Annotated in this window: 106 protein-coding genes and 1 tRNA gene (1 of these 107 only partly in view); 22 read left to right on the forward strand and 85 right to left on the reverse strand. The window is 42.9% G+C overall.

The annotated features are described in order from the left end of the window. From IEW93_RS04025 to IEW93_RS04260, 48 genes are all read right to left on the reverse strand, one after another. Window positions 1–761 carry the 5' portion of a chemotaxis protein CheW gene (locus IEW93_RS04025; RefSeq protein ID WP_188737164.1) on the reverse strand. 298 nt of this gene lie to the left of the window's left edge, so only the first 761 of its 1,059 coding nucleotides appear in the window; its start codon is at window positions 759–761; its stop codon lies off the left edge, out of view. After that, window positions 745–1,539 (reverse strand): ParA family protein, encoded by a 795-nt coding sequence (locus tag IEW93_RS04030; RefSeq protein WP_188737167.1) that lies wholly within the window; start codon window positions 1,537–1,539, stop codon window positions 745–747. The genes IEW93_RS04025 and IEW93_RS04030 overlap by 17 nt, the downstream gene beginning before the upstream one ends. Before the next feature lie 37 nt (window positions 1,540–1,576). After that, the gene (locus IEW93_RS04035; protein WP_308419200.1) at window positions 1,577–2,032 is read right to left on the reverse strand and encodes a membrane anchored protein in chemotaxis locus; all 456 of its coding nucleotides are present in this window, start codon (window positions 2,030–2,032) and stop codon (window positions 1,577–1,579) included. Next, window positions 2,025–3,230 (reverse strand): protein-glutamate methylesterase/protein-glutamine glutaminase, encoded by a 1,206-nt coding sequence (locus tag IEW93_RS04040; protein WP_188737169.1) that lies wholly within the window; start codon window positions 3,228–3,230, stop codon window positions 2,025–2,027. Before IEW93_RS04040 ends, IEW93_RS04035 begins: the two co-directional genes overlap by 8 nt. Before the next feature lie 27 nt (window positions 3,231–3,257). Continuing rightward, complete coding sequence (locus IEW93_RS04045; RefSeq protein WP_188737171.1) at window positions 3,258–5,501, reverse strand: chemotaxis protein CheA; 2,244 nt, start codon at window positions 5,499–5,501, stop codon at window positions 3,258–3,260. A 15-nt stretch (window positions 5,502–5,516) separates the two neighbouring features. Further along, a complete protein-coding gene (locus tag IEW93_RS04050) occupies window positions 5,517–6,254 on the reverse strand; it encodes a protein phosphatase CheZ (RefSeq protein ID WP_188737174.1) in 738 nt (245 codons plus the stop codon). Between the two features lie 13 nt (window positions 6,255–6,267). Continuing rightward, entirely contained in the window at window positions 6,268–6,651 is a 384-nt protein-coding gene (cheY, locus tag IEW93_RS04055) for a chemotaxis response regulator CheY (protein WP_115134899.1), read from the reverse strand. A 45-nt stretch (window positions 6,652–6,696) separates the two neighbouring features. Further along, window positions 6,697–7,416: an RNA polymerase sigma factor FliA gene (locus IEW93_RS04060; RefSeq protein ID WP_188737176.1), complete on the reverse strand. Its 720-nt coding sequence runs from the start codon at window positions 7,414–7,416 to the stop codon at window positions 6,697–6,699. Further along, window positions 7,409–8,290, reverse strand: a complete 882-nt coding sequence (locus tag IEW93_RS04065; protein ID WP_223419693.1) for a MinD/ParA family protein — start codon at window positions 8,288–8,290, stop codon at window positions 7,409–7,411. Before IEW93_RS04065 ends, IEW93_RS04060 begins: the two co-directional genes overlap by 8 nt. A gap of 4 nt (window positions 8,291–8,294) precedes the next feature. Continuing rightward, window positions 8,295–9,683, reverse strand: coding sequence for a flagellar biosynthesis GTPase FlhF (gene flhF, locus IEW93_RS04070; protein WP_188737178.1), 1,389 nt, complete (start codon window positions 9,681–9,683; stop codon window positions 8,295–8,297). A 29-nt stretch (window positions 9,684–9,712) separates the two neighbouring features. Beyond that, window positions 9,713–11,812: a flagellar biosynthesis protein FlhA gene (flhA, locus tag IEW93_RS04075; protein ID WP_188737180.1), complete on the reverse strand. Its 2,100-nt coding sequence runs from the start codon at window positions 11,810–11,812 to the stop codon at window positions 9,713–9,715. Between the two features lie 105 nt (window positions 11,813–11,917). Continuing rightward, window positions 11,918–13,051, reverse strand: coding sequence for a flagellar biosynthesis protein FlhB (gene flhB / locus IEW93_RS04080; protein ID WP_188737182.1), 1,134 nt, complete (start codon window positions 13,049–13,051; stop codon window positions 11,918–11,920). Between the two features lie 9 nt (window positions 13,052–13,060). Next, a complete protein-coding gene (gene fliR, locus IEW93_RS04085; RefSeq protein ID WP_188737184.1) occupies window positions 13,061–13,864 on the reverse strand; it encodes a flagellar biosynthetic protein FliR in 804 nt (267 codons plus the stop codon). 2 nt (window positions 13,865–13,866) lie between these two features. Further along, a complete protein-coding gene (fliQ, locus tag IEW93_RS04090; protein WP_188737186.1) occupies window positions 13,867–14,136 on the reverse strand; it encodes a flagellar biosynthesis protein FliQ in 270 nt (89 codons plus the stop codon). Window positions 14,137–14,145: 9 nt separating this feature from the next. Further along, window positions 14,146–14,907: a flagellar type III secretion system pore protein FliP gene (gene fliP / locus IEW93_RS04095; protein WP_188737188.1), complete on the reverse strand. Its 762-nt coding sequence runs from the start codon at window positions 14,905–14,907 to the stop codon at window positions 14,146–14,148. Continuing rightward, window positions 14,907–15,299 carry a flagellar biosynthetic protein FliO gene (gene fliO / locus IEW93_RS04100; RefSeq protein ID WP_373284873.1) on the reverse strand — a complete coding sequence of 131 codons (393 nt, stop codon included), beginning with the start codon at window positions 15,297–15,299 and terminating at the stop codon, window positions 14,907–14,909. The genes fliP and fliO overlap by 1 nt, the downstream gene beginning before the upstream one ends. Window positions 15,300–15,380: 81 nt before the next feature. Further along, on the reverse strand, window positions 15,381–15,764 hold the full coding sequence (gene fliN / locus IEW93_RS04105) for a flagellar motor switch protein FliN (protein ID WP_160054621.1): 384 nt from the start codon (window positions 15,762–15,764) through the stop codon (window positions 15,381–15,383). 10 nt (window positions 15,765–15,774) lie between these two features. Then, on the reverse strand, window positions 15,775–16,803 hold the full coding sequence (gene fliM / locus IEW93_RS04110) for a flagellar motor switch protein FliM (protein WP_188737191.1): 1,029 nt from the start codon (window positions 16,801–16,803) through the stop codon (window positions 15,775–15,777). A 29-nt stretch (window positions 16,804–16,832) separates the two neighbouring features. Beyond that, window positions 16,833–17,357 carry a flagellar basal body-associated protein FliL gene (gene fliL / locus IEW93_RS04115; RefSeq protein WP_188737193.1) on the reverse strand — a complete coding sequence of 175 codons (525 nt, stop codon included), beginning with the start codon at window positions 17,355–17,357 and terminating at the stop codon, window positions 16,833–16,835. Window positions 17,358–17,455: 98 nt separating this feature from the next. Beyond that, the gene (locus IEW93_RS04120; protein ID WP_229706608.1) at window positions 17,456–19,222 is read right to left on the reverse strand and encodes a flagellar hook-length control protein FliK; all 1,767 of its coding nucleotides are present in this window, start codon (window positions 19,220–19,222) and stop codon (window positions 17,456–17,458) included. 233 nt (window positions 19,223–19,455) lie between these two features. Continuing rightward, on the reverse strand, window positions 19,456–19,902 hold the full coding sequence (gene fliJ, locus IEW93_RS04125; RefSeq protein ID WP_188737195.1) for a flagellar export protein FliJ: 447 nt from the start codon (window positions 19,900–19,902) through the stop codon (window positions 19,456–19,458). A gap of 3 nt (window positions 19,903–19,905) precedes the next feature. Further along, window positions 19,906–21,246 (reverse strand): flagellar protein export ATPase FliI, encoded by a 1,341-nt coding sequence (gene fliI / locus IEW93_RS04130; protein WP_188737197.1) that lies wholly within the window; start codon window positions 21,244–21,246, stop codon window positions 19,906–19,908. Beyond that, on the reverse strand, window positions 21,243–22,313 hold the full coding sequence (fliH, locus tag IEW93_RS04135) for a flagellar assembly protein FliH (protein WP_188737199.1): 1,071 nt from the start codon (window positions 22,311–22,313) through the stop codon (window positions 21,243–21,245). Before fliH ends, fliI begins: the two co-directional genes overlap by 4 nt. A gap of 82 nt (window positions 22,314–22,395) precedes the next feature. Further along, complete coding sequence (gene fliG / locus IEW93_RS04140) at window positions 22,396–23,442, reverse strand: flagellar motor switch protein FliG (RefSeq protein ID WP_188737201.1); 1,047 nt, start codon at window positions 23,440–23,442, stop codon at window positions 22,396–22,398. After that, the gene (fliF, locus tag IEW93_RS04145; protein ID WP_188737375.1) at window positions 23,435–25,114 is read right to left on the reverse strand and encodes a flagellar basal-body MS-ring/collar protein FliF; all 1,680 of its coding nucleotides are present in this window, start codon (window positions 25,112–25,114) and stop codon (window positions 23,435–23,437) included. The genes fliG and fliF overlap by 8 nt, the downstream gene beginning before the upstream one ends. Window positions 25,115–25,186: 72 nt before the next feature. Continuing rightward, window positions 25,187–25,528 (reverse strand): flagellar hook-basal body complex protein FliE, encoded by a 342-nt coding sequence (gene fliE / locus IEW93_RS04150; protein WP_188737203.1) that lies wholly within the window; start codon window positions 25,526–25,528, stop codon window positions 25,187–25,189. Window positions 25,529–25,715: 187 nt separating this feature from the next. Beyond that, window positions 25,716–27,065 carry a sigma-54-dependent transcriptional regulator gene (locus tag IEW93_RS04155; RefSeq protein WP_188737205.1) on the reverse strand — a complete coding sequence of 450 codons (1,350 nt, stop codon included), beginning with the start codon at window positions 27,063–27,065 and terminating at the stop codon, window positions 25,716–25,718. Continuing rightward, on the reverse strand, window positions 27,058–28,254 hold the full coding sequence (locus tag IEW93_RS04160; protein WP_229706611.1) for a sensor histidine kinase: 1,197 nt from the start codon (window positions 28,252–28,254) through the stop codon (window positions 27,058–27,060). Before IEW93_RS04160 ends, IEW93_RS04155 begins: the two co-directional genes overlap by 8 nt. A 294-nt stretch (window positions 28,255–28,548) precedes the next feature. Further along, complete coding sequence (locus IEW93_RS04165; RefSeq protein ID WP_188737207.1) at window positions 28,549–29,982, reverse strand: sigma-54 dependent transcriptional regulator; 1,434 nt, start codon at window positions 29,980–29,982, stop codon at window positions 28,549–28,551. 619 nt (window positions 29,983–30,601) lie between these two features. After that, on the reverse strand, window positions 30,602–31,006 hold the full coding sequence (gene fliS / locus IEW93_RS04170) for a flagellar export chaperone FliS (protein WP_188737209.1): 405 nt from the start codon (window positions 31,004–31,006) through the stop codon (window positions 30,602–30,604). A gap of 8 nt (window positions 31,007–31,014) precedes the next feature. Continuing rightward, the gene (locus IEW93_RS04175) at window positions 31,015–31,347 is read right to left on the reverse strand and encodes a flagella biosynthesis chaperone for FliD, FliT (RefSeq protein WP_188737211.1); all 333 of its coding nucleotides are present in this window, start codon (window positions 31,345–31,347) and stop codon (window positions 31,015–31,017) included. 113 nt (window positions 31,348–31,460) lie between these two features. After that, window positions 31,461–32,822, reverse strand: a complete 1,362-nt coding sequence (fliD, locus tag IEW93_RS04180) for a flagellar filament capping protein FliD (protein ID WP_188737213.1) — start codon at window positions 32,820–32,822, stop codon at window positions 31,461–31,463. Between the two features lie 99 nt (window positions 32,823–32,921). Further along, complete coding sequence (locus IEW93_RS04185; RefSeq protein ID WP_188737215.1) at window positions 32,922–33,338, reverse strand: flagellar protein FlaG; 417 nt, start codon at window positions 33,336–33,338, stop codon at window positions 32,922–32,924. Between the two features lie 221 nt (window positions 33,339–33,559). Then, a complete protein-coding gene (locus tag IEW93_RS04190; protein ID WP_188737217.1) occupies window positions 33,560–35,005 on the reverse strand; it encodes a flagellin N-terminal helical domain-containing protein in 1,446 nt (481 codons plus the stop codon). A gap of 222 nt (window positions 35,006–35,227) precedes the next feature. Then, the gene (locus IEW93_RS04195; RefSeq protein ID WP_188737219.1) at window positions 35,228–36,679 is read right to left on the reverse strand and encodes a flagellin; all 1,452 of its coding nucleotides are present in this window, start codon (window positions 36,677–36,679) and stop codon (window positions 35,228–35,230) included. 197 nt (window positions 36,680–36,876) lie between these two features. Then, the gene (gene flgL / locus IEW93_RS04200) at window positions 36,877–38,082 is read right to left on the reverse strand and encodes a flagellar hook-associated protein FlgL (protein ID WP_188737220.1); all 1,206 of its coding nucleotides are present in this window, start codon (window positions 38,080–38,082) and stop codon (window positions 36,877–36,879) included. Between the two features lie 10 nt (window positions 38,083–38,092). Further along, a complete protein-coding gene (gene flgK / locus IEW93_RS04205) occupies window positions 38,093–40,015 on the reverse strand; it encodes a flagellar hook-associated protein FlgK (RefSeq protein ID WP_188737222.1) in 1,923 nt (640 codons plus the stop codon). Then, window positions 40,015–41,151, reverse strand: a complete 1,137-nt coding sequence (flgJ, locus tag IEW93_RS04210; RefSeq protein ID WP_188737224.1) for a flagellar assembly peptidoglycan hydrolase FlgJ — start codon at window positions 41,149–41,151, stop codon at window positions 40,015–40,017. The genes flgK and flgJ overlap by 1 nt, the downstream gene beginning before the upstream one ends. Window positions 41,152–41,168: 17 nt before the next feature. Beyond that, window positions 41,169–42,266, reverse strand: a complete 1,098-nt coding sequence (locus IEW93_RS04215; protein WP_188737226.1) for a flagellar basal body P-ring protein FlgI — start codon at window positions 42,264–42,266, stop codon at window positions 41,169–41,171. A 10-nt stretch (window positions 42,267–42,276) separates the two neighbouring features. Beyond that, the gene (gene flgH / locus IEW93_RS04220) at window positions 42,277–42,954 is read right to left on the reverse strand and encodes a flagellar basal body L-ring protein FlgH (RefSeq protein ID WP_188737228.1); all 678 of its coding nucleotides are present in this window, start codon (window positions 42,952–42,954) and stop codon (window positions 42,277–42,279) included. 9 nt (window positions 42,955–42,963) lie between these two features. Next, window positions 42,964–43,752 (reverse strand): flagellar basal-body rod protein FlgG, encoded by a 789-nt coding sequence (gene flgG / locus IEW93_RS04225; RefSeq protein ID WP_188737231.1) that lies wholly within the window; start codon window positions 43,750–43,752, stop codon window positions 42,964–42,966. Between the two features lie 11 nt (window positions 43,753–43,763). Further along, the gene (gene flgF, locus IEW93_RS04230; protein WP_188737233.1) at window positions 43,764–44,507 is read right to left on the reverse strand and encodes a flagellar basal-body rod protein FlgF; all 744 of its coding nucleotides are present in this window, start codon (window positions 44,505–44,507) and stop codon (window positions 43,764–43,766) included. 246 nt (window positions 44,508–44,753) lie between these two features. Next, window positions 44,754–46,124: a flagellar hook protein FlgE gene (flgE, locus tag IEW93_RS04235; protein WP_188737235.1), complete on the reverse strand. Its 1,371-nt coding sequence runs from the start codon at window positions 46,122–46,124 to the stop codon at window positions 44,754–44,756. Window positions 46,125–46,183: 59 nt separating this feature from the next. Further along, a complete protein-coding gene (gene flgD, locus IEW93_RS04240) occupies window positions 46,184–46,963 on the reverse strand; it encodes a flagellar hook assembly protein FlgD (protein ID WP_188737237.1) in 780 nt (259 codons plus the stop codon). A 23-nt stretch (window positions 46,964–46,986) separates the two neighbouring features. After that, window positions 46,987–47,403, reverse strand: coding sequence for a flagellar basal body rod protein FlgC (gene flgC, locus IEW93_RS04245; protein WP_188737239.1), 417 nt, complete (start codon window positions 47,401–47,403; stop codon window positions 46,987–46,989). 2 nt (window positions 47,404–47,405) lie between these two features. Then, window positions 47,406–47,804 carry a flagellar basal body rod protein FlgB gene (flgB, locus tag IEW93_RS04250; protein ID WP_188737241.1) on the reverse strand — a complete coding sequence of 133 codons (399 nt, stop codon included), beginning with the start codon at window positions 47,802–47,804 and terminating at the stop codon, window positions 47,406–47,408. Between the two features lie 136 nt (window positions 47,805–47,940). After that, window positions 47,941–48,774: a CheR family methyltransferase gene (locus tag IEW93_RS04255; RefSeq protein ID WP_188737243.1), complete on the reverse strand. Its 834-nt coding sequence runs from the start codon at window positions 48,772–48,774 to the stop codon at window positions 47,941–47,943. Window positions 48,775–48,836: 62 nt separating this feature from the next. Further along, the gene (locus tag IEW93_RS04260; protein WP_188737245.1) at window positions 48,837–49,757 is read right to left on the reverse strand and encodes a chemotaxis protein CheV; all 921 of its coding nucleotides are present in this window, start codon (window positions 49,755–49,757) and stop codon (window positions 48,837–48,839) included. 353 nt (window positions 49,758–50,110) lie between these two features. On the opposite strand from IEW93_RS04260, the gene flgA reads away from it, so the two are divergent. The 3 genes from flgA (at window position 50,111) to IEW93_RS04275 (ending at window position 51,744) form a co-directional block, all read left to right on the forward strand. Beyond that, entirely contained in the window at window positions 50,111–50,818 is a 708-nt protein-coding gene (gene flgA / locus IEW93_RS04265) for a flagellar basal body P-ring formation chaperone FlgA (RefSeq protein ID WP_188737247.1), read from the forward strand. A 74-nt stretch (window positions 50,819–50,892) separates the two neighbouring features. Next, window positions 50,893–51,222: a flagellar biosynthesis anti-sigma factor FlgM gene (flgM, locus tag IEW93_RS04270; protein ID WP_188737249.1), complete on the forward strand. Its 330-nt coding sequence runs from the start codon at window positions 50,893–50,895 to the stop codon at window positions 51,220–51,222. Window positions 51,223–51,318: 96 nt separating this feature from the next. Continuing rightward, window positions 51,319–51,744: a flagella synthesis protein FlgN gene (locus IEW93_RS04275; protein ID WP_188737251.1), complete on the forward strand. Its 426-nt coding sequence runs from the start codon at window positions 51,319–51,321 to the stop codon at window positions 51,742–51,744. 172 nt (window positions 51,745–51,916) lie between these two features. On the opposite strand, the gene IEW93_RS04280 is transcribed toward IEW93_RS04275, so the two are convergent. From IEW93_RS04280 to IEW93_RS04305, 6 genes are all read right to left on the reverse strand, one after another. Further along, a complete protein-coding gene (locus IEW93_RS04280) occupies window positions 51,917–52,477 on the reverse strand; it encodes a chalcone isomerase family protein (RefSeq protein WP_188737254.1) in 561 nt (186 codons plus the stop codon). A gap of 69 nt (window positions 52,478–52,546) precedes the next feature. Beyond that, a complete protein-coding gene (locus IEW93_RS04285) occupies window positions 52,547–53,026 on the reverse strand; it encodes a DUF2947 domain-containing protein (RefSeq protein ID WP_188737255.1) in 480 nt (159 codons plus the stop codon). Between the two features lie 458 nt (window positions 53,027–53,484). Continuing rightward, window positions 53,485–55,107 (reverse strand): hypothetical protein, encoded by a 1,623-nt coding sequence (locus IEW93_RS04290; RefSeq protein ID WP_188737257.1) that lies wholly within the window; start codon window positions 55,105–55,107, stop codon window positions 53,485–53,487. A 60-nt stretch (window positions 55,108–55,167) separates the two neighbouring features. Then, window positions 55,168–55,920, reverse strand: coding sequence for a hypothetical protein (locus IEW93_RS04295; protein ID WP_188737259.1), 753 nt, complete (start codon window positions 55,918–55,920; stop codon window positions 55,168–55,170). A 305-nt stretch (window positions 55,921–56,225) separates the two neighbouring features. Further along, a tRNA-Arg gene (locus tag IEW93_RS04300) sits at window positions 56,226–56,301 on the reverse strand. 158 nt (window positions 56,302–56,459) lie between these two features. Continuing rightward, window positions 56,460–57,665, reverse strand: coding sequence for a flagellar assembly protein FlgT (locus IEW93_RS04305; RefSeq protein WP_188737261.1), 1,206 nt, complete (start codon window positions 57,663–57,665; stop codon window positions 56,460–56,462). A gap of 282 nt (window positions 57,666–57,947) precedes the next feature. Here IEW93_RS04305 and IEW93_RS04310 point away from each other — a divergent pair, with 282 nt between their 5' ends. Together IEW93_RS04310 and IEW93_RS04315 are read left to right on the forward strand one after the other, a co-directional pair. Then, on the forward strand, window positions 57,948–58,658 hold the full coding sequence (locus IEW93_RS04310; protein WP_188737263.1) for a FlgO family outer membrane protein: 711 nt from the start codon (window positions 57,948–57,950) through the stop codon (window positions 58,656–58,658). Continuing rightward, a complete protein-coding gene (locus IEW93_RS04315; protein WP_188737265.1) occupies window positions 58,655–59,104 on the forward strand; it encodes an LPP20 family lipoprotein in 450 nt (149 codons plus the stop codon). The genes IEW93_RS04310 and IEW93_RS04315 overlap by 4 nt, the downstream gene beginning before the upstream one ends. 83 nt (window positions 59,105–59,187) lie before the next feature. Here IEW93_RS04315 and IEW93_RS04320 read toward each other — a convergent pair whose 3' ends face one another. Both IEW93_RS04320 and IEW93_RS04325 read right to left on the reverse strand, forming a co-directional pair. Next, window positions 59,188–60,114 carry a TonB-dependent receptor gene (locus IEW93_RS04320; protein WP_188737266.1) on the reverse strand — a complete coding sequence of 309 codons (927 nt, stop codon included), beginning with the start codon at window positions 60,112–60,114 and terminating at the stop codon, window positions 59,188–59,190. 93 nt (window positions 60,115–60,207) lie between these two features. Beyond that, the gene (locus IEW93_RS04325; protein ID WP_188737268.1) at window positions 60,208–60,858 is read right to left on the reverse strand and encodes a TetR/AcrR family transcriptional regulator; all 651 of its coding nucleotides are present in this window, start codon (window positions 60,856–60,858) and stop codon (window positions 60,208–60,210) included. A 225-nt stretch (window positions 60,859–61,083) separates the two neighbouring features. On the opposite strand from IEW93_RS04325, the gene IEW93_RS04330 reads away from it, so the two are divergent. Both IEW93_RS04330 and IEW93_RS04335 read left to right on the forward strand, forming a co-directional pair. Next, window positions 61,084–62,205, forward strand: a complete 1,122-nt coding sequence (locus IEW93_RS04330; RefSeq protein ID WP_188737270.1) for an efflux RND transporter periplasmic adaptor subunit — start codon at window positions 61,084–61,086, stop codon at window positions 62,203–62,205. Further along, on the forward strand, window positions 62,202–65,273 hold the full coding sequence (locus IEW93_RS04335; protein ID WP_188737273.1) for an efflux RND transporter permease subunit: 3,072 nt from the start codon (window positions 62,202–62,204) through the stop codon (window positions 65,271–65,273). The genes IEW93_RS04330 and IEW93_RS04335 overlap by 4 nt, the downstream gene beginning before the upstream one ends. 87 nt (window positions 65,274–65,360) lie before the next feature. Here IEW93_RS04335 and cydX read toward each other — a convergent pair whose 3' ends face one another. The 4 genes from cydX to purL all read right to left on the reverse strand — a co-directional run bounded on the left by cydX (window position 65,361) and on the right by purL (window position 73,397). Beyond that, entirely contained in the window at window positions 65,361–65,471 is a 111-nt protein-coding gene (cydX, locus tag IEW93_RS04340; protein ID WP_059747876.1) for a cytochrome bd-I oxidase subunit CydX, read from the reverse strand. Between the two features lie 17 nt (window positions 65,472–65,488). Further along, complete coding sequence (gene cydB / locus IEW93_RS04345) at window positions 65,489–66,628, reverse strand: cytochrome d ubiquinol oxidase subunit II (RefSeq protein ID WP_188737274.1); 1,140 nt, start codon at window positions 66,626–66,628, stop codon at window positions 65,489–65,491. A 15-nt stretch (window positions 66,629–66,643) separates the two neighbouring features. After that, window positions 66,644–68,200 carry a cytochrome ubiquinol oxidase subunit I gene (locus IEW93_RS04350; protein ID WP_223419624.1) on the reverse strand — a complete coding sequence of 519 codons (1,557 nt, stop codon included), beginning with the start codon at window positions 68,198–68,200 and terminating at the stop codon, window positions 66,644–66,646. A gap of 1,315 nt (window positions 68,201–69,515) precedes the next feature. Then, window positions 69,516–73,397, reverse strand: coding sequence for a phosphoribosylformylglycinamidine synthase (gene purL / locus IEW93_RS04355; protein ID WP_188737381.1), 3,882 nt, complete (start codon window positions 73,395–73,397; stop codon window positions 69,516–69,518). A 360-nt stretch (window positions 73,398–73,757) separates the two neighbouring features. On the opposite strand from purL, the gene mltF reads away from it, so the two are divergent. Then, complete coding sequence (gene mltF, locus IEW93_RS04360) at window positions 73,758–75,194, forward strand: membrane-bound lytic murein transglycosylase MltF (RefSeq protein ID WP_188737276.1); 1,437 nt, start codon at window positions 73,758–73,760, stop codon at window positions 75,192–75,194. 294 nt (window positions 75,195–75,488) lie between these two features. On the opposite strand, the gene tadA is transcribed toward mltF, so the two are convergent. From tadA to guaB, 3 genes are all read right to left on the reverse strand, one after another. Continuing rightward, complete coding sequence (gene tadA, locus IEW93_RS04365; RefSeq protein ID WP_188737279.1) at window positions 75,489–76,061, reverse strand: tRNA adenosine(34) deaminase TadA; 573 nt, start codon at window positions 76,059–76,061, stop codon at window positions 75,489–75,491. A 98-nt stretch (window positions 76,062–76,159) separates the two neighbouring features. Beyond that, complete coding sequence (guaA, locus tag IEW93_RS04370) at window positions 76,160–77,737, reverse strand: glutamine-hydrolyzing GMP synthase (protein WP_188737281.1); 1,578 nt, start codon at window positions 77,735–77,737, stop codon at window positions 76,160–76,162. A 92-nt stretch (window positions 77,738–77,829) separates the two neighbouring features. Next, a complete protein-coding gene (gene guaB / locus IEW93_RS04375) occupies window positions 77,830–79,296 on the reverse strand; it encodes an IMP dehydrogenase (RefSeq protein WP_188737283.1) in 1,467 nt (488 codons plus the stop codon). 118 nt (window positions 79,297–79,414) lie between these two features. Between guaB and xseA the strand changes: the two genes are divergently transcribed. Beyond that, the gene (gene xseA, locus IEW93_RS04380; protein WP_188737285.1) at window positions 79,415–80,761 is read left to right on the forward strand and encodes an exodeoxyribonuclease VII large subunit; all 1,347 of its coding nucleotides are present in this window, start codon (window positions 79,415–79,417) and stop codon (window positions 80,759–80,761) included. Window positions 80,762–80,860: 99 nt separating this feature from the next. Here xseA and IEW93_RS04385 read toward each other — a convergent pair whose 3' ends face one another. Together IEW93_RS04385 and IEW93_RS04390 are read right to left on the reverse strand one after the other, a co-directional pair. Then, the gene (locus tag IEW93_RS04385; RefSeq protein WP_188737287.1) at window positions 80,861–81,538 is read right to left on the reverse strand and encodes a YiaD family glycine zipper/OmpA-like lipoprotein; all 678 of its coding nucleotides are present in this window, start codon (window positions 81,536–81,538) and stop codon (window positions 80,861–80,863) included. 86 nt (window positions 81,539–81,624) lie between these two features. Continuing rightward, complete coding sequence (locus IEW93_RS04390) at window positions 81,625–82,500, reverse strand: choice-of-anchor H family protein (RefSeq protein ID WP_188737289.1); 876 nt, start codon at window positions 82,498–82,500, stop codon at window positions 81,625–81,627. 259 nt (window positions 82,501–82,759) lie between these two features. On the opposite strand from IEW93_RS04390, the gene IEW93_RS04395 reads away from it, so the two are divergent. The 4 genes from IEW93_RS04395 (at window position 82,760) to IEW93_RS04410 (ending at window position 86,757) form a co-directional block, all read left to right on the forward strand. After that, window positions 82,760–83,101, forward strand: a complete 342-nt coding sequence (locus tag IEW93_RS04395) for a PepSY domain-containing protein (RefSeq protein WP_188737292.1) — start codon at window positions 82,760–82,762, stop codon at window positions 83,099–83,101. A 3-nt stretch (window positions 83,102–83,104) separates the two neighbouring features. Then, window positions 83,105–83,788: a response regulator transcription factor gene (locus IEW93_RS04400; protein WP_188737294.1), complete on the forward strand. Its 684-nt coding sequence runs from the start codon at window positions 83,105–83,107 to the stop codon at window positions 83,786–83,788. Then, a complete protein-coding gene (locus IEW93_RS04405) occupies window positions 83,781–85,109 on the forward strand; it encodes an ATP-binding protein (protein ID WP_188737296.1) in 1,329 nt (442 codons plus the stop codon). Before IEW93_RS04400 ends, IEW93_RS04405 begins: the two co-directional genes overlap by 8 nt. A gap of 151 nt (window positions 85,110–85,260) precedes the next feature. Then, entirely contained in the window at window positions 85,261–86,757 is a 1,497-nt protein-coding gene (locus tag IEW93_RS04410) for a DUF3300 domain-containing protein (RefSeq protein WP_188737298.1), read from the forward strand. An 81-nt stretch (window positions 86,758–86,838) separates the two neighbouring features. Here the strand turns inward: IEW93_RS04410 and IEW93_RS04415 are convergent, their stop codons facing one another. The 7 genes from IEW93_RS04415 to IEW93_RS04445 form a co-directional block, all read right to left on the reverse strand. Beyond that, on the reverse strand, window positions 86,839–88,227 hold the full coding sequence (locus tag IEW93_RS04415; RefSeq protein WP_188737300.1) for an ATP-binding protein: 1,389 nt from the start codon (window positions 88,225–88,227) through the stop codon (window positions 86,839–86,841). A gap of 99 nt (window positions 88,228–88,326) precedes the next feature. Next, the gene (locus tag IEW93_RS04420) at window positions 88,327–88,986 is read right to left on the reverse strand and encodes a response regulator (RefSeq protein ID WP_188737303.1); all 660 of its coding nucleotides are present in this window, start codon (window positions 88,984–88,986) and stop codon (window positions 88,327–88,329) included. Between the two features lie 6 nt (window positions 88,987–88,992). Next, window positions 88,993–89,868 carry an FAD:protein FMN transferase gene (locus tag IEW93_RS04425; RefSeq protein ID WP_223420034.1) on the reverse strand — a complete coding sequence of 292 codons (876 nt, stop codon included), beginning with the start codon at window positions 89,866–89,868 and terminating at the stop codon, window positions 88,993–88,995. Window positions 89,869–89,943: 75 nt separating this feature from the next. Then, window positions 89,944–91,242, reverse strand: a complete 1,299-nt coding sequence (locus tag IEW93_RS04430; RefSeq protein WP_188737305.1) for a DUF3570 domain-containing protein — start codon at window positions 91,240–91,242, stop codon at window positions 89,944–89,946. Next, entirely contained in the window at window positions 91,233–91,472 is a 240-nt protein-coding gene (locus IEW93_RS04435; protein ID WP_188737307.1) for a DUF4266 domain-containing protein, read from the reverse strand. Before IEW93_RS04435 ends, IEW93_RS04430 begins: the two co-directional genes overlap by 10 nt. A 4-nt stretch (window positions 91,473–91,476) precedes the next feature. Next, window positions 91,477–91,914: a TlpA family protein disulfide reductase gene (locus IEW93_RS04440; protein ID WP_373284874.1), complete on the reverse strand. Its 438-nt coding sequence runs from the start codon at window positions 91,912–91,914 to the stop codon at window positions 91,477–91,479. 162 nt (window positions 91,915–92,076) lie between these two features. Continuing rightward, complete coding sequence (locus tag IEW93_RS04445; RefSeq protein ID WP_188737309.1) at window positions 92,077–92,643, reverse strand: cytochrome b/b6 domain-containing protein; 567 nt, start codon at window positions 92,641–92,643, stop codon at window positions 92,077–92,079. Window positions 92,644–92,780: 137 nt separating this feature from the next. Here IEW93_RS04445 and IEW93_RS04450 point away from each other — a divergent pair, with 137 nt between their 5' ends. Then, window positions 92,781–93,185: a hypothetical protein gene (locus tag IEW93_RS04450; RefSeq protein WP_188737311.1), complete on the forward strand. Its 405-nt coding sequence runs from the start codon at window positions 92,781–92,783 to the stop codon at window positions 93,183–93,185. Here the strand turns inward: IEW93_RS04450 and IEW93_RS04455 are convergent. From IEW93_RS04455 to rlmN, 9 genes are all read right to left on the reverse strand, one after another. Next, on the reverse strand, window positions 93,178–93,384 hold the full coding sequence (locus IEW93_RS04455; protein WP_188737314.1) for a DUF3565 domain-containing protein: 207 nt from the start codon (window positions 93,382–93,384) through the stop codon (window positions 93,178–93,180). The two genes, IEW93_RS04450 and IEW93_RS04455, sit on opposite strands and share 8 nt — an antisense overlap. A 56-nt stretch (window positions 93,385–93,440) precedes the next feature. Next, entirely contained in the window at window positions 93,441–94,907 is a 1,467-nt protein-coding gene (gene der / locus IEW93_RS04460) for a ribosome biogenesis GTPase Der (protein WP_188737316.1), read from the reverse strand. A gap of 103 nt (window positions 94,908–95,010) precedes the next feature. Next, window positions 95,011–96,243: an outer membrane protein assembly factor BamB gene (bamB, locus tag IEW93_RS04465; protein WP_188737318.1), complete on the reverse strand. Its 1,233-nt coding sequence runs from the start codon at window positions 96,241–96,243 to the stop codon at window positions 95,011–95,013. Between the two features lie 11 nt (window positions 96,244–96,254). Further along, on the reverse strand, window positions 96,255–96,875 hold the full coding sequence (locus IEW93_RS04470) for a tetratricopeptide repeat protein (RefSeq protein WP_188737320.1): 621 nt from the start codon (window positions 96,873–96,875) through the stop codon (window positions 96,255–96,257). Window positions 96,876–96,889: 14 nt separating this feature from the next. Then, window positions 96,890–98,164: a histidine--tRNA ligase gene (gene hisS, locus IEW93_RS04475; RefSeq protein ID WP_188737321.1), complete on the reverse strand. Its 1,275-nt coding sequence runs from the start codon at window positions 98,162–98,164 to the stop codon at window positions 96,890–96,892. A 91-nt stretch (window positions 98,165–98,255) separates the two neighbouring features. Next, a complete protein-coding gene (gene ispG / locus IEW93_RS04480) occupies window positions 98,256–99,371 on the reverse strand; it encodes a flavodoxin-dependent (E)-4-hydroxy-3-methylbut-2-enyl-diphosphate synthase (protein ID WP_188737324.1) in 1,116 nt (371 codons plus the stop codon). Between the two features lie 31 nt (window positions 99,372–99,402). After that, complete coding sequence (locus IEW93_RS04485) at window positions 99,403–100,494, reverse strand: RodZ domain-containing protein (protein WP_188737326.1); 1,092 nt, start codon at window positions 100,492–100,494, stop codon at window positions 99,403–99,405. Then, on the reverse strand, window positions 100,494–101,279 hold the full coding sequence (gene pilW / locus IEW93_RS04490) for a type IV pilus biogenesis/stability protein PilW (protein ID WP_188737328.1): 786 nt from the start codon (window positions 101,277–101,279) through the stop codon (window positions 100,494–100,496). Before pilW ends, IEW93_RS04485 begins: the two co-directional genes overlap by 1 nt. A gap of 31 nt (window positions 101,280–101,310) precedes the next feature. Next, window positions 101,311–102,432 carry a dual-specificity RNA methyltransferase RlmN gene (gene rlmN, locus IEW93_RS04495; RefSeq protein ID WP_188737330.1) on the reverse strand — a complete coding sequence of 374 codons (1,122 nt, stop codon included), beginning with the start codon at window positions 102,430–102,432 and terminating at the stop codon, window positions 101,311–101,313. A 359-nt stretch (window positions 102,433–102,791) separates the two neighbouring features. Here rlmN and IEW93_RS04500 point away from each other — a divergent pair, with 359 nt between their 5' ends. The 4 genes from IEW93_RS04500 to IEW93_RS04515 all read left to right on the forward strand — a co-directional run bounded on the left by IEW93_RS04500 (window position 102,792) and on the right by IEW93_RS04515 (window position 106,697). After that, the gene (locus IEW93_RS04500; RefSeq protein ID WP_188737332.1) at window positions 102,792–103,850 is read left to right on the forward strand and encodes a CNNM domain-containing protein; all 1,059 of its coding nucleotides are present in this window, start codon (window positions 102,792–102,794) and stop codon (window positions 103,848–103,850) included. 116 nt (window positions 103,851–103,966) lie between these two features. After that, window positions 103,967–105,709 carry a bifunctional metallophosphatase/5'-nucleotidase gene (locus IEW93_RS04505; protein ID WP_188737334.1) on the forward strand — a complete coding sequence of 581 codons (1,743 nt, stop codon included), beginning with the start codon at window positions 103,967–103,969 and terminating at the stop codon, window positions 105,707–105,709. 112 nt (window positions 105,710–105,821) lie between these two features. Beyond that, complete coding sequence (locus tag IEW93_RS04510) at window positions 105,822–106,124, forward strand: NrfJ (RefSeq protein ID WP_188737336.1); 303 nt, start codon at window positions 105,822–105,824, stop codon at window positions 106,122–106,124. A 57-nt stretch (window positions 106,125–106,181) separates the two neighbouring features. Then, the gene (locus tag IEW93_RS04515; protein ID WP_188737338.1) at window positions 106,182–106,697 is read left to right on the forward strand and encodes a GNAT family N-acetyltransferase; all 516 of its coding nucleotides are present in this window, start codon (window positions 106,182–106,184) and stop codon (window positions 106,695–106,697) included. Window positions 106,698–106,748: 51 nt separating this feature from the next. On the opposite strand, the gene IEW93_RS04520 is transcribed toward IEW93_RS04515, so the two are convergent. Further along, the gene (locus IEW93_RS04520; RefSeq protein WP_188737340.1) at window positions 106,749–106,922 is read right to left on the reverse strand and encodes a DUF3820 family protein; all 174 of its coding nucleotides are present in this window, start codon (window positions 106,920–106,922) and stop codon (window positions 106,749–106,751) included. A gap of 460 nt (window positions 106,923–107,382) precedes the next feature. On the opposite strand from IEW93_RS04520, the gene IEW93_RS04525 reads away from it, so the two are divergent. From IEW93_RS04525 to IEW93_RS04540, 4 genes are all read left to right on the forward strand, one after another. Beyond that, a complete protein-coding gene (locus tag IEW93_RS04525; RefSeq protein ID WP_188737342.1) occupies window positions 107,383–108,129 on the forward strand; it encodes an AAA family ATPase in 747 nt (248 codons plus the stop codon). Beyond that, window positions 108,089–108,490: a CopG family transcriptional regulator gene (locus tag IEW93_RS04530; protein ID WP_188737344.1), complete on the forward strand. Its 402-nt coding sequence runs from the start codon at window positions 108,089–108,091 to the stop codon at window positions 108,488–108,490. Before IEW93_RS04525 ends, IEW93_RS04530 begins: the two co-directional genes overlap by 41 nt. Window positions 108,491–108,647: 157 nt before the next feature. Further along, window positions 108,648–109,472, forward strand: coding sequence for a M90 family metallopeptidase (locus IEW93_RS04535; protein WP_188737346.1), 825 nt, complete (start codon window positions 108,648–108,650; stop codon window positions 109,470–109,472). Window positions 109,473–109,531: 59 nt separating this feature from the next. Continuing rightward, a complete protein-coding gene (locus tag IEW93_RS04540; protein WP_188737348.1) occupies window positions 109,532–110,131 on the forward strand; it encodes a nuclear transport factor 2 family protein in 600 nt (199 codons plus the stop codon). Window positions 110,132–110,199: 68 nt separating this feature from the next. Here IEW93_RS04540 and IEW93_RS04545 read toward each other — a convergent pair whose 3' ends face one another. The 3 genes from IEW93_RS04545 to aceB form a co-directional block, all read right to left on the reverse strand. Then, window positions 110,200–111,663: an HDOD domain-containing protein gene (locus IEW93_RS04545; protein WP_188737350.1), complete on the reverse strand. Its 1,464-nt coding sequence runs from the start codon at window positions 111,661–111,663 to the stop codon at window positions 110,200–110,202. 348 nt (window positions 111,664–112,011) lie between these two features. Further along, the gene (gene aceA / locus IEW93_RS04550) at window positions 112,012–113,328 is read right to left on the reverse strand and encodes an isocitrate lyase (RefSeq protein WP_188737351.1); all 1,317 of its coding nucleotides are present in this window, start codon (window positions 113,326–113,328) and stop codon (window positions 112,012–112,014) included. Window positions 113,329–113,418: 90 nt separating this feature from the next. Continuing rightward, entirely contained in the window at window positions 113,419–115,065 is a 1,647-nt protein-coding gene (gene aceB, locus IEW93_RS04555; protein ID WP_188737353.1) for a malate synthase A, read from the reverse strand. Window positions 115,066–115,343: the final 278 nt, after the last annotated feature.

Below are 115,343 nucleotides of genomic sequence, written 5' to 3' on the forward strand. Positions count from 1 at the left end.
TTAATTTTTGTGTCACGATGAGTTTGCACACCTTTAAACCACGATGGACGGCCTATAAGGTGATTAATTTTCTCTATCTTTATGATGCCACCTAAACTCACTAATGGCACGGCTAAAGTTAAGCCCGCCACATTAAAAAACAATACTTGAAACTCATCATCTAACACTTCTTGCAAATTTTGAGTAATGCTAGGTGGAGTTGCCCCTGTTTGCTGTAATTGGTGAGCCGCTTTTTCTTCAGCAATCTTATCATGTTTAATAATAGCGTCTTTTAGCTCAGCTAGCGCACTATTGTCAGTTTTTATATCGACTAACGATTTGATTTCTTTATTTGTTAAGGTGTTTTTTTGTAAAGGCGTGTCGTCAACGTTAGGTTGAACACTAACAGAAGCCTCAGTTTCACTGATCGCTATGCGAACCCGCTCTGCACTTGCCTTTATTTGCTTTTGAATGTCATTATCTTTATTTGCATGTGAAACGGCAGATAATAACTTTTCAAGGGCTAACTTATCTACTTGAGTGTTTGGTTCGGCAAAGCGTCGAGTTGGCTCAACTTTTGATTGCGCAGTCTGAGACACCAATGACGAAGAAGACTGGCCAACAAGGGTTGTATCCTTAATAGGCGAAGTGTCCTTTACGGCTTGGGCTATTTTTGATTCTAATATCGGCTTAGTATCAGCTTCAATAACAGGTTTTGTTGGCGGTTCCTGTAATAAAAGACTGAAATAATCAAAAACAGTTTCATCAACCGATTTTGACATGAGCAAACTCCCGAGCACATAAAAAATCAAGTAGACGATTATAAGCTTTAACTCCACGACTAGTCGCAGAATAATGTGATGCCGGTAGGTGAGCTAAGCTGGCATCTCTAAATTTAGTATCCACTGGGATCACATCATTAGGCCACAAAGTTTGGCCGTATTTATCTTGTAAGAACTGCAAAGCAATGGGTGATGCTTTAGTCCGTTTATCGTACATGGTTGGTAATACCGTGTAACTGTAACGTGTTTTTTTAGAACGTCCCATGATCTCCATGGTTTTAACCATTCTCTCAAGGCCTTTAATCGCCAAAAATTCGGTTTGCACTGGAATAATAATATGTTGGCTAGCAGCTAATGCATTAACCATGAGAACACCCAGTACTGGAGGACAATCAATGATTGCCACATCGTACTTGTCTTCAACTAGTGCCAATAAATTACGTAACACTAACCCCATGCCTTCTTGATGCCCTAATGAGCGGTCAAGTGTCGCCAAAGCCATATTAGCCGGTATGATGTCTAGACCTTCAATTTGAGTAGGAATGACATTTTGCATGATCAATTCTTGTGTCAACGCCTGATGATTAACAAAAATATCATAAAGCGAGCTTGGCACTTCTTCAGAGTCAATACCCAAATAGTAACCCAATGAAGCGTGAGGATCGGTATCTATCATTAACACTCGTTGACCACGTTTAACGATAGCTCCCGCTAAACTGGCAACAGTGGTCGTTTTACCTACTCCACCTTTTTGATTTGCAACTGTCCATACTTTCAAAAATAGCCTCTCAACTTATCATTATCTAATGTAATGCTCATTGTTGTTTTTGCTGTTTGTCATCACGGGTTGTAACTCTAATACCGCCATTTGGTAGGCTGATGACCTTAACGCCCTGAGCATTCTCTGACACTATCACTTCTTGAGTTGGCGGTGTCTGTGAACTGTTAACACTCTCTGGTGTTTTTGCGGTGTCAGTTTCGATAGCACCTGGGCCAATTAACACGCTGCGCGCCTCATCTTTTGCGGTTTGGTTTATCATAGCCTGGGTTTGTTCTGGATGCGTTAACAACCAATTAGCAATATTTTCAGCTTGTTCTTCAGGTACCATCAAGAGCACTTGCGATGCTTTTAAGTGTTCAATTTCTTTTGTAAGCACGGCCATTTTACGCTGCGAATCAAGATATAAACTGCCTAAAACGACAATGGCAATAACACACAAAAACAAGCCTAACATTAGCTTAGTCGTTAATGACGTCGACGAATTAGCCACGACTGGTTTCTTTTAATATCGCATCGGCCATGTTTTCAAGCGCAATTGAATGCGCAGCAAGCCCTGCAGATGCCACTGCTTGTGGCATACCGTAAACAACACAACTGGCTTCGTCTTGAGCCCAAATAGTGGCTCCAGCGGACTTAAGCATTCTGGCACCTTCTCTGCCATCTGCCCCCATCCCTGTTAATACGACAGCCAATACATCACCACCAAAAGCTTTAGATGCCGACGCAAAGGTAATATCAACCGACGGCTTGTAATTCATGTCACTCGTGCCTGCAACAACTTTTAAACGCCCAGTCATTCCAGCACGTTCAAGCATTAGCTGCATTCCACCAGGTGCAAGATAGGCACAGCCAGCACGTAACACATCACCATTTTGTGCTTCTTTAACTTCAATTTTGCATAGGGTATTTAAGCGTGCAGCAAACGCTGGGGTAAAAGCCGCTGGCATATGCTGAATAAGTACTATGGGGTGCGGGTAATTTGCCGGAAATGCCGTCAATACTTTTTGCAGTGCCACCGGTCCGCCTGTGGAGGTCCCAATAAGTAGTACTTTGTATTGTTTACCACTGGCTCTGATAGTTGATAATGATTGGGCCGCCGGCGCAGGCTGGCGCTCGACCGCAGAATTTAACTGGCTGCGAGTAGGCAATGACGATCCAGCTTGCGTTAAAGAACCACTATTAAGCCTTGAACTTAATGGACGGTGCGGTTCTCTTAGGCTACTTTGTGATAAGCTGGCAGAACGCCGCGAGTCCAGAGTGTTAGTTGACACAGGGCTTGGTCGGTATACCCGTCTTTTCCCCAACGCTTTTATGCGCTGCTGAAGCAAACTTATCGCCTCATCTTTATTGGTAGCGATGTCTTCAAAACGTTTAGGCAGAAAGTCGAGAGCGCCAGCTTCTAGCGCGTCGAGTGTTGCTTTAGCACCATCATGGGTTAGCGAAGAAAACATCAAAATGGGCGTAGGATTGCTCGCCATAATCTCACGCACAGCACTAATACCGTCCATAACCGGCATCTCGATATCCATCGTGATCACTTGAGGTTTAAATTTTGCAGCCATATCAATCGCTTCTTTGCCATTAACAGCAACAGCAACAACTTCGAGCTCAGGATCTTGGTTAACAATTTCACTGACTCGTCGTCGAAAAAAGCTAGAATCGTCTACAACTAATACTTTTATGGCCATTGAATTCCTTAAATAATGGAACTTTTATTATTTTTTATTTTTGGCGTAATGTTTAAGTAGCCCAGGAATATCAAGAATCAATGCAATGCCACCATCTGAAGTGATAGTTGCACCTGCCATACCTGGCGTTCCTTGCAGCATAGTGCCTAACGGTTTAATCACCACTTCTTCTTGACCAATGAGTGCATCAACCACAAAACCAATTTGCATTGTACCTAGCTGCACAATCACAACATGACCATGTTTTTTATCGCCATGCTTAAACTTGGTTTTTTTACTATGTAACCAATGCTCGAGATAAAATAATGGCACGGCTTTATTACGGAAAATAACGGTTAACTGACCATCAACAATATTGGTTTTACTTAGGTCCAGATTAAATATTTCATTGACACTTGATAACGGCAATGCAAAGACTTGTTTAGAAACGTCAACCATTAATGTTGGCATGATGGCTAGCGTTAACGGCACTTTAATTTCAAGAATAGTGCCTTTGCCTTTCATCGAGTCGATATGAACAGTACCATTTAGCTGGTTAATGCGGGTTTTAACCACATCCATACCCACTCCGCGGCCTGAAATATCTGAAATTTCAACTTTGGTGGAAAAACCTGGCGCAAAAATCAGATTATACGCTTCGTTATCTGTCATTCTTGCAGCAGAATCTTCGTCTAGCACGCCACGAGAAATAGCAATTTGCTTTAGCTTCTCTGGGTCCATACCAGCACCATCATCCTCAATTTTGAGAAGAATATGGTCACCTTCTTGACTTGCAGAGAGTGTGATGGTTCCTGAGCGTGGCTTACCATTGGCTTCACGAGTGATTGGCATTTCAATACCGTGGTCAACTGAGTTACGCACTAAGTGGACAAGTGGATCTGCCAGCGCCTCAACTAAGTTTTTATCAAGATCGGTTTCTTCACCAATCATGACTAAATCAATTTCTTTGTTTAACGTTCGTGCTAGATCGCGCACAACCCTCGGGAAACGGCCAAATACTTTCTTAATTGGCTGCATACGGGTTTTCATTACCGCACCTTGCAAATCAGCAGTAACAAGATCAAGGTTAGCAAGCGCTTTAGACATCTCTTCGTCTTCGCGAGTAATACCAAGGCTCACTAAACGGTTACGTACCAATACCAATTCCCCGACCATATTCATAATTTGATCAAGGCGTGCAGTATCAACGCGAACTGTGGTTTCACCTTGCGGTACTGCATTGGCTTTAGCTGGCGCGGGTACAGGAGCTTTATCTTGAACAGCATCAACTTTAGGTGCGGGGGCCGCAACAGGTTTAACCACTGGCGCTGGGGGAGTCGGTTTTGGCGTTTCAGTCGCTTTAGGTGGTACGGGCTCTGCCGCTTTGGCAGCAGTAGGTTTTGCAGCAGATGGTGTAGACACCGCTACAGGTGCACCGCCTTTTCCATGTAACTCATCAAGTAAGCGTTCAAACTCATCGTCGGTAATTTCGTCTGAATCAACCAAGGGTTCAACAATGGGTTCTGCTGGTTTTACTTTTTCGGCAACCGATTCTGTTTTCGCTTTAAACGTTCCAGAACCATGAAGCTCATCAAGTAAGGCTTCGAATTCATCATCGGTAATTTCATCACTACTTGTCGAAGATGAAGAGGCTGATTTAGGCGCTGAAGTGTCTTTATTTTCTGAAGGGCTTTGTGCAGATATAGGGCTTTTACCACTGCCATGCAAAGCATCGAGTAGTGCTTCAAATTCTGACTCGTCAATTTCATCAATACCGGCCGAATTGGATGAAGCGGCGACCTCAGGGCTGATATCTTCTACGTATTCAGGTTCAATATTATCTGCAACGTCTTCAATGATTTCTGGCTCAGGGGCGGACTCGCCCATTTCAGATGGCAAAGGAGCACCGGAGCTTAATAGTTTTAGTTTTGCAAGCAAGTCTGAGTCAGCGGGATCTTGTTGTTGTCCCTGTTGAGTTTGAGCAAACATGGTATTAATTGCATCAACAGCCTGCAAAATAATATCCATTAACTCGGCATTGACACTGCGTTTACCTGTACGTAAAAGATCAAAGGTGTTTTCAGCTTCGTGACAAACATCAACCATTGGTGTCAGACTTAAAAATCCAGCACCACCTTTTACAGTATGAAATCCACGGAAAATGGCATTTAGTAAATCACTGTCATCAGGATTATTTTCAAGAGCGACTAACTGCTCCTGTAGAAGCTCTAAAATCTCGCCAGCTTCAATTAAAAAGTCCTGGAGTATCTCTTCATCAACATCAAAGGACATTAAATTGACTCCTAATTAGAAACCCAGACTTGATAGCAGATCATCAACTTCATCCTGACCCGTGACCACGTCTTCGCGTAATTCAGCGTTCATGATTGGGCCTTCTGCCTCTATCTTATTATCTTTAATCGTAGGTAATGATTCAGCTGTATGCTCACCAAACACGGTCAACATCGACACTAAACTATTTTCGACTTCACGCACTAGTTCAATCACGCGGCGGATCATCTGGCCGGTTAAATCCTGGAAATCTTGTGCCATTAATATCTGATTGAGCAATTCACGAAGACGGTTTGAGTCATGCTCACTGTTAGACATAAATTGCTGAACATCGTGGCAAAGTGACTTAAATTCACCAAGCTCAATATCACGACGCATCAATTTGTCCCACATCGGTGTTACAGACTGAATATTGCTTATAATGGTATCGGCCAAAGGCAAACATTCTTCAACCGCATCCATGGTTTTATTAGCAGCTTGCTCGGTCATATCAATGACGTAGTTCAATCTTTCTTTAGCGTCCGGAATTTCGGTGTTGGCTAATTCAGATAAACGATTATCGATTTGAAAATCTTTGAGGGCGCTGTGTAATTGGCGAGTGAGCTTACCCACTTCTTCAAACAACTCGCGTTGTAGTGGAGAAGCGAGCTCTCTAATTATGTCGTCAGCTTTATCTTGCTCTCCCGCCGATAGCAGTTCAACAAGTTGCTGGGCCTGTTCGAGAGTGATTAACCCCGATAATGATGCCTGCATGACTTATCCTTGCTTATCCGAGACGTTCAAAGATTTTATCTAACTTTTCTTTTAACGTGGCGGCGGTAAAAGGTTTTACAACATATCCATTCACACCGGCTTGGGCTGCCGCAATGATTTGTTCGCGCTTAGCTTCAGCGGTCACCATCAAAACAGGTAGGTGTTTAAGTGAATCATCTGCACGGATAGCTTTGAGTAAATCAATACCCTGCATTCCAGGCATGTTCCAGTCAGTTACAACAAAGTCAAAATCACCTTTTTGTAACATAGGTAGGGCTGTTGAGCCATCATCTGCTTCTTGGGTATTATTAAATCCCAAGTCTCGCAACAAGTTCTTAATGATACGTCTCATTGTTGAAAAATCGTCAACAATAAGAATCTTCATATTCTTGTCCAAGGTTTCCTCCGGTGAGCTGACACTCGTTTGCTCTATAATTAGTTATTATTCTTGTGTCCAATGCTTGAGCTTGGCTTTTAGTCTGAGCATGGCCTGACTTAATATCTGGCTCACTCGTGACTCGCTTACCTCAAGGATGGCACCAATTTCTTTTAAGTTTAGCGCTTCGTCATAATATAACGACAGCACTAAAGCATCTCTTTCTGGCAAGGTTTTGATTGCTTCAACCAGTGCAGATTGGAATTGAGTCTCAGCAAGAGAATCAAATGCTTCATCTGGGGATTCGTCGTTTGTGGTTAACACATCCTGAGAAACACCAAGATCTTCTATGCCTATGATTTTACCGACAGAAACATCATTTAAGATATGATGGTACTCATCGAGAGACATATCAAGTTTTTCAGCAATTTCTGTGTCTCGTGCATCGCGCCCTAGCAGTTGTTCTAGTTCGTCAATAACTTGGGCTACACGGCGATTATTACGATGAACTGAGCGTGGAACCCAGTCACCGCGGCGAATTTCATCTATCATTGCGCCACGAATACGAATGCCAGCAAAGGTTTCAAATTTAGCCCCTTTGCTGCCATCAAATTTTGATGACGCTTCAAGAAGCCCCATCATACCTGCTTGTAATAAATCATCCAGTTGCACTGATGCGGGCAGCCTTGCCAACATGTGATGAGCAATTCTTTTCACCAACGGTGCATACTGTTCAACAATCGATGTTTTATTATCGAACTGAGTATACGCTGCGGCTTTATTCACTCGCTCTCCCCTCTTCAACGGGCTTACGTTGCACTAAACGTTCAACAAAAAACTCTAAATGTCCACCGGGTTGCTGTGGTACAGGCCAAGTCATAATTTTATTGGCCAATCCATGATAAGCAATCGCTGAAGGTGACTTAGGGAAAGCTTCAACAACTAATTTTTGCTTACGAATAGCTTTGCGTAAATTTTCATCAAAAGGAACGGTAGCAACAAGCTCTAACGCCACATCTAAAAATCTATCCGTCACTTTACTGAGTTTAGCAAATAATTCCATGCCTTCGCGTAAACTGCGCACCATATTTGCCACAATTTTGAAGTGGAACACACCGTGCTCACGACTTAAAATTTTAATCAATGCATACGCATCGGTTATCGATGTAGGTTCATCACACACAACGATTAATACATCTTGTGAGGCACGAGAGAAGCTCAGCACCATATCAGAAATACCCGCTGCAGTATCAACAATTAATATGTCAAACTGAGTGCGCATTTCACTAAATGCACGTATTAAGCCTGCATGTTGTGCCTGAGTCAACTCAACCATGGCTTGAGTGCCTGACGTCGCGGGCACAATACCAATGCCTTTAGGTCCTCGAACAATAATATCATCGAGTTCAGCATCACCAGACAATACATGAGATAAATTTTTCTCAGCACGGATCCCTAGCATCACATCAACGTTGGCTAAACCTAAGTCAGCATCAAGCACAAGTACACGTTTGCCTTTTTCGGCCAATGCAACTGCGGTATTAATGGACACACTGGTTTTACCTACCCCGCCTTTACCACCGGATACGGCAATTACTTTAACTTTATCGTTATTTGGTTGATTCATCATACGTAAACCACTTGCTTGATCCCGAGTCATATCTTTACTCAAATGCATAGGCAGTGTCATTTGACCATGCCGTGTCTTGTGACGTTGGTTGTTCTGTTTCGTTTAATGCTGCTAGCGCTTGTTTGGCTAATGCTAATGTATCAGCCACTTTCATGTCTTCTGGCACACGTTGACCGTCGGTCACATAACTCAATGGTAACTCATTTTGAATCAATACGCTCAATGCACCTGCAATTGATACTGATTCATCTAATTTGGTCAAAATTGCGCCCGATAATGGAATACGTTTAAAGTGTTCAACCGCATCTTGCAGAACGCGACGTTGGCCAGTGGCAGACATCACTAAGTAACTGCGGATAGGGATCCTACTATTTGCTGTCAAATTATCAAGTTGTTGATATAGACGCATGTCACGTTGTCCCATACCAGCGGTATCAATTAACACTAGCTTGCGATTTCTAAATTGATACAAAATTTGTTCTAATTCACTTAAATCATGTGCTTGCTTAACAGGGCATCCCATAATTTTACCATATGTTGCTAACTGCTCATATGCCCCAATACGATAATGATCGGTCGTGATTAATGCCACTTGCTCTGGGCCATGGTGTGCGGCAAAACGCGCGGCAATTTTGGCTAGCGAAGTGGTTTTACCCACACCCGTTGGACCAACAAAAGCAACCACACCACCCCGTTTAACAATATCATCACCTTGGTTATCTAGTAGGTTAGCTAAACTTTGCGGTAAGGCTCTTACTAAATCTGCTGGCGTATAATGTTGGCTTAACCCTGCTAGTTTAGCAGCAACTGCAGGAGAAAACTCAGCCGCCAGTAATTTACTTTCTAACATAGCTCCGACAGGATCTGAACGTTTTTTGTGATCCTTCATTAATGACGAGACTTGATGTGTTAGTAGGCTTCTCAACGATGCCATTTCTTCACGCAGTAAATCCAGCTCAGCTGATTGATTTTTATTCGTTTTATTTGACTTATCAACATGATTTGCAGTTGGAGCACTTTGCGTTGGCTTAGGCGTTTTCGCACCTTGTAATTGGCGCGCCCATTCAGGAAGTTCTGGCTCATCATGACGAGTTGCTGTCATTTGCTGAGTCATGCGGTTATGTTGTTTTTCAAGCAAGGCTTGTAATGAGTCTGCAGCTGGAGGCGGGCTGACTTTTGAATGTGCTTTGACAGCAGGTTTAGCCCCTAGCGATACTTTGTCTTCGCTTACATCCATAAAACTGTTTGTTGGCGCTTGTGAAGCAATTGCGGCTTTTGGCTCGTCATAATCAACTGCGGCAACGATTTCGATGCCGCCAGTCACTTTTTTATTCGACATAATGACAGCGTCAGACCCTAGAGTGTCTTTGACTTGTGCTAATGCTGCACGCATATCTTTGGCAAAAAATCGTTTAATTTTCACGTACGCACCTCTTTAAACTGACGTTATCACTATTGGCCGACTGCAGAAACAATTCTAATTTGCTTCTCATCAGGTATTTCTTGGTAAGAAATCACCCGTAAATTTGGAATAGTGTATTTAACAAATCGTGACAAAGTGGATCTTAGCATACCAGATGTCAATAATATGGCTGGTTGTCCTACCATTTCTTGTTTCTGTGCAGCGTCTAAAAGTGACTGCTGCATGCGTTCTGCAAGGCCTGGTTCAATGTTTGGCCCTTCTCCGCCTGTCGCCTGCATAGACTTATGCAACATCTGTTCCAACTCAGGCGCCAATGTTATGACAGGAATTTCCAGTTCAGGCCCAGAGATCTCCTGGACAATCATCCGTTTAAGCGCAATACGCACCGCGGCTGTCAATACCTCGGTATCATTGCTCTTATTGCCATACTCCAACAAGGTTTGCACTATTGTGCGCAAGTCACGTACCGACACCCCCTCGTTGAGTAAGTTTTGCATCACTTTAACCACAGAGCCTAATGGCATAATGTCAGGAATAAAGCCATCAACCAGCTTAGGAGAATGTTTAGCAAGCATATCCATAAGCTGTTGAACTTCTTCGTAGCCTAATAATTTAGCGGCATTGTTGCTCAGCAATTGGCTAATATGAGTCGCCACTACTGTAGCAGTGTCGACTACGGTATACCCTAATGTTTGAGCATGTTCACGTTGCTCAGGCGCAATCCACACAGCTTCTAAACCAAAAGCAGGATCGCGGGTTTCAATACCATCAAGTTTGCCATAAACCTGACCAGGGTTAATTGCCAATTCGCAATCATGCCTCACTTCAGCTTCACCAACCACAACCCCCATCAAAGAAATACGATAAGCATTGGGCGACAAATCTAGATTGTCACGAATGTGAACTGCTGGCACTAAAAAACCTAACTCTTGAGATAATTTTTTGCGTACACCTTTAATGCGGCCCAATAATTCACCGCCTTGTGATTTATCAACCAGCGGAATTAATCGGTAGCCAACTTCAAGCCCAATGGTGTCTACATGACGAACATCATCCCAGCTTAACTCTTTCGGTTCTTTGTCTTTGATTTCAGCAGGGCCTTTGGTTGCAACAGCTAACGCAGCCTGTTTTTTATCAATGTTCCGCTTATAAACAAAATATGCAGCACCTGCAGTAATAAAAGCGAAGGTTAAAAATGCCACATGAGGCATGCCAGGCACGATCCCCATGATAAACAATAAACCCGCGGCAATGGCTAATGACTTATGATTGTCAAACATCTGACTCATCATCATTTGGCCCATGTCACCAGATTCATTTTGGCGCGTGACCATTAAGGCCGCAGCAATCGACAATAGCAAACCCGGTATTTGCGCAACCAGACCATCACCGATAGTTAACAAGGTATAAATTTCAACTGCACTCGAAAAATCAAGGTCGTGTTGCACTATCCCAATAACAAAACCACCTAAAATGTTGATCACTAGGATCATAATACCGGCAATAGCATCACCCTTAACAAACTTAGAGGCACCATCCATTGCACCGTAAAAGTCGGCTTCTCGGGTCACTTCAGCACGGCGAATACGCGCTTGATCTTGAGTCAATGTACCGGCATTTAAATCGGCATCAATGGCCATTTGCTTGCCTGGCATGGCATCTAGGGTAAAGCGGGCGCTCACCTCAGAAATACGCCCAGCACCTTTAGTGACAACAGCAAAGTTGATAATAATTAAAATCAAGAAGACCACTAAACCCACAGCATAGTTACCGCCAATGACCACTGAGCCAAAGGCCTCAATGACTTTACCAGCAGCGTCGCCGCCATTGTGTCCCTCAAGTAATACAATTCGAGTAGAGGCAACGTTAAGGGCTAACCGTAAGAGTGTCGCGACAAGTAGTACAGTTGGAAAAGCAGCAAAATCGAGTGGCCTGTCGGTGTAAATCGCAACGAGTAATACCACTAACGCTAACGCGATATTAAACGAAAATAGGATATCCAGTAGAAAAGGCGGAATAGGTAAAACAACCATACCTAAGGCAGCCAATACGAGCAAAGGCGTACCAATACCCTTAAACGTAGATGGTCTTATTTGTTTAAATTGCCCAAAAGCTGCTTTTGCATCCATAAAAGATGAACCCTTACTGTCAGTCTACGGCGTCAATGAACTAATAATTGACGCGAATAAACTGACAAAGCAAGAATCAAGCCACAAATAAATCCACTTGCAAGGCTAATATTTCAAATCATCTGGGATAGGTTGATTGTACGGAATAGGTTTGGGTTTACGCCCCTTACCTTTTTGATATTGCCTAAGTTGAAATACATAAGCGAGTACCTGAGCCACCGCAGTAAACAAGCCTTCGGGCACTTGCTGATCAATTTTAGTCGTATGGTAAATGGCTCGGGCAAGCGGTGGTGCAGAGACAATCGCGACGTTATGTTCACGGGCAATTTCACGTATTTTGAATGCGACATCGTCTACACCTTTGGCGACTAAAAATGGCGCAGATGAACGGGTAACATCATATTTTACTGCAACAGCATAATGCTCAGGGTTAACTACAATCACATCAGCTTTAGGAACCTCGGACATCATTCTGCGCTGCGCCATTTCATACTGCATTTGCCTGATACGGCTTTTTACTTCCGGTTTACCTTCAGTGTCTTTGTACTCGTCTTTGACTTCTTGTTTGGTCATTTTAAGCTGTTTATTGTGATTCCAAATTTGAAATGGCACATCAATCACCACAATAAACAGCATAGAGCTGCACAGTAAGATAAACATCCATACCAAAAGATCTAACGCGTGATAAACATTACCGGGCAAGTGATCGTTAGATAACATCAAAATATCGTAAAAGTAGAAGCGCAATAAAAAATAAGCCGACAAGGCAACAACAGAAAATTTAGCAATGCCTTTGGTTAACTCAACGAGTGCTTGAGTACCAAACATACGTTTAAAGCCATTCATCGGGTTCATCTTGCTGCCTTTGGGCATAAAGGCTTTAACCGAAAACGACATACCACCCAACACAATATTGCCCAAAAAAGACACAAACGCCAACAAGGCTATAAAACTGAGCAGAGGCCAGGCAAGTTCGTTACCGACGACCCCCCAAACACGAAACATGGAGTTGGTATCAAATATTTGATCGCGCTCCATAGTGAATATTTGTTTCATCATGGTGTACAAACTGATGGCGATTGATGGTCCTGTCATGGCAAAACCCACCGATGCAGCAAGCAATACCGCTGCGGTGCCTAACTCTTTTGAGCGAGCGACTTGACCTTTCTCACGCGCCTGTTCAAGTCGTTTACTGGTGGGTTCTTCTGTGCGTTCTTGACTGCTGTCATTTTCGGCCATTTCCCCTCCTTAGAACACGATTGCTGCGTCGGTTTGACATTGAAGTAGTAACAAATCACACATTAACAACTGTGCCGCCTGCCAGACTTCATCAAAATGCGCCATGATGGGACCTAAGGTGAGCAACAAAATAAGCAAACCACTGACCATAGTTACAGGAAAACCAATAGAGAAAATATTAAGCTGAGGAGAGGCTCTAGTCATTACCCCAAACGAAAGGTTGATGAGTAGTAATGCAACAATCGCAGAGATAGACATGGTTAATGCCGACCCAAACATAAAACTGCCCCACTCTGCCAAAGCGCGATAATTGGCAATTGAAATACCCTGATTTGAAATCGGAATGGTTTCAAAACTGGCCACCAGCATTCTAAACATCAATAAATGGCCATCAACTGCCAAAAAAATTAAAGTAGCGAGTAATAAAAAGAAATTACTCACCACAGGAGTTTGCTCGCCAGAACCAGGGTCCACCATAGAAGCAAAACCTAAACTGGTTTGCATACCAATGATTTGTCCTGTTAACACAAATGTTTGCATTACCATTAACGTCACAAACCCCATCGATACACCAATAAGAATTTGCTGCGCAATCACAAAAACGGAACTAAAAGCGATAAGTTCAATGGCTGCAATGGGAGGTAACACTGGAGCGACAGCCATAGTAATGGCAACAGACAATAACAAGCGAACACGTGAAGGTGTAGTATTTGCCCCAAATACTGTCATCACCATTAACATTGATGAAATACGAAAAAACGGCAGAAGATAAGCTGCAATTGTTTGACTGATTTCATCAAACAAAATGTCCATATCTAACCTATTACCACAGGGATAAGGTTCACCATTTCAAGAAAAAAATCCATCATAGTTTGTACCAGCCAATGGCCTAAAAACATCAAGGCAAATAAGGTCACCAACAAGCGAGGTAAAAAACTCAAGGTTTGTTCGTTAATGGAGGTTGCCGCCTGAAAAACCGCCACGATTAAACCAATAAATAGGCCCGGCAAAATAATTGCCGACACTATCAGTACAATGACTGATAGTGCTTCTCTAAAAATATCAATGAGCGCTTCAGGAGACATAAATAGGCCTTATATGCCAAAGCTATTGGCTAATGTGCCCATGACAAGGCCCCAACCATCAACTAACACGAATAACATTATCTTAAACGGCAGTGACACAATCATGGGAGATAACATCATCATACCCATTGCCATTAAAATACTGGCGACCACTAAATCTAGCACTAAAAATGGCACAAATAACATAAAACCAATTTGGAAAGCGGTTTTTAGCTCGCTGGTAATAAACGCAGGGATCACAACACTCATTGGCGCCTGTTCAGGCGATTGAATATCTTTATAACCTGATATTTCAATAAAGGTTTGCAAATCTGTTGTACGCACTTGAGACAACATAAACGTTTTAATGGGCTCTTTGCCAACATCATAGGCCTGGGTGAGAGTCATAGTTTCGTTTACATATGGCTCAACAGCTTCGACATAAATTTTGTCAAACACTGGCGCCATAATAAAAAACGTCATAAACAAACTGATACCAATAAGCACTTGATTCGATGGGGTTTGCTGCAAACCTAACGCCTGCCTTAATATCGACAACACCACAATAATACGCGTAAATGATGTGAGCATTATCACCATTGCAGGAATAAAGCTCATTGCTGTCATAAGCAATAATATTTGCAAGGTTACAGAATACTCTGTCACTCCGTCAGCACCTGTTGTTACAGTAACTGCGGGCAAGATGCCATCTTGCGCAAATACATCAGGGGTGACAAACAGCCCAACCATTGCAATGATGGTTAGCACCAACATACCGGTGTATTTAGTCATTACTGCTGTTCCTTGGCTTGTTTTAATCGACTCGCAAATGATGTTGTTGGAATGTCGACAGAATGGTCTAATTTATCAATAAGATTAATCTGTTGTGCTGTTACACCGAGCAAATATTGTTGACCGTTCACCTCAATCAACACCACTTTCTCACGTTGACCAATTGGGGTTACCGCAAGCGTTTTGACCACACCACCATTAGACGGAACAAGATTTAAGCGTTTAACGATATAAGCCAATACAAAGATTAGCGCCAATACCACAATTAACCCACCAATCATATTGGCTAGGGTTGCAGTATTAGACACTTCAGAAGTGCGGGTCAGTACAGCGGTAGTAGAAGCGTTAGGCACATCGGCATCGGTCAATGCTTGGGCCATCACACTGAGCATTGATATTATATTTGCCACTGTGATTCCTTGTGTTGTTAACGGCTAGCAAAACCAGTATCACACCAGTTTTGCTAACAATCATTATTTAAGCTTTTTAATCCGCTCAGTTTGGCTGATAACGTCAGTTAAACGAATACCAAATTTATCGTTTACAACTACTACCTCACCGTGGGCGATAAGCGTCCCGTTGACCATAACATCAAGTGGTTCACCGGCAACGCGGTCAAGTTCAACAACCGAGCCCTGGTTTAACTGCAATAAATTACGAATACTAATAAAACTGCGACCCACTTCCATTGATATGGTCACCGGAATATCTAGAATCGAATCCAGTTTAGCGGCTTCTTCCTTAGTAATTGGCTTAGAATCGTCAACTAATTCGTCAAGCTCAACTTGTTGCGCTTCTTCTAGGGCCTGCTCAGCCATTGCTGCTGCCCAATCATCACCCGTATCTTCTGTACTCATTTACATCACCTTATAAATCTGCAATATCCCGAGACTTACCTTTACGTGTCACCAGTTGTAGTTCTGATTTTACTGTTTCAGGTCGAGCTATTTTTTCACTGATTTTTAATGCTAAATTATCGCGTGACTTACCGAGTTTACAGCGATAAGTCGGTAAATCTTCAATTCGCATCAGAATATGTTCAGGTAATTCGATAGGAATAATATCACCTGCTTTAAACCCCATCACATCACGCAATGTCACTTCATGTTCAACAATATTGGCATCAAAGCCGACTTGAACATCCATAATTTCATCGCGAAGCGCTTGTGACCAACGCATATCGGTATCTTGTTTGTCACTTTGTACACCCGCATCAAGAAGCTCACGAATAGGCTCAATCATCGAATATGGCATAGTGATGTGAAAGTCACCTCCGCCGCCGTCAACTTCAATGTGGAATGAATTAATCACCACAACTTCAGTTGGACTTACAATGTTGGCCATTGCCGGGTTAACCTCTGAGTCTAGATATTCAAACTCGACATCCATGACCGGCGCCCAAGCATCTTTGTAATCTTCAAAAATAATTTTCAATAGTAATTGAACAATACGCCGCTCTGTTGGGGTGAATTCACGGCCTTCAATTTTGGCATGGAATCGACCATCGCCACCAAAGAAGTTATCCACCAATATAAACACTAAACGTGCTTCCATGGTGATAAGTGCTGTGCCTTTTAATGGGCTAAAACGCACCATGTTGAGGCTGGTTGGTACAAATAACGTATGCACATATTCGCCAAACTTAAGCATTTGAACGCCATTAATTGACACTTCAGCCGCACGGCGCATCATGTTAAACATGCTTATTCGAAGATGGCGGGCAAAACGCTCGTTAACGATTTCAAGCGTGGGCATACGACCACGGACAATTCTGTCTTGAGACGAGAAGTCGTAAGATCGCGCATCAGCACTACTCTCATCAATTTCATCTTCATCGACATCGTCTACACCATGCAGTAGCGCATCGATTTCATCTTGGCTTAATAAATCACTCACATCGTAGCCTTAGCAGTTAATGCATTTGGTTATTGCATCACAAAACCAGTAAACAGGACTTTCTCTACCACTTTTTTGCCCGTAACCGGTTGCAGCGTATTTTGCACATTAAGTAATGCTAATTGACGTAATTCGTCTTTACCTGCTTGAGTACTGAGTTTTTGCACATCAGCGCTACTAAAGGTTGTTAGCAATGCATCTTCAATTAAAGGAATGTGTTTTTTGGTTAAAATGCTGTCTTCTTCACCGCGCACCATCAATTGCACTTTAATCTCAACCAAACGCGCACGGTCTACACCGGGTAAGTTGAATAAAAAAGGCCTTGGCATACCAACATAATCAGCTTGTGCAGCAACGGCTGGCTCAGCAGTTTCAGTTTTAGGCGCATCAGGACTGTCGGTGTTAGCGGCTGGCTCATCAGAGCCCATAAAAAACCACGCTCCGCCTGCAGCTAATAGAATGACCACAAGACCAATACCACCAAATAACACCAATTTGTTCTTCTTTTTTCCGCCAGCTGCGGCATCTTCTAACTCTAATTCTTCTTCAGCCATAATGGTCCCCAACCAACAATGCGACTAACATGATGACAAACTCAATCACCCTTGTTATTAAAAAATTGTATTATCTCATATGTGTATAGGTTACCTGCTTAAGCATAATAATCTATAGCAGAATGTAAACTCCTTGATGTATTTGTCATCAAGCTAGCCTCTTGTGCTGATATTTCATCCAACTGTGCATCAGATGTGTGACCCTGTGACTCTGATTGCTCTTGTTGTTGATCTCGTCCCCCACCGCCTTGCGACACCTGGCTGTCTGTTAGTTGTAACCCTTCACTGGCAAGCATATCGCGTAAACGAGGGATAGCCTGTTCAACTAAATCACGGGTTTGAGATTGGGCAACGTTAAACTGTACCTGGGTTTGATCACCCTGAATTTGAATTTTAATCGTTAAATGACCGAGCTCTGGTGGATCAAGACGAATTTCAGCCTGCTGAATGCCATTGCTCACCATGGTGATTAATTGTTGCTTCATCACCGGTGAAAACTTCTGGATCATCTCCTGCATTTGCGCACCTGCCTCGCCTTGAGCTTGCGGCCTTAGCGACAATTGAAATTGTGGTACGTCACTTTTATGTACAGGGGTAAAACTGCTTTGATTTTGAAGAGATTTGCTCTCAACCTCACTTGTATCGGAAAAAAACTCAAATCCGTCTGAAGCCGAATTAATGTTGACGGCCGACTCACCAACACGCTTTCCAGCAACAGAATCTAACACGACAGAAAAGTCAGCTTTTTCAAGCGATTTTACACCTGCTAGATCAGGCTGAATATTGCCATCAATACGACTTTTATCACCCAAAATATGTTGTGACTCAACAGATAAGCTTGATGTCATTAACGCTGCTGATTGTTGTGGATCATTTGCTGTTGGCTGCAATGCAGGATTCAGTTTTGCCGTGTTGCTCATATTCATGGCTTGGTTTGGGTTATGCACACTCGCGGCAAGCGCATTGTCTAGCTCGCTTTGTTGGAGAGGATTAAGCACGCTACTGGCAATATCATCATGGGCTAACTCTGCCTGCGCTAATTCTGCCATCGCTAAAATAGATTCATCAATCACTGGAGCTTGTAAATTAAAGTCGCTAACTAACTCGCTAAGATCTTTTATATCAAGCGCTTGAAGTTCTTTAACTGAAAGTTGACTATAAGTGGTCAAACTGGATATTTGCTCAGGATTAAGGGTAGCGATGGCCTGTGAAGAGCTAGTAAAATGACTGTCTAGGTGGATAGTCTCTGTAAATAACTCATCGGCCTCAGTTGATGCCGAATCAGCAAAATCAATATTGTGTTGTTCAAGCGCGATTTGTTCAAGATCGATTTGCTCTAGCTCTATTGATGTGAGATTTAAAGGCTCAAGTTTTGTATCTACGGCTTCAAACTTTGTATCTACGGCTTCAAACTTTGTATTTATGACTTCAAGCTTTATATCTATGACTTCAAGCTTTGTATCTATGACTTCAAGGCCATTTTCAATGGGTTCCAATGTGAAGTTTTTTCCGATGTAATTGCCTTGCTTGTCAATAAGCGGCAATTCATTACCGTCACGATGATGGCGCTTCCCCAACGAGTCAGCCATATTCAGTTGAGCAAAAATCATCTCTGCATCAGTATTATCTTGCGATGATTCAGCACTTTCACTGAGTTCAACTTCAATATCTACATCTTCAATCTGTTGTTCAGCCTGCGCAGGAGCAAGCTCGTCTGCTGCAGGTTTAAAAGAGTTTTTTTGCTCACTCGCCTGATTAAAAACAGATAAGAATGACGTGTTTTCAACATCTTGCTTGCCAATCTTTGCACCTACATCAGCATTTTGATTGCTGTTGCTCAGTAAGATATTGCTCATCTGCTGCATAATCGGCTCCACTTATATCAGATCAAGTTTGGTGTGTTTTCATCACGCATTGGGCAGGCGACACAAATGGTGTTATCTAGCCTAACAGCACTCAAAATGGCAAATATACCGCTCTGATCACTGTCACTTCCATGACGAATATTTTCATTAAAGAGTATTAAGCAATTTAAATGCCATTTACGCGAATGTGTAAGACAAAACAATATTGGCAGGAGATAGAAAATAACTAACTGTTACTTTATTTTGTTTCTAAAATACTGTTGCATGGCAAACTCGTCAGACATTTTTTGCTCGCGCTTAGTCTCTGCAATTAAGGCTTTATCAGCTTTTTTGGCCAACAGCATTTCAACCGCTTTGCGCTTTTGCTGGGTTTCTTGCCAGTGCTGCTGGCGATATCCAAGTTGCTTTTCGCCGTCTTTTACCACGGCAAGTTGTTGGTTAATCGCTTGATCGACTTGTTTAATAAATTGATGAAACTGATGATATTGATTAGCACGCAATGTGGTGCCAGTATGGCCTTCCATTTGTTTCATGTAATCCAAACGGTAGTTATTTAATGCATCAAGTTGGCCTTGACGCTTTTGCCTCTCAAATTGAGCGGCTTTTAATTGCAAAGCCGCTTTTTCTTCTGCGGCAACCGCTAATTTAAGTACAGTAACTAAAGGATCCGTTTTAGCCATACATTAACCCTGACACTGAGCGGCAATTTGCTTCAGCATCGTTTTGCTGTCGTCAAAACTCACTGGATCTTTAAAGCCCTGACGTAAAAACGCATTCATAGCAGGTTGTAAACGGATCGCGTTATCGATGCGCGGATCGCTACCTTGCGCATAAGCGCCAATAGAAATCAAATCACGATTTTGCTGGTATAACGAATACATTTGTTTTACCCGGCGCATGGCTTCTAAATGATCTGGACTTATCACCATAGGGGCAACACGGCTAATTGACGCTTCCACATCAATAGCAGGATAATGCCCAGAGTCAGCCAGTTGGCGAGACAACACAACGTGACCATCTAAAATAGCCCGCGATGCATCTGCTATCGGGTCTTGTTGATCATCACCTTCAGTGAGCACTGTATAAAATGCAGTTATTGAACCTTGCCCTGGCCCGCCATTACCCGCTCGCTCTACTAACCTAGGTAACTTAGCAAACACAGACGGTGGATAACCTTTAGTCGCTGGCGGCTCGCCAACGGCTAACGCCACCTCACGTTGCGCTTGTGCATATCGGGTTAAGCTGTCCATTAATAGTAATACGTCATAACCTAAATCACGAAAATACTCCGCAATCCGAGTGGATGTTTCACAGGCCCGCAAACGCATTAATGGTGATGTATCGGCCGGAGCGGCAACCACAACCGAACGCGCGCGGCCTTCTTCGCCTAAAATCTCTTCAATAAACTCTTTAACCTCACGGCCACGTTCGCCGACTAACCCCACCACAATAATATCGGCGGTAGAGCCACGGGTCATCATCCCTAACAGCACACTTTTACCCACACCAGAGCCTGCAAATAATCCCATCCGTTGGCCTTTACCAACAGTGAGCATTGAGTTAATGGCCCTAACACCCACATCTAAAGGTTCGGTGATCGCTCTGCGAGATAAAGGATTAATGTTCGGCCCATGGCGAGCAGCTTGTTGGTCTGTGTTCAGTGGGCCTAAACCATCTAGTGGTAAACCACTGCCATCGAGCACTCGCCCAAGCAAGGATAAGCCAACATGTAAACTCGATTGTTCACCTAGCGGCTTAACTCGTGCACCAGGTAATACTCCGCGAAGCTCTTCAATTGGCATTAAATAGAGTAGTTTGTCATCAAACCCTACCACTTCGGCAACCAATTCTCCTGCCATGGTTTCGATAGAGCATAAACTCCCTACAGGTGCGCGGCATCCGGTCGCTTCAAGCGTCAACCCCACCACGCGGACCAATTGACCACTGGCAACTGGGCGCACTGGCGATACTTTTTTATGATGAACAGCAAATTTATTCAGCAGCTGTTGTTGGCGAGACGTCATCCGTTATCCTTAGCGATATCATCTTGCTCAGTTGCTTCGACAGCCTCATCTTGCGCAGCGTCATCAGGAAGGGTTGCATCTTGTATGGAGGTATCTGAAGCCTGCTCTTGTTCGGCGGCCGTATCAGGTTTTGGGGGAGTATGTTGCTCATTAGGCGCTAACGATGCTGCAGACTCGGCATCATCTGCTGGTTTATTGGCTGTAGAGTGCTTATAAGCAGATAAATCTTCAACTTCAGATACTTGATAATTCTCAGTGCTCGATTTGAGATGTTGAGCATTTTTAGCCAGTTGATTTGCCTGTGCGTCTAATTCACCAAATACTTGCTCAATGCGCTGCTCTACGCGCAAGTCTACCGACGAGCGAACGCTTTCTATAACACAATCGCCATTGGATAATGTGGGGTCAATATCGATTTGCCATTGATGCTGCTCAAGCTGTTCAGCTGGATAACTGTTCGACACGATTTCGGCATCGTGCTGATTTAAACGAAGCTTTACCACTTGTTCTTTTAGCGGCAGGGCGTCAACACCTTGACGAAGTGCAGTTAAAATATGCTCAGGATGGGTTTTTAATTCATGGCCAATAACGGATTTAGCTAATTGTATTGTCATTGCTAACAACTCAGCTTCAATCTCAGCATCTAACACAGACAATGGCTGTTCAAACTGGCTGATCAATTGTGAAAGTTGTTCAATTAATTGATTAACCGCCACTTCTCCGGCTTCAAGACCTTGTTGCTCACCTTGAGTGAAACCTTCAGAGTGGCCTTGCTCTAAGCCTTCTAATCGCCCTTGCTCTAACCCTTGTTGGTATCCCTCTTGTTTACCTTGTTCAAACCCTTCTTGTTCTGCCGCGGCTCTGATATCCTCAATTTGCGCCATGGTTGGCGGAGACATTGATTTTTCAGGTGTGGTGGGCTTTGCCTGGTAAGGTTTTGAAGATTGACCAAACATGTTAGAAGGCTCTTGGCTAGTATCCCGTGTAATATCAGGAAGCTGCCAATGACTGAACTCAACCTCATCATCGACACTGAGGACATTTTTAGACGATTTGGATTCAGTCATAATCAATCACTTGTATTGTTGAATAAATTAGCTATTGGTAATAACGGCAATCAATTGCTATAAAGCCGTTTGGGCTTCACGATTATAAGAACTCGTCGCCACCGCCACCGCCTAACATAATTTCACCACTGTCGCTGAGACGACGCGCAATAGATAAAATCTCTTTCTGTGCCACTTCGACTTCACTGATACGAATTGGCCCCATGGCTTCAAGATCGTCTCGTAATAATTCTGCAGCACGTTTAGACATATTGCCAAGAATTTTCTCTTTTAAGGCTTCGTCAGCACCTTTAAGTGCCTTCATAAGCACATCTTGCTGTACTTCACGTAACAAGGCCTGGATACCGCGGTCATCAACATCGATAAGGTTTTCAAACACAAACATCATATCTTGAATTTGCTGAGCCATTTCTTCGTCAGACTCGCGCATGGTTTCCATGATTTGACTCTCAATACCGGTATCGAGGTAGTTCATGATGTTTGCAGCGGCTTTTAAGCCACCCATTTTCGCCGCTTGAGCACCACCTTGACCAGCAAATTGTTTTTCCATAATGTCGTTCAACTCTTGCAGTGCAGCGGGTTGCACTTCTTCAAGATTGGCAATACGCATCATTAAATCTAAGCGGGTATTTTCAGGGAACTGGCTAAAAATCTCTGCAGCTTGATCGGGCTCAAGGTACGACAACACAATCGTTTGGATTTGCGGATGTTCGTTTTGAATAATGGTCGCAACTTGGCGGGCATCCATCCATTTCAACGAATCAAGGCCTTTAGCACCGCTGCCCATAATGATTTGTTCAATCAAATTACCGGCTTTGTCTTCGCCTAATGCGGCGGTTAATGCTTTACGCACAAACTCTTCGCTGTTAAAGCCAATTGAAGAGAATTTTTGAATATCATCTAAAAATAACTTGTGCACACCAATGACTTTTTCCTGGCCAAAGTCATCCATTGCCGCCATCGCCATACCCACTTTTTGCACTTGCTTAGGCTCTAGGTGTTTTAAAATCGAAGCGGCGTCGGCCTCACTTAAGCTGAGAAGCAAAATCGCGGTTTTTTCAACACCAGTCAATGACTCTGGGTCAAATGCTGCGGGTTTTGCTTTTTCTTTGTCTTTTTCATTAGCCATTGTCTTGTAACCAATTCTTAACTACTTGAGTGGAAAGCTCAGGCTCATTGGCCACGAGTGCTCTAATTGCTTTAATCATATCATCATCTTTATGCAAATTAGGTATTTGAATTGAACCATCATCTGCATAACTGTATTCAGCCTCTTTGGTATTAAGCATACCTAAGGTATCAGCAGCATATTGATCTTCAATTTCGGCCAACTCATGACCAGGACGTGTTTCGGCTGGCATGTCAGTGCCTTGTGGATTAGTCAGCTTTTTCAGCATTGGGCGAACCACAGCTAAAAACAACACTAAAATGAGCAATGCGCCTAACGCCAACCTAATTGCGCGCCAAAACCAGGGTTGCTCCCACATATCTGGCTCAGGTAACTCTTCAATTAACTGGTCCATAAATGGCACTGTTACCACCTCAAGTGCGTCACCACGTTGAGTGCTAAAGCCTACCGCGCCCTCAAGTAAACGACGAATATTGGTTAATTCTTCTTCGGTGCGTGGCACCCGCGACACTTGGCCATTTTCATCTACCTGACCCGGTTTAAAGTCAATCGCTACCGACACACTCACACGGCGCACCACACCAATTTGCTGGCGAGTATGGCTTATCGTTGTGTCTAACTCGTAGTTACGAGTCGCTTCTTTAGACATATCACCAGAAACAGTTGACGTCCCCGCCTCGCCTGCAACTTCTGGTATGTCTGATTCCATTGGCGGTTGATTGCTCAATGCACCAGGAATACCGCCAGAAGTTTGACCTGAAGAGTTACGTTCAATGGTCATTTCGCTTCTAATTGCGGGTAAGTCAGGTGAAAAGCGTTTCGCGGTTTGCTCTACTGCAGTGAAGTCCATATTGACATCCACTTGCGAGGTAAAGTTTTCTGGGCCTAAAATCGGCATTAAAATCGACTCAATTTTACGGCGATATTCTGCTTCTTTTTGTTGTACCAGTTCGAGCTCACGGCGAGCTCTCGCTGACGTACCATCCTGGCTACCTGAATTGAGTAAGCGGCCATTTGAGTCGGTTACTGTGACACGTGATGGTTCAAGCCCTTGTACTGCCGAGCCAACAATATCAACAATGGCGTCAATCTCTTCTTGGCCTAATCCGCCACGGCGCACATTAACAACCACAGTTGCACTCGGCTTTGAGGCATTACGGGCAAATACGTTCTCTTTTGGCAGGGCTAAAATCACTTTGGCACGGCTAATGCTTTTTAACTCTTCAATGGCGCGTGCTAAGTTTAACTCTTGGCTATGCTTTAAACGCGCTTGCTCCATTCGCTGGCTTACACCAAAACCACTGTCTTGACTTAAATAGTCATTTGTTTGAGTGCTGCTTTCAATACCTGCACGACTTAAGAGTAATTTCACATCTTGATATTTGTCTTCAGGTACTTTGACAACATCAACATTAATTTGATAATCAATTTGGTTTTTATCCAGTACATCAAGCACCTGGATCATTTCAGCCGTTTCCATTTTACCAAGCGGACGATATTCCGGCTCTTGCGCCCACATCATCACAAAAACAGCTAACGCAAGACACACAGCCAGCGCCAAAATCATGATCACCTGGCGCATCATGTCAGCCCCGCCGACGTTGCCCATTAGCCCAGACTTATTCTCTTGCTGGACTCCGGCGTCAACTGTTGAATCTGAACCTACCATTATGTCTGTGCTCACAATTTGTACCTGCTATATGTCTGATGTTTAAAATTACCTAGCGCTTAACACCCAAAGCGGCTAAACAGGCATACTCATGATTTCTTTATACGCTTCAACTAACTTGTTACGCACTTGCACTGTGGCTTCAAAAGCTACACCGGCTTTTTCACGGGCAATAACGGTATCAGATAGGGACACAGTCGTGTCGCCCATGTCTAATCGAGACGCTAAATTGGACGATGTTTGTTGCAATCCATTAACACTGCCCACCGCCTGCGATAATAACTGACCAAAATCGGCACCCGTGGTGTTATTGACTTGCTGCGTTAAGTTAGGAGCAATAGATGAACCAATAGAAGGGGCGATTTCGCCACGAAGCGATTGCATTTCTTGTAATAATGGATTGGCGCTGATCTGCATGATGTCACTCCCTTTCGTCGGCTTTTTGACGACAACAATAATCTTATAAGGAGTTAAAGCAATATAAATGCCAACATGTAAAATTGAAGGGAGTAATACCAACAAAAACAACTTATCGCATTAAATGCTGATAAGTTGTTTTTTTAAAATGATTTTAATCAGTAGCTTAAAACAACACACGCGTGTATTACGCAGGTAATTGAATACCCATATCACGCATTTTTGCCATTTTATAACGTAAGGTACGGGCACTAATGCCTAATTTTTCAGCGACTTTTTTTCGACTACCTTGACATTGATTTAAGGTTTCTAAAATAATCACATGCTCTTGTGCCTTAAGTTCATCACCTAAGCCCTCAACATCTGCTGATTTGGCATTTTCAGGGACATCATTTGCCAGTAGATTGACATCAGCAGAGTCAATAATAATATCATTAACACTTATCTCATCATTAACCCGCAAAATAAGTGCCCGCTGGATCACATTATCAAGCTCACGCACATTACCCGGCCAACGATGAGTTAATAAACGCCGACTGGCAGCCTCATCGAGTTTAGGCACTTCAGCCATATTTAATGCTTTAGCATGTTTAGCCAACAAATGGCGAGCAAGCGGTAAAATATCTGCCGGGCGTTGATGCAACGCAGGCCAGGTTAATGGAAACACATTTATGCGATAGTATAAGTCTTCTCTAAACTCGCCCGATGCAGCCATGGCTTTAAGATCGCGGTTTGACGTGGCTAAAACACGCACATCTAACTTAATGGTTTTACGACCACCTAAGCGCTCAACTTCACGCTCTTGCAATACGCGCAACAATTTGGCTTGTAGGCCAAGTTCCATTTCAGAGATTTCATCAAGCAATAATGTGCCGCCCTGGGCTTGTTCAAATTTACCCGGGCATGCTTGATACGCACCGGTAAACGCACCTTTCTCGTAACCAAAGAGCGTGGCTTCAAGCATGTTTTCTGGAATAGCTGCGCAGTTAATCGCAATAAACGGCTGACCATTACGTTGGCTATTTTGGTGAATATATCGTGCTAACACTTCTTTGCCTGAGCCGCTTGGGCCCATGATCATCACAGAGGCTTCAGACACAGCAACACGTTGTGCCAGCGCCAATAACGCTAAGCTCTTGTCATCGGCCACCACCGGGTTGTCGTGGTTTTGTTTTAACGGTAAATAGCGAGATACTTGATTTAGCAGCACTTCAGGCGCGAAGGGTTTGGCTAAATAGTCAACTGCACCAAGTTTCATTGCGCTCACGGCACTATTAATGGTTGCATAGGCAGTCATCAACAACACAGGTACTTTAGGCTGGTGTTGCTGCAAATAATTTAGCAAACCCAAACCACCAATACCGTCCATTTGCACGTCACTGATCACCATATCAAACTGATTTGCTTTTAATGCAATAATGGCCTCTTCTGCGCTGCTCACATCAACACATTCATAATGAGCTAATAAAAGAGTATCAAGCAATGCCTCACGTAAATCAGCATCATCTTCAACCAATAAAATATGTGCTTCAGCCATGTGTCACCTCCTGATGTTGTGCTTTTTTCGCATGGGGGAAAATCAATCGAATATGGCAACCCATACCGGGTTTGCACGATAGCTGAATTTGCCCACCATGATTACGCACAACAGATTGAACCACAGCTAACCCAAGGCCTGTGCCCTGACTTTTAGTGGTAAAAAACGGCTCAAGCACTTGCTTTTGCATCGCAGGATCGAGCCCTTTGCCATTATCAATCACATCTAATAATAGGCCGTCTGCAGTTTCACTTGCACAAACTTTAATTTTTGTCGCGCCAGCTTCAATGCTGTTCATCACTAAGTTATTTACTGCAGAACTTAACGCATTGGCGTTAGCTAACATACTTGAGTGTGACGTATCTTCCCACACTAACTCACATTGTTTTCTATCTGCTATTGGCTCACAACTGGCCATCACTTGGGTAATAATATCATCCATGTTAACCGACTCAGCCATACTGTCTTGACGACCTTTAGCCATTAGCAACATGTCATTAACTTGACGCTCTAACTCGTTTAACCTATCCACCAATTTAGACTGAAACTTTGTTCTTGCAGCCTCAGTTAATTTAGGGCTAGCTAAATTTGAGGCGTACAACAAGGCCGCAGATAATGGTGTACGCACCTGATGCGCTAGGGTTGCCACCATTTTGCCTAATGAAGACAAACGCTGTAAGTGTGATAAATTCTTTTGTAATAAACGGGTTTCAGTTAAATCTGTTATCACGATTAACTGCCCAGGCTCTGGTGCTAACGGCGTAATCGCCAATTTAACCCTACGGCCATTTTTAAGCGACACTTCATGGCCATCATCATCTTGTGGCGCAAATGCGCGATGAATAATGTCAAACCAACGAGCGCCCTGTAAAGGTCGGCCCAAAAGCTCAGTAGCAACAGGGTTAGCCAAAGTGACTACGCCATTGCCATCAATAATCACCACGCCTGACGGCATAGCCTGAAGAATATGCGCCATTTGATTAGACATATTGGCAGCCTTACTTGAATAAGCGCTTATCGCCGGCGTAAATACCGGCGCTTTAGCAAGCGCAATGCTTTGACGAATGGCACTGTCACTCGGCCGATAGTTTGGCCGAGACGCTGCATAACCTGTAGTAGTAAACGATGCTGTCATCGGCAACTCAACCTCCGCCATACGCGGATTTGATAACACTCGAGCTGAATACATGGCTACTCCGTCAAAAGAATTACATTTGATCAGCTAGATGCATTAAGTGTGCCAAGGTGAGGCTCTAGGTTCTAGGGGCTAGGAACTCGCAGGCTCGCCAGAGAGCGGACTTCGTCCTTCTAGGTTCTAGGTTCAAGGAACTCGCAGGCTCGCTAGAGAGCGGACTTCGTCCTTCTAGGTTCTAGGTTCTAGGTTCTAGATAGGGGCTGGGTCTTGCAACGAAAAAACACATCCGAAGATGTGTTTTATAAAGTTCTTGCAAAGGTAGTTGCAAAGGTAGTTGCAAAACTAATGTTATTCTTTGCTCATGCCGTATTTGCGCATTTTTTCAACTAATGTGGTCCGGCGGATGCCGAGCATTTCGGCGGCGCGGGCGACGACATTATCTTGTTGCTCTAATGCTTGGCGGATCATGTCAATTTCGAGCTCTGCCAGTAAATCTTTAAGGTTTACCCCTTCTGGCGGTAATTCACTTGGGAAACGGGCTTCAGGTAACTCTACTGGTTCATCATCATTAAAAATTGACGCTAACGCATCACGTTCGAGTTGCTCTTCGCTGATTTCAACGCAGTACTCGGGCACCTCGATGTAACGGTATTTATGAGGTAAATCGTTTACATCTACTAAACCGCCTGGATAAAGAATGGTTAAACGTTCAACTAGGTTAGATAGCTCACGCACGTTACCAGACCAATTATGTTCTTTTAACGACTCAATGGCACGCTGGGTAAAACGCACTTTACCACGGCCTTCATTAAATACCCGATTAACTAACTCGTGTAATAATAAGGGCACGTCATCACGACGCTCACTTAATGCTGGCATTTCGATCGGGAAAACATTAAGGCGATAAAATAAGTCTTCGCGAAATTCGTTGTCAGCGATCATGGTTTCTAAATCACGATGCGTTGCGGCCACAATACGCACATCTGTTGCAATAGTTTTACTGCCACCGACACGCTCAAACACGCGCTCTTGCAACACACGTAATAACTTCACTTGCATTTGCAAAGGCATGTCGCCAATTTCATCTAAAAATAGCGTGCCGCCTTCGGCTAACTCAAACCGGCCTTTACGGGCAGATATTGCGCCGGTAAACGAGCCTTTTTCGTGACCAAACAGTTCGCTTTCAAGTAGTTCTGGTGGAATAGCCCCACAATTGACCGGAATAAACGGACCATCACGACGCTCAGATAAATAGTGAATATTGCGTGCGACAACTTCTTTACCGGTACCAGACTGCCCTAGCACTAATACAGTTGCATCTGAGCCAGACACTTGATTAATTAAATGCCTAACATTAGCAATACCTTCACTGCGCCCCACTAAACTGCGGAATAACTTAGTTTGATTACCGCTGGTTAAGGTATGTTCTCTTTTCGCCTGGCCAAAAACCTGACAAAAATGTAACAGTTCAGTTAATTGAGGGTAGTTAATTGGCTCTTCTATTTGCCCAAGCACATTTGATAAATGCACATCACTGCGGCCAAGCAACAGTATGGGTTGCCATGGCGCAACTGAGGCCATGTTTTTAATGCTGTCGTCAGAAAGCGTATTTTCGGTCACTATCACTACCGCGCGAAAGCGCGATTGCTCAATTAACGCCACTAAAGATTCATTAGAGACAACTTCACACTGTTCACCTAAGAATTCAAAAATGCAGCACAAACGAGTTACGCGCTCTGATGGGGTACCGACAATTAAAATTCTTTGTTCTATTTGCATCATTCAGAAGGCCAAAAGCTCTTGTTATAGGTTTTTACCCGGAAAAGTTACGCTGCAAAAAAGCAACAAAACTAAATACATTGTAGCCAAAAAACTGACAACATTGGCATTATTCTATCATTATTGCTAACTTTTATTTGCTCATCAGTGACATACTGCCAAGAAAAACGAAGCTTAGTAAAAGTCATCTCAACTCGGTACATTATAAGGTTATTAAACAGCTGATCACCTTGTAATTTGAGGGTTTAAAAGGCAAAAGGCTTGTGATTGCCGCTCAAATGCACATAAGTAACCCAACCGAAAATTAAATATGCCAAGACCAATGTTGCCATTTGCCTCACATTTGTACACATTAGCCGGAGTTGCAGTTAAATATTGTATTATCAGCAGGTAAGAAGCAAGTAACAGTTACATTTTATCTACATCAAGCCACATTTTTAATGAAAATGTTGTTTTTTAAGTCAAAAAATTAAGATTTTACCCAAGTAGTGTAACGTAAATCACAACCGGTAACCTAATGGATGAATTCAAGAGATAGGCGCCAAACCCTAGATAACAAAAAAGACGCTAAGCGCCTTTTTGAGTTTACATACTGTATGCGGTAAATTGTATGCGATTACGTTTAGCTTGCCTCAGAGGTCAAGTGATGTTGGTCTTGCGGGATAGCATCCCAGCCTTCTTTAATGGTTTTTAAAATCGACACCACATCGTCAATTGCTTTTGGATCGTTATTGATGTTAGCTTCCGACATTCTTATTAGCATGAAGTCATAGAGTTGAGTTAAATTGCCCGCAACTTCAGCCCCCGCATCCATGTTTAAACTGCCATTTAACCCATTAACAATACCAATAGCCTTACCAATTAATAAACCACGATTGGCAATGTCACCTTTTTCCATCGCTAGCTTGGCTTGAGCTAGGCGCTCTAAAGCACCAGCGAGTAACATTTGAATAATACGATGTGGTGTTGCTACAGCCATGTTGCTGTCAACAGAAACCTTACGATATGATTGCATTGAACCGCGCATATTTACACCTACCTATTTGAATCTATTGCTTTATAAACATTAATTTGGCGTTTTGTGGTATTGCCTGTCTGCAACAAGGATTGTCTAAAATCCATTATTTTTCGACTTCGCTTAATGAATGTCTGGGTCAAATCAAACTGTTGTTCAAGTACTTCTCTGTTAGTAAAATTTGTATCAGACACTAGGGCGTGCAATAACTTTTGACGCGTATCAATCAGTACTTGCAATTCTGATACCAAATCTGTAACAGACTCATCTTCTGGCTTAGATTTTTCAATTTTATCAATAACAAGCATCAACTTATTATTAATAGCATTAATTTCGGTCATTGAGTTTGTCAAAAAAACCTCGTTTTAATCGATTAGCTTTATCTATAGGTTGATATTTAAATCTATTTACAACGCGCGCACATTGCAATTGCTAACTCACAAGCCCTTAATGTCACTTATCAATACTAGTTGTTATTCACCAAACCAGGTAAAGAGTCTAGTCGTGACTGTAAATCGCTTGAAGTACTGTTTAAGCTGGCCACAATTAAATCCATGGCATTGTATTGAGCATAGAGGCGATCACTGTATGCAGCCATACGCGTTGCTAAAGCTTCACGGCTATCGGTTAAACGGCTTAACTGATCGTCTAACGATGAATCTCGGCTATCTAGAACACCACCAGAATCTACATAACTATCCATTAACGAAGACATTCTGCTGGCAAGGCCAGTATCTTCGGTACTGAACATTTCAGCTATGGCGCCAGTATCATTAGCAATCGCTTCTGTCAGTTTGGTTGAGTCAACTTCTAACAAACCTGCTGTAGTCGTTGTAATACCAAGGTTTGCGAGCATTTTATCGCCGTCAGAGGTGCTGTACTGGCTCGATAACATATTACGCATCTGGCTTTGAATACTGCGCGGTAACGAATCGCCTTGCAAAATGCCTGCTTGCTCAGTATCGGCATCATAACTGCTTAAATCTTTAATGGTAGTCATAACACTGTTATAAGCGGTAACAAAACCTTCAATTGCGGCTTTGGTTTTTGCAGTGTCTTTACTTACTGTTAAGGTGGTAGTTTTATCAATGTCGGCAGCCGTTAATGTTAACGACACGCCAGTGATACCTTCTTCAATGGTGTTTTCTTGCGACACCACTTTTACACCGTCAATATACACAATGGCATTTTTGGCTGGAGTGACTTCGGTCATGGTAAAGGTATCTGCTAAGCCAGTATTGCCGTCGCTATCTGTTGCGGTTACGCTAATAGTGCTGTCTAAGCCTGTGGTTTTAGAACCTAATACTAATTGCGGGCCTAATTCGCCATTAATGATGGTGGCGGTAACATCATCGTTATCATCTGAACTGTTAATCTTGTTCATGATTTCAGTTAAGGTGTCAGTCGCTTCTACATCAATATTAAAACTATTACTGCCAACGGCTATGGCTAATGAGCCTGTACCAATTGTAGTCGCGTTATCGGCGACTACTGCCGTGCTCACTTTTTGGCTTTGGGCCAGTTGCTCCACTTTTACCTGATAATTGCCCGACACCGCGGTTTCATCAACGGTCGCACTAAGATAATCTTTAGTTGATACAGCAACCTTTTGACTGCCAAAAGTATCAGCCTCCGTTAATGCCTCAAGCTTAGTTTGAAACTCAGACATGGCACTTTTTAGCGCACCAATACCGGATATTTTTGCAGTGATGGTACCTTCATTAGCATCAAACTGGGCAATTTTACCGGCGCTTTCGGCATCAACCAACGCGGTTACAATGCCGCTGATATCAATACCTGAACCAATACCTACTGATGTTAATGCCATAATACCCTCTACTTACAATATTCGGTTATCGATAAAACTCATTAGTGTCACGGTAATCTAAACGGTTGTAATAAAATTACATTGTCATTTACTTTAAAACTACACTTCAGTTTTCATCAGTAAACCAGTGACTTCGTTTAACTTTTTGGCAATTTCTAACGCCTCTTCATTAGGCATCTGCCTAATCAACTCGCCAGTGGCGACATCAATCACCTTAACCACTTGTATGCCTAAGTCTTCATCCACTTTAAAGGCTAAACCTTTTTGCATCATGCTCATGCTTTCAGTGATGTCATTTACCGCTTGATTAAGCTCATCAGCATCTACTTGAGTTGCTGCATTTACTTGTTCTGTGCTGCGGGCACTGTCAGCGGCTTTTTGAATACCATCAGCTGGTAAACCTAAATTAGTCACATTAGACTGACTTCCTACCTGAGTAGCCACTGGCCGACTCACTGAGTTAGCTAGGCTCTCTTTATGCAAGTTACTGTTCGATGCTGTTACATTGACATCCATGATACACCTCAACTGACCTAATAAAACAAAGCAAAATTCACACCAGTTTTAATTGCCTTGATGGTTAAATATTCCGTTAACTCGAACCATCAACACTTGAGTAAATATTACTTTATTTCAAGTTTTAAAACATAAAAGGGAGTATCGCAAGCGATCCTCCCTGTCTGTTACCTTTACACTAGCTCATCGCTATTAATAGTAGTTGCTATATTAAGCGTCTATTATAGTAGTGACAATGCAGTCTGAGGGATCTGGTTAGCCTGGGCTAACATCGCAGAAGAGGTCTGAGACAAAATCTGCTGCTTAGTTAACTGTGCTGTTTCAGACGCGAAGTCAACATCTTGAATACGGCTACGAGCATCGGTTACGTTTGATTGAACGTTACTTAAGTTACTAATAGTAAAGTTCATACGGTTCTGTACCGCACCTAAGTCAGCACGCTGTGAGTCAATACCTGCAATCGCACCATCAATAATAGCAAGTGCAGACTGCGAACCAGAAGCTGTAGAAATATCTACCGAGTTCACACCAGCAAAAACCCCCGAAGCTTCAGTAGATATTTCAGCTGTAATACCTCCAGAAAGTGTATATGAATCTGAAGAACTTAGAGATATAGCACCTGAAGCAGTAGCAACAACACCAGCAGCAGTTACGTTTGTGGTTGCGCTTGCAGTACCATCTCCAGATATATTTTCTAATGCGAGCGCACCCGTAGTGTTACTTGCTAACGAAGTAAAATTAATATCTGCGCCTTTTGAGCTAGTAATTGTTAACACACCACTATCGATGCTAGCTGAAACTCCTGTCTCACCTGAAACGTTATTTATAGCTTTTGCAAGATCATCGTTGCTTGAAATTCCTGTTAGATCAAGCGATGAAGTACTGGTGCCGTCATCAACATTCATTACTAATGAAGTATCGAACGCAGCAGTCAAATTGGCTGTCACTTTAGTTTCAGCTGTAGCTGTTACTCCTGTACCAGCCTTATTTATTTTACTAGCCACTTCCGTCGCGGTATCATTTGCTGCAGTCACTACGTTAGTAGAGGTCGTTCCCTTAGTAATAGCTAAAGTGCCACCAGCCGAACCATTTGACCCAGCGGCAGCAGCAACTAGTGCGCCGCCATATATTGAGCCTGCTGCATTACTTTGATATGCACCAATGTTAGTAGATGCTACAGATTTTAGTGACACATTAATCGTTTCATTGGCTTTTGAACCCACTTGAAACGCTTGCGTTCCGTAAGAGCCATCAAGTAAGTTTTGACCACCAAAAGAGGTTGTTTCAGCAATACGAGTTAATTCAGCTTGTAATGAGTTCACTTCTTTTTGCATTGCGGCTCTGTCTTCAGAAGAGTTTGAACCGTTAGCAGACTGTAGTGATAAATCACGCATACGTTGTAAAATGCTGGTTGATTGCTCCATTGCACCTTCAGCTGTTTGTGCAATCGAAATACCGTCGTTAGCATTACGCATCGCAACACCGATACCGTTGATTTGACTGGTCATACGATTTGAAATCTGTAAACCGGCAGCATCATCTTTGGCACTGTTAATACGAAGACCTGAAGATAAACGCTCCATAGACGTTTGTAAGCCACTGTTAGCACTATTTAGGTTACCTTGTGCTTTCATTGATGTGACGTTGGTGTTTACTGAAATAGCCATAATTGTTGCCCTCTACCTAACTTAAATAGTGCCTGTCAGTTGTGTCAGGCAAAGTTTATTTTCTACATACACTGTAACGGCTCGGTAGAAAAAACCTTTAGGGGTAATTTTCGCTATTTTAAATAAATTGATTAATTACATAAAAAATTATTATAAATCAATAAATAAAAAAAGCAGGCCATTTGGCCTGCTTAATAGGAATACTTAATTGACAGAATTTGGTTAACCTAATAAAGATAATGCAGTTTGCGGAATTTGATTAGCCTGGGCCAACATTGCTGATGAGGTTTGTGACAAAATCTGCTGTTTAGTTAACTCTGCAGTTTCAGACGCAAAATCCACATCTTGAATACGGCTGCGAGCATCAGTTACGTTACTCTGAACGTTACTTAAGTTACTAATAGTGAAACTCATTCGATTTTGGATTGCACCTAAATCAGCTCTTGAGCTATCAATACTAGCGATTGCACCATCAATAATATCAATTGCCGATTGAGCTCCAGCAGCAGTTGATACATCAACAGTATTTGCTCCAGTAAACACCCCCGCAGTCTCTGTGGTTAATTCAGAAGCAATACCACCACTAATAGAATAAGCAGAAGACGCACTCAAAGAAATGGCTCCGGCTGCAGTGTGAGTAGCGTTAGTAGTACCCATATTTACAGTCGTACTTGAAACGCCTGCTCCTGACACATTTGTTATTGCTAGAGCACCAGCAGTATTAGTTCCCGAAGTAGCAAAATTAATATCCGCACCATTGGAGCTCGTAATTGTCAAAACGCCGCTATCAATGCTAGCACTGACTCCTGTCTCACCAGATACATTATTTATAGCTTTTGCTAGATCATCGTTATTACTAATGCCAGTTAAATCGAGTGAGGATGTATTGTTACCATCATCTACACTCATAGTTAGTGCTCCGCCGCTAAATGCAGTTGTTAAGTTTGCTATTACTTTAGTTTGTGCTGTAGCTGTAACTCCAGTGCCTGCTTTATTGATCTTACTAACCACCTCAGTAGCAGTATCATTGACAGCAGTAACTACAGTAGTCGTTTTCGTTCCTTGAGTAATTGCCAAATTACCACCTGCCGAACCGTTGGTTCCTGCAGCTGCTGCAACAAAATTACCACCAAAGATACTTCCCGCAGCATCACTTTGATATGCTCCTATGTCAGAAGCTCCGATAGATATCAGTGAGACATCAATAGTTTCATTAGCTTTAGCACCGACTTGAAATGATTGAGTACCATATGAACCATCAAGCAACTTTTGGCCACCAAATGAAGTTGTTTCAGCAATACGAGTTAATTCAGCTTGCAGTGAATTGACTTCTTTCTGCATTGCAGCTCTATCTTCTGCAGAGTTTGAACCGTTAGCGGATTGCAAGGATAAATCACGCATACGCTGTAGAATATTAGTTGATTCTTGCATCGCGCCTTCTGCGGTTTGCGCAATTGAGATACCGTCGTTAGCATTACGCATTGCAACACCAATACCATTAATTTGGCTGGTCATACGGTTTGAAATCTGTAAGCCTGCAGCATCGTCTTTTGCGCTGTTGATACGCAAACCAGATGATAAACGTTCCATTGACATAGAAAGTTTGCTATTCGCGCCATTTAAATTATTTTGCGCTTTCATTGATGTGACGTTGGTATTAACTGAAATAGCCATATGTAAATCCTCTTCTTAGTTAAACGCCAAGACTCGGAGCTTGGCTAAACGGTTAATCATGTAAACTGTTTAATGTGTTTTTTAAAACTAGCGCCCAATAACTGGAGCTTTACAGCTAACAAGCCAGTTTTTTTTGCGCTTCAAGCTGTCAATTTATGGTCTATAAAAAACCATCATTAAAAGCCTGGGTGAACGTGTTATATATAATCAAACAAACTGAGCGTGCCGACTTTAGTAAACAAACTTGATACCGCGTTAAGCGCTAACTGCTGCTTTTCAAACTCGGTAATCGCTGAGGCAAAATCTAGGTCTTCTAACTTCGATAATGCCGAGGTGTTAATAATCTTTTCGTCAGTGTGATTGTCGCTGTACTGTTGCAACACTTTTAAGCTGTTGCCGGTGTAGCTGCGCTGCTGACTCATTTGATTGACACCACTGTCTAAGTTATTCAATAGTTGTGCCAACTCTGCTTGCCCTGCTGGCGTTTGTGTATCATCGCCACTTTCAAATAAGGCAATAGCCTTGCTTAACGTATCGAAAATACTGACTTCGGCGACTTCTTCTATGCTAAAAGTATCGCCAGCTTGTGGCTCGCCATCGATGTTAACCGCAATACCGTTAACGGTGACCGGCTGCGATGCGTCAAAAGGTGTTACCGTTGTGACAAGGTTTGCCGCACCGTCGTACACTTCAACATTAAGTCCACCAGCACCGTCGTCTACAAAGCTAAAACTATATGTATCAGGTAGATGCGCTGATGCATCAATGATTTTGGCACTGGTCACCACAAAGTCGCCTTGCTGTAATGACGAATAATTGACGCCATAGTCACCCATTGCATTGGGCGCGTTCATAAAGGCGGCATCACCTGGGGTATTGGTGTTCACCTGTACGCCGGTGGCAATATTACTTTTACGAATACCTGAGTCGCCGCTGTAAACTATTTGACCGTTATTGTCGAACGCAAATGGAATATCGTTAGTTTTAGTGCCGCCAAAAATATAATTGCCCGACTCGTCTTTGGTGTTAGCGATGGACATTAATTGTTCAAGACTTTGACGCATGTCATCGGCAATCACTTGCCGCTCTGCGGAAGTCATGCTGCCGTTTGCTGCACGTAGCATAGATTCTTTCATGCTGGCGGCTAAATCATCGGCCTGGCCTAACTGGCTTTCGGTTTGTTGGACATGATTGGTGGCGTAGTCGATGTTTTTAATAAATTGCTCAACCAAGGTATTTTTTTGCTTAAGATTATCAATCGCAATGGCCGCTACTGGGTCGTCGCCTGCGGTTTCGACTCTTTTACCGCTGGAGATCTGCCCCACAATGCTATTAGTGGCAGACTGCTTTTCTAAAATACTGTTGGTACTTTGCTGAAACATTTGTCCGGTAGAAATTCTCATGGCTTATCTCCTAACGAACCGAGCTTAATAAGCTGTCAAAAATAGTTTGCGCGGAAGACATAATGCGCGCGGCGGCCTGGTAAGACTGTTGGAAGCGCAATAAATTGGCGGCTTCTTCGTCTAAGCTAACGCCCGATTCGCTTTGCACTCTGTCGTAGGCTTGCTGATAAATGGCCGAGGCTGAATCAACTCGAACTTCTGCCGCTTTGGTTTGGCTACCAATATCTAATTTGGTGTTTTCAAATACACTAGTTAAGGTGCCTGTGCCGTTGTTCATTAATTTGACGTCCGACAATTTGGCCATTTCAACTGCGTTGCTGTTATTACCTTCGGCAAAGGCGAGATCGAAAGTAAAGGTCTCTGGATTCACAGCGGTGCCACTAGTGGTGATGTCAAAGTCCACACCAAAGGCATTAATGTTGTTATTGGAAATAACGCCCGTGCCTAATGAAGTGCCGGCACTGTCAAATGCTTGATAAGTATTGGCGGCGGTATCAATCGCAAACGTAATTGATGAACCCGTTGCAGTACCCGGAAAACCGGTGGCGCTTGAGTCCATGCTGTTTAAGCTAATTGTGGTGTTGCCCGAGTTTTCTGAGTCAGCGGTTAAGGTTGGCCCTGCAGCGGCAATGCCTTTAGGGTCGGTCATGACGACACTGATACCCGTTGCAGCACCTGCTGTTGGGCGGATTTCAAATTTATCGCCATCAGCAATTGGACCATTTGCGATATTAATAGTAAAACCTGCACTACTGGTAAGTTCGGTGCCCGATAGTGTCAGGGTTGATACTTCACCGGTTTGATTATCTTTTAATGCATAGCCTGCAGCTGTGGTGTAACTTAACTCATAACTGCTACCAGATAGCGCGCCCACGTCGTCAATATTGACTGACAAAGCTGCAGAACTGGTGTTAGTTGAATAACTGCCAGCGCGGCCAGATGACATTAACGAGCTGTTAATATCGCGAAAAATATCACTGCCCACTTCGCCATTTAAATCAAAACCACTTGATTGCATTTGGTTAAAGGTATCGGCTACGCCTAACGCTAACTGGCCTAACTCGTTACTTGCTGGTATTAAGGTGTCGTCGCGATAATCAAACAAAGCACCTAATTGCCCCCCTAATTTACTTGGGTCAACAATTAATGTTTTATCACTAATGGATGCTGTTAGCTGAGGCTCTGCGGGGAACGGGTCGCCAGCCGTCACGCCCATGCTCATGGCCACTTCGCCCGATACCAACATAACAGAGCCGCCAAGCATAATTGATTTAGCACCTGTATCTAATGGGATCACGTTCACTTGTGCGTATTCGCTGAGCTCTAAGATAAGGGCATCTTGCTTGTCTAAAATCTCGTTGTTATCTTGCTGCGACTTCATTAACTCTAGGTTAATGTTAGCCAGCTCTTTGCTGATTTCATTAATTCGGGTGGTAACTGACTCAATTTGGCTGTTGGTTTGCTTAACCTGATTATCAAGTTGCGATTGCATTTGATTAATATTGATAGCCAGTTGCTCAGCAGTACCTATGGCGCTGCTACGAATACCTAAATCTGTTGGTAAGTCTGCCACGCTGTTAATGCTGGCAAAAAACTCATTAATACTGCTAGGCACCATGCTGCCTACTTGTGCGTACAACTCGTCTAGTTCACTGAGTTTTGAATAGGTGGTTTCTGCCGCGCTCATGCTGGTTTGGCCAATGCGTAACTCGCGCGCGGCAAACTCATTGTAAACACGTTTAACGTCAGATACATACGTACCTGTACCATAAAAGCTGTCGCCAATACGTTGCGATTGTAACGTGGCCTGCGTGGCCGTTTGGCGGTTGTAACCTTCGGTATTTGCGTTGGCGATGTTATTACCGGTTACCCCAAGTTGAGACTGAGATGCCATAACACCCGTGCGTGCGATACTGAGTAGATCAATCGACATTATTTAGTCTCCAGGGGTAATACGGATTTAAGGCCTTCTTTTACCGACTTCATCACGTTAATGACCTTGTTGGCATATTGTGGGTCGGTGGCATAACCCGCCTTTTGCAGGGCACGAATAAACTGTGTTGGTTCTGCTGCCACTTTGCGGGCGTCTTCATAACGATCGCCTTGGCCAATAAACGACACAAAGTCGCTAAAGCTTTGTTCAAGGTCGTCGTACATTCTAAAGTCTGCTTTTTGCTGCACCGGGATGCCTTTTTCAAACTCTAGGGTGTTAACTGAGGTTTTTTCCCCCTGCCAACGTTTATCCGCTTTAATATTAAATAAGTTGTGGCTCATTGTGCCGTCGTTACGGCGAACCACTTTTTGACCCCATCCGGTTTCGAGTGCCGACTGAGCAATTAACACTTCTGCCGATGTACCTAATGTTTTGGCGGCTTTTTCAGCATGCGGATATAACACAGAAATAAAATGCTGTGGGCTGGTAAATTCGCTGACAGGCTCACCTTTTTGCTTAAGTTTGTTGGTCTCTTGCGGCAAACTATTGCCAGCACTGATTGCAGCTGTAGTCGGTTTTGCAGTTTGTTTATCTGCAAATGATTGACTAGCTAATTGCTCGCCACGTAATACACTGGCAAGTTGCTGTGGCATAGCCGACGCCATTTCGTTTTGGTTAATGGCATGATGTGACGTTGCTACTTGCTGTGCTGGTAAAATGCTGTCTAACGTGTCTTGATCAAGCTCGCTTGGCTGTGGCACAAACATGCTAGGGTTAACTTTGTTGTCACTGTCGCCACGTAAAACCGACGCAGGCGTAACAGGGCTGTTATTGGGGTCAAGTTGTTGCACCATAAGCTCTGCAAGGCCTAGCATGCCTTTGTTTGACAAGTCGACCGACATTTGTTGGTCGCGCATTTGTTCAAAAAACTCTGTGGTTTGGCTGTTCATCGGGCTGTCTGACTTAAACGCGGCATTGGCATCACGCATGCTTTTCATGAGCATTTGAATAAAAATACCTTCAAATTGCTTTGCCGCTTCTTTAAGTGCCCCCTTCTCGTCTTTCTGGGCTTGGACACGAAGTGAATCTAGTCCTCCTAGATCCAGAAAGTTCGATGAATTTGACAGCTTTTCCATAGTCATACCGACAATTTTTAGATGATGATAAGTTCACCATGCAAAGCGCCTGCCATTTTTAATGCTTCGAGTATGGCAAGTACGTCAGATGGTGCGGCGCCCACTAAATTGACGGCTCTTACAAGCTCATCAAGGCTGGTGCCTGGATTAAACATAAACATACGACGATCTTTTTCTGACACATCAATCGTGCTATTAGTGGTTACTACGGTATCGCCGCCAGCTAGCGCATTGGGCTGTGACACTTGGGTGGCTTCAGCAATAGTGACGGTTAAGCCGCCATGGGTAACTGCTGCGGGTAATAATTTAACGTGTTGGCCGACCACTATGGTGCCGGTGCGTGAGTTAACAATGACTTTGGCTGACTCGTCTGCAGGTTCTACCTCAATGTTTTCAAGGGTAGATAAAAACGACACCCGTTGTGATGCATCGCGCGGGGCACTTACTTGAATTGATGTTGCATCAATAGCGCGAGCCATGTCTGGGCCAAGTAAATCATTAATGGCGTCGGCCATGCGTTTAGCCGTTGAAAAGTCTGCACGGCGTAAATTAAATGTCAGAAAATCGCCACTTGAAAATGGGCTTGCCACACTGCGCTCAACAATTGCGCCGCTGGGTATGCGCCCAACCGTTGGGGTATTTTGAATCACTTGTGAGCCGTCTAACCCTTCGGCACTAAAACCACTCACCACAAGGCTACCTTGGGCAATGGCGTAAACGTTGCCATCTACCCCTTTTAAGAAGGTTTGAATCAGTGTTCCGCCGCGTAAACTTTTGGCTTCACCTAAGCTCGACACGGTAACGTCAAGGTTTTGACCCGGCTTAATAAACGCGGGCATGTCGGCATGAACCGCCACCACAGCCACGTTTTTTGAATTGGGTCTTACGGTGTCGGGTAAATTAATGCCAAAGTTTTTAAGCATGGTGCGAAAAGTCTGCTCGGTATATCGAGTTTTTTCACCGGTGCCAGGTAAACCAACAACTAAGCCATAACCAATTAACTGGTTACTTCTTACGCCTTGAATATTGGCAATATCTTTAATGCGCTCGGCATGTACTGGGGCTGTTAGGATTAACAGCGACGTCATTAGCGACACCAACAATTTGATTTTCATGTATTACTCCTTAAAAAGGCCACCAGCTGCTCATGAAAAACGAATTCAACCAACCCACTTGTTGTGAGTCTGCAAATGTGCCGGTGCCACTGTATTGAATACGTGCGTTAGCTACACGGGTTGAATCTATGGTGTTGTCTGGGTTGATGTCCTGGCTACGCACTATGCCGGTAACGCGAATAAACTCATCACCGTTATTGATTGAAATCCACTTTTCACCGCGAATAACCAAGTTACCGTTACTAAGCACTTGCATAACGTTTGCCGAAATACTGCCATCGAGGCTGTTAGATTGGTCGGCATCTGCTTCGCGCTTGGTGTCCATGCTGTCGGTGTACCCGAGATCAAGCGGTATGCCATTAATTGACACATTTTTACCACCGGCATAAACCGGCTCAACGCTGAGGTTGCTGCCTTTAGATATTTCGTTATTGGCGCTTTTTTTAGCTTGAGTCGACTCTTTAAGCGTGACGGTAATAATGTCACCTACTCGATGAGCGCGAATATCAGAGTACAAACTCGACGCCTGAGTATCTAAATAAATCGAGCCTGTTGCGGCCACCTGAGTTGGCGGCGCATCTGGGTAAACTGGCGCATAGTAAGGGTCATCTGCAATCGGCTTTTTAGGGGTTGAGTTACAACCCATTGCCAACAACACCACCGAGGTTAATGCTAGGTATTTAATCATGATAACTCCTTAGAGGTTCTGATTAACGTAAGACAGCATTTGATCAACGGCTGAAATGACTTTTGAGTTCATCTCATAAATACGTTGACCTTGAATTAAGTTGACTAGCTCTTCTGTCACGTTGACGTTAGAGGTTTCTAACGCACCTTGGCGAATTGACCCTAGGCCATCTTGCGATGCTGTACCTTGAATAGGCGTGCCACTGGCACCGGTTTCTGTGTAGAGGTTTTGTCCTAGCGGATCTAACCCAGATGGATTAATAAAGTCGGTCATGGTGAGCTGGCCAATCACCTGGCTTTCTGCGGTGCCCGGTATTTGCACCGACACTTCACCTTCAGCAGATACGGTAATACTTGTCGCATCATCAGGGATTGTTATTGGCGGTTGTAATACATAACCAGAACCTGGGGTAACGATTTGGCCGGTATCATCTAGGCTGAATTGACCGTTACGGGTGTAGGCTGCTGTACCGTCTGGCATTTGTACTTCAAAAAAACCTGAACCTTCAATCATTAAATCTAATGAGTTGTCGGTGGTTAACATACTGCCTTGGGTAAACATTTTTTGAGTCGCGACAACTTTAGTACCCGCGCCAATGTTTAAGCCATTAGGCAGTTTTGTATTGTCAGCACTGATACCACCGGCCTGATTAACCGTTTGATAAAGTAAGTCTTCAAACACCGCACGACTTTTCTTGAATCCAACCGTACTGGCGTTAGCCACGTTGTTAGAAATCACCGAGATGTTAGTTTGCTGGGCATCAACACCTGTTTTACTTATCCATAACGCTGGAATCATAATAATTACTCCTAACTAATTCTCATCAAGGAAGTCGACGAGCGATCTATCTCTTCGGCGTTCTTCATCATTTTGACTTGCATCTCGTATTGACGCTGAATATCGATCATTGCAACCATTTCATGTACAGGATTTACGTTGCTGCCTTCAACCGCGCCGCTTTCTACTTCAACATTAGGGTCGTTTGGCGCATTACCACCCGCCATTAGACGAAACAAGCCGTCTTCGCCACGCATCATTTGATCATTACCTGGGTTAACCAGTTTGATCCGGGCGACTTCTTCAATCACCTCGGCGGTCGCACCTTGTGGTCTCACCGAAATAATCCCGTTGGCGGCAATTTCGACTTTTTCAATAGGCAGTGGTAATACAATTGGCCCTGCATCGCCCATCACCGGACGGTTGCTGCTGTTAAGCAGTAGTCCTGTACTGTCAAATTTTAAACTGCCTGCTCGGGTGTAGGCTTCGCTGCCATCAGCTGCTTGAACCGCTAACCACCCCTCACCTTTTACGGCAACATCAAGGTTGCGGCCGGTTGTGACTATTGGGCCACTTTCAAAGTTACTGCCTGGGCTTTCAATCATTGAAAAAACACGGCTCGGTAAACCTTCGCCAAATGCCTGCATAGAGCGAGCTTGAGTCATGTCAGCCTTGAAACCGTCAGTATTGGCATTGGCAAGATTGTTAGCGCGCACAGCCAAAGCGTTCATGCCTTGCTTAGCGCCACTCATGGCAACATAAAGAAATTTGTCCATTTGCTGCTCCGTCAAACTTTCTGCAAAAATAATATACATAAAGCAAGCAAGCATCGTGCCAAAGGTGTTGTTTGCGTTTTATTAGACTTAAGCTTTTGAATGTAAATAGGTAAAAATTAGACACGTTGATAACGAACTGTCAAAAAATCAACAAAGTTGCAGCAAATAAATGAGAGGAGAATTTAACAGGCAAGGTGTTGCCGACAACGGCAACACCTTGTAAAGCGGTAACACTAGGTTAATTATTTAGCGGATCTGCAACACGGTTTGGTTTAGCGTGTTGTTCACCTCAAGGGTCCGGGAGTTTGCCTGGAAGTTACGTTGAGCTGAAATCAAATCAACCAATTCTGTGGTCAAATCGACGTTTGATTGCTCAAGTGCTGATGACTGAATACTACCAAACGTACCACTGTTAGCTTCACCTGCTAACGCTTCACCTGAGTCTAAACTGGCTTTCCATGACGTGTTACCCACCTGAGTTAAGCCTTGCTCGTTAGCAAAGCGCACTAACGCTACGCGGGCTAATGGCACGGTTGAACCATTACTGTAGCTTGCGGTGATCAAACCATCTGAGCCAATACCCACATTGGTTAAACGGCCAACGGTAATACCGTCTTGGCTTAGTGATGTCACTTCAAAAGGTGATGCGTATTGAGTCGGGTTATCAAATCTGACTTCAATGGTTTGTGTACCATCGGCGCCCGGATCCAATACTCCGGCACCAGTAGAGCCAAGCGCAACGGTTGTGATTGTATTTGGACTGCTAGCAGTGTAAGCACCGACGTCGTTAAACGTGAGCACCGAACCATTCCACGCGGCACCAGCCGGGGTTGTTGCACTTGCGGTGCCTGTGCCGTCGGCAGTGCCATCACCATCAGCGTCAGTGCTATAGGTGCCAGCGCTATCCACACTAACAGGCTCTCCATCTACCGCATAAAATGCCACCCAGTTACTTTCACCAGTAAGTGACGCGTTAGTGGGTTTTACAAAATAAGTGGTCATAATATGAGACTCACCTAGTGAGTCATAAATGGTCACTGAGGTTGAGTTGTTGTAAGTGTCTGAGTTGTCAGGGTCAAAACTAGCTGGGTCTAACGCTTCGTCACCTACGTTCAAATTCATTTGCATTTCAATAAGGCTAGTTTTAACCGGGCTACCCGCAGTGTCAGGAATTTGAATAGGCTGAGTAGTTGTTAAGCTAACCGAGGTTGAATTACCTTCGTCATCTACAGGGAAGCCTTGTAAAAAGTTACCAGCGGCATCGACCATATAATTATCAGAGTCAACTTTAAACGCACCTGCACGCGTGTAAGACAAATCTTGTGTGCCCACACCAGAAGATGTGACAAAAAATCCGCCGCCACTAATGGCCATATCAAGCGAGTTACTGGTAAATGATAAACTACCTTGATGAAACTGTTGGGCAACCTGGGTGGTTGTCACCCCGCCGCCAACAGCCGTTTTACTGTTAGAGAAAATCGAGTTGGCATACACGTCGGCAAATTCGGCACGAGACTCTTTAAAACCGACTGTGTTAACGTTAGCAATGTTATTTGCTGTTGTGTTTAAATCTTTTTGCGCGGCAGAAATACCACTCAGTGCAATGTTAAATGACATAATTCACCTCAAAGTTTAATTCATAATCTACAAGTTTATTTCGTAAACCACAGATAATGTTAAGTTTCAGATACAGCGAGTACGTCAGATAACTTAATACCGCCGACACCGCGCAAATTCAAAATAGCTCCTGTTGCAGTGGTGCCTAATGACACACTACTCACATGAGCATAGGTAGATACGGCTAAATCTTGAGATTCACCGTCAACTTTTCCACTTGCCTTTATAGAGTACAATCCCTCTTCAACGGGCAAGCCATCTTTATCGAGTCCGTCCCAAGACACATCAATGTTACCGCCAGCACTACCATCGACAGTGAAGGTTTTAATGACCTGTCCGGTTGCATCTTGCACACTCACTGAAATGGTATCGATAGCAGAAGGCGTACTGATAACACCATTCATGCTTGAACTTTCAGCCGAAATGGCGCCAGTGTCAGACGGAATTAACACCTTACGGCCAACAAGGCCAGATGCTTGTAACGCCTGACTTGAACTCATCACGGTATTGAGGTTTAAAATCTCTTCGTTGAGGTTTGAAATACCATCAACGGTAGAAAACGATGCCATTTGGGCAATCATTTGATCATTATCAACAGGTTCAAAAGGGTCTTGCATAGACAACTGCTGACTGAGTAAAGCAAAAAAGTCTTCTTGCTTTAGCAGTTGATCATTTGCCTCTGGCACTACGCTTTCTTCTGGTAAACGGATCGAATCTAAAAAAGAGTTACCGGTTATGGTTGTGGTGCTTTGTACTGAGCTCTTAGTGACCGCGCTTGTATTTGACGTACTACTAGAGACCTGCGGTAACGACTGACTGTAAGAATTAATTAGGCTCATAGCGGCCTCCTTGAAAAATCAAACTATTTACCCATTCTCAGTGTCTGTTGAAGCATCGACTTTGTTGTATCGGCTACTTGAACATTCATCTGGTAAGAACGCGATGCTGAAATCATATCGGCCATTTCTTCCATCACATTGACATTAGGCTTATATATAAAACCGTCACCATCGGCTAATGGATGGTCTGGCGAGTATTCTTTAATCAAAGGTTTATCGCTCTCAACAATGCCCTTGACCGACACGCCAGGAGATTGATTTTGTTGGCTACTTGCTTTGGCTAATTCTGCTTCAAACACAGGATGGCGTGCGCGGTAGGTTTTATCGACACTACTTGATACTGAATCTGCGTTGGCAATGTTACTGGCGGTGGTATTGAGCCTGACAGATTGGGCCGACATACCAGAACCCGAGACATTAAAGATATTAAATAAACTCATGATTAGTCACCTCGCAGTGCTTTACGCATGCCAGTAAATTTACTTTCAAGGAACCCTAAAGACATTTGATATTCGAGCGCATTTTGCATAAATGCAGATTGCTCTTTTTGGGTATCTACTGTGTTCCCATCACCTGTGTCAGGTTGTTCTGGCACTCGGTATTGCACGTGCTGTTGAGTTAACGATGTTAGGTCAAAGTGCTTTTCTGTGGTTTGGCTCATGCTCAAGCCCTTTTGATGAGAGCTTGCGGCCTGCATTGCTGATGCAAAGTCAACATCTCGCGCTTTGTAATGAGGTGTGTTGGCATTGGCGATATTACTTGAAATCACTTCTGCTCGTTGAGCACGCACGCCCAATGAATATTGGTGAACACCTAATGCATTATCGAAATTAATCGCCATAAAATTGCCTCCATCAGCTAACTGATAGAATTAAAGCAAAGGTTATGCCAACAATAAAAATAATGTGTATAAGGAGAGTAAAAACGAACATGCCGACGAACGCCGGCATGAAAGGCAAAGTAAACTATTATTTTTTCTATACTTTTTTCTGGTAGTAGATCCCAGGGTTACAACGCACCATGTTAAATTCTTCGGTTAAACCCGCAATAGATTCTGACGCACCCAGAAACAAAATTCCTTTAGGATTAAGTGCGGCAGCAAATTGCCGCAAAATTTTAGCTTTTGCCTCTGGTGCAAAATAAATCAGCACATTACGGCAAAAAATAATGTCGTACTTACCTAATAAGCTATAACTTTCAAGCAGATTGTGCGCCCTAAAGTTAACTAACCGTTTTACATTGTCTTTTACTTTCATGTTGCCTGACGGTAAAGCATCAAAAAACTGACGCTTACGCTCATCAGACAAACCACGAGCCAATGCTAAACTGTCATACTCTGCATTTTTGCAACGTTCAAGCATTGACGGAGATAAATCAGTTGCCTGAATAGTTGCCCCCCCCGGTAATGCACCAGGCTTACGCTGCTGATACTCTAACACTGTCATCGCTAAAGAATAAGGTTCTTGCCCTGAGGAGCACGCCGCAGACCAAATTTTTATCGGGCGACCCAGTTTACTGTATTCAGGTAGCAAGGTATTTTGCAATAAGTCAAAAGGGTAACGATCACGAAACCATAACGTTTCGTTAGTCGTCATTGCATCAATCACTTCGGCGCGCAGTTGTCTTTCAGTCGGTTTCATCGACTTTTTAACCACCTCTGATAATGATGGCAAATTATGCTTGCCCATCAGAGGCGCTAAACGGCTACGCACTAAATATTGTTTATTCTCGCCTAACACAATACCGCTGTGCTGCTCTAAAAACAGCCTAAATTGATTGTACTCTGCTTCAGCAAGTGATTTATCTGTCACATTATTATCCTAAAAAGTAAGCTTTAACATGCTTGCACTTTGTTCTCTGTCATTATAAACAGTTATAAGCTCAAATGTTTATTGACTGCAGCCGCTAATTCATCTGGATTAAATTTTGCAATAAAATCGTTTGCCCCTACCTTTTGAACCATCGCCTGGTTAAACACACCACTGAGTGAAGTATGCAAAACCACTTTAATCTTTTTCAGTTTCGGATCGTCACGTATTTCTGCCGTTAAGGTATAACCATCCATTTCAGGCATTTCGATATCAGAAATAATTAACGGGATCTCTTGCGACACATCATCCATTTCTGCGGCAATGCTCTTAAGTTTATCGAGTGCTTCTCTACCGTCTTTTGCCGTATCGATTTGTAAATTTAATGACTCTAATGACCTAATAATCTGCTTACGTGCCACAGCTGAGTCGTCAATAACCATAATATGGTAATGCTGCTCTCTATCTATTGTCAGTGTTTCGTTGACTTCTTTACTGATAGCCGTTTTAACCGGTGATATTTCATCAAGGATTTTTTCTACGTCTAAAATTTCTACTAGCTCGCCTTCAATCTCTGTCACCGCAGTTAAATATGAATAACGACCAGCACCTTGCGGAGGTGGCATAATTGATGCCCAGTTCATGTTAATAATGCGCTCAACAGAGCTCACTAAAAACCCTTGCACGCTACGGTTGTATTCAGAAATGATGATAAAACAATTTTCAGTAGAGGCCAGTGGACGGCCACCTGTCGCAGCACTCAAATCAATTACAGAAATTGTTGAGCCACGAATATGAGCAACACCTTTAATGAATGGGTTTAATTTAGGTAACGTAGTTAATGGAGGACATTGCAGCACCTCTTTTACTTTAAACACGTTAATACCAAAGCGTTGACGACCATTAAGCCTAAATAGCAGCAACTCTAATCTGTTTTGCCCAACAAGTTGGGTACGTTTATTGACTGAATCTAAAATGCTCGACATAACACGGCCTTGTAGTTAACTGTGACCCAAAAGGATAAATTAGTTGTTTAAATTATAGTAAACCAAGTTTTACTGTAATTGATACTTTGTTATTAACACATTTTACCGACAACTAACACAACGTAAACATTGCATGGCTGCCAACTAAACCAACATGCCTTGCCACAATAGGCATACAACTTGCTTAGATAAACTCACTAGACCATGTGGTAGTTTTTTGACGGAGGGTAATGAAAATGATTCGCCGCCATACTAACCAGTCATTAGTTTACTCAATACGTTCACATATTGTGTGTATTTATCGTTTTTCAAAGTATAGGTGTATTCTGGCAAAACAAGCTAGTATCTTCATTATGAAAGTATTTTTTTTATGTTTTTTGTGCATTCTCTCGCTTTCTTCATCGGCAATGGCTAATGAGCAAGCTGTTGCTCCTTCACTATCGACCATTTATCAATTAGCTAAAGAGGCGGTGGAGAAAAAAATTGATGTAGAGTCAAATGCTAAGGTCGACATTACCCCACAAAACCTAGAAGGTCGATTAACTCCACCACGATGTTACCCTCCAATATCAGTTGAGCTCGCCAGTGATAGAGAGATCAGCAGAAACAATACCGTAAAAATAGGTTGTAACACCCCAGATTATGACTACCCCTGGCAAATGTATCTTTCAGTTAGAGTGGATGTGCAATACCCCGTCGTGGTCGCCACACAATTACTGGCACCCAATGACATTCTCGACAATCAACATTTAACCATTATGTTTGTTGATCAATACAGTTTGAAAGGCCAGTATTTTTCAGATGTTCAAAGTTTAATGGGTTCACGCGTTAAGCGCAGAGTCGCTAAAGACTCCCCCATTACAGATAAAAATTTATGTTTTGTATGTAAGGGCGACATGGTGTCCATTTATGCAAATACTGCAAACATACAAATCAAAACCCTAGGTGAAGCCTTGCGTGATGGCAATATTGGCGAAGCCATTCGAGTTAAAAACAATCAAAGTAACAAGCAATTAGAAGCTGTTGTAATTGCCGTTGGCGAAGTTGAAGTAAGAATGTAAAATAGGCTAAAGTTTTTTCCTAGCACGCCGATAGCAAGATAAGGAAAACCTGATACATTACGCTGGAGCCTCAAATGCCAATTGATATTAAAAACAATACTGCGACCAATACACAGATGCGAACAGCACGTGACACGCAGTCAACTTCGCAATCAAAGACTGAAGCGCCTCAACAATCGGCAACACCAGTTAAAAACGATTCGGTAAGTATTACCTCTCAAGCTCAACAGCTGCAAGGTGCTCAAGCCAAAATGGCAGCATTACCTGAAGTTGACCAAAAAAAGGTCGCCGAAATTAAACAAGCTATATCAGAGGGTCGCTATAAAGTTGATCCTGAAAAATTAGCCGCTAACATCGCTAGTTTTGAAGCTGAACTGAGTGGCTTATCATTCGATAAAGAGTAGCCTAGTCCGTTACTCTTTATTGTATTTCAATTTTTCTTTATCGGTGCCTTATGGCATTGTGAAGAAGTGTTGATTACATAAATCTAAGAGTAATATATGACCAACTTAATTGTACTACTTGATGCCCAACACCAAACACTGACGCAGCTCAAACAACTTATCACTGAAGAAAAAGAAGCATTATTAAAGCAAGATGCAGACAAGCTGCTTACACTTGCTAAAGATAAAATGCAACGAATGAGCCTACTTAAGGCCACCGATGAAAAGTTAGCTGCTCATCCTGAGCAAGACAAACTCACGTCATTACCTGAATTTGTTCAAAAAGTCGAAGCCGCTAAAGTTTTGCTTGCCGAGTGCAAACACATTAACACTCAAAACTCTAGCTTAATTGAGCACAATATCGCCACCATAAACCGCTTAGCCCAGGCATTACAAATCAGCCGCAATGCAACAAGCCTGACTTATAATGACAAAGGCAAAACCTCGACTATTTCAACCTTAGGTAACGACTTTACGGCCTAATAAATTCTAGAGGCCTTGGTACTAAAAACAGCCTTGCGCGCTGCGCTGCTAGGGCGCTTCGCGGCTAGAAACTATAACAGCTCAAGTCGCGCAGAGTATCTTTTAGTTAGTCATCCGCTCTAGAACCTAGAACCTCGCAGGACGCAGTCCGCCCTAGAACCTAGCAATTGATTTACTGCGCTAACATATCTTGTTTTAAACTGTCTTGTGCAGGGTTATCGCCCAACCAAATTTTTAATAAAGCCTGACGAAATGCTTCTCCGGCAATGTCACCTTGAACCCGGCCATTTTTTAAACTGGTAACACCCTTGCCCTTTTGGGTAATAAAGGTAAATTGATCGCCTTCAACAATCTCGTCGGCAAACAATTGTGTAAAGTGTTCAATATCCTTTTTAATAGACCCAATATTATTATCAGTGGCTGAATCGAAGCCTTCTTCAATAGCTGTGCGCATTTTGTCAGACGTAATCATTGAAGAGGTAATGGTTAACTGAATAACGGCGATTGGTAACTCAAGCACGGCATCTAACTCTTGTGCGCGAGCAGGTAAATATAAACTGCCGACATAAAGGTCCATAAAAAACTTACTGCGAATACCTGCACCATTGAGTAATAAAGAGTGATCTGCAAAAGTCACTTCGTCGGCAACATTAACTTCAGCAACCATTTTCGCCTGAGCAACAACTGGCAAAAACACAGCAAACGCGAACCCAATTAATTGATTAAGTTTCATATATTCTCGTTACAACTAAAAATTTTATGTTTTCGGTGGGATAAAAGCGCCTTAAAGGCGACAAAGGGGTTAGCCACGCATGCCCAATTTAAATTGGCCGTTTTGCTCAAACATCAATGCTTGTTTATGTTTTGGCGCCATTAAAATAGGGCCGTCATCAAAAAACAAAAAGCATTTCCAGTTGCGCACAAACACATCCCAACGAGTTTCTAACACTTGATATTTTTCATAACAAAAATAAATCACAGCATCATCTGGCCATTGAATGTGTTCTAAAATGGCTTCAGGCAGTGCATTATCATGAGAATCCCACGCCGACTGCCAATGTTCAGTTGCACTCCAGGCATCTTGCTTTGCTGGCCAATCGCCTTTCTCAAATAGCTCTGCTCGGCTGCTTTTATTGCTTATCCACTTATTCCAGACTTCCATGGCACTTTTATCAGCCAATGGCTTAATCAACGCCTTGTCAGCATCTGCTACAGGCAAATCTTTATGGTTAAAAATCCACTTACGTTTATAAAGATCAAATGGAATATATGAGTGTGACAAACAACTGCTCCTGGCAAACTAAAATGAGATTGCAATTATAGCGTTAAAACGAGGTAAACTGCGATAGAACAACAGAGAAAATAAAGACAAAGTACAGTGGCCATTGCCAGATAAACACAAGTGGCGACAATCGCACAATTGTGGAGTACAACGCAAACAAGCATTAAAATTTGTATGCGCGGTTATCCCCAAACAACAGATTTAATCAGCAACTATTATCAACAAAGCTGATAAAAACAGTTTTTGGTATCAAACCAACGAGCTACTCGCTTTAGAGATTCTGAAAAGGCCTACGCTTGCAAAAAATTACCACCATTCACAATTTAAGACGAACCACAGCAAGCTGGCGCGTCATACGAGGCAGTAATATTCAAACCACCAGTAAACGGCTAAGCAATAGCCGTAGGAATTTAAATAAGCGCCAGTATCACAGCCAGCACTTATGTGACGGTATAGATTTATAACCATTTATATTTGTGACCAGTAGCTACGAGGTTTTGTTTTAACCTATTTTTCATTTCATCACTTGCCCTAAAATAAACAGATTTAATATCATTATCGTAAGCGTCTTGGCTAAATCCTCGTTCTTTTGCTTTGTCATACCACTCATGGCCTAAGTCAAATTCACCCGTTGAAAGGTAAACAGCGCCTAGCAAAGTACATGGCCTAAAATTTAACGGTGTCACTTTATGTGCTTCTAAACCAAATTTAATTGAATTCACATAATCCTTTAAGTCTCTACAAACGCCACCGTATGTGGTTAATAAAGCAGATTTTAATTTCTTTTCATTCTTAGGGAGGTTAAATGGATATGATTCATCTAAAGCTTTTTTTATTTTAGTCAGCACTTCAGCTTTACGATAGGCGGCACTAGCATTAACCAGCTCCCAAGGTAAGCTTTTCTGTTTCCAGTTTTGAAAATGCTGATGGGCTAAATGAAGGTGATATTTTTTGTCGATAAGATCTGAAACAATACCTTCACTATCTAGCCACTTTTTCTCATCAGTGCTGATTGGTCTTACCATTAATTTCTGTAAAAGTTCTTCAGTACGCGAGTGTTTCGGAATATTGTTTATGCCCAATTTAGGAAAGTCAGAAAAATGCTTTATTCTTTCAGCTTCAGCCTCCTGCATAACTCTTAATCTTTCAGCAGCTTTTGCTTGTATCTCGACTTCTATGGCTTTTCGTTTTCCCTCCAATTCGTGCTGTTTTCGGGCTTCTATAATCTCCAGTTTTGATTGATATTGCGCCTTAATATTTTTGATAACGGTTACGTTAGCAGTTACAGAAAGCTCGCAACCATTGTCCTTAAGCCTTTTTTTCACTGAAATTTTTAACTGAAGTAAACCAAACACAATGTGTTTTAGCTTTTCTTCAATTGTTTTATGATTATTAAGATTTGCGAATAAAGCTAGTTCTTCTGAACCAAATGCACTTGATAGTTTTTCCATATCAGCACCTGAAATTCGTAGTGGATCACTCGTAACCTGTTGAAGTAGAAAGTCTGTAAAAGTTCGATAATTGGGGTAAATATCTTCAGGAAATAATGCTCTAGCTTGAATAATCTTTGCTTTAAACATATCCGTTGAATGTTTATCAACCTGTTGCTTAGTGTTTTGTACGCTTTGTACTAATCGTGGTTTATTTAAAATTTCGGTTGTAGCTTTTGACTTTTTAATCTTCTCAATTTCAATCTTAAAGTTCGTTTTGTTTTTAGTTACTTGAACCTTATCAAGCTTTACGTTGTATTGTGCAAAAATCAAGTCAATTACAGCGTGATTTGAATCATCTAATAGCTCAACACCAAACTCAGCTAATCTTTTTTTCACTTCAACTTTTAGTTTTAGAGAACCGAGCAATAAAGCATCAACCTGCTCGAATAAGGTTTCTTTTTCCACCACTGATTGAAATAGCTTATGAGCGGTTTTACCTAATCCTATAGACAAGATCTCTAAATCTCGCTCAAGAACACAAATTTTGTCTTTATTAAGCATTCTAATAAATAGATCAATATAAGCTCTGTGTGTTGGATATTGAGGTTTTGGAAAAAGCAATTTAGCTTGTGAGATATTTTTAGCCACTGTAAAAATCCATTTTTATGAAGTTGATTTAATATGCTTGCTCAGCCAAGAGTTGATTGTTCAGATTGCTTGGTAGGAAGAAGTAAAAGAATAATTGATACTCTCCGCAAAACTTAACACTTTCTCAGCAATAGCTTGCGCAGCTTGATGCGGGTTAGCATAATTTTTCTGATTATAAAGCTGGATAGCGAAAGCTTCTACTTTATCTTTTTTCGCATAACGTATATCTCTGCCTGACTTACCCGCTTTCGATGAGGTCTCTGCATAACCTTTGAATTTTGTTATATCTGTTTTAAGCAACTGATACCCATCATTAGCATCGACAAATTGACGTTTCGCAAATATTTGAAACAACAACTTGGCTTGCTTGGGCATACCTGCCATCTGACAAGCTATAGCACCATGAATAAGCTCAGCACTGTCTTGTGGAATCGCATTTAGAAATGTGAGAGCTTCACTACCTTCTTCTTCACCAAACGCTTCATGTAAGTTGGCAGCATTGGCAAACCGTCTTATCTCATTAATATCATCACATGGCTCTGCAGCAATTGACTCAAATAAGGAATTAAAAATATCTGCACCTTTAAGCTGCTCAGTTTCGAGAATTAACTGACTATCTTCGATTTTAGAAAGCGCTTTGGCTAATGACTCTTCATTAGTGCCCTCTGGGAGAAAAGATTTAACGGCTGAATCTGTTTGAGTGAGCATGTCAAATGACTGCAAGCTGGCTACAAAATCGGCTTTCAGCTTTTGATTAGGATGTTCTGACGAATTTAAAATATTAACCATTTGCAACTTCAACGCTTCAGGCATTTCGGTTAAAAGTTCTTCTAACTGATTATCGACTTCAGACTAGTGAGGTTTAGTTTGTAGGTTAGACTCTTTCTTGAGGTTCATTACACAATACTTCCATGTTTTAGCTTTAATAGAAAACTATTGGAAATACGTTTAAATGTCCATGATTGAGTTCAAACTATCGAAAAGCGGAGTTTTGAAGAATGCTTAAAAAAAAATTCCAAAAAAGTGGTTTCCAGAGGCGGCACATAGGCGGCACATAGGCGGCACAATTTTTGACTATTTTATTAAGTTATTGATTTTAAATATAAAAATAGGTGTTATGGTCTCCCCACAGGGACTCGAACCCCGATCGGCCGCTTAGGAGGCGGCTGCTCTATCCTGTTGAGCTATAGAGAGACCCTGTGATTATACTGAGTTTAAAATTGATTTAAAGCCTTTAAATTTAATTGCTTAAATCTTAGCCGAGTTAATGACGTATACGGATAATATTTACCACATCTTCAGCTTAAAACGGCGTTAATGGTCTGCTAAACTCACTTAGATATTATTGATGATTAGTTTTTAATCGCAATATCGTTCACTTGAATATTATCTGCTGCATCGATTCCTTCAAATACAGCTGTTGCGCTGTCTTCGCTAACTTGCTCTATTACTACACTTGCACGACTTTTACTGGCGATGGGGCGCATAGTGTTTAGGCGATCGGGGATATTTTTTTGCAGCACAATTTGGAACTTATCACCCATTTTTACACCATTTTTACGACCAAGATTAATGATTAATCTGTCCCCTTGCCTTGCTATTATTTGCCCTAATAATGGTCTGCAATTTAACTGGTTATCAAGCGTTAACACACTTTGCTGAAAGATCTCACTAATGGCCTGGCCATAAGATGAACGCCAAAAGCGTTGATTAGCTGGTGATACCACTTCTTGTTTTTCAAATTCCCACGGCGCTGATGTGGTAAAGGTTTCGGTCCAGACCACTTCGCCACTAATCGCATGGTAAAGCGTCATTTTTATCATAAACTGCCTTTGTGGATAGTCTTCACTCAAACCAAAAAACCGACTTTCTGCTGGCTCTGTTGAAATATCAATAATATCTGGCTGCAATATATACTGACTTTCTGTAATTTCACCTAACCATGTGGGAATGCGATACCCCCTGAAGTTAACAAGCTGGTTGGTGTTATCAATTTTTTCATCGGCATGGACGCGAGCAAAGCTATGTCGAGATTGTGAGTTAATCACTTTGCCCAATTGCAGCGTTATTTGCTGTTCGAAATTAGCTAATTGCCCATAGCGCAGTTGTTCTCGTTCTTGCAGGTAAGATTGCGGCAACATAATTGAAGCTTTTAATAATTGGCTTTTGCATTGAGCATTAGGTTCGGGTTCTGCTAACTCTAGCTGTAACACCACTGTAATGGTGTTCTGGCTGATCATTTCACTCATTAATTCAACATTGTTTGCTGTGCCCATGCGCTGCATTTGAAAGGTGTCTTGAGTGAGCCGCCCCTGGTCGATTGACTGCTCGCTCGAAAAATTAACTCCAGCCTTTAAGCTGGCATAATTTAACGCCTGACTGATTGCATCTTCGCGGGCTTTATCGATATCGCCATTGACAATTTTAGCCCTGCCAGTGACTTCAACCTGCTCAGCCAAAGCGGCAGGCACCTGAAATAAACTCATCAATATCAACACGACAAGGGCTAGCTTGTGTTGGCTGGTAACAGGTTTTTTAACGTAAATTGGCGCCGGCATACGATATCCTAATGTCAAAAAGTCGTCAGTTTTGCCTTCTTTTAGCATATAAAATGAATCAACTGACGCGATATAATTTAGTAAGCAAAAATTGCGCCACTGCTGAGTGCTTTGTTTGTTGGTTAAATCTAGTAAAGCTTTTTAGCCCAGTGCCGATAAAGGTTTATAGCTTAATAGCGGCTTGGTCGTGGCGCATTATAACTAACAGAGCCGTTGGGTATTTTCGGCTTTTACGCCCGACATGCTATCGCGAGCACCGGCGACACTCTTTAAGGAATCATCATGATTAATAGGCTTATCCCCACTACGGCAGTGTTTGCGATGCTGACTATCGCAGCATGTAGCCAAACGCCTAACCCGGCAAATAATTTAGCGTTTAACAATAACGGTAAATACGTCAAAGTGGCTGATGAAAACGATGTCTATCATGATCAGTTGGTTTACGATATTCAAGCCGCTGGATTAGCGCCAAAAGGCCAAATTAATGTGTGGGCCGAAAAACTGGTCAATGAATTAGTTTTACAAAATGACGCCTTACGGCCTGATCAACCCCTGCTGATCACAACTCCGGTACTGGCTAATAATTTAAATGCGACCAATGAGCTAGCCTTACAATTACAGCAAGGTTTATTGGCGGCGTTTCATGCGCATGAATTTAATTTAGTTGATATGAATGTTGCCATCAGTTTGCGTGCAACTGAGCAAGGCGAATTTATGTTAAGCCGTAATTGGGAATTATTGCCATCAGATCTGCCCGTGTCACATGTATTAGTGTCTACAATGACCATGACCCCTGAAGGTATAGTGTTTAATGGTCGGGTGGTTAACGTAACCAATAACCGTGTGCTATCTGCAGTGCAATCTTTTGTTGCGGCGTCGAGTTTATCTGGATATTTACAAGAGTCTGAAATTATCGAGTCTCGTGATGGCTTGTTATACCGTCATGAGAAAAAAGGCGACAGCCGTTATACCGTATTAGGAGAAAAGCTATGAGGACACTCATATTAACAATGATGTTGGTGTTACTCAGTGGCTGTGTGAGTAAAGATAAATATGTGCAGTGGGAAACGGAGGCGCCAACATCCTTCCCGACTTTAACGGCGGTAGGTTATGCCCCATTAGCCACTCAACCAAGCCCTGAACCATCGCACCGTATTTTAATGGCAATGCAGGCGTCTAAAATTGCAGCCTATCGTGAATTGGCTGAGCAAGTTTACGGCCAAAAAATTTCAGCGAATAGCGATGTCAGTGAGTGGTTATTAACTGACGATAATGTTAAGTCAAGCGTGAGTGGTATTATTCGCGGTGCGAAAGTGGTGAAAACCTATCCTTCTGGTGAGTTTTATGTCACTGAGTTAGCGTTAGACTTTAAGCAAGTGTGGCAATTGTACGAACAACAAAATCGCCCTAAACGGGTTAAAGACGTCACTTATTTTTAAAGCATATGATTGATAAAATGCCGCTGATGTCAGCGGCATTTTTTATTTTATAAGCTGGACTAAATATAGCTTAACACATTAATTTAAAAAGCTAATTTAAACGCTAGCCCAAACGCGGCTTGGTTTTCAATGTCTTCGGTAACATCGGGTTCACTAAGCTCCATTTCGCCGCCAAAATAGTAACCGGCATAAGCATTGACACTCACATTGTCGGTCGCTTTCCAGCCTACACGAACAAAGCCCACCCATTCGTCAATCTCGATGGTTTGATCATCATCGGCAATTAAAAAGCGTTCAGTTCGTTTTGAGCTACCAATACCAAAATCAATATCAGGCTTATATTGATAACTCAGTTCTAAACCTGCTGGGCCACTAAAACCGGCTTGAGACGGGTTAGCTAGCACTAACTTGTCGTTGATTTGCCAGCGCACGGCTAAGTAAGGTACGGTGCGTACTTCTGAAATGTCATTCAAATAAGCCACGCCTAACCCAAGCATATTACCTGAGTTAAAACGGTACATGCCCGATGCAACAACACCGTAGCTTTGCGCATTTGACGATGAGGCGGTATCGGCATAGGCATATTGCAATTTAGGAGCAACTATAAACATCCAGTGATTATCTGGCCGGTAAGTTAATGATAGCCCGGCACTGTATTGATGTACGGTTGACCAATCCTGTTCGCTTAAACGTAACGGCGTTGCCTGGTTAATACGCCAGTCGTAATCATGGTTATCGTAGCCGACACTGGCGCCAATTGACCATTGTCTATTTAACGGCATGGCTGCTGAAAAACTGGTTTTCCACGCATCTCGCTGTAATTGATTTTCATCCCCCTGCCCCACATTAGCCGTAACCGCAGAAGTACGCGCAACAGTCAGCGAAAATGGCGAACGTTCAGGTGCAGCTAAGGCCTGTTGGCTGAGTAATAGCCCTGGGATTAATAATAACGATTTAATCGATAAACTCAGTGTATTGCGCGTAAAGTTAGAGCCGTTAAAAGACGTCATAATCATGTGCATCCTTTCGAAATAATATGGTGTGTAGCATAAACTGTCTGAACCAATACTAATTAAGTAATACTTCAGTTCAAATCTTATGCATTATTTTATTGCAACCTTATGCGCCCGCAAGAACATCTCTGCGGTATCTTGTAGATATTGCGGCCTGCTTAACAATAAATGCTCGGTTTCTAACGCAAGTTCAAGGCGTAACTTAAGCTCGCCAAATAACATTAAACACAGCCTTACAGCACTGTCGTGTGGATTTTCGAAGTAATATTGGCCATGTTGATTCACCTTGGTAAGGTAATCACGAATTAATCCCAATATGTGCTTTGGCCCTGCGTCGTAAAACAATTTAGACACCTCTGGGTGGGTATCGGCTTGTGCGACACAGGTTTTAAATACTGTCATGGTGTCTTTGCTCACAATTAACTCACCAAATTGTTTGGCAAATAGTAATATCACCCTTTGGGGATCACGAGCATCAGTTAAAATATCACCAGTGAGCTGATGTACAACACATTTAGAGTCAATGGCTGCAACAAATAAATCATCTTTAGAGCCAAAATGCGAGTACACAGTTTGTTTGGAAACCCCCGCATGTTTAGCCACCTCATCCATGCTGGTAAGTGGAAAGCCTTTTTGGCAAAACAATTCCATTGCCGACTCAAGCACTTGCATTCGCTTTTGCTCACTGCGACTTAAGTTGGCCTGTTCATCATTATTTATGCCTGAAGTATTTTCTGTCATGTGAAATCCGTAGGTTAACCCTATTGCAAAGTTCAGCATCGATATTTTTCGATATCATTAATTCATAATACCCAAAAATAGACTAGTCAGTCTAGTTTTATAAAATTAGACTACCGAGTCTAGTTAACAAATAAATTACATCTTACGGTATGGTTACAGGTAACACCTTAAGCAGAGCGCGAGATGAGTCATCACCTGATTAGATATAGTTTTAAAGGAATAATTATGTTTGCAGTTAGCACACTTGCGCAACGCCTTAGATTCTGGGTTATCGGGATCAGTATCTTCGCATTAAATGGTTGTGGCTCTGAAGTTAAAGAACATTCGCAAACCGTTGAGTATCAATCGGTTTTAACTCAGCCATTAGTGCTTAATGATCGTTACCAAAAAATACAAACTTATACTGGCACAATTCGCTCAGCAAACACCACTGGCATTGGTTTTGAACTGGCGGGTAAACTCAATAGTATTGCCGTAGATAGCGGGGATGTGGTCAAAAAAGACCAACTTTTAGCGCAATTAGACACCGACTTGTTAATTGCCGAAAAACAACAACTCGAAGCAAGCCTGTTACAAACTCAAGCAGATATCGACTTGGCAAAAAGCACCTTAGCACGCACACAAAAGTTAAAAACGCAAAACTATGTGTCGGCGCAGCAACTCGATGAAACCCAACAACAGGTTATTAGCTTACAAGCCAATCAAAAACGCATTGAAGCCAGCTTAACTGCGGCAAAATTAAAAATTGAAAAATCAACCTTAGTCGCCCCATTTGATGGTGTGATTAGTCAGCGCTATCACAACCTAGGTGAAGTAATAGCCCTTGGCAGTGCAGTGTTTAATTTAGTGGGTAGTAGTCAACCTGTCGCCTACATTGGTGTGCCAGTCGATATTGCCCAGCAATTAACGGCGCAGCAACATGTCGATGTGCGCGTTGGCAAGCAAACGTTTACCGCTCAAATTGCCGGGATAAGCGCCGAGGTAAACCCAACAAGCCGCACAGTGCAACTGAGGATCCAACTGCCTGAATCAGCAAGGGCAATCAATGGTGAAATTGCTTATTTGGTTTATCAGCAAGATCATTTCGTAGCAGGTTATTGGGTACCAATGTCAGCATTAACCGATGGCGTGAGAGGTCTTTGGAATGTGTATGTTGTAGTAAAAGATGATGCACCACTTTATAAAATTGAACGCAGAGATGTTGAAATCATTTACACAAATGAACAGCAGGCATTTATTAAAGGCGCAATACAAGCTAACGAGCAAATCGTCGTAGATGGGCTACATAAAGTCGTTGTTGGCCAAAATGTGATATTGGCACAAAATACTCGTGGGGAGGCGCTATGATTAAAGCGTTTCTTGAAAATGGTCGTTTAACCAGTTTATTTATCGCACTGTTAATCGTTGCGGGGCTTGGGGCGATATCGAGCCTGCCGCGCACTGAAGACCCGCACATTACCAACCGTTTTGCTTCTGTTATTACTCAATATCCAGGCGCATCTGCCGAAAGGGTTGAAGCACTAGTGACCGAGGTGCTCGAAAACCAATTACGTCGTTTAGAAGATTTAAAACTGGTTCAATCGACTTCAAGACCTGGTATTTCAGTTATTCAGCTCGAATTAAAAGATACGGTTACAGATACAGATCCGGTTTGGTCGCGCGCGCGCGATTTGCTTGCAGACAGCAAATACTTGCTACCCGATGCGGCTCAAAATGGCATTTTAGATGATCAACTAGGTTACGCTAGCACTGCCATTTTAGGGCTTGTGTGGGCTGATGACTCACCTGTTAGAGCCGATATTCTCAATCGCTACGCCAAAGAGTTACAAAGCCGCTTACGCCTATTAACCGGCACTGACTTTGCCAAACTCTATGGCGCACCAGAAGAAGAAATACTCGTAGAGCTGGACGGCAATAAAATTAGCCAGCTTCATCTCACACCTGCCAGTATTGCTGCCATTTTATCAAATGCAGACAGTAAAATTTCAGCAGGCGAAATTAATAACAGCCAATTTAGAGCCCTAGTTGAAGTGTCTGGCGAACTTGACTCGCAGCACCGCATCAGGCAAGTGCCGTTAAAAGTTGATGAATATGGGCAAATTATTCGCCTTGGCGATGTTGCAACTATTACTCGCCAAAGCAAAACCCCGGCAGGCAGCGTCGCCTTAATCGATAGCCAACAAGGTATACTGGTTTCTGCGCGTATGCTCGACAACAACCGAGTTGATATATGGCAACAACAAGTTAACCGCACGATTGAGCAATTCTCTGTCAATTTACCCGCCAATATTAAGGTGCAATGGCTGTTTGATCAGCAAGGTTATACTCAAGATAGATTGGGTGATTTAGTGGTTAACTTACTGCAAGGTTTTATTATAATCCTTGTGGTATTAATGCTTACTTTAGGGCTGCGCAATGCCGTAATTGTTGCAATATCACTACCGTTAACAGCATTGTTTACCCTAACCTGTATGAAATATACCGGGCTGCCTATTCACCAAATGTCGGTAACAGGTTTAGTCGTGGCCTTAGGCATTATGGTCGATAACGCAATCGTCATCGTCGATGCCATTGCCCAGCGGCGCCAACAAGGCATGACGAAACTTGAGGCCGTCACTAAAACCTTACACCATTTATGGCTACCTTTAGCGGGCTCAACCATCACCACCATGCTGGCTTTTGCTCCCATTGTATTAATGCCAGGTGCTGCCGGTGAGTTTGTGGGCGGCATTGCTATTTCGGTTATGTTTGCCCTGCTTGGCTCTTATATAATTTCTCACACGATTATTGCTGGCCTTGCGGGTCGTTTTAGCCGCAGTGAAAAACCAAGCGCATGGTATCAACAAGGAATGGCTTTTCCACGTATCAGCCAGGCCTTTACCGCCAGCTTGCATTTTGCGCTTCATCGTCCGTTATTAACTGCAATTGTCATCGGCATTTTGCCTGTAGTAGGCTTTTTTGCCGCAGGTAAAATGACAGAGCAGTTTTTCCCGCCTTCAGATAGAGACATGTTTCAAATAGAGGTGTATTTAGCGCCACACGTGAGTATTGAAAATACGTTGGCACAAGTGAGGCTTATCGACACCAAGCTACAAAAAATAGATGAAATACTCGAAGCCTCCTGGGTCGTTGGAGGTAACACGCCATCGTTTTATTACAACCTCACTCAACGCCAGCAAGGGGCAACAAATTACGCTCAGGCGATGATTAAAGTGACCGATTTTGTTGCCGCTAACAAGCTTATTTTGCAATTACAAAAAGAGCTTGATATCGAATACCCACAAGCACAAATACTGGTGCGCAAATTAGAACAAGGCCCACCATTTAATGCCCCTGTAGAGTTACGCATTTATGGCCCTAATTTAGACACATTAAAAGTATTAGGCGAACAAGTGAGAGGCATTTTAAATGCCACGCCTGATGTTATTCATACTCGTGCAACTTTAAGCTCTGGTGCGCCTAAAGTGTGGTTACAGGTAAATGAAGACGCCAGCTTAATGAGCGGCTTGAGCTTAAGCGACATTGCCAACCAAATACAAATGGCCACTACTGGGATTATTGGCGGCAGTATTTTAGAGCAAACAGAATCACTACCTGTACGAGTCCGTTTAGGCGACTCTAGCCGTGAACAGGCAACCCGATTAGCCGAAATAAACTTGGTCTCGGCATCTGGATCTGGAATTCCACTATCGGCATTATCTTATAATGAAGTCAATGTGAGCCGCGGTGCAATCCCACGCCGTAATGGTGAGAGGGTCAACACCATTGAAGCCTACATCACCAGTGGCGTACTGCCGGCTCAGGTGTTAAACGATGCAAAAGAAAAAGTTGAACAACTAGCACTTCCAGCAGGTTATCATCTTGAAATTGGTGGTGAAAGTGCCAAGCGCAATGAGGCTGTGGGTAACTTGATGTCTAATATTGTGCTTGTGGTAACCCTACTCTTGGCCACTGTTGTACTGTCATTTAACTCATTTAGATTAACAGCCATCATTTTGCTTAGTGCATTCCAATCGGCAGGATTAGGCTTGCTTGCGGTGTTTGTATTTGGTTATCCATTTGGGTTTACCGTTATTATCGGTTTGTTGGGGTTAATGGGATTAGCCATTAATGCTGCCATTGTGATTTTAGCTGAACTTGAAGATGTACCCGATGCCAAGCAAGGTAATATTAGGTTAATTATCGATACCGTTAGCAGCTGCGGGCGCCATATTGGTTCAACCACCATCACCACCATTGGCGGCTTTTTACCATTAATCATTGCAGGCGGCGGTTTTTGGCCACCCTTTGCCATCGCCATTGCCGGCGGTACTTTATTGACCACAATGCTGTCATTAATGTGGGTGCCAGTAATGTACCTGCTGCTGATGAAACCGCGAAGAACAATTCTACAAGGAAAAGCGGTAACGAGTTAGCGGTAACAAGTTACTCATAATAACTACCAAAAAAAAACCGCTTTATCACTAAAGCGGTTTTTTGTTACTGATGGGCATAGTAGAAGATTAATCTTCGCTTTGACGATCCATGTTTTCAGTATTTTCAAGCCATAACGCATTGATGATACCGAATGAACATGCCAGTAATACACCTAAAATCCACGCAAAATACCACATAGATATCGCTCCTTAAACTAGTAAAGTGACGTTTTATTGTCTTCAATAAACGCACGATTTAAGCGGCCGTACATCTTGTAATAAGTCCAAATGGTGTAACTTAATACCGTTGGTACGAAAATAATAGCCGCAAATGTCATCACTTTTAACGTCATTTGACTCGCTGTTGCATCCCACATGGTTAAGCTCACATTAGGCTCTAATGATGATGGCATTACAAACGGGAACATGGCTGCACCGCAAGTCACAATCACACCAGCAATAGCAAGCGAGCTAAACAAGAATGCAAAGCCACTACGATTAAAGCGACTAGCTAAAATCACTAAAATTGGCATTAACAAGCCCAATACAGGGAATAACATGGTCACTGGATATTTGTCGTAATTGGCTAACCAAGCACCGGCCTCAACAGCAACGGTTTTGGTGGTAGGGTTTGATTGGCCAGCTAGGTCAAGCGTTGATGTAATCACATAACCATCAATGCCATTAACAAGCCAAACGCCTGCAACCGCAAATAGTACAAACAGTAAACCACCACATATTTGCGATGCTTTAGCACTGCGCACACGTAACTCGCCTTCGGTTTTCATTTGTAACCAGGATGCGCCTTGCATCATAAACATGGTAACACTGACAAGGCCGGCTAATAATCCAAAGGGATTTAACAAGCCAAATAACCCGCCGTGATAAGTTGCACGTAGGTATTCGTCAAAGTTAAATGGCACACCTTGCAGTAAGTTACCAAATGCAACGCCAATGATCAGTGGTGGTACAAAACCGCCAACAAACAAAGCCCAATCCCAGGTTTTACGCCATTTTGGATCTTCAATTTTAGAACGATAATCAAAGCCAACAGGACGCATATAAAGGGCAAACAGCACCAACATCATTGCCACATAAAAGCCAGAAAACGACACTGCATAAACCATAGGCCAAGCAGCAAATAAGGCACCACCTGCGGTGATAAGCCAAACTTGGTTACCGTCCCAGTGAGGGGCAATGGAGTTAATCATAATACGGCGTTCGGTGTCGTCTTTACCAATAATCGGTAATAACGCGCCAACACCCATATCAAAGCCGTCGGTGACAGCAAAACCGACAAATAACACGCCGATTAATGCCCACCAGATAAATCTTAATACTTCATAATCAAACATAATCAGGTCCTCCGATTAGGCATCTTGGGTTTCAAAGTGATAACGACCAGTCTTTAAGCTACTTGGGCCAAGACGTGCGAACTTGAACATTAAGAAAGCCTCTATCACCAGTAAAATGGTATAGAAAACCGTAATCGAAATAATACTGAACCATAGATCAGCTGGCGTTAAGCTCGATGCCGACATAAAGGTAGGTAGCACTTCTGAGATGGTCCAAGGTTGACGGCCAAACTCTGATACAAACCACCCTGCTTCAATGGCAATCCAAGGTAGCGGTAAGCTGTATAGTGCTGCTCGCAACACCCACTTTTTCTCAGCAATTTTATGACGTGTGCTTTGCCAAAACGCAGCAGCAAACACAAACAACATAATCACGCCACAACCCACCATTAAACGAAAACTCCAGAACATTGGCGCTACCGTTGGAATAGAGTCGAAAGAGGCCGCAATGATTTGCTCTTCTGTCGCATCAACCACGTTATCTGTGTAGCGTTTTAGTAAGAAGCCATAGCCTAAATCGCCTTTTGTCGCTTCAAATTGTGCACGAGTTTCAGGGGTTTCATCACCTGCACGCAGTTTTTCAAGTAACGCATAAGCCACCATACCGTTACGAATTCTCACTTCATGCTCTTTAACAAGATCTCGTATTCCTGTTACTTCTTCATCTAAAGAACGTGTTGCAATAATTCCCATTAAGTACGGTATTTTAACAGCATAATCTGTGTGCATGGTTTCTTGATTAGGGAAACCAACCGCAGTAAACGCTGCTGGTGCGGGTTCTGTGTGCCATTCAGCTTCAATTGCCGCTAATTTAACACGTTGAACTTCACCCACTTCGTATCCTGATTCATCACCTAATACGATAACCGATAAAATCGCCGCCATACCAAAACTGGCTGCAATGGCAAACGAGCGACGAGCAAAGGGTAAATCACGGCCTTTGAGGATGTAGTAAGCACTAATCGAGAGAACAAACATTGCTCCAGCTACATAGCCAGAAGCCACTGTATGCACAAACTTAACCTGCGCAACAGGGTTAAATACCACTTCGGCAAAGTTAGTCATTTCCATGCGCATGGTTTCGTAGTTAAACACTGAACCAACGGGGTTTTGCATCCAACCGTTTGCAATCAAAATCCACAATGCAGACATGTTAGAGCCAATAGCCACTAACCAGGTTATTGCAAGATGCTGACGCTTACTAAAACGATCCCACCCAAAGAAAAACATACCCACTAAGGTCGATTCCAGGAAGAATGCCATCAATCCTTCAATCGCCAATGGCGCACCGAAGATATCACCAACATAATGCGAATAATAAGACCAGTTAGTACCAAACTGGAACTCCATTGCTAAGCCAGTAGACACACCTAGGGCAAAGTTAATACCGAATAACTTACCCCAAAATTTGGTCATGTCTTTATAAATCTGGTTATTAGTCATTACATAAACTGACTCCATAATGGCCAGTATAAAGGCTAATCCCAGGGTAAGCGGAACAAATAAAAAGTGGTACATGGCTGTCAACGCAAATTGAAAACGCGATAGCTCAACAACCTCTTCGATAATCATTGGCGACTCCTTACTTCATTCAGTTCGACCAAATGCGACACGGCAATAAAGCATTGCCAAATTGATGATATTGTCCCAGAAATATAATTTGCAAAGTTGATTAACTTAACAATAAAAGTATTCAATAAACCCAACAACTTATGATTTCAAGTCCATTCCTAAACCTGATATATCTTACGGTAAATTGATTGAAGAGATCATGTTTTTTAATTAAATATGTGACCTTCATTAGATTTTTTGCATGAATATTTTTTAGCGCTTTAATATCAACAGCTTATGTTTTTCACACTTGTGCTACAACGCATAAAAAAATCATTTTTGTGACGTTCACACAACCTCTTTATGCCCAAAAAATCAACATTAATGCAAATTCGCCCCTCCCCACCCTCGCAAGAGGTATTGACAAAAAAAGTGCAATTGCTAGGAGCTGCGGATCTTTCGAGTTTGTTTTTGCAGCGAATTGTTGGTCATTACACACATATAAAACCGCGCGGCAGAGACTTTGAGGTGCTGTTATTCGACATAAAGAGTCGATAACGCAGTAAAAATGGCCAACACACGCAGCCAGCGTGGATTGGGCTAAAAACGCTTACTCTTTGTTGAATGAACCTTTGTTGAATGACGCTTTGCAAATAAAGCATTACTTAGATTACTAGGCAGTGCACCTAGTACCGCGATAAGAAGGCGTGTCACTCGAACAAAAGTCAAACAGCAAAAATCAACAGCCCGTTAGGAATGATGACTTACCATAATAAAAGTGACCAAACATAAAGACCAACCCAATGTGTTAATACGTCGTTAAAAATCTCAATGTATTTAATTCGCGATAAAAACCATTTATCTATAAATAATCAATCCATAAAAACAATATCCATAAATATCAGCAATTTAAAAAAATCAACAAAACAAACCTAATATTACAAACGGAATAATGCATAAATAAAACTAATCTAAAACATCATTTTTTCTTGTTTGAGTGCAAATAATAACCACCGTATAATTATTAAACAGTTAAGAACACGAATATCCTACTGCGTCGTAGTCTTAATCCCCCCCAGATCCCCAAAGAGATAGATATGACGCTATTATTTGAAAATATTGCCAATTTATATAAACGTGCCTTTTCAGACATGTTTACCGCCAAAGAAACTAAATAACCTGAGTTAGTAAGTTACGGTTTCGCGCGTTAGCGCAATTTAATACATAAAAAGCCCCGCAAGTGAACACTTGTGGGGCTTTTTGATCTCGTTATTGCCGATATAAAAAATGGCGACCCAATTGAGCCGCCATGTTGATTGACCTATCAGCTATAATCTTAGCCAATTTTTACCCGCGCATTACGGAACATGCGCATCCATGGGCTGTCTTCGCCCCAGTTGTCTGGATGCCATGAGTTGGCAACGGTTCTGAATACACGCTCAGGGTGCGGCATCATAATGGTCACGCGGCCATCGGTTGTACAAATACCAGTTAAACCATTTGGCGAGCCATTAGGATTAAGTGGATATTGCGTCGCAATTTGGCCGTGGCCATCTACATAACGTAGTGCAATGGTGCCTGAGGCTTCTGCTTTAGCTAATGCTTGTGCATTGGCAAATTCAGCTAAACCTTCACCGTGTGACACAGCGATAGGCATACGAGAACCCACCATTCCTTCGAAGAACACTGACGGAGTTTGCTGTACTTCAACCAAACTGAAACGCGCTTCAAAACGCTCCGAACGGTTACGCACAAAGTGCGGCCAATGCTCGCTACCTGGGATGATTTCTTTTAGGTTAGATAACATTTGACAACCGTTACACACACCTAACGCAATGCTCGAATCACGCTCAAAGAAACGGCTGAATTCATCACGTGCACGGTTGTTAAACAGAATGGACTTAGCCCAACCTTCACCGGCACCTAAAACGTCACCGTACGAGAACCCACCACAAGCCACTAAACCTTGGAATTCTTCTAGGCTAATACGGCCCGATAAAATATCAGACATATGCACATCGCGGCTTTCAAAACCTGCGCGGTCAAATGCGGCTGCCATTTCAATGTGCGAGTTAACACCTTGCTCACGTAAAATAGCCATTTTAGGCGCTGCGCCTTTTAAAATATAAGGTGCAGCAACATCTTCATTCGGGTTAAAACCTAATTTAACGGTTAAGCCGGGTGCATCAGCAATTTGCTTAAGCGCAAACTCTTCTGCAGCACATTCAGGGTTATCACGAAGTGCTTGCATGCGATAGGTGGTTTCTGACCATAACGTGCGTAGCGCAGTACGGCTATTTGTATAAATAACGCGCTCGCCATCGGTAATAGTGATTTGATCAACTGCTTGTAGGCCGCCGATCTGATGACACGTCACACCTTTAGCGATGAACTGTGCCGCAATGGCATCAGCCTGCTCGCTGCTAACTTGGATAACTGCACCTAATTCTTCGTTAAATAAACGCTCTATGTCTGTGCCTTTTAACGCGGCTAAATCAATTTGCAAACCCGTATTACCGGCAAATGCCATCTCAACTAAGGTTGTAAACAAACCACCGTCACTGCGATCGTGATAAGCAATTACCGACTGCTCAGCCACTAATTGCTGCATGACTTCAAAAAATCCTGCAAGGTTAGCCGTGTTATCCAGTGTTGGCGCAATATCACCAAGCTCACTGTAAACCTGTGCTAAACAAGACCCGCCTAAACGGTTTTGGCCATTGCTTAAATCCAGCATCAACAATGTGCTATCGCCTTTATCTGAGCGCAGCTCTGGCGTAATCGTTTTACGAATATCTTGTACCACACCAAATGCGGTGATGATTAACGACATTGGCGATGTAACGGTTTTCTTAACGCCGTTGTCTTCCCATGCGGTTTTCATCGACATCGAGTCTTTACCCACAGGAATAGTAATGCCTAGTGCTGGGCATAAGTCTTCGCCGATGGCTTTAACCGCTTCATATAAACCAGCATCTTCACCTGGGTGACCTGCTGGTGACATCCAGTTAGCCGATATTTTAATGCGTTTGAACGAGCCAATATCAGCACCAGCAATGTTCATAATCGATTCAGCAACCGCCATACGGGCAGAGGCATCAAAGTCTAACAATGCTAACGGTGTGCGCTCACCCATCGACATGGCTTCGCCAGTGTAGCTGTCATAGCTTGATGCAGTGACAGCGCAATCTGCAACCGGTACCTGCCAAGGGCCAACCATTTGGTCACGATTCACTAAACCAGTCACCGAGCGATCGCCAATGGTGATTAAGAAGGTTTTGTCGGCAACAGTGGGTAAAGTCAAAATACGTTTGACCGCTTCGTTTAAGTCAATTTTAGACTGGTCTAACGCTGGCGATACCGCTTTAGCCGATACCACATCACGGCTCATTTTCGGTGCTTTGCCTAATAATACTTCAAGCGGTAAATCGATTGGTTTGTTATTAAAATGGCTGTCGGCAAGGGTTAAATGCATTTCTTCAGTCGCTTCACCGACTACCGCAAATGGAGCACGTTCGCGGGCACAAATATCGGCAAACTGTTGTAGGTTTTCAGGTGCTACTGATAATACATAACGCTCTTGTGACTCGTTACACCAAATCTCAAGCGGGCTCATGCCAGGCTCGTCTGATGGCACGTTACGTAAATTAAACACCCCACCACGATTACCATCATTCACTAATTCAGGGAATGCATTTGATAAACCACCTGCGCCCACATCATGAATAAACTGAATAGGGTTCGCGCTGCCAAGTTGCCAGCAACGGTCGATGACTTCTTGACAGCGACGTTCCATTTCAGGGTTTTCACGTTGCACAGAAGCAAAATCTAAATCTTCACTTGATTGGCCAGATGCCATTGAAGAGGCCGCGCCGCCACCTAAACCAATGTTCATTGCCGGGCCACCTAATACAATCAGCTTAGCGCCAACGGTGATTTCGCCCTTTTGCACGTGCTCTTCACGGATATTACCTAAACCACCGGCAATCATGATCGGCTTGTGATATCCACGCACTTCAACGCCATTATGGCTCGATACTTCTTGCTCGTAAGTTCGAAAATACCCAGTCAAGGCCGGACGACCAAACTCGTTGTTAAATGCCGCGCCGCCTAATGGGCCTTCGAGCATGATTTCTAACGGGGTAACGATACGATCAGGTTTACCGTATTGACCTTCCCAGGGTTGTACAAAGCCAGGGATCTTAAGGTTAGATACCGTAAAGCCATTTAAACCTGCTTTAGGTTTAGAACCACGACCGGTTGCACCCTCATCACGAATTTCACCACCAGAGCCGGTAGCAGCACCAGGGTATGGGCTAATCGCGGTTGGGTGATTGTGAGTTTCAACCTTCATCAATACATGCATAGGTTCAGTGTGGTAGTTATACACACCGTCTGGATCGGGGAAGAAACGCCCTGCAACTGAGCCTGTCATTACCGCAGCGTTATCTTTATAAGCCGATAACACATAGTCAGGTGTTACTTCAAAGGTGTTCTTAATCATTTTGAACAAAGATTTAGGCTGTGCTTCGCCGTCAATTGTCCAATCTGCATTAAAAATTTTATGACGACAATGTTCTGAGTTAGCCTGAGCAAACATCATAAGTTCAATGTCGTTTGGATTACGTTTTAAGCGGACAAAGTTTTCAACTAAATAGTCAATTTCATCATCGGCTAATGCTAAACCTAACTTAACGTTGGCAACTTCTAGAGCGCGACGACCTTCAGCCAAAATATTGATGCTGTTAAACTTGGCAGGTTCTGTACGGGCAAACAGTACGCTTGCGTCAGCAAACGTTGGCAATATCACTTCAACCATGCGGTCGTGCAGTAAACCTTGCAATTGCTTTTGCTGCTGAGCCGTTAATGTGGCTGATTCAACATAGTAAGCAATACCACGCTCTAGACGTTTGACTTTATCTAGGCCGCAATTATGAGCAATATCAGTCGCTTTAGATGACCAAGGAGAAATAGTACCTGGACGCGGGGTAACAAACAGTAACGCCCCTTTAGGAGCATGCGATTCAATCGCAGGACCATAGGTAAGAATCGTTTCTAGCTGTAGACGTTCATTATCATCAAGAGATTCAGTCAAATCAGCTAAATGCACATATTCGGCATAAATTTGCGACACAGGAAGCGATGCGTTTTCGCAAGCCTCCATGAGTTTTTGAACTCTAAATGCAGATAGTGCAGGGGCTCCGCGAATGATTTCCATCACGTCTATTCACCTTATAATTTATATAGGAGGGTCAGAATTGGCGCTATTATAGGGAATTGCACAATACAAATCACGTTCAAGCACAGGTGAAAACAGTGTTTCCTGATAGGGAAAATATCCCGCGGGAATAATGCTACAGTGGATAACAGGCTCACTTTACAATCGAGCACAAACCCGCCAGCTTTAGCTGCTTTTTTATACAAGCCTAGGCGTTTAGGAAAACTCCTGATAAAGTATGCGAAAAAAAACACCAACTCCCTACATATTTAAAGGCTATTCGACAGGTATTACACTCGTTTTTCTCGTATTACTCTCGTGAACATTAACGATACAACTTAAGATAACCAGTTAATAAATATGATCAAAACCTTATTTATCATTTTTCTTTTAGGCATATTGAGCGCTTGCCAACCAGTTGATATTCAACAGGTAGATATTGCTGCGCCCGCCCCTAAACGCACTGTCCTCAAGGTGGGTACACTTTATGGACCTCAGATTTACCTTAATTCAGAGTTAGGCGAAACCGGCTTTGATTTCGAAATGGCACAACGTTTTGCTGATTATTTATCCGTGCCGTTAGAGATGATCCCCTATACAGACAGGAAAGCTTTATTTAAAGCATTAAAAAATAACGAAATCGACATTATTGCTGCGGGTATTGCGAAAACCCCTAATCGCAGCAAACAATTTAAACTTGGGCCGACCTTATATAAAGTCAACCAGGTACTGGTATATAAAGAAGGCACGCCAGAACCCAAAGACATTGGCACCCTGTCTGGCGAAATAACCGTAATGGCAAACTCATCGTCGGTTAATACCTTAACTCAACTGCAAAAAGACCACCCAGAACTCATGTGGAACCAAGTTGACGACAAGGATAACGAAGAATTATTCGCACTGGTTGCCAAAGGTAAATTGAACTACACAATATCAGACTCAAACAGCCTGTTAATTAACCAACGTTTTTTACCTGAGTTACGAGCAGGAATGATTTTAGAAGAAAAAATTGAGGTTGTTTGGCTGTTACCGCCCAAAGACAGCGACCGTTTAATGAGTCAGCTTTTAGCCTTTTGGCATAAAGAGAAACGTGCCGGCACCCTTGAGCATTTAAACGAAAAATATTTTGGCCATGTGAAACGTTTTGATTATGTTGACACTCGTGCCTTTATCCGCGCTATTGACAATATTTTGCCTGAATACCGCAGCATGTTTGAAGAGTACGCAGGTGATTTAGATTGGCGTAAGCTCGCTGCCGCCAGCTATCAGGAGTCGCATTGGAACCCTAAAGCACGCTCCCCCACTGGCGTACGTGGCATGATGATGCTAACTCAACCTACAGCTACCTATGTGGGTGTCGATAATCGTTTAGACGCAGAGCAAAGTATTCGCGGTGGAGCATTTTACCTCAAAGACATGATGGATCGCTTATCAGAATCGATTCCAGAATCGCAACGAATTTGGTTTGCTTTAGCCGCTTATAATATTGGTTTAGGCCATGTGGAAGATGCGCGCAAATTAACAGAGTCAATGGGAATGAACCCTAGCGCCTGGCGTGATGTAAAAAAGGTATTGCCCCTGTTACAGCAGTCTAAATATTACAAACAAACCCGCTATGGCTATGCCCGTGGTAGTGAAGCGGTACACTATGTTGATAGCATACGCCGATATTACGACACCTTAGTTTGGGTTGATAATCAAACTAAACAAATGGACGTGATTGACGAAAGTGATAGCATGGAGATCATCGCCGAAGAGGTTAACATTAATACCAATGTATCGGCTCAGAAACCCTAACTGCATAAGCGGAAAATAAAAATGATGACCCATTAACAGTTATCTCTTGTTATTGTGTCATCATGTAAAATGAGATATCAGCTTACATTCAATACAACCAAGAATGATTTAAAGGATACCGGTATGAGAAGAAGAGCAATAAGCAACACTATGTCACGTCGTCGCGTCATGCTAAAAGTACAAAAAAGCCGCATTTTAAATCGTCAACGTGCCCATTTTTTATTGGTTCAAACTGAGAGCTAATTTAAGTTTACTCACTTTGGGTTCACGCTAACGGCTAATCCTAAAAAGCCTTTAATCAGTTTGCTGTTTAGCTAACTGTTTAAGGGCTTTTTTTTCGGCTCGTCTGCGCTTAAAAAACGCACTGAGCTGCCCTGCACACTCGTCAGCTAACACTCCTGAAGTAACGCTAAGCTGATGGTTAAATACAGGGTGTTGTAATAAATTAATCACGCTACCTGCAGCACCAGTTTTTAAATCATCGGCACCATAAACCACTCGCTCAATTCGGCTATGCACCATAGCACCGGCACACATTGCGCAAGGCTCAAGAGTGACATACAAGGTTGTCCCTAACATGCGATAGTTTTCGAGTACCTTACCCGCCTGGCGGATACACTCCATTTCAGCGTGGGCGGTTGGGTCGTGGTTTAAGATACTTAAATTAAAGCCACTGGCAATCATCACCTCATCTTTAACTAATACCGCGCCAACGGGCACCTCACCTTTTAACTCAGCTTGTTGTGCCAATTGCATTGCTAGGCGCATCCATTGTTGATCAATGGCGAGTTGAGCACTGTCGACAACATCAGAGGAAGTATTAGGTGCTAATTCAGTTAAACAATCAGCCTTTGGAATATCAGTCATGCAATTAGCCTAAATAACCAGTCTACGCGGCTATTCTAACAAATAAAAAAGACGACGAGGCGTCTTTTTTATAGAACCAGAAGATTAATCCGCTTGGATTATTCCCACTCGATCGTCGCCGGTGGCTTACCCGAAATATCGTACACCACACGAGAAATACCATCGACTTCATTAATGATGCGATTCGATACACGCCCCAAAAAGTCGTAGGGTAAATGAGCCCAATGCGCGGTCATAAAGTCGATAGTTTCTACCGCACGTAGCGACACAACCCAATCATATTTACGGCCATCACCCATTACGCCCACAGAGCGAACCGGTAAAAACACGGTAAATGCCTGGCTGACTTTGTTATATAAGTCAGCTTTGTGCAATTCTTCAATGAAGATAGCATCAGCGCGGCGTAATAAATCACAGTATTCTTTTTTCACTTCACCAAGCACACGCACACCAAGACCAGGCCCTGGGAACGGGTGGCGATAAAGCATGTTGTAAGGTAGGCCTAGCTCTAAACCAATCTTACGCACTTCATCTTTAAATAACTCGCGTAGCGGCTCAACTAAACCAAGCGCCATATCGTCAGGTAAACCACCTACGTTATGGTGCGATTTAATCACATGCGCTTTACCGGTAGCACTGCCTGCCGATTCAATCACATCAGGGTAAATGGTACCTTGAGCTAACCATTTTGCATTAACGCATTTTTTTGATTCTTCGTCGAAAATCTCAACAAACACGCGGCCAATAATTTTACGTTTGGCTTCTGGATCGGCAACGCCAGCCATTGCATCGAGGAAACGGTTTTCAGCATCAACATGAACTATGTTTAGTCCAAAATGATTACCAAACATTTCTAATACTTGCTCGGCTTCGTTTAAACGCAATAAACCGTTGTCAACAAACACGCAGGTTAACTTGTCGCCAATGGCACGGTGTAAAAGCATAGCCACAACCGATGAATCAACACCACCAGAAAGACCAAGGATCACTTCATCGTCGCCAATTTGTTGCTTTAAACGTTCAATGGCATCTTCAATAATAGATGAAGGTTTCCAGTTAGCTTCACAGCCACAAATGTCTAGCGCAAAATGCTCAAGCATGCGTTGACCTTGACGAGTGTGGGTCACTTCTGGGTGAAATTGTACGCCGTAAAAACGTTTTTCTTCATTCGCCATTGCAGCAAAAGGACAGGTTGCCGTTTTAGCAACAGCCACAAAGCCTTCTGGGATCACCGATACTTTATCGCCATGGCTCATCCATACATCAAGTAATGGCTTGCCTTCTGCGCTTACGGCATCTTCTATGCTTTTGAATAGTGCAGAAGTGGTTTGCAGTTCAATTTGAGCATAGCCAAATTCGCCCTCGCCCACGCCTTGAATCACTTTTCCGCCAAGCTGTTCTGACATGGTTTGCATACCATAACAAATGCCTAAAACAGGCACGCCTGCAGTAAACACGTATTCTGGTGCACGAGGTGAGTTATCAGCGGTTACGCTTTCAGGGCCACCGGCTAAAATGATGCCATTAGGAGCAAATTCACGAATTTGAGCTTCGCTCACATCCCAGGCCCATAACTCACAATACACGCCAATCTCGCGAATACGACGGGCAATAAGTTGAGTGTACTGAGAACCAAAATCGAGGATCAAAATCTTATGATCATGAATATTAATCATGGGTAACCTTTACAAATTGATTAAATGCCATGGCCAATACATTGGCCATCATGCGTGTAACAAAAGGGCGACAAACGTCGCCCTTGAGGTAATTATGAACGATAGTTAGGTGCTTCTTTGGTAATGGTCACGTCATGAACGTGTGACTCGCCCATGCCAGCTGAAGTCACTCTAACAAACTGTGCTTTTTCATTTAAATCTTTAATGGTGGCACAACCTGTTAATCCCATACATGAACGTAAACCGCCCATGTGCTGATGAATGATTTCTTTTAACTTACCTTTGTAAGGTACGCGACCTTCAACACCTTCAGGCACTAACTTGTCAGCGGCGTTATCACTTTGGAAGTAACGGTCTGATGAACCTTGAGCCTGGCCCATTGCGCCAAGAGACCCCATACCACGGTATGATTTATACGCACGGCCTTGGTAAAGTTCTGTCTCGCCTGGGGCTTCTTCAGTACCGGCAAACATAGAGCCCGCCATAATACATGATGCACCTGCAGCTAATGCTTTAGCTAAGTCACCAGAAAAACGAATACCACCATCGGCAATGACAGGGATACCTAACGCAAGCACGGCTTCTGCTGCATCTGACACCGCAGTAATTTGCGGCACACCAACACCAGTTACAATACGAGTGGTACAAATTGAACCAGGGCCAATACCCACTTTAACCGCGTTAACACCCGCTTCGACTAACGCAAGTGCACCAGAAGCGGTAGCAACGTTACCACCCACAATTTGTAAGTCAGGGTATTTAGCACGAGTATCACGAATGCGTTGTAACACGCCTTCAGAATGACCATGTGATGAGTCAATTAATAATACGTCTACACCGGCTTTAACAAGGGCATCAACACGCTCTTCGTTACCAGGACCGGCACCAACTGCTGCACCAACACGTAAACGACCTAACTCGTCTTTACAGGCATTAGGTTTACGCTCAGCTTTTTCGAAATCTTTTACAGTGACAAGGCCTTTAAGTTTAAAGTTATTGTCAACCACTAAGACTTTTTCAATGCGATGAGAATGCATTAACTTTTGCACTTCATCTAACTTGGTGCCTTCAGTTACTGTCACGAGACGATCTTTTGGGGTCATCATGTCGGCAACGGTTTTGCTCCAGTCTGTTACAAAGCGTACGTCACGGCCGGTAATAATACCCACAAGTTCGTGTGCATCATTCACCACAGGGTAACCAGCAAAGCCATTTCGCTCAGTGAGTAAACGCAGGTCGGTTAAACTTGTTGCAGGAGTGACTGTAACAGGGTCTTGTACTATCCCCGCTTCATAGCTTTTAACTTTGCGAACTTCTTCGGCTTGTTGCTCAATACTCATGTTTTTATGAATAAAACCTAAACCACCTTCTTGCGCCATTGCAATAGCAAGACGTGACTCGGTGACGGTATCCATCGCGGCAGATACCAGCGGAATATTCAATTCAATCTTGGTGGTTAAACGTGTTTTGAGAACAGCGGTATTAGGGAGTACGGTCGAGTGGGCAGGAACCAACAACACATCATCAAAGGTTAGTGCATCTTTCAGTAAACGTAGCATGGCAACATCTCCCTAGTAAGTAGGATTTGAGGTGAAATATTGCGGCGAGATTATACCTTGCATATTACGGTTGGTAAATGGAAAATAGATTTTTATTACCTTTAGAATGAGAACATTCATGAGTGCCACAAAAAACAATGTTTACACTGTTTCGCAATTAAACGGCGAAGTCAGGCATATTCTTGAAGGTCAAATAGGTAAAATTTGGTTAAATGGTGAAATATCAAACTTTTCTTCGCCCAGCTCAGGCCATTGGTACCTCACCTTAAAAGACAGTCACTCGCAAATTCGTTGCGCCATGTTTAAAGGCCGTAATCAATCTGTACGCTTTAAACCCGTTAATGGCCAGCAAGTGTTAGTTAAAGGTGCCATCAGTGTTTACGAGCCTCGCGGCGACTATCAGCTGCTATTAGAGTCTATGTTGCCTGCTGGTGACGGACTATTAGCGCAAGAATTTGAAGCATTAAAGTTAAAATTGGCCGCAGAGGGTCTATTTGCCACAGAAACAAAGCGCGCACTGCCAAATAATATTCAACGTATTGGAGTGATAACCTCAGCCACTGGTGCAGCGCTTCGAGACATTTTGCACGTATTAGCAAGACGCGACCCATCAATTGAAGTCATTGTTTATCCAACCCAAGTACAGGGCGCAGCGGCGAGCCAGTTAATTTGTCAGGCTATCGCCACCGCAAATCAGCGGCTTGAAGTGGATGTACTACTGCTCACTCGTGGTGGCGGTTCATTAGAAGACTTATGGTGTTTTAATAATGAGCATTTAGCCCATGCCATTTACAATAGTGCCTTGCCGGTGGTGAGCGCGGTTGGCCATGAAATAGACACTACCATCAGCGACTATGTTGCAGACGTGCGCGCCCCGACTCCTTCCGCTGGTGCAGAACTCTTGTCTAAAGACAAAGGCAACAAAGCCGAAAAGCTCATATTATTGCGAGCCCGCTTACAACAAAGCATGAAGCATTATCAGTTACAACAAAGTGGGCGTTTAAATCAATTAGTCCATCAGCTGCAACGCCATGAGCCTCAACGTAAACTGCAACAATTTGAACAACGTTTTGATGAAATGCAAATGCGTTTAGAACATGCCTTACAGCATAAGCTCAGTCGCTTAACTATGCGCCACCAGCAACTGCATAACCGTCTGCAACAACGCTCTCCGGCCAGCACATTAAATCTGGAAAAACAGCGCTTGCAGTACTTAACTGAACGATTTAACGACGCTAGCAGCGACTACTTTAAGCAAGCAGCATTACGGGTAACTCAAGCCGCTCATATGCTTGATACCGTCAGCCCACTTGCCACATTAAGCCGCGGCTATTCCATTACAAGTTTCAATAATCAGGTTATCGATAAAGCAGAACAACTAAATAAAGGTGATGTGATCTATACTCGCTTAAAACACGGTGAAATCACCTCGACCGTGACGAAAATATCAGGCCCGAATACCTAAAAGCCAAAAAGCCATCTTGCGATGGCTTTTTGTTTAATCAATCTCTAATCGAATCAATACACGATTATCATTATCGAGGCTGAAACGATTGTCACTGGGTTACTTACCCAAGGGAGTTAATACTATCTCAACACGGCGGTTTTGAGCTCGGCCCTCAGCACTATTATTGCTCGCTATCGGATTGGCTTCGCCCATGCCCGTTGACGACACGCGAGAACCATTTACATTTTGGCTAGTGATATACTGCGCCACTTCACTGGCACGCACTTGCGATAAACGTAAATTGTATGAGTCTGAACCTGAGCTGTCGGTATAACCAATCACGTTTAAGCGTGTATCGCTGTATTCTTTAGCAACCAAAACTACACTGTTTAATACCGATTTAGCGCGCTCGCTTAGTACAGTTTGATCAACTGCAAATGTCACTTCGTTTGGCATATTAAGAATAATATTGTCACCACTTCGCGTAACACTCACCCCGGTAGACTGTAGCTGCTTGCGTAATTTGGCTTCTTGCACATCCATATAATAACCAATACCACCACCTACGGCAGCGCCAGATGCAGCACCAATTAATGCGCCTTTACCGCGATCTTTTTTACTTGAAGAAGCCACTCCTATTGCTGCACCACCAATGGCACCAATTATGGCGCCGTTTGTGGCTTTAGCATTTTCAGACTCGCCTGTGTAAGGATTAGGTAATTGACAACCAGACAACAACAGTGCCGAGGCGATTAAAGAGCTGCATAACAAGGATGCATTAACGTTCACTAACATACATTCTCCTAATTACTTATTTAATAAGTAAAAAACAAAGGAAGCTTAAAAACGCAATTCTACCCTATGAAAAGGCAAACATTTCGTTATTTTTTGTTCATCAAACTACGACGTATCCAGGCAAAAGTGCCCAATAAACTTAAGCTTAACCAACCTAATGCACCACCGTGAGCCTCTTCTACGTAAACTTCTTCTACATATACAGCGTCACGATCGCTACTTTCAAGTGGCAAGGCATACAAGCTATCTAGCTCATCACTACTAATGGTCGCAACTGGGTCGGCATAACCTAACTCGTATAAATCAATAAGCACATCATAATGGTCGGTTTGATATCCGGTAGCTAATGTGGTGAGCACTTCATAATCATCAAAGCTAGAATCGGCATTCAGTGTAAATACATCTGTCGAGTAATAATGGATCCAGGGTCCACCGTTTTGGCTTAAATATAACTCTGCAAACACATCCGCTTGAACATCGCCACCACTACTATTGATGTCAGCGTCAAAGGTCACGCTAAAGGTTTGATAAAAACCGTCGTAATCGTAATCTTCAAACAAACGCGTTTGAGCGTCATAAAATGAAAAGTCATAATAAATCACTTGGTTTTGTTGTGCTAAAGCGCGTTGTTGCTTACTGGCTTGTGTCGCAGCCGCTTTTTGATGTAATGCCATGCGTTGCTCACGGGTCACCTTGGTGCTGCTATCTGCCTGGCCCGTAAGTAACTGAGCTTGCTGATGTAACTCAACAACTCGGGTTTGCACGTCATTGTCACTACTGACAGGCTGCGTTAACAGCCTTGACTGACTAATCGCTCCTCCAACCTGACTTGCAGACACTTCGGCACTACTTACACTCATTGAGCTCAATCCCAAAGCACAGGTAACACATACTCTTAACCCTAGTTTAACGGGATTAAATGAGGGTTTAATATCGCTGGTGTTATTTGAATATTGATTCATGGTGATTCCTTACAACCTAAATGTTGCAATCATTAAAACCCACTCAAAATGAACACAAGCTGAACATGAACAAACAGTTAATATCTCGCGCTATCTTATCGACATCCCCTTATTGTCATTCAGTTAATGTTCATCTGTGTCTGGGTATACTGAACTAGGTAAATTTGCACCCACTCGCAGCGCAATTTATTAAGTAGATGTTTCTATATATAAAAGGATCTTTTACACTGGTCGCAATGAGGTAAATAGGATTAACACTATGCAGCGTATGCTCAAGCTCAACGCCATTCTTTTAGGCTTAATGTTAGTGATTTCATCACACAGTGTTGCTGGCACTTCGCTTGTGGCAACCTCAAGTATAGTGGCACCTTTTCAGCTTGTTCCTGGCCCAAAAGACAATCGCCAAAGTAAAAATTTAGTGGTTTCCAGCGCCCAGCAAGCTATACAAATTGCCAAACGCAGTTATTCGGGCAAGGTATTAAAAGTCCAGTCGAGTAGCGTCAATGGCAATCCGGGATATCGAGTTAAATTACTCACCAATGATGGCGTCATTTTTTATGTTTCTGTTGACGCAACTAACGGCTCTGTATCAAGGAACTAGCACATGAGATTATTACTGGTTGAAGATGACTTAGCCCTGCAAGAAAACGTTAAACAGCATCTTATTAATGCGCAATACACGGTCGATGTCGCGTCTAATGGCGAAGAGGGATTGTTTCAAGCCCAAGAGTATCAATACGATGTGGCCATCATTGACGTAGGCTTGCCAAAGTTGGATGGCTTGTCGCTAATTAGCCAACTGCGCGAACAAGATATTAGCTACCCCATTATCATTTTAACCGCTCGAGACAGCTGGCAAGATAAAGTCATTGGCCTTGATGCCGGTGCAGATGATTACCTAAGTAAACCGTTTCAGTTAGAAGAATTAGTTGCGCGCATTAATGCACTTATCCGCCGCTCAGCAGGTAAAGCAAGCCCTGTGATTCAAAATGGTCCTTTTAGCATTAATACCCGCAGCCTCGAAATTAAAATACATCAGCAAGTCATTAATTTAAGCGGTTCGGAATACAAACTCTTTGAATACCTTATGCTCCACCCAGGGTCTGTGCATTCTAAGAGCAGCCTTATTGAACATATATACGATCAAGACTTTGACCTAGATTCAAACGTGATTGAAGTGTTTATTCGCCGCTTACGTAAAAAGCTCGACCCAGACAATCAATATCAACTGATAGAAACCTTACGTGGCCAAGGTTATCGTTTACGCCAGTTAGGACAAAATGAATAAGTTACTTGGTTCTCTCAAGGTACGCATCGTCGTTAGTGCATTACTGCTTATTTTAGTGTTGTTACCTATCATTGGCATCACAGTTAACAACGCTTTTGAAACCCAAATTAATGTCGCGGCCAAAAATCAACTAAAAGCCTATGTGTATTCTGTTTTAGCCATGGCTGAAGTTGAAGAGGGTGAACTGCAAATGCCAGAACACCTGCTCGAAAATCAATTTAATGTCATTGGATCTGGGCTTTATGCGTTAATCACCACCAAAGATAATCAGCTACTTTGGACCTCCAACTCCTTTTTGGGCTTAAATATGCCAATGGATTTGCCCAAACCGGCCACTGGACGCAACAGCTACGGCAACATTTTAATTAATGACAATCCACAATTAATTTATAGCTACAGTGTTAGTTTTGCCACCAGCGAACGCCCGTTTACCATGACACTGCACATCATTAAAAATCAGCATGAATACCAACAACAAATCACACAATTTTCCAATACATTATGGACCTGGTTACTCATCTTAATGGCACTGTTATTAAGCGTACAGTTAAGTTGGTTATTATGGACGCTAAAACCTTTAGGTAAATTCAGTCAAGAACTCAGCGCCGTAGAGCAAGGTAAGTCAATGCAACTCAGTACCGACTACCCCATTGAGTTACAAAACGTGGCCAAACAGCTCAACACGCTACTGCAAACTGAACAAAACCAGCGCAAACGCTACCGCAATGCCCTCGCCGATTTAGCCCACAGCCTCAAAACACCTTTGGCGGTGATGCAAACCCAGGCAAATTTAAATGACACGTCAATAGAACAAATTAATCGCATTAACCACATTGTGGCTTATCAATTAAAGCGTGCTCAAAGTGCTGCAGGCACTGGTTGGCATTTAGGGGTCAGTGTCGATGACATCGCTTCGCGCTTAGTGAGAACCTTAGGCAAAATATACCAACAACAACATCTTAATATTGACTATCAAGGTGATGTTAATGCCCGCTTTAAAGGCGATGAATCAGATTTAACCGAAATGCTCGGTAACGTTTTAGACAACGCATGTAAAGCAGCAAACAATCACATCCTCATTCGGGTTAAGCAATTACCAAGCAGCTTACAAATAAGTGTTGAAGACGACGGTAAAGGAGTACCAAAAGACAAACAGCAACAGATTTTTGAACGCGGTATGCGGGCCGATACTTACGAGCAGGGCCACGGTATAGGATTAGCCATTGTGCGAGATTTAGTCGACAGCTACCATGGCACCTTAACGGTGCAGAGCTCTGACACTTTAGGCGGTGCCAAATTTGAGTTTGAGTTTACTCATTAACCTCAATTCTGAACTTATTGTCGATTCACCTATTTTATAACCCACTAAAATAATCGCTAAAAACATTCACTCATTAATATCGCTTTCAGCTTATGTTCATCTTCAGCTCGCTATGATGAGCTTAACAGTCATCAATGACACTGGAGTTAACATGAAAAAAGCCATTCAAACACCCGTTAAAGCACTATTCGCTTTAGCCTTGGTTTGTATGCCATTTGCAAGTGTACAAGCCGCACAAACAACTGAATCGAATACCTACAGCGTAGCCGATGATGCGGTAAGTGATGCTGAGTTGGCACAAATGCTGGCCCCCATTGCGCTCTATCCAGACAGTTTGCTAACCCACATCCTGATTGCGTCAACATACCCGCTTGAAATCGTACAAGCTCAGCGTTGGTTAGTTAATCAAGGCAATCGCGATACCAAGCAAATTATGGCTGAAGTTGAATCACAAGACTGGGATCCAAGCGTAAAAGCATTGGTGGCTTTTCCTAATGTGCTGGAGCGTTTAAACACCGATTTAGTCTGGACCCAAAACCTAGGTGATGCGTTTTTACAAGACGAAGGGCGCATGCTTGATACAATTCAAGCATTAAGACAACAAGCAGATGAAGCCAATAACCTAGCCGATCTTGAACAGGTAAAAGTTTCACGGGTTGAGCGACGCATTATTATTGAGTCTGTAAGACCTGAGATTGTGTACGTGCCTTACTATGACAGCCGCATAGTGTATGGTCACTGGCGCTGGAACCGTTACCCACCGGTTTATTGGCATGCGCCAAACTATGTTCATTACCGCCCAAATCACAGTGCAATAATTTGGGATAGCGGTGTACGCATTAGTTTTAACTTCTTCTTTAGCGGGTTTCATTGGCATGACCGCAGGGTAATTGCAGTACCGGTGCACAAAAACTACCGTTACTACACACCACGTAGAATCAGTTACAGCCATGGTGCACAGCACTGGCAGCACAAACCTAAACACCGTAAAGGTGTGGCTTATCGCAGCCAGGTGATCAGTAAACGTTACAATGGCCATTATGAAAAACGCAATAAGCCTGTGAGCTATTCACATGAGCCTAAACGTCAACAAAATCATGAGCCACGCCATGTGTCTTCTAAACATGCTGTAATTAACAATAATGAGCCACGTAAGCACATTACCCACAGCACCAAACAAGACAATCGCAACGAACGAGTCGTTGTTAAAAATGTGAGTCGTAACGAACCCGTTGAGCACAAAAGCGCCCAGCTAAAACGTGAGTTGAGCCAACAGCGTCAACCGGTATCGCAAGCAAAGTCGTTTGAACGCAAAAGTGAGCCAACAAGATCTACTTATAGCCGTAACAATGAGCCGGTGAGTCGCCAGCAAGAGGTTAATAAGACAACAGCAAAGTACGAACACAAACCGGCAAGCCAAGCGGTAAACAAGCCACGCAATCAAGAAATTCAACAAGTACAGCGCAGTACACAAGTTGAAAAGATGCGTGAGTCACAAGCTAAGCCAGTACGTATACAACAGGACGTTAAACAACAGCGCAGAAACGAGCCGCAACAGGCGTCACGCTCTATGAGTCAACAACGGGATAATTCTGCCCGCCAAAACAACCATTCTCGCGAAATCAAGCCATCACGAGAAAGGCAATAACTAGAAAGGCAATAACGATAAACCCAACCAAGAATGAGCAACTTTTGTTGCTCATTTTTATACCCAAATATAACGCCATGGCTACAACTGTAAAGTAACCTTAAGCCCATGGGGATCAACGCGCTCAAAACACAACTCACCTTGATGTAAACTCATAATATGCTGACAAATAGACAAACCAAGCCCCGCACCTTGAGCTGTGGTTTCATCGGCACGATAAAAACGATTTTTGGCTAATGCGATTTCTTCTGTCGTCATACCACAACCTTGATCAATCACTTCTATATAAGAGTGCGATCCATTGTTAAAAGCGTTAATGGTAATTAACGACTCTACAGGGCTGTATTTACAAGCATTTTCGATAATGTTTTTTAACACTAACTCAAGATAAAACGGATCAGCATTGATGGTCATGTCAGCAGGAATATCAATGCTCCATTCATAATCAGCAATAATATGTAATAACTGATTAATGACATTGTCGACCAAACTTTGCAGCTTACAGTCTGAACGATTTAACACCTCTAATGCATCAACACGCGACAATAAAAGTAGCTGCTCTACGGTGTGATTTATTCTGTTTACCCCCTCACCGATGGCATCAATATATGGCAAAGAGATTTGTTGTACATCCTTGTTTTGTGCCGATAACACATCAACTAAACCATCACTGTGTAATTTAATAATGGCTAATGGCGTTTTAAGCTCGTGAGCCGCATCTGCACTAAATCGACGCTCGCGCATCATGGTGTCTGCGATCCGTAATAAATAGCTGTTGAGCGCTTTTTGCACTGCGGCTAACTCACTGGGCAATTTAAAGTTTATTGGAGTAAGATCTTGAGCGGGTCGCTTATCTAAATGACGCTCGAGTAATTTGAGTGGTTTGAATAAAAAATAGGTTAGCAGCAACATAACAAACATCATGATTGGCGTAATAATTAATGGAGAATGCCATGTGTTACGAACAATAAGAGAGACCAGTTCCTGCCTTACATCATCGCGTTGAGCGGTCACAATCCAAACTTGATGTGGTTGTGAAAAAAAGCTGTAAACATGCCACAAATCACTACCTATGTATCGCGTATCATAACCTTGAGTAAAGTGGGTTAATGTTTGCTCGCCTGAGCTGTCTGAATAAGCAAGTATTTGCCCTGTAGTCGATAACAGCTGGAAAGAGAGCTTATGCTCATAAGATAGGGTTATCGGGTTGGCTTGTTCAGCAAATGTTTCAATATTGGAATCAGCAACATGAAACAAAATAGGTCGTTTAACTAACTGTTCAAGTTCCTCTTCGGTTAACTGATTAACATAAAACTGCTCAAGCACTTTTGCCGTTTGAACCATTTGCGCATCAAACAGTTCTTCGACTTCGTGCATTGCATCTCGAGAGCTTAATATGCTCGAAAAAGTCACAGTGAGCACAATACCCAACAACATTAGCAAACTAAACAACAAACGAAGAGAGAACATATTTTCCTGTTAAACTGACAATTAATGCCTACTACCAAGCCCGGTTAAAAATAGTAGCGTGGCGGTCATATCGTTAAATACCATCATTCTAATAAAGAATTAGATAGTCTCCGTTAAAATATAGCCAATTCCCCTTACCGTTTTAATTAATTCTGTGGCCATTTTTTTACGCAAATGATGAATATGTACCTCAATTGAGTTACTGCCAACCTCATCCCAACCATAAGTTAACTGTTCAAGCTGATTACGAGTCAACACACGCCCTGCAGATTGAGCAAACTCTAAAAGCAATTGATATTCACGTCGTGACAATGTCACTAACTCGCCACGAAAATGCACTTCACAGCGAGTAAAATCTATCTCTAAAGCGCCATAACGAAATTGATTATTGTCTAAACCATGTTGACGCCTAATGATCGCCCTAAGCCTGGCAACTAATTCCCTTACATCAAAAGGTTTGCTCAGATAATCGTCAGCGCCTATATCTAAACAGGCAAGCTTGGTATCAAAATCAGTATTGGCAGTTAACACAATAATAGGTAACGATACGCCGCTGCGACGCCATTGTTTTAACAAATCTGCACCATTACCATCGGGCAAACCCAAATCAAGAATAATAGCGCTAAAGTCTTCGTTACTGAGCGCAGCCTGAGCTTGTTTATAAGAAGGTAAATGATCGACCTGAATCCCCTCTTTTGCCAAACTCATTACCACACCTTGAGCTAATAATTTATTATCTTCAACCAGCAATACACGCATATGTTGTTACCCTCGAAACACCTTAAAATCGACACCTTGCTGCTGTAAAAAATCTTCAGCTTGCGCGCCTTTGAGCATCGACATAGTCGCTAACATCCCCGCCATAACGCAATTGGGCGCCAGCACTGTCACCGATAATGGCGCCTGCTCTACTGGGTAACCATTTTTAGGATTAATAATGTGTCCATAACGTTTACCTGCCACTTCAATATAGCGACGAGTGTTGCCACTGGTCGCTAAAGCACCTTGTCTAATAGTCAAAAGCGCAGCGGCGTTATCAAGTTTATGAGGGTTTTCAATACCCACTTGCCAACCATCTTTGTTTATAACAGGGCATGCTATGTCACCGCCAAAGTTAACCAAAACCGCATGAGGCCAGCGCTGAGCCAATAACTGTGCAGTGCGATCAACAGCATATTCTTTCGCGATACCACCAAAGTCGACACTCATGCCTGCTGGCATGGTTAAAGTATTATTGGTGAATGTGATGCGGTTGAAACCGACATGGCTTAAGGCATCATCTATTTCAGCCTGTTCGGGAATTCGATGCTGCCCTTCAAAGCGCCATAAAGCCATTAATGGACAGGCACTGATATCAAATGCCGTATCACTTAACACATAACACTTTTCGGCAAATTGAAGTAAATGCAGGGTTTCAAGGTCAATTAATCGGCTTTCTCCTTGTGCATGGTTTAAATGCCAAACAGCATTGCCTTGAATAAATCGACTGAATTTTTGCTCTATCCGCCTGGCTTCATCATAAGCCAGGGTTAACATTTGCTTTGCTACATACTCATCACTGACCTGCATTAATATTTCACAGGGGCTGGCCATGGCAGTAAATGAGCCCAAAAAGCCCCAAGGACGAGGCTGTAAACTCATCGCTGTTGGGGCTGTTAATTTGCGACTTATCGGTTTAGTCAAATTAACTTACTCGTATTTGCTAAGTCATTCATCTTAGAACGAATAACTCACTTGAGCCACAATTGCCTTTACAGAAGGAAACAAATCATATTGTTGTAACTGCCCAGGCAATACCGTGCCATTATTGTCAGGATTTTGCTGGTAATACTCTAAACGATAACTCATCTCATGGCCGTTAGATAATCGTTGACCAAATTTAACCCCTACAGTGTATGCGGTCATGTCACCAATACGATAATCGGCACTGGCATATTCAGGTAAATCTTCACCACTGAGCAAGAAAGGTTGATAGAACTCAGCCGCTTGTTGTTGGTAATACCGTAAATGCAATTGTGCATACATGGTCGGACTTAGATTATAGCGATAATGTGTTTCTAGAGTATGTGACTGAATATCCCAGTCGTCAGTACTGTATCGATATGAAAAATCAACCACACCTGAATCAAGAGCCCCTTTAGTCATCACAAATACACTGTGTTTCAACCTAGAGTCTGGGCGATTTTCATATCGATATGCCTGAGTTTGACCGTTGAGATCGACTTCACTGAGTATTTTATACGGGTCTGTCATGTAACCAGACACGCTTGATAAACCATAATTGGCTTGCATTAACCAATTGCGATTCAAAATTTGAGTGACCCCAAACATAATATCGCTTGTTTGCTTTGTATCATCACCGCTTAAACGGGTTTGATCAAATGCCGCCTGATAGTCTGCATCACTTTCATAATTGTCTCTAAATACCATTTGCGACATTGCCATAGGGCGGCCACCAACTGGATCAACGATATCGTTGGTAAACGCAGCCGATAATGACAAAGTGGTATTATTTTTATTCAAACTACGTTCAAGACCCGCGTTAACACCCATTGACAGGTAATCAAACTCTTTCGAAGCATAAACGCCAACATTGGTAGTCCAATCTTGATTTAGCACTTCTTGCCAATTAGCACTTAACTGAACCCGTGTGTCATGGAAAGTATCATCTAACGGTGTATCACCTGCATTAATGGTGTACTCACCTTTGCCTGATGGGCGAGTGAACGTTTGACTTTCTGCTTGCGCCACAGCACCAGATGCAGACGCTCCGGTTAAGCTGTCGACAACAATTTTCATGTCGAGCAACGATGTATCGCCAAATGCTTTTTGCACATTGCCAATAGCTTCTGCGGCTTGTACACGGTCTTGCTCACCGTAATACATTATCGCGGCATCCACCTTCCAATCATCTTGGGTTAATTGAGGATCAGCGGCATACGCCTGCTGACCAATCAAACTGCAACTCGCAATGGCTAACGCACTGGCGATATGTTGTTTTGATGTTAGTTGCATCCACAACCTCCACCCGCTAGCGAACGTCCACCACTGGTACCCTCTTTGCTAAAGTAAATATGATCATCTAAAGCTAAATCGAGTTTCTCACTGTTTAAGGCCATGTCTGCTCGGGCAAATTGATCTTTCTCCCATGGTTGAACACCAAGGCTTGAACAGCCTAGCAAACCACTTGCGATCGCAAATGTCACTGCGATCTTAACTAACGGACGATAACACACAGTTGTCATATGTTTACTCCTGTAACAACACTTGAATTTCTTGCTCGTAGGCTGGAATGTTTTCTTCAAAAAATCCGACATGGGTTTGCACTAATTCACCTTGGCGATTAAACAAAAAACTGCTTGGCATTCCTTGTAAATCATAGGCTTTCGCTACATCGCCCTCTGGGTTAAACCGTAAATTAAATTGTGCTGGTAACTTACTAAGAAACTCACGAGCAAGCGCAGTATCAACATCAAGATTGATGGCTACCACTTCTAAGCCTTGTTGTTGATATTTGGCTTGCATGGCATTCATCCAAGGAAATGATTTACGACATGGGCCACACCATGAGGCCCAAAAGTCAACATACACAACCTTGCCAGCAAATTGCTGTAAGCTGACCGATTGCCCTTTACCATCTAACACAACGTGGTCCAACGAAGGTGCGCTATAAACCGCAGAACTCATTGCTATCGTTAAAGTAACAAAGGCATTTTTTAGGTTAACTACGTTTGAAAAAAATTGCTTTGACATCATATTTACACCCAATGACTAGATGTGAGACACACTAGGCCACCAATCTTAAGGTTTACTTAAGCAACAAAAGCAATTGCTCAAAATAACCAAGCATTAGCCACCAATCATTTTCGACACTAGGCCTTTATTTTGGCCGTTCTCGGCCAGTAAAATGCCCGCCAAATGCAAACTAATAAATGGAATGAAGTACCACAATGCCAGCTTATGAATTGTTTCTGCTTGATGTTCTATGGCCTCAGGCCCAAATTTAACTGCCAACCCAGTAATCACCGATAAGGCAACACCGGCATAAAATAGCCAATACACCCAGGCTTGAAATTTTTGTTTAATTGTCGCCTGAGCTGAAAACGCAGACTGGTAATGCAGGCCAAATTTACTCATGTACGCAAAACGAGCAACAACTAAAACGCTTACTGCATAGCCAAAATAAATATGCCAATTAAACATTACCCCACGGATCCCTTTTGCAATACTTACAGCTTGTTTATCGGTGATCATGATATCCATATTGGCTAAGCCTTGAGTGATCACGGCTGCCATATGATTTTTTTCCATCCACCCGAGGCGTAACAGCACTGTGAGTAACATCACCATCATGGTTAGGGCTAATCCCCAATGCAGCAGACGATGGAGTAACGGAAAATGAACTTGAGTACGCATATAAACCTCGATAGATTAAGATAACCACAGCATTATTGCCCCGTAACCTTAACAATCACTTACGGTTTATGGTTTTATGCTCAATATGGCTGAGCGACAAGATGAACTTAAAAGGGATGTATGAATAGGACGTTATCATGACAGAGTTTTTCAAACGAACTCAAAGGCTTGCATTATTTACTGCTGGCTTTGGTACATCGCTAGGTGGACTTTACACTGTTGCGCCTCAATGGGCTTTGGCGCAGTTAAACCAATTACCCTATATTGCTAGCGACACGATATTTATCCAGCATTGGGGCTTCTTGGTGTTGATGATGGGATGCAGCTTTTTTATTGCGATATTTCGTAATGACTGGATTATCCCAGTGTTTTGGGTGGCATTAATTGAAAAATTATTTTTTGTCAGTTTAGTTATTGGTTATTCAAGCCAACCTTTTACTAATGGCTTTTGGTTATCCATGGCAATGGACAGTGTTATTTGTCTGTATATTGCGGCTTATCTATTAAGCTTTAGGCAGGCGAAAACGAATACGCTCATATAGTATCTACAGGTTCTTTACGATCACATTTTTTGCAGTTAAGTTGCATGCCTAAATGTTGCTCACGACCCCGCTCTGTTGTGATCCATTCACGGACAGTCCAGGGTGGATCATGACGTACATGTTGAAAATGCCCACATACAAGCTCGGCAACCCAAAGCTGTTCTTCATCTAGGTGGTAACCAACTATTGGCTGATGCATGCATTTCTCTGTGTATAAAAAAGCCTGAACGAGTCAGGCTTTTTTATTAATTATCGCTATTTTTTACGGTCACGAATATGGGTCATTGCACGCTTACGACGGCGCTCTTGCCCTAAGGTTAACTTTTCTGTTTTACCTTCAAACGGGTTAGCGCCTTCATGGAATCGTAATTGAATTGGCGTACCAACCACTTTTAACGAACGACGGAAATAATTCATCATATAGCGCTTATAAGAATCTGGTAGCTTACTCACCTGATTACCATGCACAACAACGATCGGTGGGTTGTAACCACCAGCATGAGCATATTTGAGTTTCACGCGGCGACCATTAACTAAAGGCGGCTGATGATCGTCTTGTGACATCTGCATAATACGGGTCAGCATTGACGTACTAACACGGCGTGTAGCACTGTCGTACGCTTCTTCAATTGACTCATATAAATGGCCTACGCCAGTGCCATGCAGTGCAGAAATAAAGTGAATACGCGCAAAGTCGATAAAACCTAGACGGCGATCTAACTCACTTTTTACGCGATCTTTTACAGCTTGATCAATACCGTCCCACTTATTAACAGCTATCACCAATGCCCGGCCAGCGTTTAAGGCAAAGCCAAGTAGGCCTAAATCTTGTTCTGCAATACCTTCTCGAGCATCAATCACTAATAATACAACGTTTGCATCTTCAACTGCTTTTAAGGTTTTAATTACCGAGAACTTTTCGATAACCTCATGCACTTTACTGCGACGACGTACACCGGCTGTGTCAATTAAGACATACTCACGGCCTTCACGAGACATAGGAATATAAATACTGTCGCGAGTAGTGCCAGGCTCGTCATAAACCACAACACGCTCTTCACCTAAAATACGATTAATCAGTGTCGACTTACCCACGTTAGGCTTACCAATAATGGCCAGCTTAATGGGTAAATTTTGCAAACGTGTTTGTTCAGCTTCTGCTTCTTCTTCGGTATATTCGCGCTCTACTTGCTCACCTTCTTCGTCAAGCTCACGCTCAATGCCCATGGCTTCTGCATAAGGTGTGAGTGCATAATCAATCATGTTGGTCACACCACGGCCTTGAGCCGCAGCCATTTGGTAAACTTCACCTAGGCCTAGAGACCAAAACTCACCACAGGCTGAGTCTGCGTCGATACCATCTACTTTGTTAGCCACCACAAAAGTCACTTTGTCACGGCTGCGTAAGTGTTGCGCGATAGCTAAATCTGCGGCAGTTAAGCCCGCGCGAGCATCGGTCATAAATAACACGACATCCGCTTCTTCGATCGCGGCTAATGACTGTTCAGCCATTTTAGTTTCGATCCCTTCTTCGGTGCCATCAATACCGCCGGTATCAACAACGATAAACTCGTAACCCGCCAAAAAGGCACGGCCGTATTTACGGTCACGTGTTAAGCCAGGAAAGTCAGCGACTAACGCATCACGAGTACGTGTAAGACGATTGAATAATGTCGATTTACCGACGTTTGGTCGCCCCACAAGGGCCACTACAGGGATCATGATTTTGCCTCTAAAAAACTTTTCAATAAAAAGCCCCCGGAACGCTTCCAGGGGCTCTAGTGAAGATATTATACCTTAATTAATGCAGAAATGATCCTAAGACTTATTCCGCACTGGCGTCAGTATCTTCCTCAACATTCGCTTGCTCACTGCTTAAGGTGACTGAAGCCAGTTTACCGCTTCGACCCTGAACATAGATTTTATCATCAACCACTAATGGCTGAGCAAATAAGCCGTCACTGTCGACTTGAATTCGGCCAACTACATCACCGTTATTACGGTCAATAAAATGTAAATAGCCTTCTAAGTCACCAACCACTAAATAATTGTCAATCACTGCTGCCGCTGTCAATTGACGATTTTTAAGGGTTGAGTTACTCCATAGTTCTAAACCATTACGACGGTCTACAGAATAGATGCGACTACGGTCATCCACTAGGTATAAGCTTAAACCCGCTTCGGCAAGATCGTTAAAACTTGAGTATTTACGCGACCAAATTATCCGACCACTACGAAGCTCCATCGACACTAGATTACCGTTGTAACTTGCCACATAGAGATTGTCACCCAAAATTAATGGCGTCATGTCAACGTCGGCCATACGGGTAAACTCATTACCGCCACTTGGAGTGAAAACAGGTTGTTCCCACGCAGCTTGGCCATTGTTTTTAACCACAACAGCAACTTTACCGTCAGCGGTACCCACAAAAAAACCACCCGCTTCATAAGCGGCTGACGAGGTTCCGCGCAATGTTAAGTTAGGCAGTTGGCTTTCATATGTCCATAGCTTTTCACCGCTATCAATATTAAAGCCTTCAAAAGCACCTTTAGCGGTATTCACAGCAACAACATCTTCGGCAACAGTAGGAGTAGACAGTAATTCACCATTGGCTTGAGATGACCACAGTACTTCACCCGTTGCTTCATCTAAAGCAACCAATAATCCAGTTTCGCCACCTACAAAAACTTTGTTACGAGCGGCAGTCACTCCAGCAGCTAAACGCATGCCTTTGGTTTTTGTTTTAAGCTTTTGCTCAAATACATCGTTAAAGTTTTGCGACCATAACTCTTCACCTGTTGCTTCATCAAACGCAACAACCACACCACTGCGATCTGCAACAAATAACTTGCCATAACGCACGGTTGGACGAAGTTGCGAGTAATAATCACCTACGCCTTCGCCTACATTAGTGTCCCAGCTGATCTCTGGAAACACGGTTGCTTTAATTTCAACTAATTCACTCACAGGCTCTTCTTCAACATCACTTGAAGAGCAAGCAGATAAAAAAGCAACACTCAGCCCAACGGCAAGCAGATTTTTACACCACGACTTCATTGGCTAATTCCTTATGCCTTGTTTAGGTTGTCTAGTTTCATTGTTAGCGCAGGACTGGTTAACGCACCGCCATTATCTACTGCTGCTTGATAAGCTAACTTGGCTTTATCCAAATCACCTTGACGCACTAATAAGTCGCCTTTTAATTCTTCACGTTGCGAAGCAAACGCTGTGTCTGTCACCTGCTCAAGTGTTGCAAGTGCTACACCTAGATTGTTTTGCTCAGCTTGGATGCGTGCTAAACGAATGGTTGCAATCGTCTCTATACCTGAACCAGGCTTAGCTGCAATCACTTTGGTTAACGCAGTTTCGGCTTTGGTTAGATCACCGGCATCAACCGCAGCTTTAGCCACCAATAACTCAAGCAAAGCTTGATATCCAGCTTGGTCGTGCTCAGAGGTAAAGGTTTCTGCTTGCGTTAAAAACGCCGCTGGGTTGCTCGATTGCTCTGCAATTGATTGAAAAGTCTGAGAAGCTTGTTCAGCTGACTCCACTTTCATGGCTGAATATTCATTCCAACCATATAAACCACCTAGGCCAACCACTGCACCTACGATAATAGAAACACCATAATCTTTTCCGAACTGCTTGATAGCATCTACTTGTTGTTCTTCTGTGCTATAAATTTCCACTTGCACTTCCCCTTTTAAATCAGTTCTGCAATTTTAGCGACCAGTTCAGTACGGCTCACTAATTGTTGTTCGTTGTTGTTGCGTAAAGGCTTAATAGCAACTTGTTTGTTAGTCACTTCGTTTTCGCCAATAATCAACGCATATTGAGCACCGCTTTTATCTGCGCGCTTCATTTGTTTTTTAAAGTTACCACCACCACAATGACTCATGACTTTAAGCGTTGGTAACTGTTGACGCAACTCTGCCGCCACTTTAATGGCTTCAACGACGCAATTATCACCCATTGCGGTCACGTATACGTCGACTTCAGCAGCTATATCACTGGTTAGCCCTAAGGTTTCAAGCAGTAATACAATGCGCTCTAAGCCCATTGCAAATCCAACCGCGGGTGTATCTTTGCCACCAAGTTGGCCAACAAGACCATCATAACGACCACCGGCAAGCACAGTGCCTTGAGACCCTAAGCTTGTGGTTACCCACTCAAAAACTGTGCGGTTATAATAATCTAATCCACGCACCAAGCGCGGGTTGATTGTGTATTGGATACCAACCGCGTCTAAGAGTTCACATAAAGTTGAAAAATGTGTTTTCGACTCTTCACCCAAGTAATCCATTAAGTTTGGCGCATCGGATAAAACCGCCTGTACTTGTGGGTCCTTGGTATCCAATACCCTTAACGGGTTTGAATACATACGGCGTTGGCTGTCTTCATCTAAGATGTCTTTGTGCTGTTCTAAAAAGGCAATTAATGCATCGCGATACGCAGCACGCTCAGCGGGATCGCCTAAGGTATTTAGCTCTAGTGCTACATGCTCTTTAATGCCAAGCTCATCCCATAAACGAGCTGACAACATTAACACTTCAGCATCAATATCAGCGCTGCCAATCCCGTAGGTTTCAACACCAAATTGATGAAATTGACGATAACGACCTTTTTGAGGACGTTCGTGACGGAACATAGGACCCATATACCACAAACGTTGCTCTTGGTTATAAAGCAAGCCATGTTCATTGCCTGCACGTACAGTTGAGGCGGTTCCTTCTGGGCGCAATGTTAAGCTGTCGCCATTACGGTCTTCAAAGGTGTACATCTCTTTTTCGACGATATCGGTTACTTCGCCAATTGAACGTTTAAAGAGATCGGTGCTTTCAACGATTGGAGTACGAATTTCACTGTAACCAAATGCGCTCACAGATGAACGCAATACTGCTTCGACTTTTTGCCAAATGGGGCTTTGAGTTGGCAGAATATCGTTCATTCCGCGAATTGCTTGGATTTGCTTTGCCACTGTTACTTGTCCAATTTCAAATTAGCTTGCACTAATAAATGTAAATTTACCCGCTCAAACTATGCGTAAGCATAACGAGCAAGTTAGAGAATTATTCTGTTTTGTCGGCTATTTCAATACGGTTAGCTATCATAGCGGCTTTAGCACGAATTTTGGCTTCAAGGCCATCAACAATATTGTTGTTGTCAAAACGCTCTTTTTGGCGCACACCATCGTCGTAATAACCGCTCTTTGCATGACCGCCCGTTAAACCAATATGAGACACTAACGCCTCACCAGGGCCATTAACCACACAACCTATGATTGACACATCCATCGCGGTTGTTACATCTTCTAAACGACGCTCAAGTTCATTAACGGTTTGAATAACATCAAACTCTTGACGTGAGCAAGATGGACACGCAATAAAGTTGATCCCGCGGCTTCGAATGCGCAGCGATTTTAAAATATCAAATCCCACTTTAATTTCTTCAACCGGATCGGCCGCCAACGAGATACGAATCGTATCACCAATGCCCTCGGCTAACAGCATGCCTAACCCGACAGCAGATTTAACCGAACCAGAGCGCATTCCACCTGCTTCAGTAATGCCCAAATGCAGAGGTTGACGGATTTGCTTGGCCAGTAAACGGTATGACTCAACCGCTAAAAATACATCAGAGGCTTTAACGCTGACTTTAAATTGGTCAAAGTTCAACCTATCTAAAATATCCACGTGTCGCATTGCAGACTCAAGCAAAGCTTCTGGCGTTGGCTCACGGTATTTATCCATTAAGTCTTTTTCTAGCGACCCACCATTAACACCAATGCGAATAGGGATATTTTTATCACGAGCACACTCAACTACACTGCGAATGCGTTCTTCATTACCTATATTACCCGGGTTAATGCGTAGGCAATCTACGCCATATTCAGCCACTTTTAAGGCGATACGGTAATCAAAATGAATGTCGGCAACTAATGGGACTGTCACCGATTGTTTAATGATTTTAAATGCTTCAGCAGCTTCCATTGTTGGCACAGAAACACGAACAATATCTGCACCGACTTTTTCTAGCGCTTTAATCTGAGCAACAGTGGCAGCAACATCAGTGGTTCGAGTATTGGTCATCGACTGCACAGCAATCGGTGCACCATCACCAATAGGCACATTGCCCACATAAATACGAGTGGAAGGTCGGCGAATAATTGGGGATTCGTTATACATGCAATTACACTCTACTGCTAGTTGCTAAAGCCTATTCAGCTTCAGGCAGGGTTAATCTGGCGACTCTACCGTTGGCAAACTCAGCCAGGCTGATTTTGCTTCCGTCAAGGCTAACATTGGCTACTTGTGGTGCGCCTAAAATCACTTTAAAAGGTTTTACACCACGCACTTCAACCGTATTGGCAGCAGTTTTTACACCATCAACTAGTACTTTACCATTAGCATCAATGACGTTTATCCAGCAATCGCCTGTTAATTCAATGGTCAATGTACCTTCTGAGCTTGTATTAGCAGAGGCACTATTTGTGCTAACAGGTTTATTGTTACTCGCTGAATTAGCCGCCGATGATACCGACTCAACACTTGGTTGATTGAGGGTACTGGTTGGCGCAGGGTCTAGCGTGCTTGTAGTTAATTGATTCGTTACCGTTGAAGCGCTATTAGGCACATCAAGACTTGTTGCTGTAGGCGTATCACCCGTAACTAGGGCACCGGTTGCTGGAGCGGCTACTTCTGTAGAGGCACCATTGTTAGTTGACGTTATCGCTGAAGCCGCGTTATTGTCCTGGGTAACTTGGGTGTCAGGTTCTGCTTGTTCATCCGCAGGTCGAATAATTTGTTGTGGCTCTGCCATGTTAGTGTCTGCAGCAATTTCTTCTGCCGTTGGTAGCGAAACGTCAACATCAGTTAATAATGACGACTTTTGTACCCACCAAAGCACCAACATCGCAATCAATATGGTCACAATTAAGTAAGTCACTAAATTAAGACGGCTATTACGAGCCTGATGGGTGGTTTTGCGCGAAAAGCTTTGCATTGCCGGAGGGACAATTTCGGGCAATTGATGATTTAAACATTGCTGTATTTCACTGTTGTCAGCATTGACAAAACGTGCATAGTTTTTAACATAACCTCGAACATAAGTTGTCGAGGCTATATTGTCAAAAATGTCTTTTTCAATATCACTGATAATGCCTGGTCGCAAATGCAGCTGTGCTGCAACCGCTTCAATTGACAGCCCTTTCGCTTCACGAGCCGCCTTTAAAATAGCGCCAGCGGTAACAACATCTTTTAACAATGCCGCTTTTTCAGCGTCTTGTTTTACTTCGAATTCTTTAGTCATTAATTCAAGTTAGCTCTATAATTTTTGGCTTGTGGAGATGCAGGAAACTTCGCAATTAATAAAATGCCAAATCGTTTTACGGCTTCCGGGTTATTTGCCGCCTGCTCAATCTTGATCCCTAAGGCTAAACTTTCTGCTGATTCACTAGCAACTCGATGGTATCTTGCGAGTTGTTCGCGCGCATCGCCGTAGTCAGCCTCTTCCATGGCTAACTCGGTTAATTCTATTAAGGTTACTTTTCTTCTTTGGTCATACTTTAACGCCATATTAAAATACTGTCGCGCTTTTTCTTTATTACCGGCTTTACGGCTACATACACCTAAATTTTCATAACTTGAGGCTGTACGGGTGTATTTAGGCGTATTAATCGCGGCTAAAAACATGGTTTCAGACTCAGAATATTTTTGTTGCTGACACAAAAATACACCAAAATTGTTTCGTGCATCTCCTGTCGCATCACTAAGCCCTATTGCACGTCGGTATGATTCTTCTGTACGCGCTATATCCCCTACAGTTTGGTAATAATAAGCCATAGCCACATGCACTTCGCTCATGTCTGGGGCATATTCTACGGCTTTGTTTAAATTATATTTTGCCTGCTCGCTATTACCGCGATTTAAATACGTTAACCCAAGTTGCATACGCTCACGTGCAGCGCCTACCTTGTCAAACTTACGTTCAGCAACTGGGGTATCGGTTCCACTATAGGTGCGCTCGGTTACACATCCGCTAACCGACAGCGCCACAATAGTAATCGCTAAAACTTTTTGCAATCCGTGCTTCATTTATAAGCCTATTATCTATACAAACAAAGAGTTAATCCATTGTGACTGAAATCTGGTTTTGTTGCATTTGTTTTTTTGCTAAACGCTTTGTTCTATCACGAATATCACCCGCTAATTGACCACAAGCTGCATCAATATCATCGCCACGAGTTTTACGAACAATAACCGTTAAACCGTACTCCATCAATACTTTAGAAAAACGGTCTATGCGAGAATTCGATGATCGGCCATAGGGCGAACCCGGGTATGGATTAAACGGAATTAAATTAATTTTACATGGCGTGTCTTTCATTAGCTTAGCTAACTCATGCGCCTGATCTGTACTGTCGTTGATATGATCGAGCATCACATACTCAACTGTCACTCGGCCACGGTTGGCGTTAGATTTCGCTAAATACCGGCGAATACCCGCTAAAAACTCTTGTAGCGGATACTTTTTGTTTACAGGCACAAGAACGTTACGTAATTCATCATTAGGGGCGTGAATACTCACAGCCAATGCCACATCAATGGCGTCGCCAAGTTTATCTAAGGCAGGTACAACACCAGAGGTTGACAAGGTCACACGACGTTTAGATAAACTAAAGCCAAAGTCATCTAACATAATATCCATTGCAGGGATCACGTTAGCAAGATTGAGTAAGGGCTCGCCCATGCCCATCATTACAACGTTCGAAATTGGGCGGTCGCCTGTGTCTTTGTGAAACCCTAAAAACTGCGACACTCGCCAAACCTGGCCCACAATTTCAGACACGCTTAGGTTACGGTTGAACCCTTGTTGTGCGGTAGAGCAAAAAGTACACTCGAGTGCACAACCCACTTGAGAAGACACACATAATGTCGCGCGGTCTTCTTCAGGTATATACACAGTTTCAACTTCTTGGCCTTGGCCGACATTGATAGCAAATTTAATGGTGCCATCATTGGATTTTTGAAAACTTGAAATTTCTGGTGCAACAATTTCACATTTAGCGGCAAGCTTAGCTCGCAACACTTTGTTAATATTGTTCATTTCTTCAAAGTCACTGACGCCAAAGTGATAAATCCACTTCATTAATTGATCGGCACGAAACGGTTTTTCACCCATTTCGCTGAACAACGCTCGCAGTCCTTTACGATCAAGATCTAATAAATTGATTTTTTTCACACTCATCCGCCTAACCTCAAAAAACACCAAAACCTGCAACAGGGCGGCAAATTATACAGGTAGCATGGTGTTTTAGCCAGTATATCTAAATTAAGCGTCGTAGGTTTTAATACTCATGTTCTTTCGCCATAAAAGTAGTTGGTTTTAAGCGTTTTGATGACCGCAATTTATGCTCACCAGATAGCGGTAAAAAATGATGATAACAACAGCAAATGCCTTAATATAAACAAGTGATTTCACCTAACGATTAACATAAGTTAACTTAATTAAAATACAGAGAAAATTTCAGATTATATTCACAATGCTTGTGATATTCTTGCGCTGGGCCATGTGGCCTGCCATGAGGAAGTATTTACTTTCACTGTATGATAACCCTTTTATTAATTGTATTTTTTGCTATATCCATTTCATTTTTATGCAGTATTTTTGAAGCCGTGCTTCTTTCCGTCACGCCAAGCTATATTGCTAATCTAAAAGAACACTCGCCAAATATTGCTGCTAGATTGCACAAGCAAAAACAAAATATTGACTCACCATTAGTTTCAATTCTCACACTTAACACAATATCCCACACTATGGGTGCATCTGTTGCTGGCGCACAAGCCGCCATCATTTTTGGCAGTGAAATGCTTGGTGTGTTTTCTGCAGTGCTTACTTTTTTGATTTTGTTTTTTTCTGAAATCATCCCCAAAATTATTGGAGCAAATCACTGGCGAAAGTTAGCGCCTACGGTATCGCTATGCTTATATTGGATGGAAAAACTCACGTTGCCATTAATTTGGTTGTCGCAAAAAGTCACAGGGTTATTAGGTAAAGGCGATAAAAATTTATACATGCGCCAAGAATTGAGCGCCATGAACCAAATGGCTAAAGACAGCGGTGAGCTCAGTGAGCACGAATCACAAATACTGACCCAGATGTTGGCAATGAAAGACATGCCTGTAAGCCACATTATGACGCCACGTACAGTGATTTTTAAATTGCCAACCAACATGACAAACCAACAATTTGTTGAACAACATTTGAGCAGCCCGTTTACTCGCGTACCTGTTTACCAAGACGATAGAGACAACGTTATCGGTTATATCAATCGCAATGACATTATTTTACATGCCAGATCGGCCCCGCAAACAGCGATTGGCGATTTTGTCAAAAACCTGCTGGTTGTTCCCTCATCCGTAGACGTGTTGCCTTTGTTCCAAACCATGATTAAACGCAACAGTAAAATAGCTCTCATCGTTGATGAATATGGCTCAAGTGAAGGAATTGTGACCATTGAGGATATTATTGAAACGTTAATTGGCCTAGAAATTGTTGACTCAAAAGACATTGCCCCTGATATGCAAGCCTTTGCCCGTAAACTCTGGCAACGCCGCATTGAAAGCAAGGGGCTGGTCATTTACGCTGACGCCGAAACCAATTAGATCACAGCCTTAATAATGATTAGCCTCTCCCTATTGCTTGGGTGAGGCTATTTGTTCAACGGATGACAGCGTGATGCCCGATACGTTAAGATAGTGACATTACACAGAGGGAACTAATGCAAAATTCTTATCGTTTATCCATCGCTCATATCAACGACACACATTCTAACTTTGAACCAAGCCCCGTCCAATTTTCGTTAACGACAAACCAACAAACCTATAAGTTGGAAGGACATTCTGGTGGTTATGCTCGTTTAGGTTTTCAAATAGAGCAGGCAAGAGCGCAAGCTGCATTGCAGCAAACCCCTTTTTTATTTTTACATGGAGGCGATAGCTTTCAGGGCACCTTGTATTTTCGCGAATTTCAAGGCGCCGCTAATGCTCATTTGCTTAATTTACTCAAGCCTGACGCCATGGTTTTAGGCAATCATGAAATTGATGCTGGTAACAGCCCAGTTCAAGCTTTTTTGAATCGGATTAATTTTCCAGTACTGGCCGGCAACATGGATTTAAGCCATGAAGATAGACTAAAAACGGGCAGATTATATGGTCACCCCATGCTGTACGATTTTGATGACACCAGCGAAACAGCTAAAGTGTTAATTAAGCCCTTTCACGACAAAAAAATGGCCATTATTGGCATCACCTTAGATCAAATGCGTTTAATCGCCCGCCCCGATCCTGACACCCATTTTGTCAATGCGATTGATACCACGCGAAAAACCATCGCCCGTTTAACACAGCAAGGCATTAAGCACATTATTGTGTTAAGTCATTTAGGGTTAGATCAAGACCGCGAATTAGCCGAGCAAGTAGACGGCATCAGTATTATCATTGGTGGCCATTCACATACGTTACAAGGTCAAATGCGTGATATAGGCCTGAGCGATATCCCTTATGCCGAAACCATTAATAACACTCCTATACTGCATGCGGGAAAATATGCCGAAACACTGGGTTTGGCCGAGGTAATATTTGACCAACACGGCACTGTCACACAGCTTGTGGGTAATAATTACTTTATGCTCGATGACAAAATAACCGTAACACATGCGGTTAACCACAGCACAGTTGACATCACTACCTCTAACCTACTCGTTAAGCAATTATTTGCTCACCCAAGTATTAGGGGAGCCCAACACGATGAACATATACATCAAGTGATCCACACTCAATATCGACCATCTTTGGATGCATTAGAAAACCAAATATTAGCCCATATTCCCCGCGACTTTATCCATACTCGATTACCGAGTAAACACTTGCCTCACGGCAGTGAAATTGCACCTTGGGTTAGCAGAAGCATGTACAAATCGGCTAAACGCATAGAGCCTAATATTGATTTTGCATTACATAATGCTGGCGGTGTCAGGCAGTCTTTAAACAAAGGCCAACTGTCTTTAGCTGATGTAGTAGGACGTATTTTGCCCTTTGAGCTTCCACTCACCCTGTATCAAATTATGGGTAAATACATTATCGAAGCACTAGAATCATCGATTAACTGCGCCACAAATAACGGCATTATGGGAACAGGAGCCGGAAGCTTCCCCTACCCTTACGGACTGCGCTACTTTTACGATGGTAAAAAAGCCAAAGGCCAGCGCATTACTCAAATTGAAATTTATAAACAAGATGCCTGGCAGCCCTTACAGGAAGATAAACTGTATATTGGCGTTTCTAGCGCTTATACCGCAGCAGGTAAAGAAGGTTACGATGCCTTATTACATGCTCACTGGCAGCAACCTATTGAGCACCAAACGCTGCCAGAAGCCTTTGTTGACTTTGTTAGCCAGCACGGACATTTAATTGGCGGGCAACTTTTTGCGAATGTTCACTACATTAGCCATCGTGACCCCTAACTAAACCGACAGTGATAATATGGGGTAGATCACAGACCCCATCTTCCTTACATGCTTAAATGCTGAAGTAATCCCTTGAGGATCTCTTTTAAATTGTATGACAGGACACTATATGAAAGCTAAATTGATTGCGCTTGCTGCCGCTACCACCCTAGCATTAGGGATTTCTTCTGTATGGGCTCAAGGTGCATTACATCAAGGTGAAGTACTCGACACCATGAATGGCGGTGGGTATACCTATGTGCAGATTAAAGAAGCAGACAAAACATACTGGGCTGCAGGGCCACAAGCACAGGTTAAAAAAGGTGACACGGTTGAAGTGACCGAACAAATGTGGATGACCGATTTTGCTAGCTCAAGCTTAAATAGAACATTTGATAAAATCATGTTTGTGGGCAATATCAGTAAAAAGTAGTTCTTTAAAACAGTAAAAGTCGACATAATTGACCAATCATTAAGATTGGTCTTTTTTATGGAAAACTCCCACATACTGCACTGCCGCATAGTTGATTTTTCACCTCGCTTTGCAAGCGAAGTGAGCCAGCTTTACCACTCTGCCGTACAGCATATTGACCACCCAAGATACCCACAAGCTAAATTAAACGCTTGGTCAGAAGCGCCTCGCTCAACTAAGTTTTGGCAATTAAAATACCAACGCAATAAAGCCTGGCTCGCGTTAAATCATCAAAACAAAGTAATAGGCTTTATCAGTATCGAAACCCAATTTAAGCATCAAGGCTATATAGACTGCCTGTATGTTGCCCCAACACATCAACATCGTGGTATTGCTCAGGCACTGTTTCAACAATTAGTGCAATGGGCTCAACAGCAAGACTACCCCCAACTAACCGTTGACGCGTCATATTTATCTAAAGGATTGTTTGAAAAAAATGGCTTTACGCTAAATCACGTTAGTTACCAGTTAAAACGCGGCCAAACCTTCACAGGGTTTTACATGCAAAAACAACTAACAGACTTAGCAAATTAGGAGTAAACACAAAACGGCAATAGGTCAGTTCGCACTGCTGGCAAAGTGAAATTATCGTTTCAAAAGCGGTTGTAACATTTCTTCTAGGCCATTGAGTTTAACCTCGTACATCAAGGCTAACTGTTCACCGAGCTTCCCCTCTGGAAAACCCTTTGCATGAAACCACACCAAATAAGGTTCAGGTAATTGCAACAACTTACGCCCGGCATACTTTCCAAAAGGCATCGTTTGATTAATCTTGTTGTTCGTGCATCAGCTAGTCCTTAGATCTATTGTTAATGGATTTTAACACACGCATTTAACGTTTTAGCCAAGGGGATTCTTCATATTCATTATATCAATTGGCTATATCAAACAAGTTAAATAGAAATATTAGCAATATAACATTCAGTGACACGGCAGATAACACCACTGACATCACATCTCTCATTGCTGTTAGTCATCAAAAAAACGCAGTAAGTAATTATCATATTTAACTTTTAAGTAACATTGACACCTCAAATTAATGACTGTCAACTTTCTGCCATTTTGAGTATTTGCGTCAATAAAAAAGCGTACTGACAATTACAAAAAAACGTCAAAAATCAGCTAATTGACGAAAGCCACACAACAACATACAGTTATATTAAGCACAAAATTTGGCCATGGTATGCCCTACTGTTGCCCGATATAGAGGACAATGTTGATGATTATATTAGTCGGTGGAGAAAAAGGCGGCAGTGGTAAAAGCTGCATAGCGCAAAACATTGCGGTTTTTTTAACTACAGAAGCTCACGCCAGTGTCATTATGGTAGATTGCGATCCCCAGCGCACCACATCAGATTGGATCCAGGCACGCAATAATAACCCAGATTTACCAACCATTAACTGCGTGCAATTATATGGCAAAATTCGTAATGACTTACTAAGCCTAGAGCAGCACTACGACTATGTCATTGTCGATTGTGGCGGTCAAGATAACCTTGCCCTACGCGCTTCGATGTCGGTCGCCTCACATGTACTAATGCCATTAAGACCCAAGCGCCGTGATTTAAAAACCGTTAGCCACATGGACGATATTATCTCTACTTGCTTAATGATAAACCCAAAAATGCAAGCATCTTTTGTCATTACCCAATGCCCGAGTTTACCGAACCAAGCGAACCGTATTACAGAAGCTAAAGAAGTATGCCGTACATACAACGTTAATGTACTTGACGCGATCAACTACAGTAGAAATATTTATGACGACAGCGAAGAATCGGGATTATCGGTGTTCGAGTTAGAACCTAAGGGTAAAGCAACAGAAGAAATGCGCAGCATTGCCTGCGAATTACTAGGCATAACAGATGCAAAACAACTAATTGAACAACGCAATAATATCACTAACGTGAACACTTTGAGAGGAAATTATGGGACTAGCCGATCTCAAGAAAAACGCTTCGTTATGTAAAAGCGACCGCCCCATTGCGATTACAGTAGATGACTTTATTGCCGCAGCCGACTTGTATGCAGCAGGGCTTAACACGCGCTCTTCGGATTGCATTAACGCCATTGCCAAGCCAACCAACGTAGTGGATTTTTTACAAAGAAAATATCAACAGCACAATACCATGACGCAAACATCGCCTGTGCCCAAAAAGCCATACAAGCGTTGTACTTTTACCTTAAGTGAGACTGCTATAGAACAACTAACAACATTGAGCCAAACAGGACAAGTAGCAAAATCCAAGCTTATTAGGCAACTCATAGCACATTATTTTTCACTAACGCCTGAGCAGCAAAAACGTATCGACGCAAATTTTAACGACTAAACTCAACTCAAATTTACCGCTTTTACAGTCTATCCCCACCCTTTGCTGGCAGCAAATTGAGCCATTTTATTTGTATGCCAGTATTTTTCTCCCTTGCTTGAATTTAACCCAATCCTCCCCCATTAAGAGTTTATGGCTGTTATCATTAGGAAAACCAATGCTAGCGATTGTACTTGTCGTCATTGTGTCACTATTAGCGATCGCATGGATTGGCACTAGCCGCTGGCGTAAACAGCGGCAACGAAAACGCATTACCTCTAAGCCCTTTCCACATGCATGGCGCGCAATACTTAAAGCTCGTTTTCCATATTTTAAAGCCATGCCAACCGATCTACAGTTACAGCTCAAAAAGCACATCCAGGTGTTTATTGAAGAAAAGCAATTTGTGGGCTGCAATGGCTTTACCATCAATGACGAAGTAAAAGTAACCATTGCCGCACAGGCCTGCTTATTGTTGCTTAATCGCCAAACAGACTATTACCCCAAATTGAAACAAATCCTTGTTTACCCCGCCGCGTTTATTGTTGAGCAAAATCGAACTGATATGGCTGGCGTTCAATCGACCCAACGCAATATTTTACTAGGTGAGTCTTGGGAATATGGCAAAGTAGTATTGTCATGGCACAGCACATTGGAAGGCGCCGCAGATCCCTTTGACGGCAGTAATGTTGTGATCCACGAATTTGCACACCAACTGGATCAAGAAGATGGCAGCGCTAATGGTGCACCACCGCTTCGCGACATCACGACATACCGTTCATGGTCGCAAACATTAGGCGAAGAATTTAAACAACTTCAGCATTGCGCAGCTCACCATAAACCGTCATTATTTAATTATTATGGTGCCACTAATCCAGCAGAGTTTTTTGCCGTGATCAGTGAAACGTTTTTTGAACGTCCAGTTGAGTTTTACCAGCAACACCAAAAACTGTATCAGGAGTTAAGCCAGTTTTATCACTTAGATCCAATGCATTGGCACTAACACTTAACTAAATTGAATTGAATTGACACAAAAACAACATCAATAATCTAAGGGACACTATGCAATCGATTATTCACCGACTTGGTTTTATCGCTATGTTAGTCACTACAGCTGCGGCATTTGACTTACATGCAGCACAGGCTAATGCACAAACTCCAGACCAAACTGAGCAAAAAAATATTGCCGTGAGCGAGCATGTGAGTTCAGAAAGCCAGGCTGTTATTAACGATCTTAACCACAAAACAGACTTGGTCGATAGCCAGGGGTTATCAGCAGAAAACAGCCAGGCCGTAAGCGCAATACTCAACAAATTACATGAAAGTGCAGCTGTCGCCGACTGGAGCACCTATTTCAGTTTATACCATCCACAGGCGGTATTTATTGGCACAGATAACTCAGAACGGTGGAATATGGTTGAATTTGAGCGATATGCTAAACCGACCAAAGGTTGGCGATATGAGCTTCAATCTCGCCACTTATTACAAATCGATGATACGATTTTATTTGACGAGCAATTGTATAGTTCAGCGTATGGCGTTAGCCGTGGCACAGGCGCGCTAGTTAACACAGAGCAAGGCTGGAAAATAGCTCAATACCATTTAAGTTTTCCGATCCCTAATGATAAAGCGAAACGTATCACCAGCTTAATTATGCAGTAGCAATACAGTTGCAAGGCAATAAAAAAGAGATGGCCATTAGCCATCTCTTTTTTATTCACGCCCTAACATCAGCTCATCGACACGGTAAAACACACATTCGCTAACTGACAAAAATGGGTAAAGCTGTCGTTATCTTGTTGTTCAAAATGCCGACTACTCACATGTCGATCGGCATAAAATAACCCTAGCACTTTAGTACCGACAGTCAGTGGTGCGATTAAAAATCCAAACGATGATAACTTCTCGACTAGCGGATCGTCTAATTGCACTTTGCAGTCCTGCGACGAAGGCGCGTTAACCCAAATACTTCTTTTTTGTTCAATACATTGGCTAAATACTGATTGGGGATCATTTAACTCAATCACAAACGCTTGCTTAAGCATTTCTGCATCTTCGCCCATCATAACTCTAGGCTGAAGCAATTTACGACTAGGTGATAATAATAAAACCCCGCAACGGTCGACACCAACGCCCGTTAAAATACCTTCTAGGGTCGCTTGCATAATTTGGTTAAAGTCTGTTTTAACGACAGCATATTGGGTTAACTGACGTAACTTGCTAAGTTGATAGCCTTGATCTGTCTGGCGTACTAACACACCTTGCTCAGGCGAGTTGTCACTTTCGAGTAAACAAGTCGTATCAGGTAAATAGGACACTATTGCTTTGGCACCATAAGCGATCGCCAATTTTTGTGTATTCTCACTGCAATGCATGACTCGTTTAGTCATTTCTTCAACACTCACATCAATCAACTCTGCTGCCTGCGTGAGGTATTTTTGCAATTCTTTTGGGTTAACATCAGACTGAATTAACGCTTCAGACAACTTATCGGCAATAAAAACACAGCGAATTTCGGGCATACGTTCATCGGGTTGCAAAAGTGACTTTTGCAATACCTCACCTAAGCCCCAACTGCGAGCAATACCTTGAGTAAGTTGCAAAAATGAGGCGCCCAACTCAGATCGAATAATAAAATTTTGCTCCGTTTTATCGGTCACGCTGACTAATTTACGGTCAAGAGAATCGGTAAACTCTCCCCCCATACTCCAAAAGGCACTTTCACCAATTCGATATAACAACGAGGCAATAAACACTTCTTCGCGTAACGCATCGCCTCTGCCATTCATCATCATTCGCGCCAGCATAGCCGCTTGAAACGACTGAGCCATGAGTTTTAATAACCGCTGATATACGCCTTCAGACAAGTGTTTATTTTCTAGCAAGCTGGTCAGTAGTTTGGCGGTAATACAAATATTGCGGATAGTATCAAAACCTAGCACAACCGCAGCGCGGCTCACTGTTGAAACTTGATTAATCCCCTTGTTATAAATAGCACTGTTCGCGACACGTAAAATACGTGACGTGAGCGCATTATCATGCATCACGCTGCGGCCGAGTAACGCCATAGAGGACACATCATCTTTTGCTAACTTTTCTAAACTTCGAACCGTTGAACATAACGCGGGCATTTCTTGATCACTGATGCGTTTAGTCCAGTAATCGGCACCTTTTGACTGAATAGAGGGTTTCAAAAATTAACCTAACTGTAACAAGTAGTCTTTTGAGTATACTCAATTTTAATAAAATATTGCGTGCTGTTTTTATTTTATTGTACACATGTCTAAAAATGATTGTACCTTGAACGGTATGGGTTACTTTAAGCACAAACAACAAAAAAAAACGGCTCAAAAGAGCCGCAATCACAATGATGTGGTTGGAAAGCTTACGGGTAGGAAGTACCCAATAAATTAACATCAACAACTAAGCAAAAGCTTATGATTTAACACATTGGATAAAAATCCCGTGCGACCTGTAGGTGAGCCGCACGGGGTTACAACAGCCACAAAGTGGCCAAACTTGTAAATCGGTAAAACTAACGTTTAAAACTGTTCTTCTTCAGTTGACCCTGTTAAAGCCGTTACCGAAGATTTACCACCTTGGATACAGGTAGTCACCTGGTCAAAGTAGCCTGTACCCACTTCTTGCTGATGCGACACGAAGGTATAGCCTTTTTTCGCTGCCGCAAATTCAACTTCTTGCACTTTTTCGACATAATGCTTCATGCCTTCACCGCGCGCATAGTCATAGGCTAAATCGAACATGTTGTACCACATGTTATGAATGCCCGCTAACGTGATAAACTGGTACTTGTACCCCATGTTTGATAGCTCTTGTTGGAACTTAGCAATCGTTGCATCGTCTAGGTTCTTCTTCCAATTAAATGAAGGAGAACAGTTATAAGCCAGTAATTGGTCTGGATATTGAGCATGAATTGCTTCAGCAAATTTTTTCGCTTCTTCAAGACATGGCTTAGCCGTTTCACACCAAATTAAGTCAGCATAAGGTGCATAAGCAAGGCCGCGAGAAATTGCCTGGTCTAACCCAGCTTTCACACGGTAAAAACCTTCACTTGTACGCTCACCCGTCACAAAATCACGGTCGTACTCGTCACAGTCAGACGTCATTAAATCTGCCGCATTGGCGTCAGTACGCGCAATAACAAGCGTTGGTACACCACTCACATCAGCCGCTAAACGTGCAGCAACCAGTTTTTGCACCGCTTCTTGAGTCGGTACTAATACTTTACCGCCCATGTGGCCACATTTTTTAACAGACGCTAATTGGTCTTCAAAGTGAACACCTGCAGCGCCAGCATCAATCATCGACTTCATCAATTCAAATGCGTTTAATACGCCACCAAAACCGGCTTCTGCGTCAGCAACAATCGGTAAAAAGTAGTCAGTGTAGTTCTCATCACCTGGGTTAACTTCTTTACTCCATTGAATTTGATCTGCACGGCGGAACGAGTTATTAATTCGGCTAACAACAGCAGGTACAGAGTTTGCTGGATATAACGATTGGTCTGGGTACATAGTGCCCGCTAAGTTTGCATCTGCCGCAACCTGCCAACCAGAAAGGTAAATGGCTTCAATACCCGCTTTTGCCTGTTGAACCGCTTGACCACCGGTAAGTGCACCTAACGAGTTAACATAGCCTTTTTTAGCACCGCCGTTGACCAGCTCCCACAATTTAGCTGCACCACGTTGTGCAATGGTGTTTTCTGGAACGATAGATCCCCGTAATGCCACCACTTCTTCAGCTGTAAAAGGACGTTTAACGCCTTTCCAACGTGGATTTTCAGCCCAGTCTTTTTTAATCGCATCAATCTGTTGCTGGCGAGTTAATGGTGTCGTCATAATGTCACTCCTTCCTGAGTAATTAAGTTGGCAAAGTCAATCGATTCAACCTTGCGCTATGTTTGTACATAAAAGGGTTAAAAGCCGTCTCTACGCCGTTAACAATTCGTAACCAGGCAAGGTTAAAAAGTCGACTAACTCATCTGAGGTTGTGATCTGTTCAAACAATGCAGCTGCCTGAGTAAATTGACCGGCGTTAAAGCGTTCGCTACCGAGCTCTTTTTTCACATTGGCGGTTTCTTCTTTGAGCATGTCTTTGAACAAAGCTTTAGTGACTAATTTGCCATTCGATAAACTCTTTTGATGTTTAATCCACTGCCAAATCGATGTACGCGAAATCTCTGCTGTGGCAGCATCTTCCATCAAGCCGTAAATGGGTACACAACCATTACCCTGGATCCAGGCCTCAATGTATTGCAGCGCGATACGAATATTGAGTCTCATCCCTTCTTCAGTGCGCTCACCAGCACAAGGCTCTAATAACTCGCTGGCTAAAATTGGCGCATCTACATCGCGGGTTATATGCAGTTGATTGGTTTTATCGCCACCAATGTAATCATTAAAAATCTGCATGGCGGTATCGGCTAAACCAGGATGTGCAACCCAGGTACCATCATGGCCATTACGCGCTTCTAGCTCTTTGTCACCACGCACTTTTTGCAATACTTTAGCGTTGGTGTCTTCATCTTTAGCCGGAATAAACGCAGCCATACCGCCCATGGCTAATGCGCCACGCTTATGACAGGTTTTAATCAGTAAACGTGAGTAAGCACTTAAAAACCTAGTGTCCATTGTTACTGCCTGACGGTCTGGGAGTACTCGGTCAGGGTAATTTTTTAAGGTTTTAATGTAGCTAAAGATATAATCCCAACGGCCACAATTAAGTGCGACAATATTTGAGCGAAGTTCATATAAAATCTCTTCCATTTCAAATACGGCTGGGAGGGTTTCAATTAAACAGGTGCATTTGATGGTGCCAGGCTTTAAGCAAAAACGTTCTTCAACAAACGCAAATACTTTTGCCCACCAACGCGCTTCAACATGGCTTTCTAACTTAGGAATATAAAAGTATGGCCCTGATTTTTTTGCTAACAACTGCCGATAGTTGTGATAAAAATACATCGCAAAATCAACAAGAGCGCCAGGCACAGGGGCACCTTTATAAAGCACGTGCTTTTCATTTAAGTGCAAACCACGAACACGAGCAATTAACACTGCTGGATCTGGGTTTAACGAATAATGTTTACCCGTTTCTGGTGCAGTAAATGAAATATCACCGTTTACGGCATCGCGCAGGTTAATTTGCCCTTCAACCACTTTTTGCCAGCTTGGCGCTAACGAGTCTTCAAAGTCTGCCATAAACACTTTTACATTGGCGTTTAGGGCATTAATGATCATTTTGCGGTCTACAGGACCTGTTATCTCGACTCGACGATCAGTTAAATCTTCAGGGATGCCACGAATGGTCCAGTCACCATAACGAATAGCGCGGGTTTCAGGTAAAAAATCAGGTAACTCACCCGCATCAATTCGCGCTTGCTTTTGCTTACGTTTAGCCAACAAATCTGGTACTTCTGCCGCAAACTTTGCACACAAAGAATTTAAAAAGGCCACAGCACCGGTATTGAACACTTGCTGCTGACCTTCTATTTTTGGGCCAACAAAAGTAATGTCGGTTGTTACAGCATCATCAGTTGTTGTTTTGTTGTATTGAGCTACCAATTGTTCTGCCGTCATAATATGGATCCCTAAGCACTGCATTTTTTTATTGATCATTATCAGAGTGACAACTCAAACATCTGCACTAAGCGTTTCTTTGCTTGTTACTTACTTTGGTTCCACAAGCTTTGGTGCAACAAGCGCCGCTTTGAGTGCGTCGGCTCATTTTTAAATTGTTCTTGTTGTCTATTTGTTAAATCACAAATTAACACTTTCAAATGTTTGTTTCGTACTAAAAACTAACCAGAAACGTTTGTAATTGCAACAGTTTGAAATTGACCAAACCCAATGTTACC

Source organism: Shewanella inventionis (genome assembly GCF_014641855.1).
GTDB classification, from domain to species: domain Bacteria; phylum Pseudomonadota; class Gammaproteobacteria; order Enterobacterales; family Shewanellaceae; genus Shewanella; species Shewanella inventionis.

Bases quoted from the DNA above. Each gene is read 5' to 3' on its own strand.
- flgH (WP_188737228.1), bottom strand. From the start codon at position 42,954: ATGATTAAATACCTAGCATTAACCTCGGTGGTGTTGTTGGCAATGGGT.
- xseA (WP_188737285.1), top strand. From the start codon at position 79,415: ATGAGTGCCACAAAAAACAATGTTTACACTGTTTCGCAATTAAACGGC.
- cydX (WP_059747876.1), bottom strand. From the start codon at position 65,471: ATGTGGTATTTTGCGTGGATTTTAGGTGTATTACTGGCATGTTCATTC.
- IEW93_RS04500 (WP_188737332.1), top strand. From the start codon at position 102,792: ATGATAACCCTTTTATTAATTGTATTTTTTGCTATATCCATTTCATTT.
- IEW93_RS04310 (WP_188737263.1), top strand. From the start codon at position 57,948: ATGATTAATAGGCTTATCCCCACTACGGCAGTGTTTGCGATGCTGACT.
- IEW93_RS04440 (WP_373284874.1), bottom strand. From the start codon at position 91,914: ATGAGTTCTGCGGTTTATAGCGCACCTTCGTTGGACCACGTTGTGTTA.
- IEW93_RS04520 (WP_188737340.1), bottom strand. From the start codon at position 106,922: ATGCCTTTTGGAAAGTATGCCGGGCGTAAGTTGTTGCAATTACCTGAA.
- IEW93_RS04445 (WP_188737309.1), bottom strand. From the start codon at position 92,643: ATGCGTACTCAAGTTCATTTTCCGTTACTCCATCGTCTGCTGCATTGG.
- IEW93_RS04165 (WP_188737207.1), bottom strand. From the start codon at position 29,982: ATGATGCAAATAGAACAAAGAATTTTAATTGTCGGTACCCCATCAGAG.
- flgK (WP_188737222.1), bottom strand. From the start codon at position 40,015: ATGTCGATTGATCTACTCAGTATCGCACGCACGGGTGTTATGGCATCT.
- IEW93_RS04280 (WP_188737254.1), bottom strand. From the start codon at position 52,477: ATGAAACTTAATCAATTAATTGGGTTCGCGTTTGCTGTGTTTTTGCCA.
- flgF (WP_188737233.1), bottom strand. From the start codon at position 44,507: ATGGACAAATTTCTTTATGTTGCCATGAGTGGCGCTAAGCAAGGCATG.
- IEW93_RS04530 (WP_188737344.1), top strand. From the start codon at position 108,089: ATGGGACTAGCCGATCTCAAGAAAAACGCTTCGTTATGTAAAAGCGAC.
- IEW93_RS04390 (WP_188737289.1), bottom strand. From the start codon at position 82,500: ATGAATCAATATTCAAATAACACCAGCGATATTAAACCCTCATTTAAT.
- IEW93_RS04540 (WP_188737348.1), top strand. From the start codon at position 109,532: ATGCAATCGATTATTCACCGACTTGGTTTTATCGCTATGTTAGTCACT.
- fliR (WP_188737184.1), bottom strand. From the start codon at position 13,864: ATGGACATTTTGTTTGATGAAATCAGTCAAACAATTGCAGCTTATCTT.
- flgE (WP_188737235.1), bottom strand. From the start codon at position 46,124: ATGTCATTTAACATTGCACTGAGTGGTATTTCTGCCGCGCAAAAAGAT.
- IEW93_RS04505 (WP_188737334.1), top strand. From the start codon at position 103,967: ATGCAAAATTCTTATCGTTTATCCATCGCTCATATCAACGACACACAT.
- mltF (WP_188737276.1), top strand. From the start codon at position 73,758: ATGATCAAAACCTTATTTATCATTTTTCTTTTAGGCATATTGAGCGCT.
- IEW93_RS04485 (WP_188737326.1), bottom strand. From the start codon at position 100,494: ATGACTAAAGAATTCGAAGTAAAACAAGACGCTGAAAAAGCGGCATTG.
- IEW93_RS04415 (WP_188737300.1), bottom strand. From the start codon at position 88,227: ATGTTCTCTCTTCGTTTGTTGTTTAGTTTGCTAATGTTGTTGGGTATT.
- IEW93_RS04045 (WP_188737171.1), bottom strand. From the start codon at position 5,501: ATGTCCTTTGATGTTGATGAAGAGATACTCCAGGACTTTTTAATTGAA.
- IEW93_RS04525 (WP_188737342.1), top strand. From the start codon at position 107,383: ATGATTATATTAGTCGGTGGAGAAAAAGGCGGCAGTGGTAAAAGCTGC.
- IEW93_RS04535 (WP_188737346.1), top strand. From the start codon at position 108,648: ATGCTAGCGATTGTACTTGTCGTCATTGTGTCACTATTAGCGATCGCA.
- IEW93_RS04430 (WP_188737305.1), bottom strand. From the start codon at position 91,242: ATGCAACTAACATCAAAACAACATATCGCCAGTGCGTTAGCCATTGCG.
- IEW93_RS04185 (WP_188737215.1), bottom strand. From the start codon at position 33,338: ATGGATGTCAATGTAACAGCATCGAACAGTAACTTGCATAAAGAGAGC.
- flgD (WP_188737237.1), bottom strand. From the start codon at position 46,963: ATGAGCCTAATTAATTCTTACAGTCAGTCGTTACCGCAGGTCTCTAGT.
- IEW93_RS04420 (WP_188737303.1), bottom strand. From the start codon at position 88,986: ATGCGTGTATTGCTGGTTGAAGATAATAAATTATTAGCTCAAGGTGTG.
- IEW93_RS04510 (WP_188737336.1), top strand. From the start codon at position 105,822: ATGAAAGCTAAATTGATTGCGCTTGCTGCCGCTACCACCCTAGCATTA.
- IEW93_RS04335 (WP_188737273.1), top strand. From the start codon at position 62,202: ATGATTAAAGCGTTTCTTGAAAATGGTCGTTTAACCAGTTTATTTATC.
- IEW93_RS04260 (WP_188737245.1), bottom strand. From the start codon at position 49,757: ATGTCGAGCATTTTAGATTCAGTCAATAAACGTACCCAACTTGTTGGG.
- IEW93_RS04400 (WP_188737294.1), top strand. From the start codon at position 83,105: ATGAGATTATTACTGGTTGAAGATGACTTAGCCCTGCAAGAAAACGTT.
- IEW93_RS04350 (WP_223419624.1), bottom strand. From the start codon at position 68,200: ATGATTATCGAAGAGGTTGTTGAGCTATCGCGTTTTCAATTTGCGTTG.
- IEW93_RS04320 (WP_188737266.1), bottom strand. From the start codon at position 60,114: ATGACGTCTTTTAACGGCTCTAACTTTACGCGCAATACACTGAGTTTA.
- fliI (WP_188737197.1), bottom strand. From the start codon at position 21,246: ATGACGTCTCGCCAACAACAGCTGCTGAATAAATTTGCTGTTCATCAT.
- IEW93_RS04385 (WP_188737287.1), bottom strand. From the start codon at position 81,538: ATGTTAGTGAACGTTAATGCATCCTTGTTATGCAGCTCTTTAATCGCC.
- IEW93_RS04305 (WP_188737261.1), bottom strand. From the start codon at position 57,665: ATGCCGGCGCCAATTTACGTTAAAAAACCTGTTACCAGCCAACACAAG.
- fliE (WP_188737203.1), bottom strand. From the start codon at position 25,528: ATGCAGATCAGCGCCAATCCATTATTACAAGAAATGCAATCGCTTCGT.
- IEW93_RS04515 (WP_188737338.1), top strand. From the start codon at position 106,182: ATGGAAAACTCCCACATACTGCACTGCCGCATAGTTGATTTTTCACCT.
- IEW93_RS04405 (WP_188737296.1), top strand. From the start codon at position 83,781: ATGAATAAGTTACTTGGTTCTCTCAAGGTACGCATCGTCGTTAGTGCA.
- fliS (WP_188737209.1), bottom strand. From the start codon at position 31,006: ATGCGCGGTTCAATGCAATCATATCGTAAGGTTTCTGTTGACAGCAAC.
- IEW93_RS04315 (WP_188737265.1), top strand. From the start codon at position 58,655: ATGAGGACACTCATATTAACAATGATGTTGGTGTTACTCAGTGGCTGT.
- IEW93_RS04410 (WP_188737298.1), top strand. From the start codon at position 85,261: ATGAAAAAAGCCATTCAAACACCCGTTAAAGCACTATTCGCTTTAGCC.
- fliQ (WP_188737186.1), bottom strand. From the start codon at position 14,136: ATGTCTCCTGAAGCGCTCATTGATATTTTTAGAGAAGCACTATCAGTC.
- guaB (WP_188737283.1), bottom strand. From the start codon at position 79,296: ATGCTACGTTTACTGAAAGATGCACTAACCTTTGATGATGTGTTGTTG.
- der (WP_188737316.1), bottom strand. From the start codon at position 94,907: ATGATCCCTGTAGTGGCCCTTGTGGGGCGACCAAACGTCGGTAAATCG.
- flgC (WP_188737239.1), bottom strand. From the start codon at position 47,403: ATGAGTTTATTTAATATCTTTAATGTCTCGGGTTCTGGTATGTCGGCC.
- IEW93_RS04450 (WP_188737311.1), top strand. From the start codon at position 92,781: ATGACAGAGTTTTTCAAACGAACTCAAAGGCTTGCATTATTTACTGCT.
- flhA (WP_188737180.1), bottom strand. From the start codon at position 11,812: ATGGATGCAAAAGCAGCTTTTGGGCAATTTAAACAAATAAGACCATCT.
- cydB (WP_188737274.1), bottom strand. From the start codon at position 66,628: ATGTTTGATTATGAAGTATTAAGATTTATCTGGTGGGCATTAATCGGC.
- IEW93_RS04195 (WP_188737219.1), bottom strand. From the start codon at position 36,679: ATGGCTATTTCAGTTAATACCAACGTCACATCAATGAAAGCGCAAAAT.
- IEW93_RS04215 (WP_188737226.1), bottom strand. From the start codon at position 42,266: ATGAAAATCAAATTGTTGGTGTCGCTAATGACGTCGCTGTTAATCCTA.
- guaA (WP_188737281.1), bottom strand. From the start codon at position 77,737: ATGATTAATATTCATGATCATAAGATTTTGATCCTCGATTTTGGTTCT.
- aceB (WP_188737353.1), bottom strand. From the start codon at position 115,065: ATGACGGCAGAACAATTGGTAGCTCAATACAACAAAACAACAACTGAT.
- IEW93_RS04040 (WP_188737169.1), bottom strand. From the start codon at position 3,230: ATGGCCATAAAAGTATTAGTTGTAGACGATTCTAGCTTTTTTCGACGA.
- IEW93_RS04295 (WP_188737259.1), bottom strand. From the start codon at position 55,920: ATGCCTGAAGCGTTGAAGTTGCAAATGGTTAATATTTTAAATTCGTCA.
- IEW93_RS04190 (WP_188737217.1), bottom strand. From the start codon at position 35,005: ATGGCTATTTCAGTAAACACCAACGTCACATCAATGAAAGCACAAGGT.
- ispG (WP_188737324.1), bottom strand. From the start codon at position 99,371: ATGTATAACGAATCCCCAATTATTCGCCGACCTTCCACTCGTATTTAT.
- IEW93_RS04050 (WP_188737174.1), bottom strand. From the start codon at position 6,254: ATGCAGGCATCATTATCGGGGTTAATCACTCTCGAACAGGCCCAGCAA.
- fliG (WP_188737201.1), bottom strand. From the start codon at position 23,442: ATGGCTAATGAAAAAGACAAAGAAAAAGCAAAACCCGCAGCATTTGAC.
- fliL (WP_188737193.1), bottom strand. From the start codon at position 17,357: ATGGCTGAAGAAGAATTAGAGTTAGAAGATGCCGCAGCTGGCGGAAAA.
- flgJ (WP_188737224.1), bottom strand. From the start codon at position 41,151: ATGGAAAAGCTGTCAAATTCATCGAACTTTCTGGATCTAGGAGGACTA.
- IEW93_RS04455 (WP_188737314.1), bottom strand. From the start codon at position 93,384: ATGCATCAGCCAATAGTTGGTTACCACCTAGATGAAGAACAGCTTTGG.
- flgG (WP_188737231.1), bottom strand. From the start codon at position 43,752: ATGATTCCAGCGTTATGGATAAGTAAAACAGGTGTTGATGCCCAGCAA.
- IEW93_RS04435 (WP_188737307.1), bottom strand. From the start codon at position 91,472: ATGACAACTGTGTGTTATCGTCCGTTAGTTAAGATCGCAGTGACATTT.
- IEW93_RS04160 (WP_229706611.1), bottom strand. From the start codon at position 28,254: ATGTATTCAGCTCGAGTGTTATCAAATCCGCGTATGGCGGAGGTTGAG.
- IEW93_RS04065 (WP_223419693.1), bottom strand. From the start codon at position 8,290: ATGACTCGGGATCAAGCAAGTGGTTTACGTATGATGAATCAACCAAAT.
- bamB (WP_188737318.1), bottom strand. From the start codon at position 96,243: ATGAAGTCGTGGTGTAAAAATCTGCTTGCCGTTGGGCTGAGTGTTGCT.
- aceA (WP_188737351.1), bottom strand. From the start codon at position 113,328: ATGACGACACCATTAACTCGCCAGCAACAGATTGATGCGATTAAAAAA.
- tadA (WP_188737279.1), bottom strand. From the start codon at position 76,061: ATGACTGATATTCCAAAGGCTGATTGTTTAACTGAATTAGCACCTAAT.
- IEW93_RS04155 (WP_188737205.1), bottom strand. From the start codon at position 27,065: ATGGCTGAAGCACATATTTTATTGGTTGAAGATGATGCTGATTTACGT.
- fliO (WP_373284873.1), bottom strand. From the start codon at position 15,299: ATGCTCAGTGTGATGGCCCAAGCATTGACCGATGCCGATGTGCCTAAC.
- purL (WP_188737381.1), bottom strand. From the start codon at position 73,397: ATGGAAATCATTCGCGGAGCCCCTGCACTATCTGCATTTAGAGTTCAA.
- flhB (WP_188737182.1), bottom strand. From the start codon at position 13,051: ATGGCCGAAAATGACAGCAGTCAAGAACGCACAGAAGAACCCACCAGT.
- IEW93_RS04425 (WP_223420034.1), bottom strand. From the start codon at position 89,868: ATGAGTTTACAGCCTCGTCCTTGGGGCTTTTTGGGCTCATTTACTGCC.
- pilW (WP_188737328.1), bottom strand. From the start codon at position 101,279: ATGAAGCACGGATTGCAAAAAGTTTTAGCGATTACTATTGTGGCGCTG.
- fliD (WP_188737213.1), bottom strand. From the start codon at position 32,822: ATGGCATTAACATCAGTAGGTATTGGTTCAGGTATTGATATCAGCGGC.
- fliH (WP_188737199.1), bottom strand. From the start codon at position 22,313: ATGACTGAATCCAAATCGTCTAAAAATGTCCTCAGTGTCGATGATGAG.
- fliN (WP_160054621.1), bottom strand. From the start codon at position 15,764: ATGAGTACAGAAGATACGGGTGATGATTGGGCAGCAGCAATGGCTGAG.
- IEW93_RS04275 (WP_188737251.1), top strand. From the start codon at position 51,319: ATGACCAACTTAATTGTACTACTTGATGCCCAACACCAAACACTGACG.
- flgL (WP_188737220.1), bottom strand. From the start codon at position 38,082: ATGAGAATTTCTACCGGACAAATGTTTCAGCAAAGTACCAACAGTATT.
- IEW93_RS04325 (WP_188737268.1), bottom strand. From the start codon at position 60,858: ATGACAGAAAATACTTCAGGCATAAATAATGATGAACAGGCCAACTTA.
- flgM (WP_188737249.1), top strand. From the start codon at position 50,893: ATGCCAATTGATATTAAAAACAATACTGCGACCAATACACAGATGCGA.
- flgA (WP_188737247.1), top strand. From the start codon at position 50,111: ATGAAAGTATTTTTTTTATGTTTTTTGTGCATTCTCTCGCTTTCTTCA.
- IEW93_RS04120 (WP_229706608.1), bottom strand. From the start codon at position 19,222: ATGCAGCAGATGAGCAATATCTTACTGAGCAACAGCAATCAAAATGCT.
- rlmN (WP_188737330.1), bottom strand. From the start codon at position 102,432: ATGAGTGTGAAAAAAATCAATTTATTAGATCTTGATCGTAAAGGACTG.
- fliJ (WP_188737195.1), bottom strand. From the start codon at position 19,902: ATGGCTAAAACGGATCCTTTAGTTACTGTACTTAAATTAGCGGTTGCC.
- fliP (WP_188737188.1), bottom strand. From the start codon at position 14,907: ATGACTAAATACACCGGTATGTTGGTGCTAACCATCATTGCAATGGTT.
- flgB (WP_188737241.1), bottom strand. From the start codon at position 47,804: ATGGCGATTAATTTCGATAATGCATTAGGTGTTCACCAATATTCATTG.
- IEW93_RS04395 (WP_188737292.1), top strand. From the start codon at position 82,760: ATGCAGCGTATGCTCAAGCTCAACGCCATTCTTTTAGGCTTAATGTTA.
- IEW93_RS04330 (WP_188737270.1), top strand. From the start codon at position 61,084: ATGTTTGCAGTTAGCACACTTGCGCAACGCCTTAGATTCTGGGTTATC.